This window comes from Streptomyces sp. GMY02, from assembly GCF_019056675.1.
GTDB classification, from domain to species: domain Bacteria; phylum Actinomycetota; class Actinomycetes; order Streptomycetales; family Streptomycetaceae; genus Streptomyces; species Streptomyces odonnellii.
Window position 1 is genome coordinate 1 of the sequence record NZ_CP077658.1, and the last position, 115,343, is coordinate 115,343.

General features: G+C 68.6%; 82 protein-coding genes and 10 pseudogenes (1 of these 92 running past the window's edge). 47 read left to right on the plus strand and 45 right to left on the minus strand.

Translation table 11 applies throughout. The features are described 5' to 3' along the window. Nucleotides 1-817: 817 nt before the first annotated feature. The 6 genes from KQY30_RS35975 to KQY30_RS00020 form a co-directional block, all read right to left on the minus strand. Nucleotides 818-1,009, minus strand: coding sequence for a hypothetical protein (locus tag KQY30_RS35975; protein WP_254406840.1), 192 nt, complete (start codon nucleotides 1,007-1,009; stop codon nucleotides 818-820). Beyond that, nucleotides 1,006-1,686: a hypothetical protein gene (locus KQY30_RS35980; protein ID WP_254406841.1), complete on the minus strand. Its 681-nt coding sequence runs from the start codon at nucleotides 1,684-1,686 to the stop codon at nucleotides 1,006-1,008. Before KQY30_RS35980 ends, KQY30_RS35975 begins: the two co-directional genes overlap by 4 nt. Then, nucleotides 1,683-2,426, minus strand: coding sequence for an ATP-binding protein (locus KQY30_RS00010; RefSeq protein ID WP_217304954.1), 744 nt, complete (start codon nucleotides 2,424-2,426; stop codon nucleotides 1,683-1,685). Before KQY30_RS00010 ends, KQY30_RS35980 begins: the two co-directional genes overlap by 4 nt. Then, a complete protein-coding gene (locus KQY30_RS35985) occupies nucleotides 2,426-3,382 on the minus strand; it encodes a Mu transposase C-terminal domain-containing protein (RefSeq protein ID WP_254407501.1) in 957 nt (318 codons plus the stop codon). The genes KQY30_RS00010 and KQY30_RS35985 overlap by 1 nt, the downstream gene beginning before the upstream one ends. 2 nt (nucleotides 3,383-3,384) lie before the next feature. Next, entirely contained in the window at nucleotides 3,385-4,245 is an 861-nt protein-coding gene (locus KQY30_RS35990) for a hypothetical protein (RefSeq protein WP_254406842.1), read from the minus strand. 79 nt (nucleotides 4,246-4,324) lie between these two features. Then, on the minus strand, nucleotides 4,325-4,954 hold the full coding sequence (locus KQY30_RS00020; protein ID WP_217304955.1) for an ATP-binding protein: 630 nt from the start codon (nucleotides 4,952-4,954) through the stop codon (nucleotides 4,325-4,327). A gap of 906 nt (nucleotides 4,955-5,860) precedes the next feature. Here KQY30_RS00020 and KQY30_RS00025 point away from each other — a divergent pair. Further along, nucleotides 5,861-8,008, plus strand: a complete 2,148-nt coding sequence (locus KQY30_RS00025) for a P-loop NTPase fold protein (RefSeq protein WP_217304956.1) — start codon at nucleotides 5,861-5,863, stop codon at nucleotides 8,006-8,008. 706 nt (nucleotides 8,009-8,714) lie between these two features. After that, the gene (locus KQY30_RS00030; protein ID WP_217304957.1) at nucleotides 8,715-9,320 is read left to right on the plus strand and encodes a lytic polysaccharide monooxygenase; all 606 of its coding nucleotides are present in this window, start codon (nucleotides 8,715-8,717) and stop codon (nucleotides 9,318-9,320) included. A gap of 324 nt (nucleotides 9,321-9,644) precedes the next feature. On the opposite strand, the pseudogene KQY30_RS00035 reads toward KQY30_RS00030, so the two are convergent. Then, nucleotides 9,645-10,160: pseudogene (locus KQY30_RS00035) on the minus strand (transposase); the annotation flags it as partial. A 106-nt stretch (nucleotides 10,161-10,266) separates the two neighbouring features. Between KQY30_RS00035 and KQY30_RS00040 the strand changes: the two are divergent. Together KQY30_RS00040 and KQY30_RS00045 are read left to right on the plus strand one after the other, a co-directional pair. Then, entirely contained in the window at nucleotides 10,267-10,992 is a 726-nt protein-coding gene (locus KQY30_RS00040) for a dienelactone hydrolase family protein (protein ID WP_217304958.1), read from the plus strand. Between the two features lie 169 nt (nucleotides 10,993-11,161). Beyond that, a pseudogene (locus KQY30_RS00045) lies at nucleotides 11,162-11,470 on the plus strand (transposase); the annotation flags it as partial. A gap of 399 nt (nucleotides 11,471-11,869) precedes the next feature. Here KQY30_RS00045 and KQY30_RS00055 read toward each other — a convergent pair. The 3 genes from KQY30_RS00055 to KQY30_RS00065 form a co-directional block, all read right to left on the minus strand. After that, complete coding sequence (locus KQY30_RS00055; protein ID WP_217310638.1) at nucleotides 11,870-12,241, minus strand: MerR family transcriptional regulator; 372 nt, start codon at nucleotides 12,239-12,241, stop codon at nucleotides 11,870-11,872. Between the two features lie 26 nt (nucleotides 12,242-12,267). Next, nucleotides 12,268-13,035: an SDR family NAD(P)-dependent oxidoreductase gene (locus KQY30_RS00060; protein ID WP_217304959.1), complete on the minus strand. Its 768-nt coding sequence runs from the start codon at nucleotides 13,033-13,035 to the stop codon at nucleotides 12,268-12,270. A gap of 341 nt (nucleotides 13,036-13,376) precedes the next feature. Further along, nucleotides 13,377-13,715, minus strand: a complete 339-nt coding sequence (locus KQY30_RS00065; protein WP_217304960.1) for a hypothetical protein — start codon at nucleotides 13,713-13,715, stop codon at nucleotides 13,377-13,379. Between the two features lie 400 nt (nucleotides 13,716-14,115). On the opposite strand from KQY30_RS00065, the gene KQY30_RS00070 reads away from it, so the two are divergent. Together KQY30_RS00070 and KQY30_RS00075 are read left to right on the plus strand one after the other, a co-directional pair. Next, the gene (locus tag KQY30_RS00070) at nucleotides 14,116-30,951 is read left to right on the plus strand and encodes a non-ribosomal peptide synthetase (RefSeq protein WP_254407502.1); all 16,836 of its coding nucleotides are present in this window, start codon (nucleotides 14,116-14,118) and stop codon (nucleotides 30,949-30,951) included. A gap of 46 nt (nucleotides 30,952-30,997) precedes the next feature. Next, nucleotides 30,998-31,210, plus strand: coding sequence for an MbtH family protein (locus KQY30_RS00075; RefSeq protein ID WP_302185356.1), 213 nt, complete (start codon nucleotides 30,998-31,000; stop codon nucleotides 31,208-31,210). Nucleotides 31,211-31,499: 289 nt separating this feature from the next. On the opposite strand, the pseudogene ilvN reads toward KQY30_RS00075, so the two are convergent. From ilvN to KQY30_RS00100, 5 genes and pseudogenes are all read right to left on the minus strand, one after another. Beyond that, a pseudogene (gene ilvN, locus KQY30_RS00080) lies at nucleotides 31,500-31,731 on the minus strand (acetolactate synthase small subunit); the annotation flags it as partial. Beyond that, nucleotides 31,728-33,581 carry an acetolactate synthase large subunit gene (locus tag KQY30_RS00085; RefSeq protein WP_302185287.1) on the minus strand — a complete coding sequence of 618 codons (1,854 nt, stop codon included), beginning with the start codon at nucleotides 33,579-33,581 and terminating at the stop codon, nucleotides 31,728-31,730. The gene KQY30_RS00085 and the pseudogene ilvN, both read right to left, overlap by 4 nt. Before the next feature lie 566 nt (nucleotides 33,582-34,147). Then, nucleotides 34,148-34,261 (minus strand): annotated as a pseudogene (locus KQY30_RS00090) (XRE family transcriptional regulator); the annotation flags it as partial. Nucleotides 34,262-34,413: 152 nt separating this feature from the next. Beyond that, nucleotides 34,414-34,722 (minus strand): hypothetical protein, encoded by a 309-nt coding sequence (locus KQY30_RS00095; protein ID WP_254407503.1) that lies wholly within the window; start codon nucleotides 34,720-34,722, stop codon nucleotides 34,414-34,416. Nucleotides 34,723-34,885: 163 nt separating this feature from the next. Further along, on the minus strand, nucleotides 34,886-35,293 hold the full coding sequence (locus tag KQY30_RS00100) for a hypothetical protein (protein WP_217304964.1): 408 nt from the start codon (nucleotides 35,291-35,293) through the stop codon (nucleotides 34,886-34,888). Between the two features lie 300 nt (nucleotides 35,294-35,593). Between KQY30_RS00100 and KQY30_RS00105 the strand changes: the two genes are divergently transcribed. After that, on the plus strand, nucleotides 35,594-36,577 hold the full coding sequence (locus KQY30_RS00105) for a helix-turn-helix domain-containing protein (protein ID WP_217304965.1): 984 nt from the start codon (nucleotides 35,594-35,596) through the stop codon (nucleotides 36,575-36,577). 164 nt (nucleotides 36,578-36,741) lie between these two features. Here KQY30_RS00105 and KQY30_RS00110 read toward each other — a convergent pair whose 3' ends face one another. From KQY30_RS00110 to KQY30_RS00120, 4 genes and pseudogenes are all read right to left on the minus strand, one after another. Then, the gene (locus KQY30_RS00110; RefSeq protein ID WP_217304966.1) at nucleotides 36,742-36,960 is read right to left on the minus strand and encodes a hypothetical protein; all 219 of its coding nucleotides are present in this window, start codon (nucleotides 36,958-36,960) and stop codon (nucleotides 36,742-36,744) included. Between the two features lie 96 nt (nucleotides 36,961-37,056). Further along, the gene (locus tag KQY30_RS00115; protein ID WP_217304967.1) at nucleotides 37,057-37,446 is read right to left on the minus strand and encodes a DUF4406 domain-containing protein; all 390 of its coding nucleotides are present in this window, start codon (nucleotides 37,444-37,446) and stop codon (nucleotides 37,057-37,059) included. 181 nt (nucleotides 37,447-37,627) lie between these two features. Then, nucleotides 37,628-37,750: pseudogene (locus KQY30_RS36000) on the minus strand (IS630 family transposase); the annotation flags it as partial. 653 nt (nucleotides 37,751-38,403) lie between these two features. Next, entirely contained in the window at nucleotides 38,404-39,288 is an 885-nt protein-coding gene (locus KQY30_RS00120) for an IS982 family transposase (protein WP_217304968.1), read from the minus strand. A 299-nt stretch (nucleotides 39,289-39,587) separates the two neighbouring features. On the opposite strand from KQY30_RS00120, the gene KQY30_RS00125 reads away from it, so the two are divergent. After that, complete coding sequence (locus KQY30_RS00125) at nucleotides 39,588-39,947, plus strand: hypothetical protein (protein ID WP_217304969.1); 360 nt, start codon at nucleotides 39,588-39,590, stop codon at nucleotides 39,945-39,947. A 278-nt stretch (nucleotides 39,948-40,225) separates the two neighbouring features. Here KQY30_RS00125 and KQY30_RS00130 read toward each other — a convergent pair. Further along, nucleotides 40,226-40,657, minus strand: a pseudogene (locus KQY30_RS00130) (arginase family protein); the annotation flags it as partial. A gap of 380 nt (nucleotides 40,658-41,037) precedes the next feature. Between KQY30_RS00130 and KQY30_RS00135 the strand changes: the two are divergent. Continuing rightward, nucleotides 41,038-42,408, plus strand: a complete 1,371-nt coding sequence (locus KQY30_RS00135) for a hypothetical protein (RefSeq protein ID WP_254406843.1) — start codon at nucleotides 41,038-41,040, stop codon at nucleotides 42,406-42,408. A gap of 253 nt (nucleotides 42,409-42,661) precedes the next feature. On the opposite strand, the gene KQY30_RS00140 is transcribed toward KQY30_RS00135, so the two are convergent. Beyond that, the gene (locus KQY30_RS00140) at nucleotides 42,662-44,035 is read right to left on the minus strand and encodes an FAD-binding oxidoreductase (RefSeq protein WP_217304971.1); all 1,374 of its coding nucleotides are present in this window, start codon (nucleotides 44,033-44,035) and stop codon (nucleotides 42,662-42,664) included. Nucleotides 44,036-44,225: 190 nt separating this feature from the next. On the opposite strand from KQY30_RS00140, the gene KQY30_RS00145 reads away from it, so the two are divergent. From KQY30_RS00145 to fabG, 9 genes are read left to right on the plus strand one after another with little or no spacing between them, the layout of a single operon-like run. Beyond that, nucleotides 44,226-45,245 (plus strand): beta-ketoacyl-ACP synthase III, encoded by a 1,020-nt coding sequence (locus KQY30_RS00145; protein ID WP_217304972.1) that lies wholly within the window; start codon nucleotides 44,226-44,228, stop codon nucleotides 45,243-45,245. A 38-nt stretch (nucleotides 45,246-45,283) separates the two neighbouring features. Then, nucleotides 45,284-45,523 (plus strand): acyl carrier protein, encoded by a 240-nt coding sequence (locus tag KQY30_RS00150; RefSeq protein ID WP_217304973.1) that lies wholly within the window; start codon nucleotides 45,284-45,286, stop codon nucleotides 45,521-45,523. Beyond that, nucleotides 45,523-46,743 (plus strand): beta-ketoacyl synthase, encoded by a 1,221-nt coding sequence (locus KQY30_RS00155; protein WP_217304974.1) that lies wholly within the window; start codon nucleotides 45,523-45,525, stop codon nucleotides 46,741-46,743. The genes KQY30_RS00150 and KQY30_RS00155 overlap by 1 nt, the downstream gene beginning before the upstream one ends. 37 nt (nucleotides 46,744-46,780) lie before the next feature. Beyond that, nucleotides 46,781-48,640 carry an acyl-CoA dehydrogenase gene (locus tag KQY30_RS00160; protein WP_217304975.1) on the plus strand — a complete coding sequence of 620 codons (1,860 nt, stop codon included), beginning with the start codon at nucleotides 46,781-46,783 and terminating at the stop codon, nucleotides 48,638-48,640. Between the two features lie 6 nt (nucleotides 48,641-48,646). Next, nucleotides 48,647-49,051, plus strand: coding sequence for a thioesterase family protein (locus tag KQY30_RS00165; protein ID WP_046497425.1), 405 nt, complete (start codon nucleotides 48,647-48,649; stop codon nucleotides 49,049-49,051). Next, on the plus strand, nucleotides 49,048-50,022 hold the full coding sequence (locus tag KQY30_RS00170) for a fumarylacetoacetate hydrolase family protein (protein ID WP_217304976.1): 975 nt from the start codon (nucleotides 49,048-49,050) through the stop codon (nucleotides 50,020-50,022). Before KQY30_RS00165 ends, KQY30_RS00170 begins: the two co-directional genes overlap by 4 nt. A 3-nt stretch (nucleotides 50,023-50,025) precedes the next feature. Beyond that, nucleotides 50,026-51,618, plus strand: coding sequence for an acyl-CoA carboxylase subunit beta (locus KQY30_RS00175; RefSeq protein ID WP_217304977.1), 1,593 nt, complete (start codon nucleotides 50,026-50,028; stop codon nucleotides 51,616-51,618). A 28-nt stretch (nucleotides 51,619-51,646) separates the two neighbouring features. Then, nucleotides 51,647-52,729 (plus strand): branched-chain amino acid aminotransferase, encoded by a 1,083-nt coding sequence (locus KQY30_RS00180; protein WP_217304978.1) that lies wholly within the window; start codon nucleotides 51,647-51,649, stop codon nucleotides 52,727-52,729. 56 nt (nucleotides 52,730-52,785) lie between these two features. Further along, nucleotides 52,786-53,505: a 3-oxoacyl-[acyl-carrier-protein] reductase gene (fabG, locus tag KQY30_RS00185; protein ID WP_217304979.1), complete on the plus strand. Its 720-nt coding sequence runs from the start codon at nucleotides 52,786-52,788 to the stop codon at nucleotides 53,503-53,505. Between the two features lie 131 nt (nucleotides 53,506-53,636). On the opposite strand, the gene KQY30_RS00190 is transcribed toward fabG, so the two are convergent. Next, on the minus strand, nucleotides 53,637-54,209 hold the full coding sequence (locus tag KQY30_RS00190) for a helix-turn-helix domain-containing protein (RefSeq protein ID WP_217304980.1): 573 nt from the start codon (nucleotides 54,207-54,209) through the stop codon (nucleotides 53,637-53,639). Between the two features lie 65 nt (nucleotides 54,210-54,274). Here KQY30_RS00190 and KQY30_RS00195 point away from each other — a divergent pair, with 65 nt between their 5' ends. Both KQY30_RS00195 and KQY30_RS00200 read left to right on the plus strand, forming a co-directional pair. Next, entirely contained in the window at nucleotides 54,275-54,955 is a 681-nt protein-coding gene (locus KQY30_RS00195; protein WP_217304981.1) for an AzlC family ABC transporter permease, read from the plus strand. Next, nucleotides 54,952-55,275 (plus strand): AzlD domain-containing protein, encoded by a 324-nt coding sequence (locus KQY30_RS00200; protein WP_217304982.1) that lies wholly within the window; start codon nucleotides 54,952-54,954, stop codon nucleotides 55,273-55,275. The genes KQY30_RS00195 and KQY30_RS00200 overlap by 4 nt, the downstream gene beginning before the upstream one ends. A gap of 114 nt (nucleotides 55,276-55,389) precedes the next feature. Here KQY30_RS00200 and KQY30_RS37275 read toward each other — a convergent pair. Beyond that, a pseudogene (locus KQY30_RS37275) lies at nucleotides 55,390-56,082 on the minus strand (response regulator transcription factor); the annotation flags it as partial. Between the two features lie 236 nt (nucleotides 56,083-56,318). Here KQY30_RS37275 and KQY30_RS00210 point away from each other — a divergent pair. The 3 genes from KQY30_RS00210 to KQY30_RS00220 all read left to right on the plus strand — a co-directional run bounded on the left by KQY30_RS00210 (nucleotide 56,319) and on the right by KQY30_RS00220 (nucleotide 60,356). Beyond that, nucleotides 56,319-56,810 (plus strand): hypothetical protein, encoded by a 492-nt coding sequence (locus KQY30_RS00210; protein WP_217311528.1) that lies wholly within the window; start codon nucleotides 56,319-56,321, stop codon nucleotides 56,808-56,810. A 175-nt stretch (nucleotides 56,811-56,985) separates the two neighbouring features. Beyond that, nucleotides 56,986-57,315, plus strand: coding sequence for a trypco2 family protein (locus KQY30_RS00215; protein ID WP_217304983.1), 330 nt, complete (start codon nucleotides 56,986-56,988; stop codon nucleotides 57,313-57,315). A 17-nt stretch (nucleotides 57,316-57,332) separates the two neighbouring features. Beyond that, a complete protein-coding gene (locus KQY30_RS00220) occupies nucleotides 57,333-60,356 on the plus strand; it encodes a tetratricopeptide repeat protein (protein WP_217304984.1) in 3,024 nt (1,007 codons plus the stop codon). 262 nt (nucleotides 60,357-60,618) lie between these two features. Here KQY30_RS00220 and KQY30_RS00225 read toward each other — a convergent pair whose 3' ends face one another. Next, nucleotides 60,619-61,383 carry a bifunctional 2-polyprenyl-6-hydroxyphenol methylase/3-demethylubiquinol 3-O-methyltransferase UbiG gene (locus KQY30_RS00225; RefSeq protein ID WP_217304985.1) on the minus strand — a complete coding sequence of 255 codons (765 nt, stop codon included), beginning with the start codon at nucleotides 61,381-61,383 and terminating at the stop codon, nucleotides 60,619-60,621. A gap of 262 nt (nucleotides 61,384-61,645) precedes the next feature. Then, the gene (locus KQY30_RS00230) at nucleotides 61,646-62,218 is read right to left on the minus strand and encodes a helix-turn-helix domain-containing protein (protein WP_217310641.1); all 573 of its coding nucleotides are present in this window, start codon (nucleotides 62,216-62,218) and stop codon (nucleotides 61,646-61,648) included. A 179-nt stretch (nucleotides 62,219-62,397) separates the two neighbouring features. Between KQY30_RS00230 and KQY30_RS00235 the strand changes: the two genes are divergently transcribed. Next, nucleotides 62,398-63,393 (plus strand): alpha/beta fold hydrolase, encoded by a 996-nt coding sequence (locus KQY30_RS00235; protein ID WP_217304986.1) that lies wholly within the window; start codon nucleotides 62,398-62,400, stop codon nucleotides 63,391-63,393. Nucleotides 63,394-63,525: 132 nt separating this feature from the next. Here the strand turns inward: KQY30_RS00235 and vanX are convergent, their stop codons facing one another. Genes vanX through vanH form a run of 3 tightly spaced genes read right to left on the minus strand, consistent with a single transcriptional unit; the run spans nucleotide 63,526 to nucleotide 66,141 of the window. Then, a complete protein-coding gene (vanX, locus tag KQY30_RS00240; RefSeq protein ID WP_217304987.1) occupies nucleotides 63,526-64,134 on the minus strand; it encodes a D-Ala-D-Ala dipeptidase VanX in 609 nt (202 codons plus the stop codon). After that, nucleotides 64,131-65,171, minus strand: coding sequence for a D-alanine--(R)-lactate ligase (gene vanA / locus KQY30_RS00245; protein WP_217304988.1), 1,041 nt, complete (start codon nucleotides 65,169-65,171; stop codon nucleotides 64,131-64,133). Before vanA ends, vanX begins: the two co-directional genes overlap by 4 nt. Beyond that, a complete protein-coding gene (gene vanH / locus KQY30_RS00250) occupies nucleotides 65,164-66,141 on the minus strand; it encodes a D-lactate dehydrogenase VanH (RefSeq protein ID WP_217304989.1) in 978 nt (325 codons plus the stop codon). The genes vanA and vanH overlap by 8 nt, the downstream gene beginning before the upstream one ends. Nucleotides 66,142-66,247: 106 nt before the next feature. On the opposite strand from vanH, the gene murF reads away from it, so the two are divergent. Next, nucleotides 66,248-67,591: a UDP-N-acetylmuramoyl-tripeptide--D-alanyl-D-alanine ligase gene (gene murF, locus KQY30_RS00255; protein WP_217304990.1), complete on the plus strand. Its 1,344-nt coding sequence runs from the start codon at nucleotides 66,248-66,250 to the stop codon at nucleotides 67,589-67,591. A 131-nt stretch (nucleotides 67,592-67,722) separates the two neighbouring features. Continuing rightward, entirely contained in the window at nucleotides 67,723-68,391 is a 669-nt protein-coding gene (locus KQY30_RS00260; RefSeq protein WP_217304991.1) for a class I SAM-dependent methyltransferase, read from the plus strand. Nucleotides 68,392-68,394: 3 nt separating this feature from the next. Here the strand turns inward: KQY30_RS00260 and KQY30_RS00265 are convergent, their stop codons facing one another. Both KQY30_RS00265 and KQY30_RS00270 read right to left on the minus strand, forming a co-directional pair. Continuing rightward, nucleotides 68,395-68,532: a hypothetical protein gene (locus KQY30_RS00265; protein ID WP_217304992.1), complete on the minus strand. Its 138-nt coding sequence runs from the start codon at nucleotides 68,530-68,532 to the stop codon at nucleotides 68,395-68,397. Between the two features lie 103 nt (nucleotides 68,533-68,635). Then, nucleotides 68,636-69,781, minus strand: coding sequence for a peptidoglycan bridge formation glycyltransferase FemA/FemB family protein (locus tag KQY30_RS00270; protein WP_302185288.1), 1,146 nt, complete (start codon nucleotides 69,779-69,781; stop codon nucleotides 68,636-68,638). Nucleotides 69,782-69,920: 139 nt separating this feature from the next. Here KQY30_RS00270 and KQY30_RS36005 point away from each other — a divergent pair. From KQY30_RS36005 to KQY30_RS00280, 3 genes and pseudogenes are all read left to right on the plus strand, one after another. Further along, a pseudogene (locus KQY30_RS36005) lies at nucleotides 69,921-70,055 on the plus strand (response regulator transcription factor); the annotation flags it as partial. 1 nt (nucleotide 70,056) lies between these two features. Then, nucleotides 70,057-71,139, plus strand: coding sequence for a HAMP domain-containing sensor histidine kinase (locus tag KQY30_RS00275; RefSeq protein ID WP_217304993.1), 1,083 nt, complete (start codon nucleotides 70,057-70,059; stop codon nucleotides 71,137-71,139). A 504-nt stretch (nucleotides 71,140-71,643) separates the two neighbouring features. Then, complete coding sequence (locus tag KQY30_RS00280) at nucleotides 71,644-72,360, plus strand: CDP-diacylglycerol diphosphatase (protein ID WP_217304994.1); 717 nt, start codon at nucleotides 71,644-71,646, stop codon at nucleotides 72,358-72,360. Between the two features lie 77 nt (nucleotides 72,361-72,437). Here the strand turns inward: KQY30_RS00280 and KQY30_RS00285 are convergent, their stop codons facing one another. The 4 genes from KQY30_RS00285 to KQY30_RS00300 form a co-directional block, all read right to left on the minus strand. Next, a complete protein-coding gene (locus KQY30_RS00285; RefSeq protein ID WP_217304995.1) occupies nucleotides 72,438-73,337 on the minus strand; it encodes an ATP-grasp domain-containing protein in 900 nt (299 codons plus the stop codon). A gap of 372 nt (nucleotides 73,338-73,709) precedes the next feature. Continuing rightward, nucleotides 73,710-75,503, minus strand: coding sequence for a trypsin-like serine protease (locus KQY30_RS00290; protein WP_254406844.1), 1,794 nt, complete (start codon nucleotides 75,501-75,503; stop codon nucleotides 73,710-73,712). Between the two features lie 868 nt (nucleotides 75,504-76,371). Continuing rightward, nucleotides 76,372-77,289 carry an aminoglycoside phosphotransferase family protein gene (locus KQY30_RS00295; RefSeq protein ID WP_217304996.1) on the minus strand — a complete coding sequence of 306 codons (918 nt, stop codon included), beginning with the start codon at nucleotides 77,287-77,289 and terminating at the stop codon, nucleotides 76,372-76,374. A gap of 177 nt (nucleotides 77,290-77,466) precedes the next feature. Further along, the gene (locus KQY30_RS00300) at nucleotides 77,467-78,147 is read right to left on the minus strand and encodes a M15 family metallopeptidase (RefSeq protein ID WP_217304997.1); all 681 of its coding nucleotides are present in this window, start codon (nucleotides 78,145-78,147) and stop codon (nucleotides 77,467-77,469) included. A gap of 153 nt (nucleotides 78,148-78,300) precedes the next feature. On the opposite strand from KQY30_RS00300, the gene KQY30_RS00305 reads away from it, so the two are divergent. After that, nucleotides 78,301-78,906: a bifunctional 2-polyprenyl-6-hydroxyphenol methylase/3-demethylubiquinol 3-O-methyltransferase UbiG gene (locus KQY30_RS00305; RefSeq protein ID WP_217304998.1), complete on the plus strand. Its 606-nt coding sequence runs from the start codon at nucleotides 78,301-78,303 to the stop codon at nucleotides 78,904-78,906. A 290-nt stretch (nucleotides 78,907-79,196) separates the two neighbouring features. Here KQY30_RS00305 and KQY30_RS00310 read toward each other — a convergent pair whose 3' ends face one another. Then, nucleotides 79,197-79,943 (minus strand): phosphotransferase family protein, encoded by a 747-nt coding sequence (locus KQY30_RS00310; protein WP_217304999.1) that lies wholly within the window; start codon nucleotides 79,941-79,943, stop codon nucleotides 79,197-79,199. 109 nt (nucleotides 79,944-80,052) lie between these two features. Then, a pseudogene (locus KQY30_RS00315) lies at nucleotides 80,053-80,358 on the minus strand (transposase); the annotation flags it as partial. 129 nt (nucleotides 80,359-80,487) lie between these two features. Here KQY30_RS00315 and KQY30_RS00320 point away from each other — a divergent pair. Further along, the gene (locus tag KQY30_RS00320) at nucleotides 80,488-81,027 is read left to right on the plus strand and encodes a DinB family protein (protein WP_217305000.1); all 540 of its coding nucleotides are present in this window, start codon (nucleotides 80,488-80,490) and stop codon (nucleotides 81,025-81,027) included. Between the two features lie 277 nt (nucleotides 81,028-81,304). Here KQY30_RS00320 and KQY30_RS00325 read toward each other — a convergent pair whose 3' ends face one another. After that, nucleotides 81,305-82,045 (minus strand): VOC family protein, encoded by a 741-nt coding sequence (locus tag KQY30_RS00325; RefSeq protein WP_217305001.1) that lies wholly within the window; start codon nucleotides 82,043-82,045, stop codon nucleotides 81,305-81,307. A gap of 278 nt (nucleotides 82,046-82,323) precedes the next feature. Here KQY30_RS00325 and map point away from each other — a divergent pair, with 278 nt between their 5' ends. From map to KQY30_RS00345, 4 genes are all read left to right on the plus strand, one after another. Beyond that, the gene (map, locus tag KQY30_RS00330; RefSeq protein ID WP_217305002.1) at nucleotides 82,324-83,106 is read left to right on the plus strand and encodes a type I methionyl aminopeptidase; all 783 of its coding nucleotides are present in this window, start codon (nucleotides 82,324-82,326) and stop codon (nucleotides 83,104-83,106) included. 349 nt (nucleotides 83,107-83,455) lie between these two features. After that, nucleotides 83,456-84,412 (plus strand): GlxA family transcriptional regulator, encoded by a 957-nt coding sequence (locus KQY30_RS00335; protein WP_217305003.1) that lies wholly within the window; start codon nucleotides 83,456-83,458, stop codon nucleotides 84,410-84,412. 108 nt (nucleotides 84,413-84,520) lie between these two features. Continuing rightward, entirely contained in the window at nucleotides 84,521-85,519 is a 999-nt protein-coding gene (gene gap, locus KQY30_RS00340) for a type I glyceraldehyde-3-phosphate dehydrogenase (protein WP_217305004.1), read from the plus strand. 89 nt (nucleotides 85,520-85,608) lie between these two features. Then, nucleotides 85,609-86,412, plus strand: a complete 804-nt coding sequence (locus KQY30_RS00345) for a DUF4253 domain-containing protein (protein ID WP_254406845.1) — start codon at nucleotides 85,609-85,611, stop codon at nucleotides 86,410-86,412. Between the two features lie 191 nt (nucleotides 86,413-86,603). On the opposite strand, the gene KQY30_RS00350 is transcribed toward KQY30_RS00345, so the two are convergent. Beyond that, complete coding sequence (locus KQY30_RS00350) at nucleotides 86,604-87,653, minus strand: LLM class flavin-dependent oxidoreductase (RefSeq protein ID WP_217305005.1); 1,050 nt, start codon at nucleotides 87,651-87,653, stop codon at nucleotides 86,604-86,606. 204 nt (nucleotides 87,654-87,857) lie between these two features. Beyond that, a complete protein-coding gene (locus KQY30_RS00355; RefSeq protein WP_217305006.1) occupies nucleotides 87,858-88,832 on the minus strand; it encodes a superoxide dismutase in 975 nt (324 codons plus the stop codon). Between the two features lie 210 nt (nucleotides 88,833-89,042). Between KQY30_RS00355 and KQY30_RS00360 the strand changes: the two genes are divergently transcribed. Both KQY30_RS00360 and KQY30_RS00365 read left to right on the plus strand, forming a co-directional pair. Continuing rightward, nucleotides 89,043-90,512, plus strand: a complete 1,470-nt coding sequence (locus tag KQY30_RS00360; RefSeq protein ID WP_217305007.1) for an MFS transporter — start codon at nucleotides 89,043-89,045, stop codon at nucleotides 90,510-90,512. Between the two features lie 107 nt (nucleotides 90,513-90,619). After that, nucleotides 90,620-91,804 (plus strand): 4-hydroxybenzoate 3-monooxygenase, encoded by a 1,185-nt coding sequence (locus KQY30_RS00365; RefSeq protein WP_217305008.1) that lies wholly within the window; start codon nucleotides 90,620-90,622, stop codon nucleotides 91,802-91,804. A 49-nt stretch (nucleotides 91,805-91,853) separates the two neighbouring features. Here the strand turns inward: KQY30_RS00365 and KQY30_RS00370 are convergent, their stop codons facing one another. After that, complete coding sequence (locus tag KQY30_RS00370; RefSeq protein WP_217305009.1) at nucleotides 91,854-92,519, minus strand: DUF2993 domain-containing protein; 666 nt, start codon at nucleotides 92,517-92,519, stop codon at nucleotides 91,854-91,856. Between the two features lie 86 nt (nucleotides 92,520-92,605). Beyond that, entirely contained in the window at nucleotides 92,606-94,864 is a 2,259-nt protein-coding gene (locus tag KQY30_RS00375) for an MMPL family transporter (RefSeq protein ID WP_217305010.1), read from the minus strand. Nucleotides 94,865-95,022: 158 nt separating this feature from the next. Between KQY30_RS00375 and KQY30_RS00380 the strand changes: the two genes are divergently transcribed. Beyond that, nucleotides 95,023-95,709, plus strand: a complete 687-nt coding sequence (locus KQY30_RS00380; protein WP_254406846.1) for a response regulator transcription factor — start codon at nucleotides 95,023-95,025, stop codon at nucleotides 95,707-95,709. A gap of 98 nt (nucleotides 95,710-95,807) precedes the next feature. Here KQY30_RS00380 and KQY30_RS00385 read toward each other — a convergent pair whose 3' ends face one another. Next, complete coding sequence (locus KQY30_RS00385; RefSeq protein ID WP_217305012.1) at nucleotides 95,808-97,184, minus strand: cell wall metabolism sensor histidine kinase WalK; 1,377 nt, start codon at nucleotides 97,182-97,184, stop codon at nucleotides 95,808-95,810. A 172-nt stretch (nucleotides 97,185-97,356) separates the two neighbouring features. Here KQY30_RS00385 and KQY30_RS00390 point away from each other — a divergent pair, with 172 nt between their 5' ends. From KQY30_RS00390 to KQY30_RS00430, 9 genes are all read left to right on the plus strand, one after another. Beyond that, nucleotides 97,357-98,361, plus strand: a complete 1,005-nt coding sequence (locus KQY30_RS00390; protein WP_217305013.1) for a LacI family DNA-binding transcriptional regulator — start codon at nucleotides 97,357-97,359, stop codon at nucleotides 98,359-98,361. A 296-nt stretch (nucleotides 98,362-98,657) separates the two neighbouring features. Beyond that, complete coding sequence (locus KQY30_RS00395; protein ID WP_217305014.1) at nucleotides 98,658-99,995, plus strand: ABC transporter substrate-binding protein; 1,338 nt, start codon at nucleotides 98,658-98,660, stop codon at nucleotides 99,993-99,995. A 7-nt stretch (nucleotides 99,996-100,002) separates the two neighbouring features. After that, entirely contained in the window at nucleotides 100,003-100,950 is a 948-nt protein-coding gene (locus KQY30_RS00400; RefSeq protein WP_217305015.1) for a carbohydrate ABC transporter permease, read from the plus strand. Continuing rightward, entirely contained in the window at nucleotides 100,947-101,804 is an 858-nt protein-coding gene (locus KQY30_RS00405; protein WP_217305016.1) for a carbohydrate ABC transporter permease, read from the plus strand. Before KQY30_RS00400 ends, KQY30_RS00405 begins: the two co-directional genes overlap by 4 nt. Before the next feature lie 56 nt (nucleotides 101,805-101,860). Further along, nucleotides 101,861-104,590 (plus strand): glycoside hydrolase family 38 C-terminal domain-containing protein, encoded by a 2,730-nt coding sequence (locus KQY30_RS00410; protein WP_217305017.1) that lies wholly within the window; start codon nucleotides 101,861-101,863, stop codon nucleotides 104,588-104,590. Nucleotides 104,591-104,668: 78 nt separating this feature from the next. Next, nucleotides 104,669-107,644 carry a glycoside hydrolase family 2 TIM barrel-domain containing protein gene (locus KQY30_RS00415; RefSeq protein ID WP_217305018.1) on the plus strand — a complete coding sequence of 992 codons (2,976 nt, stop codon included), beginning with the start codon at nucleotides 104,669-104,671 and terminating at the stop codon, nucleotides 107,642-107,644. 128 nt (nucleotides 107,645-107,772) lie between these two features. Beyond that, nucleotides 107,773-108,078: a trypco2 family protein gene (locus KQY30_RS00420; protein WP_217305019.1), complete on the plus strand. Its 306-nt coding sequence runs from the start codon at nucleotides 107,773-107,775 to the stop codon at nucleotides 108,076-108,078. Further along, nucleotides 108,075-111,320 (plus strand): serine protease, encoded by a 3,246-nt coding sequence (locus tag KQY30_RS00425; RefSeq protein ID WP_217305020.1) that lies wholly within the window; start codon nucleotides 108,075-108,077, stop codon nucleotides 111,318-111,320. The genes KQY30_RS00420 and KQY30_RS00425 overlap by 4 nt, the downstream gene beginning before the upstream one ends. A gap of 428 nt (nucleotides 111,321-111,748) precedes the next feature. Continuing rightward, nucleotides 111,749-113,101 carry a cytochrome P450 gene (locus tag KQY30_RS00430; RefSeq protein WP_217310645.1) on the plus strand — a complete coding sequence of 451 codons (1,353 nt, stop codon included), beginning with the start codon at nucleotides 111,749-111,751 and terminating at the stop codon, nucleotides 113,099-113,101. A gap of 3 nt (nucleotides 113,102-113,104) precedes the next feature. On the opposite strand, the pseudogene KQY30_RS00435 reads toward KQY30_RS00430, so the two are convergent. The 3 genes and pseudogenes from KQY30_RS00435 to KQY30_RS00445 form a co-directional block, all read right to left on the minus strand. After that, nucleotides 113,105-114,731, minus strand: a pseudogene (locus KQY30_RS00435) (SulP family inorganic anion transporter). A 68-nt stretch (nucleotides 114,732-114,799) separates the two neighbouring features. Next, the gene (locus tag KQY30_RS00440) at nucleotides 114,800-115,141 is read right to left on the minus strand and encodes a metalloregulator ArsR/SmtB family transcription factor (RefSeq protein ID WP_046509512.1); all 342 of its coding nucleotides are present in this window, start codon (nucleotides 115,139-115,141) and stop codon (nucleotides 114,800-114,802) included. A 10-nt stretch (nucleotides 115,142-115,151) separates the two neighbouring features. Further along, nucleotides 115,152-115,343 carry the 3' portion of a hypothetical protein gene (locus tag KQY30_RS00445; RefSeq protein ID WP_217305021.1) on the minus strand. The gene runs 81 nt beyond the window's last position, so 192 of the gene's 273 nt are visible here — the last part of the coding sequence; its start codon lies off the right edge, out of view — the gene reads right to left on this strand; it ends in the stop codon at nucleotides 115,152-115,154.

The following is a 115,343-nucleotide window of genomic DNA, read 5'->3' on the forward strand; positions in this document are numbered from 1 at the left end:
CTCGGGAGCGGGCATGGGTGAGATCGTCAAAGGAGCTCGAGCGGGCGCTGCTGACCCGTCCGTGCCTACAGTGACTCCGCCGTGCGTTTCCTGCTCAGGGCGGAGGGCTCCGCCAAGAACGTGGCGGTCCTCCTGGGGATCTCCCAGCGCCGGTACAAAGGTGGGCCACCACCCGGCCGGAGTCTGCGCCGCCGTCCCAGTGCTGTGCATGCGGGGCTGATCGATGAGGCCGTCAGGGCACGGTGGCAGCCCTGGTGCTTCCGTGCGAGGGCCCGGGCCGAGACCGACAGGTTCGTCTTCCACACCAGGGCGCGGTTCGAGTTCGCCGCTCGGCAGGCTCGTCGGACGATCCACGGGTACGGCTTATCACCCGGTACCTGTCGCAAGAAGTGGCCCCGGCTGTTCGCTGCCCAGGACGCCGGCGGGGGTGGGCAGCAGCAGATGGTGATCCTCACCGGGCTCTGGGGCATGCCTACTTCCGGGACAGGCCTGCGCGCGCCCGATCCTCAGGATCGCCTTCACCGACGTCGAGTTCGCCAATTTTTCCATCGACTGACCGTGCACGCGGGTTCGGACTCAGCGCGAGGGGCGGGGTCTGTGTGCCGTGTCAGCATCGCCTCGTAGCACCGTGCTTCCTTACGTTCGCGCCAGTCCCACTGGATACGGTCGGCAGGGCCGGTGCGCTGGCTGGCGGGCGGCTGCGGCGGGCACAGCCTCGCTGCCTCCGCCACACGCAACAGGTGGGTGCGGTCGTGGGGGCCGGCCAGCAGGTGCTGGTCCTGGGCGGTTGCGAGCCGGGCGAAGCAGACGGCGGCCTTCAGGAAGACGCGCGCCCACGGCGGACGCGGTGGGTGGCGCAGCCGTCGGTGTAGCGGGTGCGGTCGTGCAGGGCCAGGGTGGCCGCGGCGTCGTCGTAGTCGCCAGGGCGGGCGGTGGCGAGCTGCTGGAAGGAGACGCCGGTGAAGAGCGCGGCGGCGAGAGCGGCGGCCAGGCGGGGATGAGCGGTCACGGCGGCCAGGCGCCGGGCAGCTTCCCGGGCTGTCTGCCCGGTGAGGGGTGCGGGTGGCGGGCGGTGCCGGAAGACGATCGGCGGCGGCGTGCACGGGGCGGTACACGGGGCGGGGCTGTCGTGAGGAGACGAGGCGGTCCAGCACGGGCAGGGTGAGCCACCGGGTTGGCCGGCCGGGCGGGCTCGTCAACAAGCGGGGATACGGCGGCCGGTGTGCCGTAGTAGTGGCGGCGGGCGGCCTGGAAGTCGGCGGTGACGCAGTAGTCGGCCGTCTGCAGGGCCTGGTGCAGGGCGGCGGGCAGGTGGGGGCGGTGGCAGACCAGGGTCAGGTGTATGCCGGTGAGGGTGCGCAGTTGCAGGAGGCGCATCGTGCGGCGGGCGGTGAAGCGGTGTGCGCGCAGGACGGTCAGCCGGGTGACGGGCAGGGCCGTGATCCATGCGGTGGCGGCTTCCCAGGCGGGCTGACGGCCGGCGGGAAAGCCGCCCGGGAGCAGGGGCGGTTTGCCCAGGGCGGCGAGAAGGTCGTGGGCGAGGCCGGTCTCGCTGGTGGTGCCCAGGCCCGGGTGGAGGGTGATCCGGCCGGACGGCACGTGGTGGGCGGCCAGGGCGGTGTGCGTGTGGAGCACGTCGTCATGGCGGGCGGTGACCACGGTGACGGGCGGCGGCGTGGCGGTCATGCGAGGCGGCTGAAGGCCCAGCGCAGCAGTTCCCGGTCGGCTCGGGGCCGGCCGGTGCGGGCGAGCCCGGTACGGGTGTGGGCGGTCAGCTGGGCCCAGGCGCGAAAATTTCCATGGGCGGCGTGACTGTCGGCGAACGCGATGTCGTCGGGGTCGGCGTCGGCCCACACCGGATGGAACAGGGGGATGACCTGCTGGACTTCGTCGGGGGTAAGGCGGGTGAAGTGCTGCCAGATGAAGATGCGGGAGGAGAGCATCGGTTCGCGGCGCAGCACGGTGTGGCAGCCCTCGCCTCCGACGAAGATGATCGCGAGCTGGGTCGAGGGTTCGTCCCACAGGTAACGGAAGTACTCGAACGCCTCACCGTTGAGCCACTGGGCCTCGTCGACGAGGAAGGTGCGGGGGTGTTCGGCCAGGGCGGTCTTCAGCAGACGGTCGAACTCGCTGGGGTGGCGGGGCGGTTCACCGGGCAGGTCGAGGGCGGTGAACAGCTCGTAGCGCACGGCCCGGGCGGTGGGGCGGGCGCGGAAGGTGACCCGTCGGACGTCCTCGCCCGGTTCGAGTTCACGCAGGCAGGTGTTGACCGCGAGCGTCTTGCCGTGGCCGGCGCCTCCGTGGATACACATCATGGCGCGGGCGGCGACGGTGTCGGTGATGTTCTCCCGCGCGGTGAGCAGGGCCCGGGTGGTGACGACGGTCGCGTCGGGCAGGTCGACGTACTGGTAGGCGTCCTCGGTCATCAGGCGTCTCCTGCGGGTCGGGAGCCGGGCTCCGGCGCAACGTCCGCCGACGGGTCGGCTGGATCGGGGGCGGGCGGGAGCGGCGCTGTGCCGGCCGCCAGGGCGGGCGGGGTGCGCCAGTGGGCCGGAGGCGGGGCGGGCGGGATCAGGTCGGGCAGTGCCAGCCGTGCGACGTCGGTGTAGTCGGCGGCGGCGAGTTCACGGTCGGCCTGGGCGGCCGTGACGGCTCCCAGCCGCTGGGCGGGCTCCGCGCTGGTGGTGGGGGCGAATCTCTGGCGGCGCAGGCGTTCGGCGGCCTTCGCGTCGGCGCGCAGGCGCCGGGCGCGCTCCGCCCGTGCCTCGCGCAGGGCCTGCAGTTGCTCGGGGGCGGCCGCGTCCGCGAGGTGCGCCGGGCCGAGGTGGCGGCCACGGGCGTCGCAGACCTCGATCTCGTGGTCGTGGTGGGGCATGTAGCGCACGCGGACCTGGCGGCCGGCCTGGCCGGTCATCCACGCGGCGGTGTAGGTGCGGCCGCGCCAGCTCACGCCGTGGCTGGTCAGTTTCCGGGGCCGGCCGTCGTCCTCGAGGGTGAAGGCCCACAGGTCGGCGGCGGGGATGTCGGTGACAGGGGTCGGATCGGCCTGCCACGCCTCCAGCGGCGTACGGCCCGACAGGGCTTTCGGGCGGTGCGCGGTGTTCCACCAGGTCGTCCACTCCAGGACCTCCGTAGTGAAGTCCTGGAACGACAGGGCGGACACCGCCCCCGCGGTGCGTCCGCGCCGTTCCGAGCGGGGCCCGGTGGGCCCGGCGGTGTAGCCGGGCAGGGCGGCGAACAGCATCCGGTCCGCGGCCCGGTTGAGGCTTTCCACCGTGCCCTTCAGATGCGGGCTGTAGGCGGGCAGGTCCTTGACCGTCACGCCCATCGCGCCGAGCGCGGTGGTGACGGCGGCCGACAGGAAGTCCTTGCCCCGGTCCATCCTCACCAGCTCCGGCACTCCCCGGCCGGGCCGTAGGGATCGTCCCGCACAACTGCGGCGCGCAAGGCGGCCAGTACCGACGCGCGGGAGGGATGGCCCGGGGTGACAGCGGTACCGGTAATAACTTTGGTGGCGGTGTCGATGAACCAGGTGATCCACGGGCGCACCAGGTCGCCGTCGGCGTCGACCAGCAGCGGGGCCTGGACGTGGTCGGTCTCCCAGGCGTGGTTGCGCCAGGACGCCGGCCGCTTGCCGAACACGTCGTGGGCGCGTGCTGCCTCCGGTCCGAGGGCGAGACCGGCGCGCTCCCCCGCCGTCAGATCGCGGCGCAGCGCGCGCAGGAACGTCGACAGGGACGGGACCGGATCCAGCAGCGGCACCTGCGACAGGGCTGCCCCGCCCGGAACAGCCACCAGGCCGGGCGGGACGGGCACGGCAGTGCCGGACGTTTGCGCGTGTACGCTCCCGTCCTCGGCCGCGGCGCGCTCCATGAGCTGGCGGTGGACTGCGGAGGCGTTTCCGTGCCAGTACGCCAGCAGCACCCGGATCTCCGCGGTGATCTCGAACCGGCCGGTGTGGCGGGCTCCGGGGTGCGCAGCCGCCGCCGGGCTCCGGGACGCCTCGGCCAGCCACCGCGACACCGTGCGCTCCGACGCCCCCAGGCACTCCCCCGCCAGCCGCACGTGCTGCCGCGAAAGACCGCCCCGGGCCCGCAGCGCCAGCAAGCGGCGCACCGCAGGCGCCCGCAGCGCGACCAGCGACTGCTTCCCGAGCACACCCGCCGGATCCCCCGGCGGCGGCCACTGCCCTCCCGCGTCAACGCCGTGGCCGCCGTTGGTGTCCTGCGGTCCGTTGTCCGTCATCGCGCCGTCTCTCCTCGCCGAACGGGGTGAGGCTTTCTGCCGTCGAAACCGGTGTGCCCAGGGCACGTGGGAGGGGCCGTCATGAGTACGGGCCGAGCCGGGCGCAGGCCTGGTCGATCGCGTCCCGATCCACGCCCGCACCGGGGTCGCGGCCCCGGGCTGCACAGACATGCGAGGTGATCTTCGCCCAGGTACGGAAGTTGCCGCGGGCGGTCTGCTCATCCGCCCGCACCAGGCCGGCCGGATCAGCGTCCTCCCACACCGGGTGGAACAGACCCAGCGTCCGCGGCACGTCCTCCGGGTCGAGACGGCTGACCTGATGCCAGGTCAGAACCCGGGAACGCATCGCCGCTGCCCGGGCCAGCGCCCGCTCACTGCCCGCCCCGCACAAGACCAGGGCAGCCGCACAGCCCGGCGAGTCCCACAGCTGCCGCAGGTAGTCCAGCACCGGCGGCGACAGACGCTGCGCGTCGTCGAGGAACAGCACACCCGGCTCGGCCAGCGCCTCCACCAGCGCCTGGTCGGCCGGTCCGGCACGGTGCGTCAGCGACCCCGACGGCAGCCCCAGCGCCTCGCACAACGCAGCCCGCACCTGCGGCAGCCCGGGACCGACCCCCACCACCGCCCGCCACACCGGCACCCGGCCGGGCAGCAGATGCAGAGCCTGCTCGACCGCGACCGTCTTCCCCAGCCCCGTGTCCCCGTACACACAGCCGATCCCCGCGCGGCGACCGTGTGCCCCACCGCCTCCACCACCCCGGCCACCTGCCGCGTCGACACCAGCCGCGCCCCCGGCGCGTACAGGCGCACCCCACCCGACACCCGGGTACTCGAAGCGGTCTTCACCGCGCCGGGCCGCTGTTCACCGCCCGTGCCGGACGGCTCGGCATCCGGGCCGTCCACAACCGGCGGACCGTTCGCACCCTCTGCGAAGCCGAGTTCGGCCAGCGCCCGGTCGTACCGGCTCGGCTCCACCCGGCCCGACGCCGCGCGGGCGGCCTGAAGCACCCGGCCCGCCCTCAGCTCGTCCTTGATCGCACGGTGCAGCGTCGCCAACGACGGCACCACCTCGACACCCCACCGCTGAAGCCCGCCCTCGTCCTGCGCCCGGAGCATCCTGCGGCGCAGCTCGGCGACGTTCCCGCCCACCTGCGTGAGCACCTCCCACAAAGCGTCGCCCACCACGAACCCGCCCTGCCGCGGCCGCCCCTCCACCCGCCCCTCGCGCCCCTCGGCCAGCCACCGCCACACCGTCCGCTCCGTCACCCCCGCCAAACCGGCCGCGATCCGCACGTGCAACGACGACAGACCGCCCTCACCCCGGTCCACCGCCAGCAGCCGCCGCACCACCACAGCCCGCTCCACCCGCCCGGCCACCGCCAGAACAGCCGGACCCGGCACCGTCTCCCCCACCGGGGTTCCCGAACCTGTCACAAGGCCAACCCCACCGCCCCGGCCACCCCCTTCACACGAAGACCGGCAAACCCAACACAGCCGGACCGCGATCTGCTAGCCGCACCGTGACAGCCACCTGGTCACCCCATGACAGCAGCCGGTCTGCACGTTGTTGCCGATCCCAGACCGGAGACGCTGCGTTGTCGGGCAGGATGGGCCGATGCCCGGTGAGCGCTTCTTCAACGATGACCCCGTCGACGGGAGCGCCGACGCTCCTGACCTGCTGGGGCGTCGGCAGTACGCCCGGCATGCCGTCGGACTTCTCCACCAGGTGCGCGAGCAGAGCGAGTCCGGAGTCCTCGCGCTCATCGGCCCCTGGGGTTCCGGCAAGTCATCCGTCCTGCAGATGGCGATCCAGCACCTCAAAAACGCGGTCGCCAGCGCCGACACCAGTATGTGGTCGGTCGCCGAGCTGAACCCGTGGATGTACTCGGACCTCGAATCACTGACGCTGGCCCTGTTCAGCGAGATCCGCATGGCCCTCCCCGACGATGGCCAGTGGTCCGAACTGCGCAGGAAGGTCGGAGCGTTCGGCCAGGCGGTCAGTCCGCTGGGAAAGCTCACGGGACTGCTCGGCCTGGACTCCTCGGAGCTGATCAAGCTCGTCGCCGAACGCGTGGCCGGAGACACCAGCGCCTCGGCCGCCAAACGCACCGCCGAGACGGCCCTGCGGCAGGCGGGCCTGCCGGTTCTGGTCGTTATGGACGACCTGGACCGGCTCGCTCCCGAGGAACTACTGGTCGTCTTCAAACTCATCCGACTGGTCGGCCACCTGCCGAACGTGTACTACCTGATCAGCTTCGACGAGCAGACCCTGCTGGACGTCCTGCAACGGACCGACCTCGTCGGCTCGAACGACCAGCGAGCCCAGGAATTCCTGGAGAAGCTCATCCAGGTCCGGCTCGACCTACCGGCCTTCCGTGACCGCGACATCGCCGCCATGACCACGCGTCTCCTCAACGCACTGCTGGACTCCCACCAGGTGTCCATGACTGCGGACCAGGAACGGCGCTTCTCCGAGGCGTATTTCCGGCACCTCCAGGACCGGCTGCGGACCCCGCGAGCCATCAAACGCTACTTCGGACAGGCCGGCGCGACGCTCAGCTCGCTGGCCGGGGAGGTCGACATCGTCGACTTCCTGGTCGTCACCTTCCTGCGGACCAGCGAGCCAGGCGTCTACCGGATGCTGGGACGCCACCGCGCCGAACTGACCGGCACCAGCACCGACCCGGCGCTCCACCGCAACTCCCGACCCGGTGAGCACGCCGAGCGATGGAAGGACCGCCTGCGCCAGGCCGGCGTCGCCCAGGACAACCTCGACGGAATGCTCGAGCTGCTGGCCCTGCTGTTCCCCGCAGTCCAGCAGGCCATCGGCAACGGCAGCGACCCCCGCGCCGCCGCCCGCCGACGCGGGATCGGCAGCCAGGACTACTTCGACCGGTACGTCGTCTTCACCGTTCCCGCCGACGACCTCCCAGAAGCCGTCTTCCAGCAGGCCCTCGCCCAAATGGCATCAGGGACTGAAGGCGATGAGGCCGCACAACTGCTGCTCCGGCTCAGAGACGACACCCACCGCATCATCCGGCGCATCGACCAACTACGCGCCGACGGCGTCCCCGTACCCGCAGCCGCACTGCTCCAGGCCATGGCCGACAACTACGGCCAGCTGACCGCCGACCCGGAAGCCATGGGCCTGCTCGGCGCCGACCGAAGAGTGCGCTCAATGACCCCGAGCCTCCTGCTCGACCTGCCTCCCGACCAGCGCCCCGCCATCGTGGCGGCCATGGCAGCCACACCCGATGGAGCAGTCCTCGCCACCCGAACCCTCCACAGCGCCACCAACCCCGACGACACCGCCTCCGACCACGTGACGACCACCGAACCATGGGCCGCCCAGGCCCGCGACGCCCTCACCGGCCGCCTGGCCGAACACCTCACACCAGCCGCCGCACGGCCCACCCCAGACCTCACCGACCAGGACGACACCCTGATCTGGATGTGGCGCCACACCGACCCCGCCGGCATCCGCACCTGGCTACGCGACCGCCTCGACCACGGATGGGAACTCCTCCCGCTCCTGGCCGCACTCATCACGCCCCAGCAGTTCCCGTTCCCCCTCATCGACAACGACACCTGGGCCAGCCTCGACGCCATGTTCACCCACGACGACCTCTACACCCGCCTCACACCCCACCTCAACAACTCCCCCGACACCCCACCACCCACCGACCCGCACCAGACCAACATCCTCCAAGCACTCCGGGACCGCCGACCCGACCCACACCAAGCCACCCCCGACACCCCATAGGAACAGCCACCCCCACAACAGCCGAGCCACCCCACACAAGTAAGAAAACAGCAGCCGCTTGGTCACCCCATGACAGCGAACCCACCCCCACACAAACCCCCGGACCAGGCACTCAGCACCCCCACCCCGCTGACACCCACCCAATGCCACCAACACGCCCACTCACAGTGGGACACTTCCGCGAATGCATCCCGAAGGACGCCCTGATGCTCCAGGCTCACGACCACGGCCTTCGCGCTGATCCACTCTGTGACGGAGCACAGGATCAGACAAAGGCCGCTCTCACGTCCGCTGAACTGCGAAAACGCTGATCAAGTTCGAACCGCGTTCGACGCCGGACCTTAAACGGCAAGCCCAGAGGTCGTTTTCTCCCGATATTTCATCCCGGAATGAGTGTTTAACCCCCGAGTGTCGGGTCGCGCCAGAAGAGGGTGGCATCGTCGGCCAGGCACACCGGTCCAGGCCGCATCCTCGTTTTCCGGTCCCGCGAACAATTCCGACTCCGGCTCACGGCAGATTCCCTGCTCGCCACCCACCCCTGTAATCAACTCCGTCTGCTTCATTGACATCTCACTCGGAAGACCTATGTTTGGGAGCGCTCCCATAGCAGCCTTGCAACTGGAAGGAGTCCCCCACCATGCGCAAAAAGAGTCCGTTAACCGGGCGTTCGCGAGCGTCCCTCCACCGGCCTCTCCAGGCGCTCGTCATGCTGTTCGCCGTGGCCGTCGGCGCCCTCACCTGGTCGACCCCCGCCCAGGCTCACGGCACCGTCGTCGGCCCCGCCACCCGCGCGTACCAGTGCTGGAAGACGTGGGGCAACGACCACACGAACCCGGCCATGCAGACCCAAGACCCCATGTGCTGGCAGGCCTTCCAGGCCAACCCCGACACCATGTGGAACTGGATGAGCGCGCTCCGCGACGGCCTCGGGGGCCAGTTCCAGGCACGCACCCCCGACGGGACACTCTGCAGCAACAACCTCTCGAGGAACGCCAGCCTGGACAAGCCCGGACCGTGGAAGACCACCACCATCGGCAACAACTTCTCGGTCCACATGTACGACCAGGCGTCCCACGGTGCCGACTACTTCAAGGTCTACGTGAGCAAGCAGGGCTTCAACCCCAAAACCCAGACCCTGGGCTGGAGCAACCTCGACTTCATCACGCAGACCGGCCGCTTCGCCCCGGCACAGGACATCACGTTCCCCGTCCAGACCTCCGGCTACACCGGACACCACATCCTGTTCGTGATCTGGCAGGCCTCGCACCTCGACCAGGCCTACATGTGGTGCAGCGACGTGAACTTCGAGTGAGCCGCAAAGCACCGCACACGGCACCGGCCTCCGCCGGGCGCCGGTAACCCGCCGCCCGGCCGACCGAGCCCCGTCGGGACAGGGACCCCAATTGGTCACCCCGCCCCGACGGGGCTTCCCGCGTTCCTCACTCGACTCTGAAGCCCTATAAATCGTCAAGCGGCTGGAGATGCCGGGGAGCCTGGACGGTCGGGCTCAACTGCTGGCGATCCGCCAGGACTTCGACCGGCGGATCTCGTTCTGGTCCAGGAAGGTCTGGAAGGCGGTCGACGGTCTCGGCGAAGAGGGTTCCTCGCCGCTGAGAGATCGTTTTCTCTCGTTGCTTCATCCCGGTATATGTTTTTGATCCATTGATGCCGGGTCGCGCCAGGAGATGGTGGCCTCGCCGGTGAGGCGGCGGGCCATCAGGTCGCTCATGGCGAGGTGGATCATGGCTTCGGAGCGGTGCGGGTGGGCTTCGCAGTCGCGGACAAGGCGCCGGTGGAGCATCAGCCAGCCGTAGGTCCGCTCGACCGCCCACCGTTTCGGTATCGGGATGAAGCCTCTGGTCCCGGGGGTGCGAGTGGTGATCTCCATGTCGATGCCGAGGGCGGCGGCATGTTCGACGAAGTGCATGCGGTAGCCGCCATCGACTCAGACCTTGCGCAGGTCGGGGTGGGCAGCAGCGACCTGACCGAGCAGCCGGGTGCCGGCCAAGGAGTCCTGAAAGCCGGCCGCGGTGACCAGCACCGCCAGCAGGAGACCGAGCGTGTCGGTCGCGATGCTGCGCTTGCGGCCCACGATCTTCTCGGCGTTGTCCGTGCCTTGACTCGTGGCGGGCACGCTGGTGAAGGTCTTAACGCAGGATCTTGTGAGCTATCACCGCATTTCAGAGGCACACCCGCGCTCTTCTGCCAGCGGTGAACACCGGCCCAACCAGGCTCGACGATCACTACCGTCCAGTCTCATGACGACGGTTACAACACGCACGGTCGCGTATCCGGCCGACGGCCTGACGATGATCGGGCACCTCGCGCTCCCCGCCGGTGTCGACCGCCGGCCTGCGGTGCTGCTCGGACCAGAGGGCCCGGGGCTCAGCGACGTCGAGCGCCGCCGAGCCGATGCGCTCGCCGAGCTGGGATACGTAGTGCTGGCCTTCGACCTCCACGGCGGGCGCTATTTGCGTAACCCCGAGGAGATGCTGGCCCGTTGTATGCCGCTGCTCGCCGACCCCGACCGGATGCGGGGCATAGGCCACGCGGCGCTCGACGTGTTGTGCGCCGAGCCGCGGACCGACCCCGACCGGATCGCGGCCGTCGGCTACGGCACCGGAGGCGCCATCGGTCTGGAACTCGGGCGCGACGGCGTCAGCCTGCGCGCGATCGGGACAGTCAACGCACTGACCACGGGCCGACCGGACGAGACGGCACGCATCCGCTGCCCGGTGTGGGCCGGGGTCGGGTCGGAAGACCCGATCATGCCGCCCGCGCAACGGAACGCGTTCACCGCCGAGATGCAGGCCGCGGGCGTCGACTGGCGCCTCGCGGTCTACGGCGGCGCCTTGCACGCCTTCCACCACCCGACGGTCGACCACCCCGTGGTCCCCGGCGTCGGCTACCACCCACAGCACGCGCAGCGAGCCTGGCGCGACGTCGTCGGCCTGCTCGCCGAGTGCCTGCCTGTGACGGAGTGATCCGGCCGGGATTTCCTGTACGCATACCTCCGGCGGGGCCCGGTCGGACATGAGAAAGTTCGCGGGGAGATGGCCTTAGAGGTCCCAACAGAAGTGGTTGACCATGTGACTGCTGGCCTGACCGCTCGTTGGTCTGGTCGTGGGGAAGCGTCAGTCGCGGCCGTGGATCATGTCGGATGAACTGTGCGCGTTGAGCGAGCCGTTGCTGCCCAAGCCGGGGCCGAAGCTGGTCGAGGGGCGGCCGAGGGTGCCGGACCAGCAGGCGTTGTGCGGGATCCTGTTCGTGCTGCACACCGGCATCCAGTGGGAATACCTGCCCCAGGAGTTGGGCTCCGGTTCGGGCATGACCTGCTGGCGGCGACTGGCCGCCTGGAACGAAGCCGGGGTGTGGATCCAGCTGCACGTGCTGCTGTTGAAGAAGCTGCGGTCGGCGAAGAAGCTGGACTGGTCGCGGGCGGTGATCGACTCCTCCCATGTGATGCTACGACCACGACAAGTACCGGCGCCTGCTGTGGCAGCGCGGTATACGTCCCGTGCCCCGCTCACGTCGGCCGCGCTGGAGACCCGCCGGCTCGACCAGAGCGACCTCGGCAGCAGCTATCCGCGCAAACCGGAGCACCCCACCCAGCACGACGACGTCACCGTCATCGGCTGCCCCGCTCTGAACGAGCTGGGCGGCGACGCGGCGACCGGCGGCACACCCGCCTTCCGCACAAGGCGAAGGCGGACCCTACCTACGCGGCAGCACCTCACTGGCGACCACGCGTAACCGAGAGTCGCGTGTTCCTCGGCTGATTGAGGGCTCGTGGTCACCGTGAGTGGCCGTGGGGAGCGTGGTGGCTCCAGGTTTCTCCGGCTTCTGCGACGATGCGGGCGTTCAGGCCACTGGGCGGATCCGGCCCTCGGTTGTCTGTCGCAACGCGGCTTCCAGCCGGTCGCGGACCTCGGTCTGGGCAGCGATCCGTTCGTTGAGGACCGTCAGCCGTTCCAACGCGAGCCGCAGGCCCTTGTCCGAGGGCGGTGCGGCGGCCACATCGCCGTCCAGGCACGGCAGGAACACCCGCACGTCGTCCAGGGTGAGCCCGGTGGCCAGCAGGTAGCGGATGTTGCGGACCCGTATCACAGCCTGTTCGTCGTAGATGCGGTAGCCGTTGGGAGCCCGCTGCGAGGAGATCAGTCCGGCCTGCTCGTAGTACCGCAGCGCACGGGCGGTTGTCCCGGTCGCCCTGGCCAGCTCACCGATCCGCACCCGTCCCACCTCCCGGGCTACTCGTATCACGCCACGACGGCTCCGCCATCGACTGGGAGTACCACTCCGGTGACGAACGATGCGGCCGGTGCGGCGAGCTGGGTGACTGCCCAGGCCACCTCCTCGGGGCGGCCGATCCGGGCCAGTGGGGTATGTGCCAACTGCCACTCCCGCACCGCTGCCATCCGCTCCGGCGTCAGGCCCTGATGCTCGCCGATGGGGGTGTCGATCGCGCCGGGGGCGACTGCCACCACCCGGATCCCGCGGAGCGCCAGCTCGACCGCCCAGCTACGGGTCAGCAGCTCCAGAGCCGTCTTGGTAGCCGCATAGACCGAACTGCCGGGCCAGGCCCGCTGCCCCACCGACGTACTGACGTTGACGATCACCCCGCCCGACTTCTCCAAGGGCGGCAGCGCGACCTGGGCGAGCAGGATGGGGGCGACGAGGTTGGTGGCAAACTGAGCTGTGATCATCTCCGGCGTCAGCGAGCCGAGGGCGCCGCTGCGCACGATGCCTGCGTTGTTCACCAGTACGTCCACCCGGCCGTGTGTCTCCAGCACGGCCCGGATGATCCGATCCGGCTCGCCCTCGGCGGTGATGTCGGCGGCCAGCGGCGTGATCCGATCGTGCCTGGCTGCGGTCTCCTTGAGGGGCTCGGCCCGCCGTCCGATCGCGACCACATGGGCGCCCTCAGCGGCGAAGGCGCGGGCAGTGGCCCGGCCGATCCCGGTGCCGGCTCCGGTGACGACGACGATTCTGCTGCTCTGCGGCGCTGTGCTGTTCATGCCTGTCATCGTGCAACCCTGCCGCCAGCGTCAAGGTCAAACAGCGCCTGACGGGCGGTAGTCACCGCCGGTGGTCACCCGGGGCACCGTGACGCCAGGTTCCTCCGGCCGCTTCGGCGAGACGGGTGGTGTGGTCGTCGTTGTAGCCGAGCATCCGGGCGATCACCGGAGCGGGGCCTGGAGGACGAGTTGGCGGATCGCTGCTGTGCGTCCTGGCCGGGCCGGGAAGCCCAGTTGGCGGAGCCGAGGTGCCATGGCTTCCGGGGTCATGGGTTGTCCGGCCCGACGGCCGGGGAAGAGCCATCGGGCATCGGGATGGTCGCGGCCTTGGTGTTCGGTCGCTGCGCCGGTTAGTTGAGCAGCATTCCATCGAACGGGGCGGGAACGGGCGGCGGTGGGTCGCCGAGCCGGACGAGGACTTTGCCGTCCTCGTGCTGGACGTCGTCGCTGCTGAGCCTGGTGATCCGCGTAAGCGGCTGGGCGTAGAGGAGGACAAGGACGGCGGCCGCGTGGTCCTTGAGCGGGATGTCGTCGTGGCTCACGAGCTGTCGTAGCAGCGGGAGCCGTTGGTGCTGGGTGATCGGCGCGGGATTCGCCGTCGAGCAGTGCGGGATGGTGACGGTCGGCGTGTGCTTGGACTGCTCGCTTGAGCCGATCACCAGTACCGCACCAGCGGCAGGTGTCGGCATCCGGGGCGCGTGACCGGCGTGGCGACGACACCCCACCGGCCGCTCCTGGTCCGGGTCGGGTAGAAGGCGATCGATCCGCTTCTCGGTGCTGGATTCCGTCTAGTTTATCAATAGGCGAAAAATTCCCACCAGTGTGGAGTTGCCAGATATCTCAGTTATCTCGGTCCGTGAGCTCCGGCGGCAAATACGATAAAACGGTAAACAGCCGCCGCAAATAAACATCAAACACCCTCTAAATGCCTATTTCGTCAAGAAAGGTTGACAGTGTTCAGTTCGGCTTGAGAGGGTGAAGTGGATCGACATTGCTGTCAAATTGCTTAATTGGCTGCTCCTGGTATGGAGCGCGAGCGTTGACCGGGGTGTGGGGATGTCTGGATCGCGTGATGGCCGTCGTGAACTGATGGCCGGACAGCTTGGCGTATGGCATGCGCAGCAACTGGATCCGGATAATCCGATCTATAACATGGGTGAATACATAGAGATTCACGGAAAGGTGAACACAGAATTCTTTGAGGCAGCCGCGCGAAGAGTCGTCCAACAAGTCGACTGTTTTCGCCTGCGCTTTGAGGGAGCCGCAGACGAAGTCCCGCAGCAGTATTTTGACCTGCGAAGCGATTGGCCGTTTCACGTGATCGACGTGAGCGGTGAGGAGGATCCCCGTTCCAGCGCGGAGAGTTGGATGCGGAAGGACATGCGACGTCCAGCGGATCTCCAGGGCGGTGAACTTTTCACCCACGCTATATTCAAGGTCGACGAAGACCTCTTCTTCTGGTATCAGCGAATGCACCACATCATCGCAGACGGACTCGCAGGAGCCCTGATAGCCGGCAGAGTGGCTGCAGTTTACACGGCACTGTTGGCCGGCGAATCCCTCACGGACGATGCGCTTCCCTCAAGTTCCGTACTGATGGACGCCGATGCGGATTACCGGGCGTCCGCAGAATTCGAACTGGACCGGGAGTACTGGGCGGAGCGTCTTTCCGATCGCCCTGAAACGGTCAGCCTGAGCGGCCGGGAACCTTCCACCACAGCCCATGAACTGACACGTCATACGCTCCATATCCCTCCCGACGCCGCCGCGGGACTCAGAGGCTCCGCACGTCGGCTGGGAACGAGCCTCTCGGGTCTGGCCATAGCCGCGAGCGCTGCCTACCTGCATCGCGCAACGGGACAAGAGGACGTCATTCTCGGGGTCCCCGTAATGGGCAGAACAAGTGCACTGCGGGACATCCCCGGAATGACGGCGAATATCGTTCCTCTGCGCCTCACGCTGCAGCCGAAGGCCACAGTGAGGGAACTCGTGAAGCAGGTGTCTCGCGGAGTAAGAGATGCCTTACGGCATCAAAGATACCGCTACGAGGACATCCTCAGAGACCTGAAGCTGGTAGGGCGCAGCGGACTTTACCCCCTACTGGTCAACATCGTCTCCTTTGACTACGATCTCAGATTTGGTGACTCCCCCAGCAGTGCGCACGGGCTCGGTGGCATAAATTTCAATGACCTGTCGATTTCCGTGTACGACAGGTCATCCGACGGAAGCATATCCGTGGTCGTGGATGCCAACCCGGATCTTTACAGTCGGGGAGCAGTACATGAGCATGCTGCGAAATTCCTTGACGTGATGAACTGGATGGCGCGTTCCACCGCGGAGGCACGCGTACACCAGATCACGTTGATGAGCCGCTCCGAGCAGCGTCTGGTTCTCGAGGACTGGAACGAGACCGCCCGGGAGGTGCCCGCGGCGACGCTGCCGGAGCTGTTCCAGGCCCAGGCCACCCGCACCCCGGACGCGGTCGCGGTGATCTTCGAGGGTATCGAGATGACCTACGCCGAGCTCAACGAGCGTGCCAACCGCCTCGCCCGACTCCTGATCGATCGCGGAGTGGGACCCGAGTTGCTGGTCGCGGTCATGCTGGAGCGCTCCATCGACCTGATCGTCTCTCTCCTCGCGGTAGTCAAAGCCGGCGGCGCGTACGTACCCGTTGACCCGGACCACCCCATCGACCGCATCACCTACCTCCTCACCGACGCCCAGCCCCTCCTGGTGCTCACCAGCAAGAATCTGGCCTCCCGCCTGACCGACAGCCACCCGCCCTACGTGGCCGTCGACGACCCCCGCACCACCACCGCACTTGAGGACCTCCAGGACACCGACCCCACCAACACCGAGCGCCGTACCGCGCTGCTGCCCGCCCACCCCGCCTACGTCATCTACACCTCCGGCTCCACCGGACAACCGAAGGGTGTGGCCGTACCCCACGCGGGTGTCGTCAACTGGCTGACCTGGCTGCAGGGCGCCTACAACTTGACTGCGTCGGAACGGGTGTTGCAGAAAACCCCCTTCGGTTTCGATGTGTCAGTACGGGAGTTCTTCTGGCCGCTGCTCCAGGGTGCGACGTTGGTGGTCGCCAAGCCCTCAGGCCACCGCGACCCCGGGTACCTGGCCGAGTTGATCCAACGCGAACGTGTCACGATCGCGCACTTCGTCCCGTCCCTGCTGGAGGTCTTCCTCCGCGAGCCGGCCGCCGCCGCATGTACCGACCTGCGAGCTGTGTTCTGCAGCGGCGAAGCGCTCCCCAGCGACGTCGCGGGGCAGTTCCGGAACGTACTGGACGTTCCGCTTCACAATCTCTACGGTCCCACCGAGGCGTCGGTCGAGGTCACCGCATGGACGTGTGACAGCGACACCAGCAGGAGCAGTGTCCCCATCGGACGCCCGGTCTGGAACACCCAGGTCTATGTGCTGGACGCGGCGTTGCGGCCGGTGCCGCCCGGGGTGGCGGGTGAGCTGTACCTGGCCGGTGTGCAGCTTGCTCGTGGTTATTTCGGGCGGCCGGGGCTGACGGCGCAGCGGTTTGTGGCCAACCCGTTCACCCCGGGTGAGCGGATGTACCGCACCGGCGACCTCGCACGCTGGAACACCGACGGGCAACTGGAGTATCTCGGGCGGACCGACGACCAGGTGAAGATCCGCGGGTTCCGGATCGAACCGGGTGAGATCGAGGCCGCGCTGACCGCGCATCCGTCCGTGGCCCAGTCGGCAGTGGTGGTACGTGAGGACCGCCCCGGCGACAAGCGCCTCGTCGGCTACCTCGTCCCGGCGAGCGGTCCGGAGGGTGTGGACATCGCCGTAATGCGCAGGCATCTGCAGGGCGTGTTGCCGGAGTACATGGTGCCGTCCGCGCTGATGGTGCTGGAGGCTTTGCCGTTGACGGTGAACGGCAAGCTGGACCGCAGGGCTCTGCCCGCTCCGGACTTGCAGATGGCCGGCGGCGGGCGGGGGCCGGTCACGGTGCAGGAGGAGTTCTTGTGCACGGTGTTCGCCGAGGTCCTGGGCCTGCGTACGGTCGGGGTGGAGGACAACTTCTTCGAACTGGGCGGCCACTCACTGCTCGCGACACGGCTGGTGAGCCGTATCCGGTCGGTCTTTGGGGCCGAGGTGCCAATCCGGGCACTGTTCGAGGCCTCCACTCCGACTGCCCTGGCAGGTCGGCTGACCACCTCCGATACAAGACGGCAACCGCTGGTACGAATTGAGCGGCCGGAACAGGTGCCATTGTCATTCGCACAGCAACGGTTGTGGTTCCTGAGCGAGTTGGAAGGCCAGTCGGCCACTTACAACATCCCGCTCGTCCTGCGACTGAGCGGGTCGCTGAACGTCGACGCTCTGAAGGCCGCTCTGCGTGATGTGGTCGGCCGACACGAGGTCCTGCGTACCGTATTCGCGACGGTGGACGGGCAGCCTTACCAACAGATCCTGCCGGCCGAAAACGCCCCGGTCCCACTCGCGGTCGAACGGGCGGTTGATCTGGAGGCCGCGATCAGCGAGATCGCAGGTCACCACTTCGATCTTGCCAACGAGATCCCGCTGCGGGCCCGGCTGTTCGAAACCGGTCCTGACGAGCATGTCCTGGTGATCACAGTGCACCACATCGCGGGTGATGGATGGTCCCTGGTCCCGCTGACGCGGGATCTGTCGGCCGCGTATGCGGCCCGATCCACTGACCGGGCCCTGGAGCGGGTGCCGTTGGCGGTGCAGTATGCCGACTACAGCCTGTGGCAGCGCGAGCTGCTCGGTGACGAGACCGACCCCGACAGCCTCCTGACCGAGCAGTTGGCCTATTGGCGCCACGCACTGGCCGACCTGCCGGAAGAGCTGGCGTTGCCGTTCGACCGGGCGCGTCCCCCGGTCGTCTCCCATCGGGGTGGCAGTGTCGAACTGGCCATTGACGCGCAGGTGCACCGGGAGTTGGTCGAGCTGGCCCGGGTGCAGGGCGTGACGGTGTTCATGGTGGTGCAGGCGGCGTTGACCGTCCTGCTGCACCGGCTGGGGGCCGGAGACGACATTCCGGTCGGCACCCCCGTCGCCGGACGCACCGACGAGGCACTGGACGATCTGGTGGGGTTCTTCGTCAACACCCTCGTCCTGCGCACGGACCTGTCCGGCGATCCGACCTTCCTGCAACTGCTGGCCAGAACACGGGAAGCGGACCTCGGCGCCTACACGCACCAGGATGTGCCGTTCGAGCGGCTGGTGGAGGACCTGGCCCCGGCCCGGTCGATGGCCCGCCACCCGCTGTTCCAGGTCATGCTCACCCTGCAGAACACCGCCGAAGCGCGTCTCGACCTGCCCGGGCTGAACATCGAGGCACTGCCCGCGGGCGCCCTTCCCGCCAAGTTCGACCTGGACTTCCAGATCGCCGAGCAGATCACCGACGACGGCACCCCGGCGGGCCTGACCGGACTGATTACCTACGCCACCGACCTGTTCGATCCCCCGAGTGTCGAGGCGATCGCGCGGCGCTTCCTCATGGTCCTGGAGGCAGTGACCGCGGATCCGTCGGTGCCGGTCAGCCGCATCGATGTCCTGGACACCGCGGAGCGGGAGCGGATCCTGGTCGAGTGGAACGACACCACCCACGGGGTTCCGCCGACGACGCTGGCCGAACTGTTCGAAGCCCAGGTCACCCGCACCCCCGACGCGACCGCGGTGGTCTTCGACGGCACCGACGTGACCTATGCGGAGTTGAACGCGCGGGCCAACCGGCTGGCACGCGTCCTCGTGGGCAGGGGCGCCCGGCCGGAGGAACGTGTGGCGGTGATGATGGACCGCTCCGCCGACCTCGTCGTCGCGATCCTCGCGGTGGTCAAGACCGGAGCCGCGTACGTCCCGATCGACCCGGCTTACCCCGCCGACCGCATCACCTACACGCTCGACGACGCCCGGACCACACTGCTGGTTACACACCAAGCCATGACAGGCGCAGTGGATGACGGTGTGACGCGCATCGTGACGGATGCCCCGGACACTGAGGCGGCCCTGTCCACCATGGCCGGGGAGAACCTCACGGACCACGAGCGAGGAGCGGCACTCCTGCCCGCCCACCCCGCATACGTGATCTACACTTCCGGCTCCACAGGACGCCCCAAGGGCGTCGTGGTGAGCCACGCAGCAGTCTCCTACTACCTCACCTGGGCAAGCGGCGCGTACCCCGGGTTGAGTGGCCGGACCGTGCTGCACTCGTCTGCTGCGTTCGACCTGACCGTTACACCGTTGTACGGCACGCTGATCTCGGGCGGTGTCCTGCATATCGCGGATATCCGGGATGGGCTTGCCACTGAACTGGCGCCCACCTTCCTGAAGGTGACGCCGAGCCACCTGAGCCTTCTGTCCGAAGAGCCCGCCGGATCCTTCGCCCGGGGAGACCTCGTCGTCGGTGGCGAAAGCCTTGCGGGCGAGCAGCTCACACGGTGGCGGTCCGCGCACCACGACGTCCTGATCACGAATGAGTACGGTCCGACCGAGGCGGCCGTCGGATGTGTCACCTTCACCATCCGTCCCGGGGACCCGGATGTGCCGGGTGGCATCCCCATCGGACGCCCGGTCTGGAATACCCAGGTCTATGTGCTGGACGCGGCGTTGCGGCCGGTGCCGCCCGGGGTGGCGGGTGAGTTGTACCTGGCCGGTGTGCAGCTTGCTCGTGGTTATTTCGGGCGGCCGGGGCTGACGGCGCAGCGGTTTGTGGCCAACCCGTTCACCCCGGGTGAGCGGATGTACCGCACCGGCGACCTCGCACGCTGGAACACCGACGGGCAACTGGAGTATCTGGGCCGTACGGATGACCAGGTGAAGATCCGTGGGTTCCGCATAGAGCCGGGTGAGATCGAGGCCGCGCTGACTGCGCATCCGTCCGTGGCCCAGGCAGCGGTGGTGGTGCGTGAGGACCGCCCCGGCGACAAGCGACTGGTCGGCTACCTCGTCCCCACCGGCGGCAACGGCGGCGCTGACGACAACTCCGCGAGTGTGGATCTTGCCGCGCTGCGCGCTCGTCTTGGCGAGGTGTTGCCGGAGTACATGGTGCCGTCCGCGCTGGTGGTGCTGGAGGCCTTGCCGTTGACGGTGAACGGCAAGCTGGATCGTAGGGCTCTGCCTGTTCCGGACGTGCAGGCGGCCGGTGGTGGGCGGGGGCCGTCGACGGTGCAGGAGGAGATCCTCTGCACCGTGTTCGCCGAAGTCCTGGGCCTGCCCCAAGTCGGCTTGGACGACAACTTCTTCGAACTGGGCGGCCACTCACTGCTCGCGACACGGCTGGTGAGCCGTATCCGGTCGGTCTTTGGGGCCGAGGTGCCGATCCGGGCACTGTTCGAGGCGCCCACTCCGACTGCCCTGGCTGGCCGACTGACCTCCTCCGATACGAGGCGGCGCCCGCTGGTACGAGTGGAGCGGCCGGAGCGGGTGCCGTTGTCATTCGCGCAGCAACGGTTGTGGTTCCTGGGTGAGTTGGAGGGGCCGTCTGCGACGTACAACATTCCTGTGGCTCTGCGGCTGACCGGTGATCTGGACGTCGAGGCGTTGCGGATGGCGCTGGGCGATGTGGTGGCCCGCCACGATGTACTACGTACGGTCTTCCCGACCGATGAGGGCAGGCCATATCAGCAGATACTTCCCCCGCCTTCCTCCTTTGACCTGCCGGTGGTCGAGGCGGGACGGGAGGGTCTGACGGAGGCGGTTGCGAGGCTGGCAGGTCATGCGTTCGATCTGACGGCTGAGCTTCCTTTGCGGGCGTGGCTGGTGCAGTCCAGGCCGGGTGACAGCGTGCTGGTGATGGTGCTGCATCACATTGCCGGTGACGGGTGGTCGATGGGGCCGCTGGCGCGGGATCTGTTGGTCGCGTACGCGGCACGGTCAAAAGGCCAGGCACCCGACTGGGAGCCGTTGGCGGTGCAGTACGCGGACTACACGTTGTGGCAGCGCGAACTGCTCGGTCAGGAGACCGACCAGGACAGCCTGCTGAACCAGCAACTGGGCTACTGGCGAGAGGCTTTGGACGGAGCGCCGCAGGAGTTGGTGTTGCCGTTCGACCGACCGCGGCCGATGGTGGCCTCGCACCGCGGGGGCCGGGTGGAGATACGGGTGCCGGCTGACGTGCATGCCCGGGTGGCCGAGCTGGCCCGCGCCCAGGGTGTGACAGTCTTCATGGTGCTCCAGGCAGCCTTGGCGGTGCTGCTCTCCCGGATAGGCGCGGGCAGCGACATCCCCGTGGGTACCCCGGTTGCTGGACGTACCGATGAGGCGCTGGACGACCTGGTCGGGTTCTTCGTCAACACCCTGGTGATGCGCACTGACCTGTCGGGTGACCCGTCGTTCGTCGGCTTGCTGGAGCAGGTCCGTGAGAACGGCCTGGCGGCGTTCGCGCATCAGGACGTGCCCTTCGAACGGCTGGTCGAAGACCTCGCACCGGCCCGCTCGATGGCCCGCCACCCACTCTTCCAAGTCATGCTCGCCCTACAGAACAACGCCCAGGCCGCCCTTGACCTGCCCAGTATCGACGCGGAACCGTTGCTCGCCGGCGAGCCGGTGGCCAAGTTCGACCTGTCCTTCAACCTGGCCGAGACCTTCCACACCGACACCAGCACCGGTAATCGCCCGGCCGGTCTGCACGGCGCTATCGACTACGCCCTGGACCTGTTCGACCGCGAAACGGTGGAGACCCTGGCCGAACGCTTCGTCCGCGTCCTGGACACTGTCACCACCAACCCCCGACAACACATCAACGCCATCGAGGTACTGGACCCGGCGGAACGGGTGCGGATCCTGGTCGAGTGGAACGACACCGCCCGGAAGGTGCCCGCGGCGACTCTGCCGGAGCTGTTCCAGACCCAGGCCACCCGCACCCCGGACGCGGTCGCGGTGGTCTTCGCCGACATCGAGATGACCTACGCCGAGCTCAACGAGCGTGCCAACCGCCTCGCCCGACTCCTGATCGACCACGGAGTGGGACCCGAGTCGCTGGTCGCGGTCATGCTGGAGCGCTCCATCGACCTGATCGTCTCTCTCCTCGCGGTAGTCAAAGCCGGCGGCGCGTACGTACCCGTTGACCCGGACTACCCCACCGACCGCATCACCTACCTCCTCACCGACGCCCAGCCCCTCCTGGTACTCACCAGCACAGACCTGGCCTCCCGCCTGACCGACAACCACCCGCCCCACGTGGCCGTCAACGACCCCCGCACCACCAACGCACTTGAGAACTTCCAAAGCGCCGACCCCACCGACACTGAGCGCCGTACCACCCTGCTGCCGGCCCATCCCGCCTACGTCATCTACACCTCCGGCTCCACCGGGCAGCCGAAGGGTGTGGCTGTTACTCATCAGGGGCTGTCGAGCCTGGCCGCTGTGCAGGCGGAGGAGTTCGCGATCACGGCGGGTAGCAGGGTGCTGCAGTTCGCTTCGGCGAGCTTTGACGCGGCCATCTGGGAGATGGTGATGGCCTTGTGCAACGGGGCCTGTCTCGTCTCGGCCGCGCCGCACGACCTGCTGCCGGGCCAGGCGCTTGTTCGCCTGGTCGCGGAGCGGTCGGTCACACACGCACTCCTGCCCCCGGCCGTGTTGGCTCTCTTGGAACCGGACAGTCTGCCGTCGATCACGACCCTGATCACCGGCGGCGAAGCCCTCAGCCAGAACCTGGTTGCCCATTGGGCCGGTGGCCGTCGCCTTATCAACGCTTACGGACCGACGGAATCCACCGTCTGCGCCACCACCACCAACTCCCTGTCCGCCAGTGAACACGACACACCGCACATCGGCAGGCCCGTCCCCAACACTCGGGTCTACGTGCTGGATGCGGCGTTGCGGCCGGTGCCGCCTGGGGTGGCGGGTGAGTTGTATATCGCCGGCGCGGGCCTGGCCCGCGGCTACCTAGACCGGCCGGGACTGACCGCGCAGCGGTTCGTCGCGAACCCGTTCGGTGGTCGGGGTGAGCGGATGTACCGTACCGGTGACCTGGCGCGGTGGAACGCCTACGGTCGGCTGGAGTATCTCGGGCGGACCGACGACCAGGTGAAGATCCGCGGGTTCCGGATCGAGCCGGGTGAGATCGAGGCCGCGCTGACTGCGCATCCGTCCGTGGCCCAGTCGGCAGTGGTGGTACGCGAGGACCGCCCCGGGGACAAGCGTCTCGTCGGCTACCTCGTTCCCGCCACCAGTCACACAGGCGGTGTCGATACCGCTGCCCTGCGCGCCCATCTCAGCGCGATGCTGCCGGAGTACATGGTGCCGTCCGCGCTGGTGGTGCTGGATGAGCTGCCGTTGACGGTGAACGGCAAGCTGGACCGCAGGGCTCTGCCCGCTCCGGAGTCGCAGGTGGCCGGTGGTGGGCGGGGGCCGGTCACGGTGCAGGAGGAGATCCTGTGCACCGTGTTCGCCGAAGTCCTGGGCCTGCCCCAGGTAGGCGTGGACGACAACTTCTTCGAACTGGGAGGCCACTCACTGCTCGCGGTGCGGGTGGTGGAGCTGCTGCGTGCCCGGGGGATACCGGTTGATGTGCGGTCGTTGTTCACGGCACCGACGGCTGCCGGACTGGCCGCGTCGGACGGCCGGGCCGAGGTGGCGGTGCCGGAGAACCGGATTCCGGACAATGCCCTGACCATTGCTCCTGACATGCTTCCCCTGGTGGATCTGACCCGCGGGGAGATCGACCGGATCGTGGCCCGGGTTCCCGGCGGAGCGGGAAACGTGGCGGATGTGTACCCGCTGGCTCCGCTGCAGGAAGGGATCCTCTTCCACCACCTGATGGGTGACTCCGGTGACGGGACCGATGTGTATGTGCTGCCGGTGCTGTTGGGGTTCGACTCCCGGCAGCGGCTAGACGGGTTTGTGGACGCACTGCAGAAAGTCGTCGACCGTCATGACATCCTGCGGACCGCCGTCTTGTGGGAAGGACTCCGCGAACCGGTCCAGGTGGTAGTGCGCCGTGCTGCGATCCCGGTGGAAAGCGTCGACTTGCCCGAGGGGCCTGACGATGAGGTGACCGGCCGGATGCTGGCCGCGTGTCCTGGATCGATGGACATCGGCCGGGCGCCGCTGATCCGTGTGTACACGGCGGCCGACCCGGTGAACGGCCAGTGGCTCGCACTCGTTCAGGCCCATCACCTGATCTCGGACCACACCACCCTGGACGTGCTACTGGAGGAGGTGCGCTCGTTCATCGAGGGCCGCGAGGACACCCTGCCCGCGCCTTTGCCGTTCCGGAACTTCGTTGCCCAGGCCCGCCTGCGGGTAGCGCAGGAGGAACACCAGAGGTACTTCTCCACTTTGCTGGGGGACGTGACCGAGCCGACCGCGCCGTTCGGCCTGCTCGACGTCCGCGGCGACGGCACTGGCGTGGCGGAGTCCCGTCGCGTGATGGATGCGCAACTCGCTCAGCGACTGCGGGACCAGTCGCGCCGGCTGGGCGTGAGTCCGGCCACGGTCCTGCACGTGGTGTGGGCGCGGGTTCTGGCAGCCACCGCAGGGCGGGACGATGTCGTCTTCGGTACCGTCCTGTTCGGCCGCATGGCCGCGGGAAGCGGCGCGGACCGCGTTCTGGGCCTGTTCATCAACTCCCTGCCGGTACGGGTGCGGACTCGCGGCGCGCAGGTGATGGACACGGTCCGGTCGGTGCAAAACCAGCTGGCGGACTTGCTCGTCCACGAACACGCGCCTTTGAAACTGGCCCGGCAGGCCAGCGGTATCAAGGCGGACACCCCGCTGTTCACCTCCCTGTTCAATTACCGGCACTCCAGGAACGCTGAGCCAGGGACGGACAGCAGCCTTGACGGCATCGCGTTGCTGTACGCGCAGGAGCGGACGAACTACCCGATCGGGCTGAACGTCGACGACACCGGTGACGGATTCATCCTCACCGTGCAGGCCGCCGAACCCGTCTCGGGTGAATCGCTGTGCGCCATGGTCCATGCCGCCGCCGAAGGCGTCGTCACCGCCCTGGAAACAGCACCGCACCAGCAGATCAGCACGGTGGACGTCCTCGACCCCGCGGAGCGGCACCGTGTGCTGGTCGAGTGGAACGAAACTGCCCGGGAGGTGCCCGCGGCGACGCTGCCGGAGCTGTTCCAGGCCCAGGCCGCACGCACCCCGGACGCGACCGCCGTCGTCTTCGAGGACGTGGAACTGAGTTATGCGGAACTCAACGCCCGCGCCAATCGCCTCGCCCGCCTGCTGATCGACCGCGGAGTGGGACCCGAGTCGCTGGTCGCGGTCATGATGCACCGCTCGGCCGACCTCGTTGTCGCCCTCCTCGCGGTGACCAAGGCCGGCGGCGCCTACCTGCCCATCGACCCGGACTACCCCGCCGAGCGGATCTCGTACGTCCTCAGCGACGCCCGGCCCCTGCTAGTGCTCACCAGTACGGACCTGGCCTCCCGCCTCACCAGCGAAGAGCTGTCGCGCCTGGCCGTCGACGACCCCCGGACCACCATCGCACTTGACGACCTCCAGGACACCGACCCCACCGACACTGAGCGCCACAGCGCCCTGCTGCCGGCCCATCCCGCCTACGTCATCTACACCTCCGGCTCCACCGGGCAGCCCAAGGGTGTGGCCGTCACCCATCAGGGGCTGTCGAGCCTGGCCGCTGTGCAGGCGGAGGAGTTCGCGATCACGGCGGGCAGCCGGGTGCTGCAGTTCGCTTCGGCGAGCTTTGACGCGGCCATCTGGGAGATGGTGATGGCCTTGTGCAACGGGGCATGCCTCGTCTCGGCCGCGCCGCACGACCTGCTGCCGGGCCAGGCGCTTGTTCGCCTGGTCGCGGAACGGTCGGTCACACACGCCACCCTGCCCCCCGCCGCACTGGCTCTCTTGGAACCGGACGGTCTGCCGTCGGTCACGACCCTCATCACCGCCGGTGAAGCCCTCAGCCAGAACCTGGTTACGCAATGGGCTGACGGCCGTCGTCTCATCAATGCTTACGGACCGACAGAATCCACCGTCTGCGCCACCACCACCGACCCTCTGTCCGCCGACGAACACAACACCCCGCACATCGGCACGCCCATCGCCAACACTCGGGTCTATGTGCTGGATGCGGCGTTGCGGCCGGTGCCGGTGGGTGTTGCGGGCGAGTTGTACATCGCCGGCGCGGGCCTGGCTCGCGGCTACCTCGACCGGCCGGGACTGACCGCGCAGCGGTTCGTCGCGAACCCCTTCGGTGTTCGGGGCGAACGGATGTATCGCACCGGCGACCTGGCGAAATGGCGACCGGACGGTGTCCTGTACTTCCTGGGCCGTACGGATGACCAGGTGAAGGTCCGTGGGTTCCGTATCGAGCCGGGTGAGATCGAGGCCGCGCTGCTCGCCCATCCGTCCGTGGCCCAATCGGCAGTGGTGGTACGCGAGGACCGCCCCGGCGACAAGCGCTTGGTCGGCTACCTCGTCCCCGCCAGGGGCAACGGCGGCGGTGACGACAACTACGCGAGTGTGGATCTTGCCGTGCTGCGCGCTCGTCTTGGCGAGGTGTTGCCGGAGTACATGGTGCCGTCCGCGCTGGTGGTCCTGGAGGCTTTGCCGCTGACGGCGAACGGCAAGCTGGACCGCAAGGCTCTGCCCGCACCGGACTTGCAGGTGGCCGGTGGCGGGCGGGGGCCGTCGACCCTGCAAGAGGAGATCCTGTGCACTGTGTTCGCCAAGGTCCTGGGCCTGCCCCAGGTAGGCGTGGACGACAACTTCTTCGAACTGGGCGGCCACTCACTGCTCGCGGTGCAGCTGAGCAACAGGATCCGGACGGATCTGGGGGTGGAGGTCGCGATGCGGGCGCTGTTCGAGGCGCCGACCGTGGCCGGACTCGCACAGCGGCTGACGGATTCGGGTGCGGCACGTCCCGCGTTGGTGGCGATGACACGGCCCAAGGCGGTACCGGTCTCGTTCGCGCAGCAACGGTTGTGGTTCCTGGGTGAGTTGGAGGGGCCGTCTGCGACGTACAACATTCCTGTGGCTCTACGGCTGACCGGTGATCTGGACGTCGAGGCGTTGCGGATGGCGCTGGGCGATGTGGTGGCCCGCCACGAGGTACTACGTACAGTCTTCCCGACCGATGAGGGCACGCCGTATCAGCAGATCCTTCCCCCGCCTTCCTCCTTTGACCTGCCGGTGGTCGAGGCGGAGCAGGAGGGTCTGGCAGAGACGGTTGCCGAGCTGGCGGGTCACGCGTTTAATCTCGCGGCTGAGCTTCCTTTGCGGGCGTGGCTGCTGCGGGTGGGGCCGGGTGAGTGTGTGCTGGTGATGGTGCTGCATCACATTGCCGGTGACGGGTGGTCGATGGGGCCACTGGCGCGGGATCTGTCGGTCGCATACATGGCCCGTACTGCCGGGCGGGCACCCGACTGGGTGCCGCTGGCGGTGCAGTACGCGGACTACACGTTGTGGCAGCGCGAGCTGCTGGGTGAGGAGTTTGACCAGGACAGCCTGCTGAACGAGCAACTGGCTTACTGGCGCAAGGCTTTGGACGGGATGCCGCAGGAGCTGGTGCTGCCGTTCGACCGGCCACGGCCGATGGTGGCCTCGCACCGCGGCGGCCGGGTGGAGATCCGGGTGCCGGCCGACGTGCATGCCCGGATGGCCGAGCTGGCCAACGCCCAGGGCGTGACCGTGTTCATGGTGCTCCAGGCAGCGCTGGCGGTGCTGCTCTCCCGGATGGGCGCGAGCAGCGACATCCCCGTGGGCACCCCGGTCGCCGGACGCACCGACGAGGCACTCGACGACCTGGTCGGGTTCTTCGTCAACACCCTGGTCATACGTACGGACCTGTCAGATGACCCGACGTTCGTCGGCTTGCTGAACCAGGTCCGAGAGAACGGCCTGGCCGCGTTCGCGCATCAGGACGTGCCATTCGAACGACTGGTCGAAGACCTCGCACCAACCCGCTCGATGGCCCGCCACCCACTCTTCCAGGTCATGCTCGCCCTGCAGAACAACGCCCAGGCCGCCCTTGACCTGCCCGGCATTCGCACCGAACCCTTGCCCACCGGCGAACCGGCAGCCAAATTCGACCTGTTCTTCAGCCTGAGCGAAACCTTCCACACCGACACCAACACCGGTGCCGGTGCCGGTACTGGCACCGGTAGTCGTCCGGCCGGTCTGCACGGCGGTATCGACTACGCCCTGGAGCTGTTCGACCGCGAAACGGTGGAGACCCTGGCCGAACGGTTCGTCCGCGTCCTGGACATGGTCACCAGGGAACCGCACCAGCGGGTCAGCGTTGTGGAGGTGCTGTCGGAGGAGGAGCGGCACCGGGTTGTGGCGGAGTGGAACGACACCGTCCAGGAGGTGCCCGAGGCGGCGCTGCCGGAGCTATTCCAGGCCCGGGTCGCGAAGCATCCTGATGCGGTCGCGGTGGTCTTCGGTGACGCTGAGGTGACTTATGCGGAGCTCGACGAGCGTGCGAACCGGCTTGCCCGGTTGCTGATCCGTCGCGGTATCGGTCCTGAGCGTATCGTCGGGCTGGCCATGCCTCGCTCGGTGGACCTGATCGTCGGTCTGCTGGCGGTGCTGAAGTCGGGCGCCGGTTACCTGCCGATCGATCCGGAGTACCCGGCCGAGCGGATTGCCTTCATGCTGGCCGATGCCGTCCCCTCGCTGACGCTGACCACCACAGAGGTTGCCGGGCGCATGGCCACCGGGCCTGCGCTGCTGTTGGACGACCCCGCGGTTGTCGCCGAACTCGGCGCACTGTCGGCCGACGTTCCCGGCGATGAGGAGCGGACCGGTCCGCTGCTGCCGCAGCACCCCGCGTACCTGATCTACACCTCCGGCTCGACCGGGCGTCCCAAGGGTGTGGTGATGTCCTGTGGCTCGCTGGTCAATCTGATGTCCTGGCACGCTTCCGCCATCCCCGCCGAAACCGGTTCGCGGGTCGCTCAGTTCACCGCGATCAGCTTCGACGTGTCGGCCCAGGAGATCCTCTCGGCCCTCCTGGACGGCAAGACCCTTGTGGTACCGGACGAGGAGATCCGGCGTAACCCGGAAGAGTTCGTGGCGTGGCTGCGGGAGCAGAAGGCCACCGAGCTGTACGCCCCCAACATGATGGTGGACGCGCTTGGTGAGGCTGTAGCGGAGCAGGGCACGGACCTGCCGTGGCTGCGCCATGTTTCCCAGGCCGGCGAGGCCCTTGTGCTCAGTGACCGGGTCCGTGACCTGTGCGGGGCAGTCGGGACCGTACTGCACAACCACTACGGTCCGTCCGAGACCCATGTGGTCACCGCCCATACCCTGCCGGCGGACCGGGCGGCATGGCCCGGGGGTACCGCGCCGATCGGCCGTCCGGTGTGGAACACCCGGGTCTACGTCCTGGACCCGGCTCTGCGGCCGGTGCCGGTGGGTGTTGCCGGTGAGTTGTACGTCTCCGGCGCCCAACTGGCCCGCGGCTACCACGCCCGGCCGGGACTGACCGCGCAGCGGTTCGTCGCCGACCCCTTCATCCCGGGTGAGCGGATGTACCGCACCGGCGACCTCGCACGCTGGAACACCGACGGACAACTGGAGTATCTGGGCCGTACGGATGACCAGGTGAAGGTCCGTGGCTTCCGGATCGAGCCGGGTGAGATCGAGGCCGCGCTGAGGGCGCATCCGTCCGTGGCCCAGGCGGCGGTGATGGTGCGTGAGGACCGCCCCGGCGACAAGCGCCTGGTCGGCTACCTCGTCCCCAACGGTGGCAACACCAGCGGTGACGGCAACACCGCCGGGGTTGACCTGACTGCCCTGCGCGTCCATCTCCGCGCGATGCTGCCGGAGTACATGGTGCCGTCCGCGCTGGTGATCCTGGAGAGTCTGCCGCTGACGGCGAACGGGAAGCTGGACCGACGGGAACTTCCGGCGCCGGACTACATTTGGTCCGCGCCGGTCCGGGAACCCTCATCGGTCCAGGAGGAAATTCTGTGCAGAATTTTTGCCGAAGAACTGAACGTGCCTCACATCGGCGTCGATGACAACTTCTTCGAATGCGGCGGACATTCACTTCTGGCGGTCAAGCTGGTGAGTCGAATTCGTTCGATCATGAGTGTCGATGTCTCCGTCCAAATGCTGATGGAAGCACCCAGCGTCGCGGGACTCGCACATCGGCTCAGCCTTCCCGCGATGAAGGACTCGCTTCGTACGCTTCTCCCCATCAGAACGCACGGGAGCCGGCCACCCCTCTTCTGTGTCCATCCGCGATCCGGGCTGAGCTGGTGCTTCGCACCTCTGGCCGGATTCGTACCTCCTGGTATTCCCTTGTACGGCCTGCAGGCGCGGGATGTCGACGGCGCGGGTGAGTTGCCGGGATCCATCCGGCAAATGGCGGAAGAGTACGTCAAAGAGTTGCGCACCGTGCAACCGTCCGGTCCGTATCATCTGCTGGGGTGGTCGATGGGAGGCCGCGTAGCTCAGGAGATGGCAGTACAACTGCAGGAAGACGGCCAGCAAGTAGCACTCATCATCATGGGAGGCTATGCACCCGCCCCATTCGGCACACTCAACTTGGACGAGACCGGCCGGGAATCTGTAGATCTTACCCGCCAAGCGATTCAAGAACGTGACGGCAACGACCACAACGATCAGACGGATGCATCGGCAGTACTCGACGAGGCACCTTCTCTCCGCGATCTCGCCGGACTTCCGGACTACTTCCGCAGCGAGATCTCAGAAGAAGAGGCTGAAGTAAGGGCGAGAATCATTGCAAACAATACTCGTATCTATGTGAAGCATTATCCTCGCAGATTTCACGGCGATCTTCTGTTTATTTCGTCGGACGAACTCGAGGACGGTTCGGGGCGCGCCATGTGGCAGCCCTATACCTCCGGCCGAATAAGCGAGTCACGGTTGCCTTGTTCTCACGACGAAATGGCCGATCCCCCCATGCTCTCTCTGCTTTGGGATTCAATTGATGGTTGGCTGTCCACGGCAAAGGACAGAGACTCGTTCGGCTGAGCCCACTCCGATACTTCTACCTTTGAGTGACAGATAGGACTGAATGATGACGAACCCTTTCGACGACCCGGACGCCAACTACCTTGTTCTGAAGAACGAGGAGGGTCAGTTCTCGCTTTGGCCCACATTCGTCGACGTGCCGGACGGGTGGGAGTTGGTCTTCGGAGAGGCAGCGCGTCAGGCATGCCTTGACTTCATCGAGAAGACGTGGACCGACATGCGCCCCAAGAGCTTGATAGACGCCATGAACGCCGACTGAGCGGGGCCGGGGACCGGCAGCGGTGACTTATGCGCCGTCAGATGTCGCCGCCTCCTTCCGAACCAGCCTTTCACCTGGTCCGGAAGGGGGCGGCGGCGTATGCCGATCAGATGCCCCGGAAGAGACTGGTGAGCCCGGTGACCTGCCACGATCAGGGGGATTTGGTTGCCGACCTGCGCGAATGGTCATTCAGTTACCGGCCTCGGCGGCGTTGTTCCGGTGAGTGCCACGTCCCCGCCGCGGCTCAGTCCGCAACCGATTCGTATACGGACTCCGGCCGCGCACGGCCGACTTCCATGACGCTCAGCACGTTGACGAGCTTGGCGAGTTGCTTGGTTACCTGCTCAAGCGGTGAGTCGTCCGCGTCGACCACGAGGGTGACCCGGGAGAAGCCGCCCCCCTCAGCCGGGCCGACGGCCGAGGGAGTCGATGTTGAAGCCGCGCCGACTGAATAGGGCGGTAATTCGGCTGAGCGCGCTGGGCTTGTCCTCGACGAGGACCGACAACGTGTGTTTGCTCATGCGTCGTCGCTCTCCCACGTCGGAGCCATGTCTCGGGCGATCTTGATGTCATCATTGCTGGTCCCAGCGGCGACCATGGGCCAGACCATGGCGTCCTCGTGGACCACGAAGTCGACGACCACCGGCACGTCGTTGATCTCCATTGCCTTGGCGATCGTGCCGTCCACCTCCTCGGGCCGTGTGCACCGCAGACCGACGCAGCCGTAGGCTTCCGCCAGCTTCACGAAGTCGGGGACGCGCTGGGCCGTCTGCAGATCGGTGTTGGAGTACCGCTGGTCGTAGAAGAGCGTCTGCCACTGGCGAACCATGCCGAGATTACCGTTGTTGATGACCGCGATCTTGATCGGCACACCTTCGATCGTGCAGGTGGCCAGCTCCTGATTAGTCATCTGGAAGCAGCCGTCTCCGTCGATCGCCCAAACCACCGTGTCCGGCCGCCCCATCTTGGCACCCATCGCGGCGGGCACGGCGAAACCCATCGTGCCCAGGCCGCCGGAGGTGATGAAGGCGCCGGGCTTCTCGAAGCCGATGAACTGGGACGCCCACATCTGGTGCTGGCCGACGCCGGCCACGTAAAGGGCGTCCGGCCCGACGATGGAGCTGAGCCTTTCCAGGACGTATTGCGGAGCCAGCGAGCCGTCCGCGAAGTCCTCGTACCCCAGCGGGTAGGTCTCCTTCAGCCTGTCAAGCCGCGCGCGCCACTTGACGTAGTCACCGGGGCGATCGATCGCGTGGACGAGGGCGCCGATAACCTCCCTGCAGTCACCCACGATCGGTACGTCCGCCACCCGGTTCTTGGAGATCTCCGCCGGGTCGATGTCCGCGTGGATGACCTTGGCCAGCGGTGCGAACGACGACAGCTGCCCGGTGACCCGGTCGTCGAACCGCACGCCCAGGGCGATGAGCAGGTCTGCCTTCTGCAGTGCGCCCACCGCCGAGACGCTGCCGTGCATGCCGGGCATCCCCATGTTGAGCGGGTGGCTGTCGGGGAAGGTGCCCCTGGCCATCAGCGTGGTCACGACCGGAATACCGGTCAGCTCTGCCAAGCGGAGTAGTTCCGCCGAGGCGCCGGCCTTGTGCACGCCGCCGCCGACGTACAGCACCGGGCACTCGGCCTCGGAGATCAGCTTGGCTGCTTCCTGGATCTGCTTGGCGTGCGGCCGGGTGACCGGCCGGTATCCCGGCAGGTGCGTCGTCGGTTCCCAGTGGAATTCGGTGCGGGCCTGCAACGCGTCCTTGGAGATGTCGACCAGTACCGGACCGGGACGGCCGCTGGAGGCGATGTGGAAGGCTTCCGCGATGGTGCGCGGGATGTCGTCGGGGTCGGTCACCAAGAAGTTGTGCTTGGTGACCGGAAGGGTGATGCCGCAGATGTCGGCTTCCTGGAAGGCGTCCTTGCCGATCATGCTGCTCGACACCTGACCGGTGATGGCGACCATCGGGACAGAGTCCATGTGCGCGTCGGCGATCGGGGTGACCAGATTGGTGGCGCCCGGACCGGAGGTGGCCATGCAGACGCCGACCTTGCCGGTGGCCTGGGCGTACCCTTCCGCAGCGTGTCCGGCGCCCTGCTCGTGCCGCACCAGTACGTGGCGGACCTTGGTCGAGTCGTAGAGCGGATCGTAGGCGGGTAGGATCTGGCCGCCTGGAATTCCGAACACGGTGTCGACTCCGACGTGCTCCAAAGCCCTGACCAGAGCTTGAGCACCTGTCATCTGTTCGGTCATCTGCTCGTTCCTGTTGGCTTGGCTCGAATGCTGGGCGAGCCTGCTGAATCGGGTTGGATGAGAGAAAAGACGCCCGTTCGCAAGACCAATTCGAAGGGCAGCGCGCAGAACTCGGCAGTTCACGAACGGTAAGTCCGTGAAGTACTACGAGGTGGCACGCTAAGAGCGGTGTCGGGTGACGACAACGCGCTCGACGGCTCCGAGGGACCGGAACTCTCGTCGGAGCGGAGCGAGTCCGTTCGTGACGGCTCAAGCAAGTTCCCGCTGCAAACCACGAGAACGCACGGACCCAGTTTATCTTCCCGCTGTGTGGCGATGCCAGTCCCCCGGGCTCTGGCCAGTCGCACCGCCAAGTCCACAGTCTCGCCGCGCTGGCGGTCCCGAACCGGGAGGACCACCTCTCGCGGACCAGGGCCCGCCACGTCGGAGTTCTGGCCGGACGCCGCGTGGGGCTCACGGAAGTTGAGGCACTACAGAACATGACCTCCTTCTTCGCAGCCTCGATCGGGGCGTTCGGCGGCGGGCACGCCCGCGGGCCCCGGTCTGAGGGAGCCGGGCCGGGCCCGCAGTGCTCATCGATGTCCGGACCGGCGTTGAACACAGCACGCGTGCATGAACATCCGCCCCCTGCGGATACGCGGGCGAGCCCCGGACCACTGGTCCGGGGCTCGCTGTTCGGGGCGCGGCCACTACAGGTCGAACTCCAAGTGTTCGATGTCCGTGAACCGGACCTCTTCCAGGCTGTCGGCGCGGCGGCCGCCGTCCTGGAAGTACACCTCCTTGAGCGCTTCGGCGGCGATCTCCCCACTCCGGAGGCGAGGGCCGCGCTCCCGGATGCGATGCCCCAACGTGAGCAGGACGCCTTCACCGAGCCCGGAGCAGGAGCCCTCAAAAGCCAATTCATCAGCTCCGAGGGCCGGGCACTGATCCGTACGATCAATCACTATGAGCGGTGTCAGCAGGTGGAAGAGCTCGAAATGCGCACGGCGTCCAGCGTTCCCCCGGTGACGTTGAACGTGCTCTGCGGCGGGAGACAGGCAGTCGCGCCGGTGGTCCAGCGGATGTACGCCACATCGTCATGACGGGTGTTGACGACAGAGAGGGGCGCCTGCGGCTTGGAGGGCAGCGCCTGCCAGTAGGAGGTGACATCCTGGAACCGGCCGATGATCGTGCCGTTCTTGATGAAACACACGTAAGGGTACGAGCACGTCGCCGTGGTACCTGACTGTGCTGCGGTCGCCGTGGTCGTCGGCACAATGGCCAGTGCGCCGGCTGCGGCCAGCGTCAGCAGACCTGTCCCAACAGACTTGATTGCCTTCACAGATTTCCCCTCCTGCATTGATGCCCTGACGACAGAGCAGATTCTTCGGATGGTCCGGCTCCGGCGTAATCCGCACCGGAGCCCGCGTGGAACCGCGTGAGTCAGATCAGTAAGCGACGTATCCGTCACTGCTTACCGCGTTGTAGAACTGCAGGTAGAACTTGGTACCGTCGAGGACGTCGGTGGCGGCCAGTCCCCAGGTGCCGGGCTTGATTTCATGCCAGCCGTTGCAGTACGTGCCGCCGCTCGTGGGCAAGAAACAAGTGCTCACCCAGACCAAGCCGACGGGCTTGACGTTGATGTCGTTGCAACTGGACGTGGCGGTGACCGATCCGGACCTGGGCCACCTGAAGTGCGGCTCGGCGTAGGTGGTGGAGAACGGCTTGGCGGTGCCCAAACAGGACTGGACCGCATTGGGCGCCGCAGTGGCCAACGTGCCGGTCGTGGCAGTCAATCCACCGGCGAGCAGAGCAGCCGCCATCAGAACTCTGACGGCGCGTGAACGGATGCGCATGCTTTCCCCCGCATTCTGCGCGTCGGCAGGTCCGACGCTTTGCGGGTTCCCGGTGGTATCGGCAGAATCTCAACGGATACGTGGATCAAAGCACCGCAAGGCCTCACGACCCGAGCTCCGACCTGAACTCATGCCCCGCATTGCCGTTGTTTCCACAGTCGTTGACCGGGCCCCCATGAGCTACAGCGTGGCCGGGCAGGAGGGCACTGCGCCATGTTTTTCGGTTCTGGCCTAAAATCGCTGGCCAGCCTGGTTATGGGCTGCGCAGACTGGCGTACGGGGGCCGGGGGGGGTTCTTTCATGCTTCGAGTTCATTTCACCGCTGATGATCTGTCCCGGGTCCGGTTCGCGCCGGGACCCGACCCGTTATGGGAGACCGTGCTCAGCCTCACCTCTCTGGGCACTGCCGCCCGGGGCCGGGCCTTCTTCGCACCATGGCGCAACCAGGCGCGGGCCGAACTGGGCCGACTGCCCCGGTGGCAGCTACGGATGCTGCGCCACCTGGCCCCTCCGGTAGGAGACTTCCCCGACTTCCTGACGCCACCGCAGGCATCCCAGGGGGTGGACGCGGGCATCGAGGCGGTGCTGTCCACGCCACGCCGTCGGCTCCGCCGAGAACTGACACTCCTGCCCGGTGCACCCTCATGGGCCCGGCAACTGGCCGACGGCGAACCGGCCATGCTGGACAGGCTCGGACAGGCCCTGTACGCCTACCACCACGCCGCGATCACACCCCACTACCCGCGGATGCAAGCACTCATCGACGCCGAACGGGCCGCCCGCGCCCGCACCCTGCTCGACCACGGGGCACAAGGCCTCCTGGCAGGGCTCGGGCCGGCCATGCGCTGGAGTCCGCCCGTGCTGGAAGTGGACTACCCCAAACACCGAGACATCCACCTGGCCGGGCGCGGCCTGGTACTGGTGCCCTCAGCATTCTGCTGGCACACACCGGTCACCCTCATCGACCCCAGCCTGCCCCCGGTACTGGTCTACCCCCTCCCCCGGACACCGGCCTGGTGGACCAACCCCACCCGCATCCCCGGGGCCCGGACACTGGCAGGCCTCCTGGGGCCCACCCGGGCCGCCTGTCTGCGCGTGATCGAAGACGGCTGCACCACCGGAGAACTGGCCCGCCGCACCGGCACCGCGCCCGCCACTGCCAGCGAGCACGCCGGCACGCTTCGCGAGGCGGGCCTGGCCACCAGCACCCGCCACGGCAACACCGTCCTCCATACCCTCACCCCCCTCGGCGCGGCTCTCCTCAAAGCCAGCCCCGACCCGTAAGGGGCCACAGATCCGGTGGAGTCCAGCAGAGTGGTGTAACTGACGGCTCGGCTTCGGCGGCCCACTCCCCCACCGCTGGCCAGCGGCGCATGGCGCGCTCCGCCTGCCGCAGCAGCAGCAGCAAGTCAGCGAACTGGATGATCTCAGCCGCCTCGATCGGGTCATCAAAGTCGTTCGCGGGTCTGGACGGTGTGGTTGGGATGGCTGGAGTTGACGGGGGTGAACCGCCGCCGTGGTCCGGGGCGCGCCTCGATGGCTCTGGCCCAGGAGACGTTGGTCAGGATGAGGCGCAACTCGACCCGGTTCTTCTGAGCCCTGGAACGGATCTCGGTGCCCTTATGCGCGGAGTAGTTGTCCATGATCACGTAGATGATCAATTCCAAGGGATGCCTGTGGAGGGTGTGGGATGGGCGGCCGAAGCCACCGCGAGACAGTCAGGCGGCGGGCTGCCGACCCTGTGTCGAGGTGGCAGCGGGCGGTCAGGCGTCAGGGTCGACTTCGGGGTGCGTGAACCGCACGGGCTTGCCCAGCGACCGGGCGTAGGCGATTTCGGCTCGGGTGCTGTCTCCGATGTAGTCGCCGACCACGAGCACCTCATCAGCGAGCCGGATCTTCGCCCGGTGCAGATCGTCGAGTCGAACCTTCAGCGACTCGGCCTCGACAGGATCGGAGCAGAGTTCGTGCGGCGACTTCATGTCACAGCCCGGTTTGACGACAATCCTTCCGGCTTTGGTCTCCCGCAGATCGGCCTCGTTCATCTCGGTCATGAAGCGGGTGGAGCCGCAGATCACGACGATACGCGGGAGGCTCAACAGCTTCTTCGCGTCGGCGAGCTTCTCCTCGGGGGTGAGCAGTTGCGGGTATGACAATGGTTCCTCCTGGTGGTGTGGTCCAAGGGGTGCCTGCGGAGACGAGAATGAGGGTATCCAAGATCGTTTTGTGACGAACAACGTGGACGCCCTCGCGACACGACTCTATGCAACGACCGACGACATGCTGAAGGAGCATCCCGACCTGGCACCGTGGCACCCGCCGGTCGGCATTACGCCCATAGATCGGGGCGCCGTCCGGCCGTGCGGCGCGGATGGATTTCAACGCGGCCAGGGAGTTGGCGGCTCCCTTGCGGCGACAGTTGATGCCCCACAGGGTGTCGTCGCCAACGGAGTAACAGCCTTGCTTGGCAAATGCCCGGCAAGGGGAGGGCCGGTCCGGATGTCCCGGCAGACCACCGCGCGCACCGTCGGCTCTTCGAGGCCCTGGATGCCGCTGTGGGCGAGCGTGGCGAGGCGGCGGGTGATGAACCGCGGTCGCCCGTACAATCGAAAACGGCGATCAAGGCGCTCTGACAGAGGCCGCAGTCAAGCGCGGCCGCAGCCGGCACATCGGTGTTTAGCGTGCGAGAGACCTCGGTGCGGCACGCCGTCCTTCAGATGCCTGACAGCCAAGCCGACGTCGACGACGGCCGCGGCCTCGCTGGCGCGGTCGCCCCACCCGTTGCCCCACCCACCGGGTGCGGGCAGCGGCCCCAGGCGAGGAAACCTGGGGCCGCTGCTGTCCGTACGGGCCAGGGCGTCCCGTTTTGCCGGCCGTGGCGCCCGCCGACGGTTCGGAGTGGCTACCGGCGACGTGGTGCGGTGGCCCGGATCTCGCCCAGGACGAAGCCGGTCACGGGATCGCAGTGCACGGGACGTACAATCCTCAGTCGACCACCTAGCGGGCCGCTCATGAGTCGGACCGCCACAGCGGTACCTCTCCATCCATCGGAACTCTCCCGCTCTGCCCGTTGGGTGAAGACCGCTACGCCTAGATGAGTGAGTCCGATGTTCTCAGTGGTCGTAGGCGATGAGTGATCGTTTGGTCTTGGCGCCTGTGGTCCAGTTGTGCCAGATGGCTGTGGCGAGGGCGAGGAGTCGTTGGCCGGTGCGGGCGAAGACTCCGGCCGGGGTTCTGCCGCCGTGCTGTTCCAGGCTGAGCTGGCCTTTGAGGGTGTCGAAGACGGCCTCGATCCACTGGCGGGCCCGGGCGAGGCGGCCGTGCCGGGTGGGCTCGTCCTTCCGGTCGGGCCGTACCAGATGGACGCCGAGGCGTTCGGTGAGGAACGTCTCGAACTCCCGCCCGGCGAAGCCCTTGTCCGCGAGGATCACCTGACCGCTGCGGACGAGGTGGTGGTCGCGTTGCAGCAGCGCGGTCATCACCTGCCGTTCCCCGGGTTTCGGGTTGGCCAGGCACCAGGACACCGGCATGCCTTCGGCGGTGGTCAGCAGGTAGAGCCGGAATCCCCAGAAGAAGCGGGAATGGGAGCGGCAGTAGCCGTAGCCGGCCTGCCCGGCCAGCGCAGAGCGTCTGACGGTCTCGCGGGAAGCCGCGCAGGCAACGGGCGTGGAGTCGATCAGCCGCAGGTCGTCGTGCCAGGTCGGCACCTGCCGGGCCAGAGCCTCGATCACGTGGCTGATCAGCGGTCCGGCGGCGTTGAGGCGCTTGTTGTAGGCCGACTGCTGGGGCAGATAGCGGAACAAGTGCCCCAGCCGGGCGTGCGCGAAGCGGATCCAGTGCCGGGCCGAGGGGAAACCCAGCAGGACCTGGGCGACCGCCAGGCACAGCAGTTCGGCGTCCGTCAGTTTCGGTGGTCGCCCGATCCGGCGACGAGGGGCCACATGGTCGTCGATGAACACGTACAGTGCCGCCAGAAGGGCGTCCAGGCTGGTCTTCACACACAAGCCAACGGGCGCCCTTCGCCATAGTCGCGGCCAGCACAAACATCGGACTCATTCATCTAGTTGGAACCACCGAAGTGAAAGCAGAACCTGCGCTGCCGGGGGGAGGGTTCGCCGTCTTCTGTGCTGCGGATGGCTTGCCTATCCGGCGGAGTGGGGGCGTTTGAGCGCGGCGGTTCGTCGTGGGCGCGTCACCATGCGCTGGTCCCGTGACAGGGAAGATTGTTCCATTGCCACCAAGGTTTGACTGCAAGCGAGGGTTGATGAGCCGCCGTATACCTCAAGGTGCACTGGTCGTGGGCTTGATCGGCATCCTGATCAACATCGTGGACGCGATCGGGTCGGGGCGCCCGGAGCCGCACGATGCCTTCGCCGCGCTGGTCGCGCTCGGTGCGGGTGGTGAACTGCTCAAAGGGCGGCGGCCCAGGGCGGCAAAGGCGTTGTATGCCGTGGCGTCGGTGTTGCTGGTAGTTGCCGGATCCGTCGCGGGTGCCCGGGCGTGGGCCTCACTCTTCAAGGGCACGACCTATGACTGGCTCGACCTCGGACTCGGGGTTCTGGTCGTGCTTTACGTTGCCGTCTGTGCGGCTCAGCTTCTTGCACTGTGCCGCAGAGCATTGAGGTCCCGCATGAATGCCGGCACGCTCAGCGAGTAACGTCGGCATCGGTCGGACTTCGTTGTCTGGACGTGTCCCGTCTCAGCCGAACCGGTCCCGGTCTCCATCGATCGGGTCCGATTCGCTCACCGTCTCCGGTGAACTGGTCCGCCATCGATACTTCGGAAAATCTCGCCCGTCGTGAACCGGGCAAGGCTGCGAAGTTACGGCGCAGTGGGCACGCTTGTGAGCACAGCAATCTCACACCCTCGTACGGGCTGTCGGCCCCGGTATCTACGGAGCCCGGCCAGGGACCGGCTGAGCAGGCCCGCTCCCGGTCAGGGTCGGGTAAAGGCTGTCAGGAGAAGGCCAGCGAGGAGAGCCGCGCAGGAGCCGTCGGGGTCGAGATCGGGGTCGTAGACGGTGAGGTTCAAGCCCACGCAGCGCTCCGATAGCACCAAGGTCCGTAGCAGCGGGGCGAGTTCGTCGGGCATGAGCCCTCCGGAATCGGGGCTGTCAACGGCGGGCATGATGGACGGGTCCAGCACATCCGCGTCCAGATGCACCCAGAACCCCTCGGTCACGGGCACTTCAAGTGTCTGCACAACCGCGCCCGCCAGCTCCTCGGCACCCCACTCCCTGATCTCCCCGACCGTCGCGTTCATAATCCTCAACTCGGCGAGCTCGGCCCGTTGTGCGTCGTAGTCCCGGATACCGAAGACCCGTACGTCTTCGTCCCTGACATACGGCCGCAGCCCTTCGAGGTCCGTGCATCCGGCCATTCTGACCTCGCCGGGGCAGCACGTGCCACAGCGTTTCACCGCGTGCGGAAACGAGGTAGCCCACAGCGGGCCCACGTGTCCCATGGCAATTCCCCGAAGACGAGACGTCGTTACGGCAGCGGCACGCGGGCCGATAACGGCGCTGTCGTACACCCGAGCCGGGCGAGCGGGCCGGACCCGGCAGTCGGGTGCGCACAAGCACGCCCGGCACTGTCGTCGTTGAGCATGCGGATGAAGCGGGTCGGCGAGCAGGGCGTTCTCGGGCCGGAAACCGGGGCGCGGCGGGATCCCCTGCCATGTGATGATCCTTCCGGCGCGCCGGGGCTGCCGGCGCGCCAGTCGCGTTACCACACCCTTGGGGGGTAGCAATGAGCCTGTCAACTGCTGGACGCCGGGTACGTTTCAGATCCGGCGCCGCCGTGGCCGTGGCGGCCGGTCTGCTGACTGCCGGCCTCGCCGCGCCCGCGTTCGCCGACGACGACCCGCCGCAGAGTGACCAGTTGTGGATCAACGTGCCGTATGACCAGACGCTGCAGCGCGCCACCGACGGCGGTCAGCCGCAGTCCCGCACCCTCGGCGTCGGCCTCTACCACGACAACGATAACTTCACGGTGACCGACGGCAGGCTCGTCGTCGACGTCTCTGGCCTCGCCGGGGTCGCCGAGGTGACCTGGCCCGACAACTGCACGCCGAGCGGCACGAGCGCGGTGTGCGACATCCCCCTGGTGCCCGTGATCGGGGGCGACTACGAGGACCAGGTGTTCCTGACGGTGCGCGCGGCCGACGGCGCCGAAGTCGGCACGCAGGGCAGGATCACCTACGAGGCGACGGCCACCGGCGGGCCCGACGGCACGCTCACCGCGCCGCACGAGAGCTTCGAGACCACCCTGACCGTCGGCGCCGGGCCCGACCTCGCCCTCGACCCCGTCGCCGACATCGAGGACGGTCAGCCCGGCGACGAGCGGACGATCCCGTTCAAGGTCACCAACAACGGCAACGAGAGCGCGAACGGGTTCACCGTGAAGCTGTACGCCTCGTACGGCCTGACGGATCTGACCCGGTACGACGCCTGCGCCTACACCACGTCGGACGGCAACGACTACGCACCGTCGAGCACGGCAATCTGCACGTTCGACCAGGTGCTGGCGCCGGGCGACTCCTTCGAACTGCCCGAGCCGCTGACGGTGCGACTCGCCCCGCACGCGCTGAACGAGCGGCTCGACATCGACGTCGAGCCGGGCGACGGCGCCCAGGACATCGACTCCCGGAACGACTACGCGGCCCTCCAGATCGGCGCGGAGAACACCGCGGACTTCTCCGTGACCGGTGATGCCATCTCCGGCGCGGCGGGCGAGACGGCCACGGCCGAGCTCACGTTCAAGAACAACGGCCCGGCCTGGTCCGGCAACCTCGGCTCCGGCGACCCGGTCGCCGAGGTCCGGCTGGTCGTGCCCGAGGGCACCAGGGTCACCGGCGTACCGTCCGGCTGCTCCCCGCGCACCCTCGACGGCGGCTACTACCCGAAGCAGACGGGCGCCCCACGCTACGACTGCAACCTGCGGTACTGGGTGCTGGAGGACACCCAGCGCACATTCGCGTTCTCCGTGCGTGTCGACACCGTGGTGCCCGGCGCGACCGGTGCCGTGAGCATCCACCCCGCGTTCGGCGAGTTCGGCGCGTACCCCTTCGACTTCGACCCGGACCTCACGAACAACACGGCGATCCTGTCCGTCAACTGACCGGCCCGGGGGTTCGGAGCAAGCCGCGCGAGCCGGCTGCTCCGGACCCCCGCTCGGCAGGGCGGACGCTGCCGGCCGGTCTCAGAAGCCACCGGGTACAGAAGCGCATCCGCCGTGAGAACCTCGCACCGGATGAGAGGCCCGTTCGGGGCGGAGCCTTGAGACCGAAGGTGGACACGTAGGCAGAGCCACCGGCGATGAGGCTCGCAGGCCCGGATACGCGGTGCACGGACGCTTCGGTACGCCTATACGTCTAGACGAAGACCTTGCCCGGGTTGAAGATGCCGACCGGGTCCAACGCGCTCTTGACGGCACGGTGCATGGCGATCACCTCGGGGCTGAACTCCGCGGCCAGTCCGCGCATCTTGAGCAGCCCCACCCCGTGTTCGCCGGTCACCGTGCCGCCCAGGGCTATGGCCTCGGCCACGACACGTTCGAGTGCCTCGTCGCCGCGCGCCCCGGCCCGCTCGTCGCCCCGTGGGACGAGCACCATCGGGTGCAGATTGCCGTCCCCGGCGTGCGCCAGACTCGCGATACGGATGTCATGCTCGGCGGCGATGCGCTCGACGCGTCCGAGCATCTCGGGCACCAGTGTGCGCGGCACGCAGACGTCCTCGGTGAGGACGGACCCCAGGCGTTCCAGCGCTGGATACACCAGCCGGCGCGCGGCGAACAGGGCGTCCGCCTCGGCCTCGTCGCTGGAGCGGGCGCTCCAGGTGGCACCGGATTCCTCGAAGGCGGCCAGCACCGTCTCCGCCTCCTCGACGCCGGCCGCGCCCGGGGCGTCGCACCGGGCGAGCAGCAGGACGTCACCCGCGTCGGTGAGGCCCATCCGTTTCCAGTCGTCGACCGCGCGGAGACAGAACCGGTCCACCAGTTCCAGCGCGCTGGGTACGACACCGGAGGCCACAACCGCCGCGACCGCCCGGCCCGCGTCGGGCAGACCGTCGAAGTAGCCGACGACCGTGTGTTCCCTGGGCCGCGCGCCGCGCAGCCGTAGAGTGACCTCGGTGACCAGGCCCAAGGTGCCCTCCGAGCCCACCATCAGCCCGGTCAGGTCGTATCCGGCGACGCCCTTGGCGGTGCGGCGGCCGAGCCGTACCACCTCGCCGGTTCCGACAACCGCCTCCACACCGAGGACGTAGTCCCGCGTCACCCCGTACTTCACACAGCACACGCCGCCCGCGTTGGTGGCGACGTTCCCGCCGATGGTGGACCACGGGGCACTCGCCGGGTCCGGCGGATACCACAGATCCCGCTTCGCACATGCCTGCCGCAGATCCTCGTTGACGACGCCGGGCTGCACCACGGCCAGCCGCTCATCGGGATCGATGCGCACGATCTCGTTCATCGCTTCGAAGGACACCACGACACAGCCCTCGACGGCGTTGGCGCCGCCGGACAGCCCGGTGCCCGCTCCGCGCGCGACGACGGGGACATGGTGGGCGGCACAGTGGGCGACGACCGCCGCCACCTCGGCGGTGGCCCGCGGCCGTACGACCGCCGCGGGCAGGGCGAACGGCGCCCGCTCCGCCTCGTCGCGCGCGTACGAGGCCAGCAGGCCGGGGTCGGAAATCACCCGGCCGTCCGGGAGGACACCTGCGAGTTCCGCGAGAGTCAGACTCATTCCTGCACTGTATTCAGGGCGTGCCGAGCCGCTCAAGATTGTCCTTTGGTACACGTACCAAAGGACAATTGAGATGCCCGGAACAAGGGTGCGAGAGTGGCGGCTGCATGGTGAAGGAACGTCGTTCAGTCTTGCTCGCAGAAGTCATGACTCGCAGAAGTCATGAGGAAATGATCAAAGGGGATTACTGATGGCCGCAGTAATCGCGGGTATCGGGGGGTGGATCCCTCCGAATGCGGTGTCGAACGACGACCTGTGCACGGTTCTGGATTCGTCCGACGAGTGGATTAGGACGCGCACGGGAATCAGCGAACGGCGCATGGTCACCGGAGGTCTGTCGACCCGGGATCTGGCCGTGGAGGCGGGCGCGCGGGCGCTGAAGTCGGCGGGCGGGTCGGCGGTGGACGCCGTTGTGGTGGCCACCACCTCCCCCGACCGGCTCTGTCCCGCCGTGGCGCCCGAGGTGGCCGCCCTGCTCGGTCTGGGCACGGTGCCCGCCTTCGATCTGACCTCGGCGTGCAGCGGCTTCGTCTACGGTCTCGCCACAGCCGCCGGGCTGATCGCCTCCGATGTGGCCGGCAGCGTGCTGTTCATCGGCGCCGAGGCCTTCACCACCATGGTCAATCCGGTGGACCGCACCACCGCGCCGATCTTCGGCGACGGGTCGGGCGCCGTGGTGCTGCGCAGGGGCTCGGCGGACGAACCCGGCGCACTGGGACCGTTCGATCTCGGCAGCGACGGCGCCCTCGCCGATCTGCTGGCCATTCCGGCCGGCGGATCCCGGCAGCGCTCCGCCTCCGCAGGTCCGGGCCACGGCTCCGTGCCGGAGGAGGACTGGTTTCTCCGGATGGAGGGCAGGCCCCTTTACACCCAGGCCGTCGAACGGATGTCGGTCTCGGCCCGTGCCGCGCTCGACCGCGTCGGGTGGTCCGTCGGAGATGTCGACAGCTTCATCAGCCACCAGGCCAATGTCCGTATCGTGCAGGCGGTCGCGGAGGAACTGGAGCTTCCCGCGGAACGCGCGCCGGTCAATATCGACCGGGTCGGCAATACCTTGGCCGCGTCGATTCCCCTGCTGATGAACCACGCCGCCGTACGCGGTGACCTCAAGCCCGGCGACCGTGTCCTGCTGTCGGCCTTCGGCGCGGGTCTGTCCTGGGGATCGACCACACTCACCTGGCCGGAAATCGCGGTCGAGGAAGTGCAGTGAACGATTCACCCGCCTTTTCACCGTCAGGAGAACACGCAATGAATTCGCTCTTCGAATCCGTCGCCGATGTCATCGCGAGCCGTTTCGGTGTCGACCGTGAAGCCATCACCCCGGAATCCACGTTCGACGATCTGGGGCTCGACTCCCTTTCTCAGATCGAACTCGTGACCGCGCTGCGCAAGCGGCTCGGCGCCGACATCGACGACGAGCAGATGGCGGAGTTCTCGCAGGTCTCCGAGGTTGTCGCCAAGCTCGACGAAATCGGAGTGAAGGCCTGATGGGTGGATTCGCGGCGGCGATCACCGGCATCGGGCTGGTGACTCCCGCGGGCATCGGCGTACCGGCCAACTGGACCCGCTTCGTCGAGGGCACCTCCACCGCGGCGCACCACCCTGATCTCGACGCCCTGCCGGTGAACATGGCCTGCCGGGTGCCGGACTTCTCCGCCACGCGCCTCGGGCTGCGCGGTGCCTGGCAGTGGGACCGCTACACCCAGTTCGCCGTGGTCGCCACCCTGGAGGCACTGAGCGGTGCCGGACTCACGGCCGGTGATTGGCCGGACAGCTCCCGGGTCGCCGTGGTCATGGGCTCGGGCGCGGGTGGCACCGCGACTCTGGAGGCCCAGCATGCCGCGCTGCTCACGGACGGTCCCTCGGACGTCTCCCCGATGACCCTGCCGATGGGGCTGCTCAACATGGCCGCGGGGCAGGTGGCCATCGAGGTCGGGGCCAACGGCCCGTGTCTGGCGCCCTGCACGGCCTGCGCCTCCGGTGCCTCGGCGATCGGGATCGGCCGGGACATGATCCGTTCGGGCGCGGCGGACATCGTGATCGCCGGCGGAGCCGAGGCTCCCATCACCCCGCTGTACGTGTCCGCCTTCTCCAGGATGCGCGCCCTTTCGAGGCGGACGGACGACCCCGGCACGGCCTCCCGGCCCTTCGACTCCACCCGGGACGGGTTCGTACTCGGCGAGGGGGCGGGGGTCTTCGTCCTGGAGTCCGAGGAGCACGCCAGGGCCCGCGGGGCCCGGCCGGTCGCCCGTGTCATCGGTTACGGCGCCTCCGCCGACGCCCACCATGTCACCTCTCCTCACCCCGAGGGCCGCGGCGCCAAGCTGGCCGTACGCGCGGCACTGGCCGACGCGGGGCTGAGCGGCAGCGATGTGCGGTACGTCAACGCGCACGGCACCTCGACGCCGCTCAACGACTCCGTCGAGTCGGGAGTCATCCGTGAACTGATCGGCAGTGGAGTACCGGTGAGTTCGACCAAGGGCGTGACCGGACATCCGCTCGGGGCCGCGGGCGCCATCGAGGCGGCCGCCGCCGCGCTCACCGTCCACCACGGGGTGATTCCCCCCACGGCGAATCTCGTCGCCCCCGACCCGGCGATGGACATCGATCTCGTCCACAAGGCCGCGCGGCACGGCCCGGTGGAGGTGGCCCTCAGCAACTCCTTCGGATTCGGGGGCCAGAACACGGCCCTGCTGATAGCCGCCTGACACTCCGTACGCCCGAACCGATGGAGGGCTCGCCACGATGACCAGCAACGACGTCCGCCGCGCCGATCTGGCCGACTTGGTCTTCGACGGTACGTACGAGGAGGTGCACGAGGACATCCGGGCGGCGCTGCTCGACCCGGTCTTCGACGCCCGCGAGGGACTGACCCTGGCCGAGTCGGGTCGGCTCGCCTACGAGCGGTCCCGGTACCTGCACAGCCGGCTGGAGCGGCCGGTGGAGATCGTGCGCAACCCGCGCCGGCTGTTCGCCCTGGCGGAGTGGCCCTCGCTGCTCGACGTGTCGACGTTCTCTCTTCTGATGGTCCATTACAACCTCTGTTTCGGCACGGTCATCGATCACGGCGCGGACCGGCCGGACTTGAAGGACTACTTCGACGAGCTGGACAACCTGGAGTCGTTCGGCCCGTACATGGCGACCGAGCTGGGTTACGGCAACAATGTCGCGGCGATGCGCACCGAGGCGGTCTACGACCGCGCGAGCGAGACCTTCGTACTGAACACACCGGACCCGCTCGCCCAGAAGTTCATGTCGTACAGCGGCTTCCAGGACATCCCGAAGATCGCCGTGGTGATGGCACGGCTGAAGGCGGACGGCAAGGACCACGGGGTGTTCCCCTTCATCGTGCGGATCAGTGACCGCGACGGCCTGTGCGCCGGGGTGCACGCCGCCTCCTGCCCGGAGAAGCCGGTCCAGGGGCTGGACAACGGCGTCACCTGGTTCGACCACGTCCGCGTTCCGCGCCGCAACCTGCTGCTGGGGGACATGGGAGCGTTCGCCGAGGACGGCACCTTCCGGCCCTCCGGGGGCAATCAGCGCAAGCGGTTCCTGCGGGCGATGAGCCGGATCCAGCCCGGCCGGCTCTGTGTCTCCAGCTCCGCGGTCGGCGCCGGACGGGCGAGCGTCTACATCGCGCTCCGCTACGCCTCCCGGCGGCTGACCAACGCCCCCGGCCGCAACGACCTGCCGGTCATCGAGTACCGCAGCCACCAGCTCGCGCTGTTCACCGCGCTCGCGAAAGTCTACGCGATGACATTCCTGCTCAACCACGCCAAGCGCGCCTTCCTGGTGTCCCCGGAGAGCATCCCGGCCGAGCTGAACAATCTGATCTCGATCACCAAGGCGCTCTCCACCTGGGAGATGACCGACGTGATAGCCACCTGCCGGGAGCGCTGCGGGGCCCAGGGCATCTTCAGTGTGAACCGGATCGCGGACTACGGCTCGCTGCTCCAGGGACTCGTGACGGCCGAGGGCGACAATCAGGTCCTGCTCGCCACCACGGCCGGCCAGATGCTCGCCCAGCGCGACGACCGGCCGGCCCCCAAGCCGCCGGGCCAGGACGGGCGCGGACTGCGGCACTCGGCGCTGCACACCGACCTCCTGCGGTACCGGGAGGAGAGTCTGCTGCACACCGCGCGCGAGGCGATGACCGACGAGTCCGGCGAACGCACCTATCTCGAAGCGTGGAACGGCAGCATGAACAGCGCCCTGGCGATGGCCCGTACGCGCGGGGTCCGGGTGGCGGTGGAAAGCTTCCGGGCGGCGGCGGCGCGTGCCAGGACCTCCGAGGTGCGGGAGGCTCTGGAACTTCTCCTCGCTCTCTACGGCCTCACCGAGATCCAGCGGGACTCCGGCTGGTATCTGGCCCGCGGCGCCCTGACGGCCCCGCAGGTGGAGGCGATCCCCGCGGAGATCGACGCGCTGTGCGCCCAGGTGCTGCCCCACGCGGAGACCCTGATCGACGGATTCCGGCTCTCCCCTGACCTGCTGCGGGCGCCGATCGCGGCCGACGACTACGTGGCCTCCTTCCAGGCGGTCGCCGACGCGGTGCCCGCCGGCCGGCGCGGGCCCGCCGAACCCCTGACACCGGCGAGGAGCTGAGCCGTCATGGCACGCCATCTCTACCGCTGCCCGCTTCGCTGGGCGGACATGGATGTCTACGGGATCGTCAACAATGTGGTCTTCCTGCGCTATCTCGAAGAGGCACGGGTCGACTTCGTGTTCCGTATGGGTCCCACTGAGGGGGACGCGTTCTTCAAGGACGGTTCGGTCGTCGTCCGGCACGAGATCAGCTACCGCAGACAGCTTGTCCACCGGCACGAACCGGTGGACATCGAGATGTGGGTCAGCGGACTGGAGTCGGCCACCGTGACCATCGACTACGAGGTCAAGGACGGGGACAGGATCTACGCCGTGGCCTCCACGGTGATGGCTCCGTTCGACTACCGGCGGGGCCGGCCCCGGCGGCTCACCCCCGAGGAGACGGCCTTCTTCGGGAAGTACGCGGCATGAGGCTGCTTCGGATCGGGCCGACGGGTGAGGAACGCCCGTGCGCCATCGGCCCCGACGAGGTCGTACGCGACCTGTCGGCGTGGGTACCGGACTGGACCGGGGAACAGCTCGATCCGGAAGCGCTGTCCGAGACCGCGCGCCGGCTCGCCCGGGAGGCCTCGACCCTGCCCGCCGTGGATCCGACGGCGGAGCGCGTCGGTCCTCCCGTCCGTCCGGGCGGACATCTGATAACCATCGGGCTCAACTACCGCCGGCACGCGGCCGAGGCCGGTATGGAACTGCCGGCCGAGCCGATCGTGGCCACCAAGGCGCCCTCGGCGACGGCCGGTCCGTACGACGACCTGATCCTGCCGGCGGGCGGTGACCGGACGGACTGGGAGGTCGAACTGGCGGTGGTGATCGGCCGCCGGGCCCAGTACCTGTCCGGTCCGGCCGACTCCCTCTCGTACGTGGCGGGTTACTGCACGGCCAACGACATCTCCGAGCGCAGCGCACTGCTGGATCGGGGCGGTCAGTGGGTCAAGGGAAAGTCCTTCGAGTCCTTCGGCCCGCTCGGTCCTCTTCTGGTGACCCCCGACGAGGCCGGGGACACGCGGAACATGCGGCTGACGTGCCGGGTCAACGGCCGTCTCATGCAGGACGCCGGCGCCGCCGACATGATCTTCGACGTCCCGTATCTCGTCTGGTATCTCAGCCAGTTCTTCGTCCTGCTGCCCGGCGATGTCGTGCTCACCGGCTCTCCTGCCGGTATCGCCCTCGGCCGTCCCGGCACGCCGTATCTGCGCGAGGGTGATGTGGTCGAGGCCGAGGTGGCCGGCCTGGGCGCGCAGCGCCAGAGGTGTGTGGCCGCCCGCCGTGACCTCACGGCGCACCGCCCCGTCGGCACGGGACACGGCGGGCCTTCCGTACCTGGCGGGCCATCCGTACTCAGCAGCGCGATCACAGCGCCGACCAAGGACGGGGGACAGTAGGACATGGCCGTTCCGGAGCGGACAGCCGACGAGAACGCACTCGACACGGACAGCCGGGGCCGCGTGGCGGAGCTGCTCGCGATCAAGAGCCAGGCTAGTGACGGTCCGAGTGCGCGCGCCACCGAGGCCCAGCACGCCAAGGGCAAACTGACCGCGCGTGAGCGGATCGATCTGCTGCTGGACGAGGGATCCTTCAACGAGGTCGAACAACTCCGCAGACACCGCGCGAGCGGCTTCGGCCTGGAGCACCGGAGACCCCACACCGACGGTGTCGTCACCGGCTGGGGAACCGTCGAGGGGCGTACGGTCTTCGTCTACGCGCATGACTTCCGTATCTTCGGCGGCGCGCTGGGCGAGGCCCATGCCACCAAGATCCACAAGATCATGGACATGGCCCTGTCCGCGGGCGCGCCGGTGGTCTCGCTCAACGACGGGGCGGGCGCGCGCATCCAGGAAGGCGTCCTGGCGCTGGCCGGCTACGGCGGCATCTTCCAGCGCAACACCAAGGCGTCCGGGGTGATCCCGCAGATCAGCGTGATGCTGGGCCCGTGTGCGGGCGGCGCCGCGTACTCTCCGGCGCTGACGGACTTCGTGTTCATGGTCCGCGACACCTCCCAGATGTTCATCACGGGTCCGGACGTCGTCAGGGCCGTGACCGGCGAGAAGATCACCCAGGACGGACTGGGCGGGGCGGATGTGCACGCCGAGAAGTCGGGGGTGGCCCACTTCGCCTACGACGACGAGCGGGCCTGTCTGGCGGATGTGCGGTATCTGCTGTCACTGCTGCCCGCCAACCATCTCGAACACCCGCCGTCGCGGATGACCACGGATCCCGCGGACCGCCGCAGCGAAGCCCTGCTGGACCTCGTCCCCGCCAACGGCCGGCTGCCGTACGACATGCGCTCGGTCATCGAGGAACTCGTCGACGACGGCGAGTATCTGGAGGTCCACGAACTCTGGGCGACCAATGTGCTGTGCGCTCTGGCCCGGGTGGGCGGCGGCACGGTGGGTATCGTCGCCAACCAGCCGCTCGCGTACGCGGGGGTGCTCGACGCCCGCGCCAGCGAGAAGGCAGCCGCCTTTGTGCAGATGTGCGACTCGTTCAACATCCCGTTGCTCACCCTGGTGGACGTGCCGGGCTTCCTGCCGGGGGTCGACCAAGAGCACGGCGGGATCATCCGGCACGGTGCCAAGCTGCTGTACGCGTACTGCAACGCCACCGTGCCGCGTATCCAGTTGATCCTGCGCAAGGCCTACGGCGGCGCGTACATCGTGATGGACTCCCGTTCCATCGGCTCCGACCTGTCGTACGCCTGGCCCACCAACGAGATCGCCGTGATGGGCGCCGAGGGTGCCGCCAATGTCATCTTCCGCAAGCAGATCGCCGACGCCGAGGACCCCGAGGGTGTGCGGGCCCGAGTGGTGAAGGAGTACAAGGCGGAGCTGATGCATCCCTATTACGCTGCCGAACGTGGTCTGGTCGACGATGTCATCGATCCGGCGGGCACCCGCGGTGTGCTCGTCCGGGCGCTGGCGATGCTGCGGACCAAACACGCCGAGCCGCCGTCACGCAAGCACGGCAACCCACCCATGTGACCGGAACGAACCGCCCGGAGGCGCCCGCATGACCATCGAATTCACCACGCAGACCGCAGAACGCTTACCCGACGCCGAGCGGGAACGGCTGCTGTCCGCGCCCTCCTTCGGGGACACGTTCACCGATCACATGGTGACGATCAGTTGGACGGAGGAGCGCGGCTGGCACGACGCCCTGCTGCGCCCGTACGGGCCGCTCGTCCTCGATCCCTCGACCCATGTATTCCACTACGGACAGGAGATCTTCGAGGGGCTGAAGGCGTACCGGCGTACCGACGGGTCGATCGCGATCTTCCGGCCCGACGCCAACGCGGCGCGGCTGAACCGCTCGTCCGCCCGGATGGCGATGCCCCAACTCCCCGAGCAGGCCTTCCTCGACGCGCTGCGGCTGCTGGTCGACGCCGACCGCGACTGGGTGCCGTCGCGGCAGGGGCACAGCCTCTATCTGCGTCCGTTCATGATCGCGACACAGCCGTCACTGGGTTTCTACCGCCCTTCCAACGCCTATCTGTTCGTCGTGATCGCCTCGCCCTCCGGCGCGTACTTCAAGGACGGCGTCAAGCCCGTGTCCGTATGGCTCTCGACGGAGTACACACGTGCCGCGGACGGGGGTACGGGAGCCGCCAAGTGCGGCGGCAACTACGCGGGCACCCTGCTGGCCATGCGGCAAGCCGCGGAGCAGGGCTGTGACCAGGTCGTCTGGCTGGACGCGAAGGAGCGCCGCTGGATCGACGAGATGGGCACCAGCAATATGTTCTTCGTCTACGGGGACCGGCTGGTGACCCCCGAGCTGACCGGGACACTGCTGGACGGGATCACCCGGGACTCCCTGCTGACGCTGGCCCGTGACCTCGGCTATCCGGCGTCGGAGGAGCGGATCAGCGCGGACCAGTGGTGCGCGGACACGGCGTCGGGCGCGCTGACGGAGGTCTTCTCGTGCGGCACCTCCTCGATGATCACCCCGGTCGGACGGTTCAAGCGGGGTGAGGAGACCTGGGTCATCGGCGACGGCGAACCGGGGCCGGTGACCCGGCGGCTGCGCGAGGAACTGATGGGCATTCAGTACGGCGAGCGCCTCGATCAGCACGGCTGGGTACACAAGATCGCCTGACCGGTCTCCCCGGGCCCGGACCAGCCGGCCCGCAACCGTATCGAAGGGGGCTCGCAATGAACCGCTCGGTTCTTGTCACCGGAGGAAACCGCGGCATCGGCATCGCCGTGGCGCACGCGTTCGCCGACGCCGGCGACAGGGTCGCCTTCACCCACCGCGCCGGTGAACCGCCCGAGGATCTCATCGCCCGGGGCTGTCTCCCCGTCCGGTGCGACATCACCGACGGCGACCAGGTCGAGTGGGCGTTCAAGAAGGTGGAGGAGGAACACGGTCCGGTGGAGGTACTGGTGGCGAACGCCGGTATCACCAAGGACCGTTCGCTGATGCGGATGTCCGAGGAGGACTTCACCTCGGTGGTCGACACCAACCTCACCGGGGCCTTCCGGGTCGTCAGGCGCTCCTGCGGCGGCATGATGGCGGCCCGAAAGGGGAGGGTCGTGCTGATCTCCTCGGTGGTCGGCCTGTCCGGCACGGCCGGGCAGGCCAACTACGCCGCTTCCAAGGCGGGGATGGTCGGCCTCGCCCGGTCGCTGGCCCGGGAACTCGGTTCGCGCGACATCACGTTCAATGTCGTCGCCCCCGGTTTCGTGGACACCGACATGACCAGGGCGCTCGGCGAGACGCGGCGCTCGAAGATCGTGGGGCAGGTGCCGCTCGGCCGCTACGCGCGGCCGGACGAGGTCGCCGCCGTGGTGCGCTTCCTCGCCTCGGAGGAGGCCTCGTACATCACGGGCGCGGTCATTCCCGTGGACGGCGGGCTGGGCATGGGCCACTAGGACGTGTCTTGTCGATCAGGCAGGATCTGGCCGGGTCAGGGGCCGAGACCCACGGGCATGCGGCAGGGGGCGGCTCCGCCGACGGGGTGTCCGGGGCGGGGCCGTCCGCCGTACGGCCGGTCAGGAGGGCGTCAGATGTGCTCCGAGATGAGCACGGCCCTCGTCGACGGGGCCAGGGCCTCGAAGACATGGGCGAGATCCGCCGGGTAGGCGACGTAGTCGCCCGCGTGGATTTCCACCGGGGCGTCGGCCACTCCGACCAGGGCCCGGCCGCTCGCCAGCAGGACGTGCTCCACCACACCCGGCATATGCGGGTCCGAGGCGCGGACGGTGCCCGGTTCCGCGTCGATGCGGTAGACGTCGCGGCGCGCGCCGGGCGGACAGGCCGAGAGCAGGGTCGCCCGGTAGTCCGCCCCGGCGGCGGCCACCGCCGCCCCCTCGTCGGCTCTGATGACCTGGACCTGCGGCTGGGGCGGGTCGAGAAGACGGGAGAAGGGCACGTTCAGGGCCACGCACAGCGCCCACAGGGTCTCCAGGCTGGGATTGCCGCTGCCCGACTCCAGTTGGGACAGGGTGGACTTGGAGATCCCGGCCTGGCGGGCGACCTCGCTGAGTGACAGCGAGGCCCTGACGCGCTCCCGGCGGAGGCCGGAGGCGATGGACGCCAGTGGGGGCTTGGCCGGCAGAGGCACTTCCTGCACCATTCGTTCGCTCCAGCGGTCGCATGTTCGTCTTGACGAACCATCAGGGAATGTTCATTCTACTCTTTATGCATTCGATATGGAGAACGCTCGACCGAGGGCTGCTGCGGGACATCGCGCTGGTGTGCCTGGCCGTCGGCGTCATCGGCCTCTCGTACGGCGCCATCGCCGTCACATCCGGATTCCCGCTCTGGTTACCGGTGTTACTGGGCCTGCTGGTGGTCGCGGCGTCCTCGGAGTTCCTGTTCATCGGGATCATCGCGGCCGGTGGCAGCCCGATCGCCGCGGTGCTGGCGGGCCTGCTGGTCAACGCGCGCCATGTCCCGTTCGGGCTGGCCGTGCCCGACGTCCTCGGGCACGGCTGGCGACGTCTGCTCGGCACCCATCTGATGAATGACGAGACCGTCGTCTTCGCCTTGGCCCAGGAGGGCCTGTCCCGCAAGCGCGCCGCCTACTGGGCGTGCGGCCTCGGCATCCTGATCTGCTGGCCGCTCGGCGCGGTGACGGGGGGCCTGATCGGTACCGTGATCGAGGACACCGACGCCTTCGGGCTTGACGCGATGTTCCCGGCCATCCTGCTGGCTCTGATCCTTCCGGCCTTCCGTGAACGGGAGAAGCGCCGCGCGGCGCTGGCCGGCGCCGTGATCGCCCTGGCCACCACCCCCTTCCTGCCCGCGGGCCTGCCCGTTCTGCTGGCGCTGGTCGCACTGACCACGACCACCTCCGTGCGAAAGAAGGCGAGCCGATGAGCAGTCAGATCTCCCTGATCGTGGCGATGCTGGTGCTCGCCGCGGGGACCTTCGCCTTCCGGCTCGCCGGCCCGGCCCTGCGCAGCCGGATCAACTTCCCGCCACAGGCCGAGAAGCTGATGGAGACGTCCGCCATCGTCCTGCTCGCCTCACTCGTCGCCACGACGGCTCTGATGGAAGGGCATGGTCCGGCCGGAATCGCCCGCCCGGCAGGGGTCGTGGTTGCGGGTGTCCTCGCCTGGCGCAAAATGCCGTTCCTGGTCGTGGTGCTGACCGCTGCCGCCTTCACCGCCGTCCTGCGGCTGCTGGGCGTGCCGTAGCGGGTGGTCCTCGCCGCGTGAGCCGGGTGGCGGCGCGGAGCGTATCGGCAGCCGTGCGCCCGGACCTCCGTCGTCGAGGGAGAGCGCCCAGGCGAAGGCGACGATCCCTGCCTGGAGCCGGGACTCGACGCGCAGCTTCGCCAGTATCCGGGCCACATGGGCCTTGACCGTGCGTTCCGTGACGGCGAGCCGGGTCGCGATCATCCTGTTCGACTCGCCCTCACCCAGCGCCCGGAAGACCTCCAGCTCGCGCACGGACAGATCCGAGATCTTCGCGCGGATCTCCCTCAGCCCACTGGATACGGAACTCGTCCGGCCGAATGCGGCAATCACCGCGAGTCTTACTCCCTCGTCGACATCCATCGGCAGGTCCTGTCTCCACTCGCCGTTCCTTTCCATATCCGCGTCTCCCCATATCCCCTGGCGTGGCGTTTGTCGATCCCTGTAACAAGACGCAGTCAACCACGTGCATGATTCAGGGGAATCCCCACCGGAGACGATGGCTGAGTGTGCTTGTTGTCCGACTGACAAGTGCACCTTGACAGTGGAAAATGCCAAAATCCACGGGCGACTCGTAGGTCTGCCCTTGCTGGAGAAGCCCTTGGCCTGCGAGGATACGGCTATCCGGGTCATGCGCGACCGGGCGCTGCGGAATTGAAAACCGGATGAACGGTTTATTCGTCGGACCCGGACGACTCGGTTCCGATTTCCTGTCGTACTCGCCGAAAGAATTCGGTCTCCGACGGCCTTCGGCAGCCTTCGACGAAGGAAGGCTCCTGCCGTGAATCGCCACGGGGCCATTGCCATACCGTATACGGGATCCGGACCGACGGGGCGGAATAAGATCCTGTTCCCGTCCTGGAACCCGCCCTCCGGGATTCGGCGCCCCCTGCCAATGGGCGCTGAGGCCGAACTCCTCGGGTCGCTCGCACCAGCGACGGTTTCACTCCGTCGCGTACGGACGTCGTCAACGATTGGTCGGGCCTGGGTACAACCGTCCTCAGTGGCGTGCTGGAGTAGGTCGTGAAATTGGGGAGGGCTTCATGCCGGAAGGCCAGGGCGGTACCTACAACCATGTGGGCGAAGGAGCAAGGATCACCGGCCGGGTGATCCAGGCCCGCGACATCACCGGGCCTATCACCTTCGGCCCGGACGGTCTCACCATCGGCGGCGCGCCCGACGGCGAGGACCGGGACCCGGACGAGACGGACGTCCACAACCACATCGCCGCCGGCGCACAGATCGGCGGTCCACTGATCCAGACCCGCACCCTCACCGCAGCGCCCGGCGAGCCCGTCCGGCAACGCCCGAGGAAGGCTGCGACGAGATTCGGCCGGTCGGCCGTACTCGGTGTGTTCGCCGTCGTCATGGCGGTGTTCACGCCGTACGTGTTCCGCACCGAATCCACGTGGATGACCGTCGCCTGGTCAGTCGTGCTCATCGGCACGGTCACCTTCATCGCCGCGCTGATCCGCACTGAACTGTGGACCCGATCCCCGGACCGGCGAACCCGTAGCGACGACTCCAAGACCTGATCCCGCTGTTCCGCCCGACGGCCCCGCGCGACGCAGCGGCATCGAGCCGCTGCCGATTACGGGCGGCACCGGCGCCCAAGGGCGTCGGAAGATTCGGATTTGCCCTGCGCTCGTCGGGCGGCCGGTTCTACGGTGGGCGCATCGACCGGGCGCAACGGGTGGGCGAGGTGGCGTGATGGACATTCCGCTGGTGGACGCGGTGGCGGCGGTGCGGGACGAGTTGCTTGAGGCCGCTTCACGCGGGGCCGGTCAGGACGTGGTGTTCGCGGTGGGGCCGGTGGAGATGGAGTTCGAGGTCGAGTTGCGGGCCGACGCCAAGGCGAAAGCGGGCTTCAAGCTGTGGGCAGTGGGAGCGGAGACCGAGGCCGGAGTCTCGCGCGGCCGTACCCATCGGGTGGCGGTCACGCTGACGCCCCGTAACGCACAGGGCGGGGACCTGCTGATCAGCGGTTCCGCCGACCGGCCGGCGGGCCCGGGCGCCACCGGCGACCGTATCCCGGACTGAGGGCGGTCGACGGACCGGTGGAACGTTCACGACTGGTCGCGGTGACGGGGCCGGGTGGGCCCGGCTCCGGCTACGCCGTGGGGACGCGGCTGGTGTTGACATCGGCTCATGTGGTCGGGCGGGCCGGGCAGCGGGTGGAGGTGTTCCGCCCGGCCGGCGACATGCCGGTGCCAGGTGTGGTGGTGTGGTGCGGTACCCCGGGCGCGCGGGACGACGCGGCGCTCGTCCGTATCGACGACGACCGGTGGCGCCCGCCGTCCGGGACGGCCCGTGTGCGGTGGGGGCGGACGGCGACCGACCGGCCCGACATCGAGTGCGAGACGTGGGGCGTGCCCGAGGTCGTACAGCGGCGCGGAAAACCCGTCGAGGCCGCGCAGTTGACGGGCCGGATGAACCCGGGCTCGGGTTTCGTCGGCAACCAGTACGTCATGGATCTGGTGCGGCAGGCGCCGCAGTGGGCCTCGGACGGGGAATCTCCGTGGGGTGGGCTGTCGGGCGCGGCGGTGTTCTGCGACCGGCTGCTCATCGGCGTGGTCGCCTCGGACCGGGAGCACTCGGCCCACGCCGCGCTGAATGTGGTGCCCGCCTACGTACTGCACCACGACCCGGCCTTCCGGGCGGCGCTGGCCGAGCACGGGGGCGGCGGCACGGCCGGGTTGGCGGCGGCGGAGTTCCAGCACCTCGCCGACGACGACGCGGAGGGCCCGCCCGGCGGGCTGCGCACCCCGGCCGCGCTGCTCCGCGCCGAGCGGCGCACGGTTCCCTTCTACGGACGCGAGGAACTGGTCGGCCGACTGCTCAGGTGGTGCGCACGGGGCGGGTTCGGCGCCTGGCTGCTGCACGGGCCCGGCGGGCAGGGGAAAAGCCGGCTGGCGTACCAGTTGTCGGACCGGCTGGCCGCGAGCGGCTGGGTGGTGCTCTGGCTGCGGGCCGACGGCGTGGCGGGACGGATCCGGGAACTGCGGGACGCCGCCAAGCCGCTGCTGGTCGTGGTCGACTACGCGGAGAACCGTGTCGATCAGCTTGCCGAACTGGTCGACGCCGCAGCGGCTCACGACGGCGCGACGGCGTTCAAGGTGCTCCTGCTGGCGCGGACGGCCGGTGCCTGGTGGGCCCGGGCCCAGAGCACGACGCGGCGCACCGAGGACTGGCTCGACGGCACACCGACCGTCGAACTGCCGCCGCTCCAGCCCGATCCGGCAGACCGCGCGGACGCGTACCGACGAGCGGTCGGCGCCCTCGCCGACGCGCTGCCGCAGGTGAGAGGCCTGGCGGCCACCGACTGGCTGGCCCTGGGCGCGGCGCTCGGCGCCGGTGAACGCCCGGGACAACTGGGCGGGCCCGGACTGGAGAACGCGCTGACCTTGCAGATGACCGCGCTCGCGGATCTTCTCGACGCAGCCGGCGAAGCCTCCGGTGACAGTCCCGGCGGGCCCCCCGACCGGCCCCCGGACGGAGTGGAGGACCGACTGCTGGGCCACGAACGCCGCTACTGGGACCGCCGTGCCGCGGTACTCGGGCTGACTCCCGCGCTGAGCCCGGAAACCCTCGAAACAGCGCTCGTCGCAGCCCAGTTGACCGGCGCGGCCTCCCCCGGGCAGGCGGACGAGGTCTGGCAGCGGCTGCCGGTGCTGGCCGACCAGGGCCGCGACCGCCGCGACACGGTCACGGCCTGGATCGGCTCTCTCTACCCGTCGGTCGTCCCGGGCCGTCTCTGGTCCGGGCTCCAGCCCGACCGGCTCGGCGAACGCCTGGCCGGCCGCCTGCTCGATGCCGATCCCGGACTGGCCGAACACCTGGCCGCGGGCGCCGACGAGCAGCAGGGCGGTCGACTCCTCACCGTCTACAGCCGGGCCGCCGCCCACCCGGTTTTCCAAGGCCGGCTGGACGAGCCTCTGGTCGAGCTGTGCCTGCGGCACCACCACAGGCTGGCCGGGCCTCTTGTCGCCACCGCCACGCAGACCAGCCACCCCGACCCGTTGGTCACGGCACTCGGCAGGATCAGCGACGACCCGGACACCGCCCTCACCGACCTTCAGGCCCTCGCCGACCAACTGCCCGAGTTCAGCCGCCGTCTGGCCCTGTGGGCCGTCGGCCTCTCCCGCGTCCTGGCCGACCGGTACCGGGCCGCCGTGCGGGACGATCCCCGCGCTCGGCCCGGCCTCGCCAAGGCCCTGAGCAATCTCGCGGGCCGGCTCGGCGCCACGGGCCGTCGGGAAGAGGCACTGGCCGCCGCCACGGAGGCGGTGGACCTCTACCGTTCACTCGACGCCGACGAGCACGGCGTCCACGACCAGGCCCTCGCCTCCGCGCTGAACATCCTCGCCAACCGGCAAGGAGACCTGGGGCGGTGGGCGGAGTTCGTGGTCACGGCCGAGGACGCGGTACGCCGCTACCGCGCCCTCACGAAACAGCACGGCGGGCAGCGCCGCGATCTCGCCATGGCACTCAGCAACCTCTCCGCCGGTCTGGGCCGGGTGGGCCGGCCGCAGGAAGGGCTGGCCGCAGCCGAGGAGGCTGTCCGCATCCGACGGGACCTCGTACGCGGCGGCCCCGCCGGCCCCCAGTCCGACCTCGCGATATCCCTGAACAACCTCGCCAACCGGCTCAGCTCCCTGGGGCGGTGGGACGAGAGCCTGGCCGTCTCGCAGGAGGCCGTCGACCTTTACCGCGCTCTCGCCCGCGACAAGCCCGACGCCTATCTGCCCTTCCTGGCCAGGTCGCTCAGCAATTACTCCGTCGACCTGGGCGAAGTAGGACGGGCGGACGAGGGGTTGTCCGCCGTCGAGGAGGCCGTCCGCATCCGCAGGGACCTCGTCCGGGAAAACCCCGCCGCTCATCTGCCGGGGCTCGCCGCCTCCCTGCTCAACCTCGCCGAGGACCTGGGAGCGGCGGGGCGGGGGACGGAGGCCCTGGCCGCCGCCGAGGAAGCGGCACGCCACTACGGCGACCTCGCACGGGAGAACCCCGGAGCTTTCGACGACCTGCTCGGGGAGGCACGGGAGACGCTGCGCAGGCTCCGCCCGATGCCTGGCCGGTGATGGCCCGGCAGGTGTCGGGCAGGCGGTCGCGGTGACAGTCCGGCGGGTCGGTCGCAGTAACGCGTCTACCAGCTCGAACAGCGTATCCCCACGCGCGGTCAGGCAGTCGAAGAAGTCGTCCCGGGAGCGTGACGCGACCGCGAATGCTTCCCGCCGGACATCATGATGCAGCAGCCCCATTCCCCGACGGCCTCCGCACTGGTCAAGTGCCTCTTTGGTCGGAGCACAGGATCAGACGAAGGCCGTGTTCATGTCCCGCTCCCTAGCGCATCCCGCGGGGAACGGGCTCCGCGGTACCGCGCCGCGCCACGAACACGAACTCCCTGCCCGGCCGGTCGGGTGCGTCGCGTACGTCCTCGACGACGAAGCCGTGCTCGTGCAAGTCCCGCTCGATCTCGGTACGTTCACGGAAGCGGAGTGTCGATTCCGAGGTCAGTACGTCCCCGTCCGCAGCGAATACGTGCGTGCCCCGGAAGCTCACCAGCGGCAGGCTGACGTCCGTCAACTCGGCCCAGGTCTCGACGTGGCCGACGCCCGGGATGTCCGTCACGCGGTACGTGGTCTCGCGCGTCCACTCCGCCCACTCGTCCCACACTCGCTGCGCCGGATCGCGCGTTTCGAAGACAAGCCGCCCGCCGGGCCGCAGCGCCTCGTACGCGCCGCGCAGCGTCGTACGCCACGCCTGCGGATCCGTGATCGCCTGGGCGACGTTCCCGGTCATCGTCACCAGGTCGATCTGCATGGGCGGCAGGTCCCCCGCGTCGCCGTCGAGCCAGCGCACCCGCTCCGCGCCCGGCTTGCCACGCGCGACATCGACGGACGCCCGCGCGGGATCGATCCCGGTGACCGTGGTACCGCGCTCGGCGAGCAGCAGCGCGAACACGCCCGTACCGCACCCGATGTCCAGCACGGACCGCGCACCGAACTCCTCCGCCATCGCGAGATAAGCGTCGAGATCGCTGCGGTCCGGATCGAGCGGGTCGTAGATGGCGGCGAGGCGCGGATGCCCGAATGCTGCGTCAACCATGGAGGCGAACGTATGTGGCCCCGAGCCCGCGCGGCCACTGCTTTTTCGGGTTACGGCGCCAGCGGGCGCGGCGAAGTGCGCCGCTGACCCCGGCGCCACCGCGCGGCCTCCACGGTCCGAGTTCGCTGCGCGGTTCACGCGGCGCGGAGGTACGCGCGAGTCCTCCGGCAAGGTGCTCGGCCGACCGCAGCTCATCGCTCGTACCAGACATGGTGTGCGGGATCGCCGCGACCGCGCCGGGCTGTCACGGCATCACCCCCGTTCAGCCGCGACCAACACTGGACCGGGTGGTGCGCGATCGTAGGCGCTCTCCCTGTGGCCCGAACATGATCAGGTATTCCACCGGTCCGCCAGGTCCGGCGTTTGTGACTCCGTGGGCGGTGCGGGTGTCGAACTCGGCGGTGTCTCCGGCGGTCAGGATGAGGTCCTGGTCGCCGAGCGCGAGCCACAGCCGCCCGTACAGGACGCACAGCCATTCGTATCCGTCGTGGGAGACCACCTGCGGCCGCGTGGGCGGTGTGTCGTTGGCGGGCAGGACGTGCTTGTGGGCGTGCAGGCCCCCGACGTACCGGGTCAGTGGCAGCACTGCCTTGTCGTCGCCGGAACGTTGCGGCACGGAGGCGCGGGAGCGGGCTGCCGTGGTGGGTGTGGTGCCGGCCAGTTCGTCGAGGGAGACGTCGTACTCCTTCGCGAGTTGCAGCAGCACCTCCAGGGTGGGCTTGCGCCGGCCGGTTTCGATCCGCGACAGCGTGCTCGACGAGATGCCGGTGGCACGGCTGACGCCGGTGAGTGTGGCGCCGCGCTGCTCGCGCGCGGCCCGCAGCCGGGGGCCCATGGCCGCCAATGTGTCGGCTGTGCCGTCGTCCGTCACCGTCGCCCCGCTCCCTCCAGCCGTACTGCTTCCACCACCCTGTCCTGCAAGTTTGCCAGAGTGGCAAGGGTTGTCGCGTCGTGCGGCCGCCGCGCCGCATGATCGGTGGGTAACCGAGGCCGCCCGTGAACCGAGGAGAAGCCATGCACCAGCCCGCGCCGTCCGCCGAACTGCGCCACCGCACCATCGAGGCCCCCGCCGGGCGCCTGCACCTGGTCGAGCAGGGCAGCGGGCCCCTGGTCCTGCTCGTTCACGGCTTCCCCGAGTCCTGGTACTCCTGGCGCCGCCAGCTCCCAGCCCTCGCGGCGGCGGGATACCGGGCCGTGGCGCTCGACGTACGCGGCTACGGCCGCTCCTCCAAGCCAGCCGCGACGGACGCCTACCGGATGCTCGACCTGGTCCAGGACAACGTCGCCCTCGTACGCGCACTCGGCGAGGAGACGGCGGTGGTCGTCGGCCACGACTGGGGCTCCAACATCGCCGCCACCTCCGCCCTGCTCCACCCCGAGGTCTTCCGCGCCGTGGCTCTGCTGAGCGTCCCCTACGCGCCGCCCGGCGGCCCCCGCCCCACCGACATCTTCAGCCAGATCGGGGGCCCTGAGCAGGAGTTCTACGTGTCGTACTTCCAGGAGCCCGGCCGTGCCGAGGCGGAGATGGAGCCCGATGTACGGGGGTGGCTCGGGGGCTTCTACGCGGCTCTGTCCGCCGACACGATGCCCGCCCAGGGCGAGCCCGACCCGCACTTCGTGACCCGGGCCGGCGGCCTGCTGCGTGACCGCTTCCCCGGCGGCGGCAGACTGCCTGCCTGGCTGGGTGAGGACGACCTCGACGTGTACGCCGGGGAGTTCGAGCGCACCGGCCTGACCGGGGCCCTCAATCGGTATCGCAAGATGGACCGCGACTGGGAAGACCTCGCCCCCTATCGTGGCGCTCCGATCAAGCAGCCGTCCCTGTTCATCGGCGGCGCCCTGGACGCCTCCACGACCTGGATGGCCGACGCCATCGACGCCTTCCCCGCCACGCTCCCCGGCTTGGCCGCCTCCCACATCCTGGACGGTTGCGGGCACTGGATCCAGCAGGAACGCCCCGAGGAAGTCAACCGCCTGCTGACCGGTTGGCTCGCCTCCCTGAAGGGCTGAACGCGGGGCTGGCCGGGGCCGCCGCCGGAGACCCCCGACGGAAATTCGCGCCACGCAACTGCGGATAGCGTGCACACCGGAGAGCTGCTGTCAGCGCTTCCAAAGCCTAACCAGCTTATTCGGCCGACTCCACTATGTGATGGGGAAATCAAAATAGGTGTCCGGATACGGTTCGTCTTTGAGTGTGTAATGCCACCACTCGCAATCGTACGCACTAAAACCGCACGTCTCCATGATGGACCGAAGGCACTGGCGGTTCCTCGCTTCGGCATGCATAATCCCCTCTGCTCCATGATGCGAGATGGAATCCATCAAATCGTGGTCACCGCCCATGGGAGCGAGCTCGCCGGTGGCCAATACGTAGAGCGTCAGATCAACGGTGCCGCCCCGGCTGTGGCCCGACTTGGCGGCCACATATCCCTTTTCGAAGATCTCGGCTCTGGCGATATTCGGGTAGTGCCGTGTCTTCGTCCGGCCGTCCTCCGGCTGTTCCGACCAGCGCAGAAAGCAGTCGACGGCGCGCTGCGGGCGATAACCGTCCCAGAGCAGCAAGCCGAAACCGATCGATTCAGCCTTCTCTCGCGCTCGCTCCAGTGCCGTACACAAAGCCATTGTGCCGACGATCCGATTGGCCAGATACCCGTCCACCGGCTTGCCGGTGAAGTTGTCCCACGTGGCGTACTTGGCATCCCAGCGTATTCCGGGTGCCAACTCGTCCACAAAGACGAAGTCCTCCTTCATCGGCTTTTCCCCGTCATTACCAGCGAGACCATCCGGTCGATCACTTCACCGAGCGACACCCCTGCGGCGGCCATCATCCTCGGGTAACGGCTGTACGACGTCATACCGGGAAACGTATTGACCTCGTTGAGGACTACCGTTCCGTCGTCCTTGAGGAACAGGTCCACCCGTGCCAGTCCCCTGCATCCCAAGGCACGGTATACGGCCATGGCCGTCTCCTGAACGAGCAGTCGGGACTCCGCTGAAATGTCGGCGGGAACGATTGCCGTCGAATTGTCAGAACCGGTTTCGGGCGCATCCTCCTGATGGATCCGGAAGAAGCCGTGGGAGAGAGCGATTCGATCCACCTCGCCCACCATCAGATCCAGCTCGTTCCCCAGAATGGCACATCCGACCTCGCTGCCCACGACAGCCTCTTCGATCAGTACCTTCGAGTCATACTGCCTTGCGGTTTCCACCGCGCTCAGCAGTTCCTCTTCTGTTGATACCTTGGTGACGCCGAATGACGACCCCGAACGTGCCGGCTTCACGAAGAGCGGATAGGTGAGCTGTTCGGAATCGATGTTCTCGTCCGCCGCAATGGTCCAGAAGTTCGGCGTAGCGATACCCGCGCTTCGGGCGACGACGTAGGCAAGGGACTTGTCCATGCACAGAGCGGAACTCTGCACGTCGCAGCCCACATAGGGGATGCCGGAGAGCTCCAGCAACCCCTGCATCGCGCCATCCTCGCCGAGCTTGCCGTGCAGTACGGGCAGCACGACGTCCAGAGGAGTCGTTTCGTACCGCCCCTGCTCCTGGACGAGCAGTCCGCGCACGCTGCTGTCGGGCGACAGCGCAGCCGGACGGCAATCTCCGTTCTCCCAATCCGCGTCGGGGCTGCCGCAGAGCTTCCAGGCGCCGTCCCTCGTGATGCCGATATAGAACGGTTCGCACTTCTCGACATCGAGGTGCCTGGCGACCTCCTGCGCAGACTTGACGGATATGGGGTGCTCTTCGGAACGGCCCCCGAATATGATCCCGACCCTCAGCCTATCCATGCTGGTTCCCGCTTTCGAATTTCAGGCAGTTGATGATGGAGTTTTCGACCGTGTCACTCAGGGCACGGTCCGTGTAGTAGGCGGTGTGCGGACTGATGAGCACATTGGGCAGGTCTTGCAGCCGTAGCAGCGCCTTGCTTTCAATGGGCTTATTCTGGCAGTCGGCGTAGAAGATTCCTTCCTCGCCTTCGAGGACATCCAGCGCCGCACCGCTCAACCTGCCGCTCCCCAATCCGGAAAGAAGCGCCTCGGTATCGATGAGCGCACCGCGTCCCGTATTGACGATGAACGCACCGTGCTTCATCTGCTCCATGCGCTGTCGATTCAGCAGATGGCGGGTATCTGCCTCAAGCGGTACATGGAGCGTGACAATATCGCTCTGCTGAAGCAGTTCATCGAGCGGAACGTAGTCGACGGCGGCCTTGGCGCGGCGGTCATGGGCGAGTATTCGACAGCCGAAACCCCGTAGCCTGTCGATGACCGCAGCGCCGATGCGGCCTGTTCCGATCACCCCGACGGTCAGATCGCGCAGCTCTCTCCCACGCGCTTCACTCAGTCTGTAATCACGTATTTCTGCACGACGGATGATGGATTTTGCATCCCGAACCACCATCAAAATTAGCATCAACGTGTAGTCGGCCACGCCATCCGGTGAGTAGGTGACGTTTTCCACTGAAATACCGACGCCATCGGCATATTCCACATCGATATGGTCGTACCCGATGCTTCGCGTAGAAATATAGGACACGCCGACTTGACCAAGCGCGAGAAGAGCGGCGTTTGTGATGGGAGTCTTGTGGCCGATGCTGATACATCGGCTTCCGGATGCCAGTTCAATATTGGCTTCGGATACCGGTGCGTCCGTGATGGTCGGCGTTACGCCGAAGCGAGGCGCCAGCTCTCGGAACAGGACGGCCTCATCCGGGCCGCACCCATAGATGGTGATGCGGAGCGTTTCGCTTTCGGTCATGCCTCCAGTCAAGGCGGCGTGGTGTTGCCGAAACGTATGTGGTTTTCGATACGCCAGCGATATATTGCAGCGCCTTGAATGTGGGCATGAACAAAGAGGAAACAGCATGATCCCCCTCCGCCTCGGAGAGATCGCCGAGATCGTAGGCGGAAAGGTCGAGGGCGACAGCTCCGTGACCGTGACCGCGCCGGCCGTGCTCGACGGCCGACAGGCCGAGCCGGGCGGCCTCTTCGTCGCCTTCACCGGCGAGCACGACGACGGCCACGACTACGCCGACCAGGCCGGCCGGGCCGGCGCGGTGGCTGTGCTCGGCTCCCGGCCCACGCCGCTTCCCACCGTCGTCGTAGAGGACGCCCGGGCCGCACTGCAGGCGCTCGCCGCCCACGTCGTGGCCCAACTCCGCGACAGGCTGACCGTGGTCGGGCTGACCGGCTCCCAGGGCAAGACCGGCACCAAGGACCTGCTGGCGGCTGTGCTGTCGGACGCCGCGCCGACCATCGCCACAATCGGCTCGCTCAACAACGAGCTCGGCGTGCCGCTCACCATGCTGCGCGCCGACGCGGCCACTCGGTTCCTCGTACTGGAGATGGGAGCACGCCGTATCGGCGACATCGCCACGCTCACCGGTCTGGTCGCGCCCGACATCGCCGTCGTCCTCAATGTCGGCCAGGCCCACCTCGGCGAGTTCGGGTCGCGCGCGGCCATCGCCCGGACCAAGAGCGAACTGGTACGGGGGATGGCGCCCGGCGGCACTGCCGTCCTGAACGGCGACGATCCCCGGGTGGTCGCGATGCGCTCGCTCACCGACGATCCGGTGCTGACCTTCGGCCGGGCGGAACACGCTGACGTGCGGGCGCTCGGCCTCTCCCTCGACCGGCTCGGCCGACCGTCCTTCACGCTGCGGACCGCCGACGCCTCGGCTCCCTGCGCGCTGCCGCTCGTGGGCGCCCACCAGGCGCTCAACGCGTCGGCTGCCGTAGCTGCGGGGCTGGCGGCCGGTGTACCCCTCGACGTGGCCACGGCGTCGCTGGCCACCGCCTCGCTGTCGAAGTGGCGCATGGAGCTGCGCGATCTCGCCTGTGGCGCGACGCTGCTCAACGACTCCTACAACGCCAACCCCGACTCGACCCGCGCCGCCCTGGACGCACTCGCGGCGATCGAGGGCGGGCGCCGCATCGCCGTCCTCGGCGAGATGCTCGAACTCGGCGACGCCAGTGAGGCCGAACACCGCGCCGTCGGGGAGTACGCCGCCGTCCGGGCCGACGTGGTGGCCGCGGTCGGCGAGGCCGCCCGGCCGATCGCCGACGGCGCGGGCAAGCGGTCGGTGGTGCTGGCCGACAACGACGCGGCAGTCGACTGGCTGCGCGGCCACCTCGCGACGGGCGATGTGGTGCTCGTCAAGGCCTCCCGCGGGGTACGCCTCGACGAGGTCGCCGCCGCGCTTGAGTAGCTGGCGACGCGCGGGCGAGCGTGTGCTCCAGAACGTCGACGTATGCCTCGGCGCCCGCGACCTTCTGGTGGAAAGGCTTGCCGATGGCCCACCATCCAACGCCAACCCCTCGCTCGTCCTATCGTTGGCCGATGCGCGCACACCCTGTTGACCGCCCGGCCGATCTCGACGTGGTTCGTGAGTCCTATGACCGCGTGGCCGACAACTACGCCCATATGGTGGTGACAACGGGAGTCGGCGACATCCGTCGCCATCCATGGCTCAAGGCATCGATCGACGCGTTCGCCGACACCGTGAGGGAGCTCGGGCCCGTCCTCGACGTCGGCTGCGGCCCCGGAACCGTAACCGCCTACCTCGCCGAACGCGGACTCGACGTGTCCGGAGTCGATCTCTCACCCCGCATGATCGAAAACGCGCGCCGTCTTCATCCGCAATGCCGCTTCAGCGTCGCCTCCGCCACCGACCTCGACCTTGATGAAGCGTCCCTCGGCGGCGTGCTCGGATGGTGGTCACTGTTCAACCTCCCCCGCGACGTCCTTCCTCAGGTTCTCGCCCTGTTCTCGCGCGCGTTGAAGCCGGGCGGGCACTTCATCACCGCGACACACGTCGGCGACGAAGACGCGGTACGCACCGAGGCTTACGGGGGTGTGCCCGTTCGCTGGACCACCCACAAATGGCGGCCGGAACAATTTGTGGACCTGATCGAGCAGGCCGGCCTGCACCCGGTCGCCGAACTCCGGCTCCCCCCGCAGGAGTACAGCGGGCCGGGTCTGGTCGTCATGGCCAGGCGCCCCGGCTGACGATCATGCGCGGGAAGCGGCGCAGGGTACCCCTGCCAAAAGCCCTGCGGACAAGGGGATGTCAACGGCGAAGCCGTAGTTATCGTACTGGTGGTGGATCTCCCGGACGGCGAGGATCTGCCGGCCGATGAACAGGACCATGGGGAAGCCAGGCAGGGTACTTCTGGTACGTGAGTCCCTCGCGGCGGCCCCGCCGCCTCCCGGACGCGAGCCGTGCCGGCCAGGCCGAAGTCCGCCTTGAGACTCAGCGCCCGCGCCGCCTCATATAGAGGTCGAAGGCCCAGTAGACCATCGGCCGCAACGGCAGGTCCCACTCGCCGACGTACCGTACCGCCTGACCGCCGGTGCCGACCTTGAACTGGATCAGTCCGACGTGCGAGTCGTCGGCGTCGAGGGTTGGGGTGATACCGCGCAGGTCGTAGACGTCGCAGCCGGCCGCAAGGGAGTCGCGGATCATCGCCCACTGGCAGGCGTTGGAGCCGCGCACCTCGCGCTTCTCGGTGGCGGACGCACCGTAGGCGTACACCGCGTGGGCGCCGACGCGGACCAGGATGGTGGCGGCGACCAAGTCGCCCTGATGGTGGGCCAGATAGAGCTTGATCCGCTCGGGGTCCTCGGCATGCAGCGCCGCGCGCATGGTCTCGAAGTAGCGCAGCGGCCGGGGCGTGAAGCGGTCGCGCTCGGCAGTGTGGACGTAAAGGTCGTGGAACGCCTTCAGGTCCTCTCCGACCGTGACCTCGACCCCCTCCTTGGCCGCCTTCTTGATGTTGCGGCGCCAGAGCTGGTTCATACCCCTGAGCAGGTCGTCCTCGGTCCTGCCGGCCAGCGGAATCTCATACTTGAACTGCGGATGCCCGACCCCGAAGCCGTCCTCCGGGTTCTGCGGCAGCCAGCCGGCGTCACTGAGCTGACCGGTCACACGGGCGCCGACCGAGTCGTCCCACTGGCTGGGCATGTCGGTTAGCCGCTTGATGCCCGGATCGGCGATGCCCTCCTTGACCTGGGCGGCGCTCCAGACATTCGTGTACACCGGCGGGCCGAGCCGGATCGCGAACGCGCCGTGCGCCTTGAGATACGCCGCCAGCGGATCGAGCCACATGTCGATCGCGCCGGTCCAGTCGATGACCGGGCCCTCGGGCAGATAGGCCAGCGTGAAGCGGTCGAGCCGCGGCACCGGCCGGTGCAGGACGAGCCCGGCACCGACCAGCCGCCGACCGTCGAACCAGCCGAGGGACTCGTTGCGCCACTCGGTCTTGACACGGGCCCATGCCGGTGTCTGGAGGAAGCTGGCCGACCGCTGTGTCCGCACGAACGCCAAGTGCTCGGCGGCGCTGATCGGTTCGACGGTCAGGCGCACACCCGCTGTCCGTGCTGGTTCGCTGTAGTACATGCCTTGAGTCAAGGCGGCGTGGCGTTGTCGGCACGTATCCGGTTTTCGATACGCCGGCGATATGTGCCGGCTCGTAGCCTTGAGAACATGCGTGTCTTGATCGTCGAGGACGAGCCCAATCTTGGACGCGAACACCACCCCGTTCACCAACGCCGTGCGCGTCACCGTCCCGGCATTGCGCGAACGGCTCGGCGAAGCCCGGATGATCGCCACCGTGCGGAGTGTCGGCCACCGCGTCGACACGGCACCCGGCACCGGACCTGAGGGAGGCGAGCGTGAACAGGGAGCCCGGGCTGAGCGTCCGCCTCAAACTCACCCTCAGCTACACCGGATTCCTCATGCTGGCCGGCGCCCTGATGCTCATCGCCGGGTGGTTGTTCCTGACGCGTGTGAAGCATGTCGGGCTCGTCTTCATACCCGGCTACAGCCTCTCCGTCGCGCGCGACTTCGCTCCGATGGCGGCCGTCACCATGGTGTTCCTGCTGGTGTTCGGTCTCGGGGGAGGGTGGTTCCTCGCCGGCCGCATGCTCGCGCCGCTGAACCGCGTCACGTACGCCACCCGCATGGCCGCGAACGGATCACTCTCGCACCGCATCCAGATGCCGGGCCGCGAGGACGAGTTCCGCGAACTCGCCGACGCCTTCGACACGATGCTCGCCCGGCTCGAAGCACACGTCGCCGAACAGCAGAGATTCGCAGCCAACGCCTCGCACGAGCTGCGCACGCCGCTGGCGATCTCGAAGGCGCTGCTCGACGTGGCCGGTACCGACCCGAACCATGACACCGGCGAAATCATCGATCGCCTCCATGTCGTCAACACCCGAGCCATCGACCTCATCGAGGCACTGCTCCTGCTCAGCCGCGCCAACCAGCGGTCCTTCACCCGAGAACCTGTCGACCTGTCCCTCATCGCAGAAGAAGCCACCGAAACACTCTTTCCCCTCGCGGAAAAACACGGCGTCACCCTCGAAACCAGCGGCGACTTCACCCCCACGACCGGGTCACAAGCGCTCCTGCTGCAGCTCACCACGAACCTCGTGCAGAACGCGATCGTCCACAACCTGCCGGAACACGGCAACGTATGGATCCACACCAGCGCCCGCACTCACACCGCGGTACTCACTGTCGAAAACACCGGCGAGCAGCTCGCCCCCCAACAGGTCTCGACACTCACCGAACCATTCCAGCGCGGCACCGAGCGCGTACACAGTGACCACGCGGGCGTCGGCCTCGGCCTGGCCATCGTCAAAACCATCACCCAGGCACACGACGGCACACTCACCCTCGCCCCGCGCTCCGCCGGCGGCCTCCGCATCACTGTGGAACTACCCGCGATGTCCCCGTACGCCGACAGATGAAAAATCGGGGAATCGACGCGCGGCCGGGGACAGTTTTCGCAACGTCGGGGCGCCGGTGAGGCTGTTCAGCGACCGACACGTTACGGGCGACGGGAAGCGGCACCCGTAACGCAAACGGAATACCTCTCAATGGCGGATGCGCCACACCAGCCCGTGCAGTCGATGGGAAATCCGATCTCACGTCCCTATTCTGTGAACGGATCGACGAGAGCGAAACCCCGGGGCGAAAACACCCTCTCGCTCACGTCCGCCAAATCCGGACAGCGGTCATCATCATCGGAGATCACACGCATGAACGACCAGAAAAACGCGAACGAATTTCCCCGGCGTCAATTCGTTACTCTCTCGGGCACCCTTGGTGCCGCGGCGCTGCTGACCGGAGCGGGAGTCATGGCAGGTAAGACCGCCATGGCGAACCCGGTGCACGGAGGACCGTCGCCCGCCCGCTCGTGCCCCTCGCCCCCTCCTCCCGGTGGGGGCGCGAGCCCCTGTCCGCCCTCTCAGATGCAGTCCCTCTGCGGCAGTCCCACCGACAACGACCCGCTCTGGCACGACGTCCAGTACTGCACGCGGGGCACCGTCCCGCCGCCACCGCAGCCCAGGCCCGACTGCTTGAGAACGACCCCGAATTACGTCGTGCTGCACGGAAAACCGGAGAACACGCACAACTATCTACTCCTCCCCTCGTGCCGGATCACGGGCATCGAATGCCCGTTCATCCACACGAACTCGGCAGCGAACTACTGGCAGGACGCATGGGAGAACGCGAGAAGCGGAGGAAGCGTCCCCGTGCAGTACCCGAATATCGGACTGGGGATCAACTCGCAAGGCGCCCGCCAGTTCAACCAACTGCACATTCACATGGCCGGAATCAGGGGGAGCACACAGAGGCGACTCCAGGAACTCGAATCCCAGGGCCGCATGGCCACGCAGCCCTCCCAATGGGCCGCCCCGGGCAACCAGGCGCCCATCTCTGGGCCGGCGGGTTCGGGCGACCGCGTCTACCGCATCCTCAGGCTCCGCGACCTCCAACAGAACCTCTTCACACTGCTGTACCGGAACGTGGTCGTCCCGAACTCACTGAACATGGCGAACCAGACCCTGATCGTGGTTCCGAAGATGACGACCACCGGATTCGCCGGTTCCTTCTACGTCCTCAACAGCGACACGTCCCTCCACGACGGCACGAGCACGTGCGACTACCTGCTGGTGTACGCCTGACGACTGCTCGACGGCAGCCGGAGCGCCGGGCCGGGACACGAAGGTCGCCCGCATCACCGCCCGCATCATCGGCCCGATCACCGGCCCGGAGGGCGGCTTCCCCCGCTGAGCTGGCCGGCGTCCGCCAGCGCCGTGAACAGCGCCGTGGCATCCGCTCCGGCCGGCACTCCGCTCACCTGGCCGTCTCCTACTTCCACGACCCGCCATTCGCCGTCGCTCCGCAGCGCCAGGTCCGTGGTGACGAACCGGCAGCCGAGCGCCCGTACCGTCTCCCCCACCGCGCCCAGCTCCGGATCCGGCAGCGTACCCGGGGTGTCCGGATGCGCCGTGACCAGCACGGGGGAACCGTCCACCCACCACACACGCGCCTCGCCGCCCTCCGCGAACCGCTCGTACGCGCGCAGCACCACGCCGCCCGCCAGCGCGCCCTCCTGAAGCGCGAAGAACCGCTCCACCACCGCCGCGAGCCGCCCGTGATCGGTCAGCTCCGGTACGAAGCACGCCTCGTCCCATTCGTGTTTACGGGACTTGACATAGTCCTTCACCACACCAGGGCCAGGCCCCAGAGGAGCGGCGAGCGCCGCCAGTTCGTCGGCCGCCGGGGCGGCACCCGGTGGCCTGGCCTGCCAGACGCTGCGTGGTGTGAGGGCCGCGAACTCCTCGTACCAGCCCGGGAGCTGATGCGCACGCCGGTAGCCGCGGGCATCGGTGAGCAGCACACAGCCCCGCTCATACAGCGCCCGCTCCAGAGCGCCGTACACCGCCGGGTCCATCATCCAGCCCCGGTACCAGTACGGTCCCGAGCCCCGCGGCACCCGCGCCAGCGCTTCGGCGGTGTCCCCGCCGAGCAGCGCGTCATGATCGAGAAGGGCCGTCCGCGCGCCCAACGCCCGTACGAGTGCCGCCTCCTCGGCGAACACGGGATCCGGCCTCACCGGCCGCAGCGGATCCGAACAGAACAGAAACCCGGCTTCCATGACAACCCCCTGGCCACCACCGTAGCGGGCACGACGCAAGCCACCGAGCCCGGTCCAGGTGCCCGCCCGCAGCACACCACAGAACCCCGTCGCCGCCGACACCGCACCCTCACCTCATGTCGTCCGCCGGACACCCGGGCGACTGGCCGGCCGCAGAAATGACGTCGCGGTACAGGTGGCGGCAGTCGTCCCGTGCGGGCTGGCGGGCGAGCGGGCATTGGCGCCTCTGCGCTTTCCATCCGTACGCGACAAGAAGCCGTGGACTCGGCGAAACGCCCCGGCGGGGCAGGCGATGAGTGCCTGCCCCGCCGGGGCGCCGAGCCTGGAGACCGCGGGCGGGCCGGCCGGAACGACCGGACCGCCCGCCGCCGCTCAGAACAGCAGGTTGTACTTGTTGTAGCCGGTGGCCAGCTGCTTGCGCGGACCGAAGATGTCCGCACTCGCCTTGCCGGTGCCCGGGTACAGCCACAGGTTGCCGCTCGTGTCCCGTGCCATGACGTCCGCGAGGCCGTCGCCGGTGACATCGCCGGAGGCGATCAGCGACGTGAAGTTCCAGCCGGTGCGGACGGTGATACGGGCCAGGAACGGCGCGGTGGGACTGCCCGTCCCCCGGTAGAGGAACACCCGGTTGAGGGTGTCGCGCACCAGGAGGTCGGGCTTGCCGTCACCGCTGTAGTCGCCACGGCCGAAGATCTTGTAGCCCTTCAGCGAACCCGTGGCGAACTTGACCCGCGCGTTGTACTCGCCGTTGCCCTTGCCCGGGAACACCCAGCCGTTGCCGGCCGTGTCGGTGGTCACGAGGTCGGGGCGTCCGTCCCCGGTGACATCACCGGGGATGGCGTACGAGGCGTAGGCACCCGACACCGTCTTCACAACGATGTCCTTGACCGCCCCGGTGACCGGGTCTCCCTTCATCAGGTGCAGTCGGCCGTCGGTCTTGACGCGGAGCAGGATGTCCCAGCCGCCGTCCCGGTCGATGTCCGTCTGCAGAGCCCAGGACGCCGACTGCCAGCCCGGCCCGATGTAGGCGGCAGGGTTGAGAGACGTGCCCTTGCTGGTCTGGACGAACAGGTTCCCGGACGGCGCCCGCGCCACCAGGTCCGCACGGCCGTCGTAGTTGTAATCGGTGTCGTCGATCCGCGGCCCGGCCACCCCGTTGTACGGCAACACCTTGGTGAACACCGAGTAGGCGCCCTTGGCCGTGCAGCCCTCGACACCCCACGAGACGATGCCGATGACCTTGCCGCCGACGATCAGCGGACCACCCGAGTCACCACTGCAGGTGGCCTTGGTGCCCGCGTCGGCGCCGGTGGCAGGGGTGCCGGCACAGATCATGCTGCCCTCGACGAAGTAGTCCTTGCCAAGGATCTTCTTCATCGAGGTGTTGCAGGCGGTGTCGCTGACCAGCGGCAGGCTGACCTTGCGCAGCTTCGTCGCCAGCGTGTCCGACGAGCCGGAGGTGAGCCCCCAGCCGTAGACGGTGGCGGCGGTGCCCGCCTTGTACAGCGCGCCGTCGTGCGTCTGGGCAAGCCGCAGCCACTGCTGCTTCAGCGGCCTGTCCAGGGTGAGCACGGCGATGTCGTTGCGTACCGTCGGGTCGTCGTACGAGCGGTGCTGCCACTGCCGCGCGACGCCGGCGAGAACGCCGTTCGACTCGGTGCTCGTCACTCCGGCGTTGACGACGCCGTAGTTGCGCCAGTCGAGGCCGTTCACGCAGTGCGCGGCGGTGAGCACCTTGTTGGGGGCGACCAGGGTGCCCCCGCAGAAGTAGTACTCGTCAGTGGCCTCATTCGCGTACCAGAGCTGAACCATCCACGGCGCGGTGGCGATGGTGGTCTCCGTGCCGCCGATGATGAACGGCGACGGCGTGCTCGTGCCCCCCGCCGTGCTCGGCTTCGTGGGCGCGGCTGCCACCGGCTCCCCGGCCTGCTGGGCGGCGACCGCGCGGCTGGCGGAGACCACACGCCCACGGAGGGTGGCCTCATCGGTGACGGGCTTGCCGACGGCGGAGTGGCCGACGGTGGCACGGGTCGTGCCGGCGCCCGTGAGGGCGGGGCCGTCCACCGCCTGGGCAGCGCCCGCCGCGGGCAGCGCAAGAGCCAGCGCCGCACCCGACAGGCAGAAAAGGGCCGCGCGGCGCATGAAGCCGCGCTTTACAGGTATCACTCGGTATCTCCGGATCCCCAGGAAAAAAGCATCGGACTGCCCGAGGGATGGACAGGCTGACGACGCTCAAGAAACCGTCGGCTCAGACAACATGACCGACCCACACCGCGGAGCCCCCCTCCGGCAAAGCGATGCTAAGCCCCGGCGGCGGGGTCGGCGACCGCCTGCCGGGACTAGGCGAAGTGTTTTACCGAAACGTTTCCTCATGTCGTGAGAAAACCACCCCGCAGCCGATCGCAGATCAACGCCGGACGGCCGCTGCATGAAGAACTCGCAGGGATCGTCTGCGCCTTCGACACGGTCACCAACGCCGACGGGATACGGACGGACCAACGGGGAGAACCGCCACCGCCGGACCTGTTGGTGAGGCGGCGGCAGGGAGTACTGCACTGGGCCTACGGGTACGACATGACGGCAGCCAGAACCCGTACGGACAAGCACGACGCACTCGCCGTCAGTCGAAGGCACGGAGCAGGAGCCTTGCCGCGCCCGCGAGCCCACGCCCCAACCATCCGAACAGCCCCGACTCCACGGCCAGTTCACCCGCGTCGACGACGGCGTCCGCCCGATCCGACCCGTCCCGGCACACAGAACACGTCCGCCGCCACCGCCGGGTTGTTCTGCCGCACTTCCTGCACGTCGCCATGGCAGCCAGTATCCCGGCAACCCGCACCACCGACACGGCCGCCTGCCTGTTCAGCCGGACGCGGCCTCCGGCCCCACCGAACGACACCCTGGGGACGAGCACGGCCACCACCGGCACCGCGCCGACCGCGAGAACCGTCCCCGCCCGGTCCGCTCCAGAATGACACCCAGAAGCCGTGTCAGAACTGCTGGTACGTAATGTTCCGTAACGGTGTGGGTTTACTCAGCGGCGGGCCGTCGCGATGAGGCGTCGCAGGGCGGTATGGGCGGGTGGGCCCCAGGTGGGCTTGCCGCCCGGTCGGCTGCGGACGCCCGCCTCTCCGATGAGGATGCCGCTGAGGGCACGCATCACCGCCCAGCCGCGGGCTCGACGCAGAGTCGCGGCGTCCGGGGCCGGCTGGTAGGCGTCATGGAAACGGTCGGCAGCACCGTCCGGCAGCAGCACCCAGGAGGCGGCGAGGTCGCACGCCGGATCGCCCGCGCAGAGGTCGCCGAAGTCGATCACACCGCAGAAGGTGCCGTCCGCGGTGAGGATGTTGGCCGGGTGCAGATCGCCGTGGAGCCACAGGGCCGGGCCCGCCCAGCCAGGCGCGGCGGCGGCGTCCTCCCACACGGCACGGACGGCGTCCGGGTCGGGAATCAGCCCCAGCCCGGTGGCCGAGGCGAGTTGCCCGGCGAACTGCTCGGCACGGTCGGCCAGCGGTCCCCCACGGTCACGGCCGACGGGCGCACCGTCGGGAGCGGGTCGGTGAAGAGCCGTCAGGAAGGCGGCCAAGCTGTCGGCCGCGTCCGCAGCGCGCGTGGCGGGGGCGGGGTCGGCAGGCTCGCCCGGCACCCAGGTGGTGACGATCCAGGGCCGCGGGAACCGCTCGGAGGGCTCCCCGAGGCGCTGCGGGACGGGAACCTGGAGAGGGAGGTGCGGAGCGAGAGTGGGCAGCCAGGCGTGCTCCTTGCGCAGCAGTGCATCGGCGGACTGCGTCGCCCAGGGCAGCCGGACGGCGAGGTCGTCGCCAAGGCGCCACAGTTGGTTGTCCCAGCCACGCGCAGCGAGCCTCAAAGGGCGATCGGCCAGGTCGGGGTGCTGATCGTGCAGCAGTTCCCGGACCAACTCCGCGGTGACCTCGATCTCGGTGTGGGTCATGCGGTGCAACCATAGTTCGGGCGGCAGCCCGCCGCTGATGCACTCCCGTGGAGGATCCCGTATGTGGACACCCGTATGAGGACACCGTGTTGCGTGGCTGGCTCCTTTCGGGCGGCGCGCGACGCCCCGAAGCCGACACTGGTGACGCACAACGGGTTCGACGGCGCCGCCGAAGAGTTATGCCGACAATGGCCGGGCCGCCGTATGCAGTTCCATGGGCCCGTAGTGGGCGGCATTCGCTCGTGTCGTCAAGGCCCAGTAGCGGTCTCCATACGACCAGTGCCACCACTCTGTCGGGTAGTTGACCAGCCCGGCAGCGGTAAGCGCCGTGCCCAGCATGTCCCGATGGGAACGGGCCTCGTCGCTGATGTTGTCGGCGTGCGTGTAACACGCGCCCGCGCTCTCCTCAGGAGTCGCATTCATGCGGGTGCCCATGTCGAGTTCACGGCCGTCGGCATCCGCGAGCGTCAGGTCAACGGCCGCGCCGGCACTGTGGGGTGCGATTTCAGGCGGAGACACGTAGCGACTCGCCGCCGAGCGGATCTGCTCAGCGGACCAGTCCGGGTGATCGGCCCGCAGTTGATCTCCGTATTTGTCAAAGTAGTGACGTTGCAGGGAAGGCGGGCGATACCCCTCGACGAACAGCAACCGTATCCCTTCAGGCAACTGTGCCTGGGCCTTGAGGAGTCGATCGAGCACTCCTTCCCGCAGGTGGGCGAAGGCGCCCGCGGGGTCCTGCCACTTCCGCTCATCAACCAGCAGAGGGCTGTCCCGTCGCACATCCACGAGTGGTCCGCCGCACTCCTGAACGGGCACGGCTGCAACCCTCGGGTCGGACATCAAGACGATCTCAGTCATGACGCGATCATCTCGTGATGCCTTGCGCCCCGTAGCGCTCTTCCTGTCACTCGCTGAGGAAGCACCCGAGGCGGCAGGCCGGCTGGGTCGAGGAGCCGGAGCTGCGGGTCGCGGGCCTCGGGCCGCCGGGACGGGGCGCCGTAGACTTGTCGTATGAGTCGTTGGGCGAAGTTGACCGATGGGAGATCCGGGGACGACTATGCCGCGCGGTTCAAGGCGCTGGCCGACAGCGGTATGGACATGCACGGTGAGGCCCGGTTCTGCGCTGCGCTCGTACCTGTCGGAGCGCGGGTGCTGGACGCGGGGTGCGGTACCGGGCGGGTCACGATCCGGCTCGCGCAGCTCGGGTACGACTGCGTCGGCGTGGATCTTGATGAGTCCATGCTGGCGGTGGCGCGGAGGGAGGCGCCGGGACTGCCCTGGATCCGGGCCGACCTGGCGGAGTTCGACCCGACCGCGGCCGGTGTGCCCGCGGACTTCGATCTCGTGGTCGCCGCCGGCAACATCTTCCCGCTTCTCGCCACCGGCACCGAGGCCGCGGTGGTCCGCCGCCTGGCCACGGCGCTGCGCCCGGGTGGTCTGCTCGTCGCCGGCTTCGGCCTGGATGAGGCCCATCTGCCGGTACCACCGAGCATCACCCTGCCGGAGTACGACGCCCACTGCGCCGCGGCCGGCCTCACCCTGGTCGACCGCTTCGCCACATGGGACGCCGACCCTTACGACGAGGGCGGCTACGCCGTCAGCGTCCACCGCTGCTGACGACGCCTAACAAAAGGGGGCTTCTGGACCTCCGGGGATGACGGTGTGTCAGTTCTCGTTGATGGTGGTCGAAGGGGGTGCGAGCCAGTCGAGACGAGGAAGATCGTTGTCCGACCGTAGGAGATCAACGACAGGTTATGGGCGCGCGTCGAGCCGCTGTTGCCGGTCGTTGTTCGTGCTGTACACCGGGGATCTGCTGGGAGTTTCTGCCCCCCCCCGGAGCTGGGCTTCCCGGCAGCAAGCACCACGTGGTCGTCGAAGGCACTTGCAGCGGTCGGGCTCGCGCAGCCTCACATCCGGGATCTCAGCACGTCGACCTCACAGCCCGGCGCGAAGGGGTCGAAGCCGTGCTCGACCAGCCAGCGAACCCCCAGCAGGCTTCGCAACGACCACCACGCGCGGATCACGTCGAGGTCGACGTCGGTGCCATAACCGGCGATGACGTCGTCGAGGTGCTCCTCGTGTCCGAGCGTCAAGGTGGCGAGATCGAACAGGGCATCACCCCGCCCCGCCTCGGACCAGTCGATGATGCCGGTGACCTCGTCGCCGTCGACGAAGACGTGCTCGATCTGCAGGTCGCCGTGCGTGAACACCGGAGTCCACGGCCGGATCGCGGCCTGGGCGACCTGACGGTTGTGGGTGACCAGGTCGGCAGGCAGGACACCGTTCGTCACGAGCAACACGCACTCGCTGTCGAGTTCCGCCACCAACTCGTCGGGACCCCGGCGGCGCCGGCCGGCCCAAGGCGGCAACGGCGCCTCGTGCAACTGCCGGATGGCGGCACCCGCCGCGGCCCACGCCGCCGGCGACGCGGTCGACGGCCCGCCGAGACGGCCGAGCACCGTCCCCGGGACGGCGGCGATCGCGAGCACGGGCGGCTTGCGCCACAGAACCTCCGGGGTCGGGACCGGCGCCAAGGCCATCGCCTCGACCTCGACGTCGATGCGCGCCTGATCGGCGTCCACCTTCAAAAACACGTCACCAACGCGCAGGGTCGCGCGCTCGGAATGAGCGACGACGACTTTGACCTCATCCATGGGCGACCAGTATCCCGGGGATGATCGCCGACGTCGCCGGGATTATCGCGTGCGATTACGCGGCTGACCGCGTCCCGAGACCCGGCGGCCTCGTGCACGACACCAAACTCTGGCGTTGGGACGGCAAGGTGTGGGTGCCCTTCTTCACGTCGCCGGTCTCGTCGACGGCCAGCACCGCTGCCCGGCCGTGGAGGTGCTGGACGACGTATTCGCGCAGGTCATCGCGTACGACGTCGGCGTACCACTTGGCTCGGTTCAGCAGGTGCTGCATCCCGCCGTCCGGGGTTGCCTCCCCGGCCCACTCCGCAATGGTCCAGCAGCCCCTCCGGGGCAGGTCCGAGAGCGGCCCGAGCACCAGCCGTCGTATCCGTCGGCGGGGTTCAACACGCGCGAACCGGCCCGCAATCCGGCCCATCAGGCTCTCGAACGCCCCTGCCAACGGGCAGGGTCTACGCTGTGACCCGCGACGACTGCGTGATCTTCTGTCTTCACACACCGGTGATCAGCGGTCGCCTCTACACCGTCGGCGAACCTGGAGCTGCCAATGGCCTCGCCCGGCCCCGTCACCCGAGATCTGCTCGAAACCTTTGATGACGTGCATTCCAGAACCTTTGCTTGCCTTGACGGCCTTACCGACACCGAATACCTCTGGGAGCCCGTTGCCTCGTGCATGACGCTCCGAGCTGATACGAACGGCGTGTTCCGTGCCGACCCACGGCCCGCAGGCGATGTCCGCCCCGCGCCGTTCACGACGATAGCCTGGCGCATCTGGCACATCGGAGCGGACTGCCTGCGCGGCTACGGTCGCTTCTTCGAGGACGAATCCCAGAGCGGTGACCGGCACCTGTGGCCGGGCACGGCGACCGAAGGGATCCAGATGCTGGCCGACGACTGGTCCCGATTCCGAAACCGAGTCGAAGCCCTCGGCGACGACCGTCTCCTCCAGCCCATAGGCCCCCGCGCCGGCGCGTACGGCCACGAGAGCTACCTACTGCTGGCCCTCCATGCCCTGGACGAAGCCGCTCACCACGGTGCCGAACTCGGTGTGCTTCGCGACCTTTACCACCACGGCTTCGCCGCGTAGCAGCAGCAAGATCACGATCTACTGCTGGAGTCCTCAGGCCGCCCGCGGCTGCTCGTCGTACGAAGCGCCGCAGCGGGACGGGAGCGGCTGGCGCGCGGCAGCAGCGGCAGTTCCGTAACGCCTCATGCTCGAACCATGCCCAGCGGGCGACGGCGATGGCCGAGAGGAGCATCGCGGCGGCGAGACTGGTCCAGGTTCACGGATCCGCGCTGCGGGCGCCCGCGTCGGTCCGTCACCCGCGCCTCCTTCGCAGGGGGCGTGCCGTCAAGGCTCCGGCTCAGGACGGGGCGAGTACGCAGAACTCGTGGCCCTCCGGGTCGGCCAGGCACGTCCACGGGACGTCGCCCTGGCCGAGGTCGAGGTCGGTGGCGCCGAGGGCCCGCAGCCGGGCCACCTCCGCCGCTTTGTCGTCACCGGGGTACGGCAGCAGGTCGAGATGGATGCGGTCCGGCACGGTCTTCACGTCGGGCGTGCGGAGGAACTCAAGGTACGGGCCGACACCTCTGGCGGAGCGCAGCACCGCCTGATCGTCGGTCACCTCGTGCAGGGTCCAGTCCATCGCCTCGCCCCAGAACCGGGCCATGGCCCGCGGATCCGCACAGTCGACCACGATCGCGGCGATCGGCCCGGTGTCCCGGTAGACCTCCCGGGGCTCCAGTACGCAGAACTCGTTGCCCTCCGGGTCGGCGAGGACCGTCCACGGCACTTCCCCCTGGCCTACATGAGCGGCCGTCGCACCGAGAGCCTTGAGCCGCGAGACCAATTCCGCCTGATGGGCCGCGGAGGTGGTGGCGAGGTCGAGGTGCACACGGTTCTTGGTTGTTGTCTTGGGTTCCGGGACGGGAACGACGTCGACACCGACGACGACCGGGTCCGGCCAGACGAGGCCGCCGGCGGGTCCGACGTAGGTGGTCACGCCGGGGCTGTAAGCACTCCAGCCGAGCGCCTCCGCCCAGAACCGGCCGACCGCCAAGCCATCAAGAGCCTTTATGTTCACCTGAACAGGTCGCAGTGCCATGCCGACGATCCTATGCACCGGCCCCGCAACGGCATCCGGACCGTCGCCAATCCGAGATCAACGCTCTGGCCAGCGCAGCGATCAGCTCGCCGACTGGTGCCGCATCGAGAGCTATGAGGTCAACTTCCCAGGTGCGTTGTGACCCGCCGCAGGAGCGCGCCGAGGCGCCGTCCGCGTTCGACCTCTGCGGGAGTGAGCGGCAGCCTGGCCACGGCCCCAATTCTAGTACCGGTATAGTTTGACCGGTATAGTTATTGGTTGCATGAGAAGGGCACCCCGTGATCGAGATCCTGAACCCCACCCTACTGGCCCGAGCAAAAGACACGGGCGCCCTGGTCGCTGACATCCTGCACACACTGAAAAGCCGTAGCACGATCGGCACGAACCTTGTGGACATCGACCGGTGGGCCAAGACGATGATCGTCGAGGCCGGAGCGCAGTCCTGCTATGTCGACTACGAGCCGTCCTTCGGACGCGGCCCGTTCGGCCACTACATCTGCACGGCCGTCAACGACGCCGTGCTCCATGGACGGCCTTACGATTACACGCTTGCCGACGGCGACCTGCTGACACTCGACCTTGCCGTCTCCAAAGGCGGAGTCGCCGCAGACGCCGCCATCAGCTTCATCGTGGGCGAGACAAAGCCGCCGGAGAGCGTCGCGCTGATCAGTACGACCGAACGCGCGCTGGCCGCGGGGATCGCCGCTGCCGGGCCCGGGGCTCGCATCGGCGACATCTCCCATGCCATCGGAACGGTCCTCCGCGAGGCGGGGTACCCGATCAACACCGAGTTCGGAGGCCATGGCATCGGATCAACGATGCACCAGGACCCGCACGTTTCGAACACCGGACGGCCTGGCCGTGGATACAAACTGCGCCCCGGGCTGCTGCTGGCACTGGAACCGTGGGTCATGGCGGACACCGCTCAACTCGTCACAGATGCCGACGGGTGGACGCTCCGAAGTGCGACGGGCTGCCGGACCGCACACAGCGAGCACACGATCGCCATCACCGACAACGGAGCAGAAATCCTCACCTTGCCGACGCAAGCGCAGCCCTGAGGCCGGAGTCCCCGTGTCGGGCGGCTGTGACGCCGGGTCCGCGATCGCCGTGGCGGGGCTCCTCTTCGTGGGTGCGGACGGCAGGACAGGTAGGCGCCGACGTTCGCACCCGTCGCCTTCGCGTTGGCCGCCCGCCCGGCGCCTTCGCGCCGGAGGACGACCGGGTCCGGGTCCAGGTACGGGTTGCCCGCGAGGGAGCAACGCCGGGCCGGGCCGCCGTGGTGGGCAAGGTATTCGGCGAGGCCGCGCTCCAGACGGCACGTGCCCACGGCGCGGTCCGTAAGTTGCGACCTGCGCGGCTTCGGGAAGCGGGCCGGTGCGCCTTCGCGCCCCACGTACCCTCTTCACCGTGGCAGCCTCACCCCTGCGTCGTGTCGCCGTCCTCGTGCTCGAAGGCGCGAAGCCTCTCGATGTCGGTATTCCCGCACAGGTCTTCACGACCCGCGCGAGCATGCCGTACGAGGTGCGGGTATGCGGTGCGGCGCCGGGGCTCGTGGCCGGCGGTGACGGCCTGTCGTACTACGTCGCCCATGGCATCGACGCACTCGCGTGGGCCGACATCGTCTTCATTCCCGGCTACCGGCACCCGGACCGTGACGATCCGCCGCGGGCCGTCGTTGACGCGCTGATCGCCGCCCACGATCGGGGCGCGCGGCTCGCCGCCATCTCGACGGGCGCCTTCGCGCTCGCCGCCACGGGCCTGCTCGACGGCAGGCGCGCCACGACGCACTGGCACTACACACGGGCGCTCGCGGCGAAGCGTCCGCTCGTGCGGGTCGACGCGAACGTTCTGTTCGTCGACGAGGGCAGCGTGCTGACATCGGCCGGCGCCGCCTCGGGCCTCGACCTGTGCCTGCACATTCTGCGCGGCGATCTGGGGGTGGCCGCGTCGAACCACGCGGCGCGCCGTCTGGTGGCGGCCCCCTACCGCAGCGGCGGCCAGGCACAGTACGTGCCGCGCAGTGTGCCCGAGTCGCTCGGCGAGCGGTTCGCCGCCACCCGGGAGTGGGCGCTGCACCGGCTCGGCGAGCCCCTCACCCTGGAAACGCTCGCCCGGCATGCGGCGGTGTCGCCGCGCACGTTCTCGCGGCGCTTCGCGGAGGACACGGGGTACACGCCGATGCAGTGGGTCATGCGCGCCCGCGTCGACGTGGCCCGTGAGCTGCTCGAACGTTCGCAGCGGAGCATCGAGCAGATCGCCGCCGACGCCGGTCTCGGCACCGGCGCGAATCTGCGGCTGCACTTCCAGCGCATCCTCGGCACGACGCCGAGCGAGTACCGGCGTACCTTCGCCCGGGGCGAGTAGCCCGTCACCACCACGTGGCGTGATCCTTTTGGACCGTGGCGACCACGCCGCTGTCACCGGCGGATGCAGCGCGAGAACCTGATGGCGAACCCGGAAAGGACAGCACTCATGACTCGCATCGCCATCAACGGATTCGGCCGCATCGGACGCAATGTGCTGCGCGCGCTGCTCGAACGCGACAGCGGCTTGGAGGTCGTCGCCGTCAATGACCTCACGGAGCCCGCCACCCTCGCGCGGCTGCTCGCCTACGACACGACGGCGGGTCGGCTCGGCCGCCCGGTGACCGCCGACAAGGACGCCCTCGTCGTCGACGGCCGCCGCATCACCGTGCTCGCCGAGCGCGAACCGGCGCGGCTGCCGTGGGCCGGGCTCGGCGTCGACATCGTGCTTGAGGCGACCGGCCGCTTCACGTCGGCCACGGCAGCCCGCGCCCATATCGACGCGGGTGCGAAAAGGGTACTTGTCAGCGCGCCGGCGGACGGCGCCGATGTCACACTCGCGTTCGGGATCAACACCGACGCGTACGACCCGGCGGCGCACACGGTCGTCTCGAACGCCTCGTGCACGACCAACGCGCTCGCGCCGCTGGCCGCGGTGCTGGACGGTCTCGCCGGCATCGAGCACGGCTTCATGACGACGGTGCACGCCTACACGCAGGAGCAGAACCTGCAGGACGGTCCGCACCGCGACGCCCGCCGCGCTCGCGCCGCCGCTGTCAACATCGTGCCGACGACGACGGGCGCCGCCAAGGCGATCGGACTCGTGCTGCCGAACCTCGACGGCAAGCTGTCGGGCGACTCGATCCGCGTGCCGGTGCCGGTCGGTTCGATCGTCGAACTCAACACGACCGTGGCTCGCGACGTGACGCGCGACGAGGTGCTGGCGGCGTACCGCACTGCGGCGGAGGGCCCGCTCGCCGGTGTCCTCGAGTACTCGGACGACCCGCTCGTGTCGTCCGACATCACGGGCAACCCGGCCTCGTCGATCTTCGACTCGGCCCTCACCCGCGTCGACGGCCGCCATGTCAAGGTGGTCGCCTGGTACGACAACGAGTGGGGCTTCTCGAACCGCGTGGTCGACACACTCGAACTCCTCGCCGCCAGTTGACCGGGAGACCGGGGGCAGCGAACACGAGCGCGCCGGCCGTGCCGTGGCCCGAAGACACGGGTGTCGTACCCCGGCGTTAGCATCCGCCCGTGAATCCTGAATTTCTGCGGTCTCTCGGCATTTCGCTGCCGTCCGGTCTCATGATCACGTCCGACGAGGGTGACGGGGGTGTCCAGCCCTTGTGGCTGAGCGACGAGCCGGCCTCCGCCGGTGTCTGGGCACAGATACGGGAAGCTCACGGCGACTCCGGTCTGTGGCCTCTTCTGCTCGTCCCTCTGGAGCACGACGAGGAGTTCCGGCCGTGGGCGTCGGGTGAATTGTTCCCGGAGCGCATGTCCTCGCCGGAGAGTCACGACCCGTCCACGGTCCTCGCGCAATGGTGGAAGGAACACACCGACTTCGACGACGACGACAACTTGTCACGAGCCGATCGTCTGGCTGTCACCGCTCCCTTCGAGCAGGCCTGGCCGGGCCTCGCCCCAGCCCGCGAAACCGTACTGGACCCGGACGAGATGGCTGCCGAGTACGCGGGGGTTTTTGTCTCTGAACGCCCCGGTGCCCGGCTCGGTCTGGTGGAAGCACCTCGGGGGGCCGACGCACTTGCCGCCGTCGGCTGGGACGGCCCGGTCAATTACGACGACACCGGCAAGTACGCGGCAGTCGTGCGGAGCTGGGAAGAGCGCTTCGGAGCACGCGTCGTGGCTGTCGGCTTCGGAACCCTTCATCTGAGCGTCGCCGCGCCGCCGGCCGACCGCGACGAGGCGCTGGCCGTCGCGGCCGAGCACTTCGCGTTCTGTCCGGACAATGTCTGGCAGGGGCAGCACCGGCAGGCTCTGGCCGCCTACGCGGATCAGCTCATCGGCGTGAATTGCTGGGAATTCTGGTGGGATTGACCCCGAAGCGGTAGCGCCGAGCACATGGCGCGGGCATCTCGTGCTGAGCGCAAGCGTCTCACGTCGAGAGCGGGGAGGACGGCGTCACACGGTGCGGCGCCGCCTGCCGTACGCGACGGGCGTGAGCGTGCCTCGGGACGCTGGGTGCGGTCCGTCGTCAGGATGCCCCTGCCATGTGCGCGCGGCGCGGGTCAGGCGAAGGCAGGCATGATCTTGTCGTGGATCAGGCGGAGCTGGGTGTTCACATCGGTCGCGCCCGCCAGGTCACGGCCGGTGAAGGCCTTGACGAGACTGCGGTCGGTGATGGCGCAGATCATGTGGTTGACGCCGCTGGGCGCGATCTCCCGCCGGATCTTCTCCAGACACTCCTCGGGGGTGCCCGCTATGGAGAGGCGTTCGGCGATCGCGGGCGTGGTCAGCTCGATGCCGCGGGCCAGGTCACCGGCGGCAATGGCGTCGATGACCGGTTTCACCTCGCCCGGGTCGACCCCGTTGCGCAGTAGCTGTTCCTCGGGCATCGAGGAGGCGTAGATGCCCACCATGCTGCGGGCCGCGTCCTTGGCGGCCGCGGAGTCGGGCCCGGTGGCGAAGACGACCCAGGCGCCTATGTCCAGTGACCGCCAGTCCTTCCCCGCCCGCTCGGCCCCGGCCCGGATGTGCCGTACCGCGTATTCGTACGCCTCACGCGTATAGCTGAGCGCGTGATGGCAGCCGTCGGACAACTCCCCCGCCGCTTCGAACGACTTGGGCCCGCGCATCGCCCCGAGCTTGAGCGGTACACGCTCCTGGACGGGGCGGGCGAAGGTGAACAGCCCGTCGTAGGTGAAGAACTCGCCGTTGTACGAGATGGCGCCCTCGTCCAGCACGGTACGCACCACATGCAGCGCTTCCTTGACCCGGGACAGCGGCCGGGACCGGGCCCACTCGATGCCGTACTGGGCCAGCAGCCCGAAGTTTCCGCTGGACAGCACGCCTTCCGCGCGCCCGCCGGACAGTTCGTCAAGTGTCGCCAGGGCCTGGGCGATCAGGGTGGGCTCCCGGAGCGTGACGGGGGACACGCTCGGGCCCAGACGGATGCGGCTGGTCTGGCCCGCGGCGGCGGCGAAGAGCAGCCACAGGTCCTTGTGCCAGGTCTCGTCAGCGGCATAACACGCGTGGAAGCCCAGCTCATCAGCGAGCCTGATCGAGGCCAGTGACTCCTGGAGCGGATAGTCGGGGAGCATCGCATAGCTGAATTTCACGGACGCCGCCTTCCGGATCGGGAACAGGCGGTATGAACCGCCGGGCCGGTTACCTCTCCCGAGAGTGTGGACGCGATCCGCCAACTGTCCAGTGCTGCAACACAGTTGATCAGTGGGGGATCACCTCGGGATCAGCACGGCGCGGCACCGGCACACAGGGCCGGGCGGGCCCGGAACAGCCCGCCCGGCCACGCGGAAAGCCGGTCAGGCGCGGACGCGCTCCACGGAGACCACGTCGTAGTCCGTCTCGGGTGTCGGCGCCTCGACGTCGAAGCGGGCGTTGGGGAGATAGATACGGTCACCGTGGACGGCGGCCGTCGTGGGGACGCGGAAGTGCTCCGGGTCGGTGATACGGGTGACCGCGGTGCCTCTCGTACCGGCGTCGTCGAGCCGCAGCACGTCAATGGCGTTCTGGCGCTGCTGCACGACATAGAGGAGACGGCCGAGAAGGAGCAGGCCGTCGCCGTTGGGCAGGAGAACCGGGCCGATGTCGACCTTGCGCGCCACCCCCGTGCGGGGATTCACCCGCATCAGGCTGCCCCCGTCGGCGAAGTCGTTCACCACCAGCAGTGCCCGGCCGTCCGGCGTCGCGGTAATGCCGTTCCCGGTGATGACCGCCCCTTGGACCCAGTCGCCCGACAGCGGCACAGTGACGACCCGGTCCGCGGGCTCGCCCCGCCGGCCGAGCGGCAGCTTGTAGAGCTGCGGTTCGAACGAGTCCGTGAACCAGGCGGCGTCGGGCGTCAGGAACACATCATTGACCAGCGTCAGGTCGGTGCCCACGGTGAAGCTCTTCGTGATCCTGCCCGTACGGAGGTCGGCCACGCGGATCTCACCGCTCGCCCCGCCGCACAGGAACAGCCTGCCCCAGGCATCGATCTTGAGCCCGGCGACGGGGTGTTCGGGGCCGAGCCCCTGAACGACGACCCGGCCCCTGCCGGTCGCAAGGTTCGCACGGTACACGTCGCCGGACGCCATCGATCCGAGATAGGCGTACGGCTCCGAACCGATGGTGATGCCCTCGGGCCGGAAACCGTCCGGCAGGGGAAAGCGGGCCGGCCACCGCCTCCGCGCAGATCCCGCGGCGACCGCCGTACCACCCAGCGGACCCACAAACGCCGCACCACCCACAGCCGCGGCGGCTCCGAACAAACTCCGCCGCGCGAAAGAACGTTGCATGACGAGCGTCCTCCCAAGAATCCGGTACACGTCCCCCACACCCCACCACACCCCCGGGCCGCATACGCGGATTGACCGGAACACACCTGTCCTGACACGGGAGCGCCGGGACCGTTGACGGCCCCTCGGGGCGGTGGCACCATCCCCCCGCCCAACGCTGCGAAGAAAAGTTCACCTGCCGAACGAGCGTCAAGGGAAGGGGTTCTCGCGATGCAGCCGCAGACAACCGACACGGGATCGAGCGGACCGGTCACCGGCGGAGAACGCCGGGGCTGGCAGCCGTACCACACACTCTGGGCCGTGCTTCTCGGCGGCTGGCTCTTCAGCTATGCCGACCGCGCCATCACCGGTCCGGTGGTGACCTGGCTGATCAACAACGACATCGGCCTGATCGGCGGGTCCAGTCATCCGCACGCGCTCGGCGGGCTCATCGGCAGTCTCTTCTTCGCGGGCTACATGCTCACCCAGTACCCCGGCGGCTACCTCGGCGACCGGTACGGCCACCGTGCGATGCTCGCGATATCCCTGGTCTGGGCGGGCGTGACGACCGTGCTGACCGGCCTGATCACCGGTCTGATCGTGTTCGTCGCGCTGCGCGTGCTGACCGGGCTCGGCGAGGGCGTCTTCTACTCCAACGACCGCACCCTGATCGCCAAGCACTCGCCGCCGGGGAAGGTCAGTCTCGGCATGGGCGTCGTCATCACCGGTCTCTCGCTCGGCCTGACCATCGCCACGATCGGCGCCCCGTACCTCCTCGACTGGGGCGTCGACTCCTTCGGCAAGGAGGACGGCTGGCGGATGCCGTTCCTGGTCCTCGGCGGTGCGACCCTGCTCTTCGGCTTCGTCATGGTGCCGTACCTGCGCCGTCTCGGCGGGCCGCTGAAGGCCGGCGGTCCCACCCTGCGGCTGCTGGGCATTTCGGCGCTCTTCTGCGCCGCCGTCATGGCGGTCTATCTCGTGGCCGACAGCGCGGGCCTGCCGACCTGGGGCGTGGCCGTCGCCGAGACCGTGCTCGCACTGCTGCTCGTCGGTGTCATCTTCGCCCGGCGCGGCGGACAGGCCGGCGCGATCGTCCGCAACCGGGACGCGATGCTGCTGAGCATCGCCGCCGTCGCCATTCTGTGGAATCTGTGGTTCTTCAGCTTCTGGTCGGTCTCGATCGTCGCCGACGCCGCCCACAGCTCGTTCGCGCAGGCCGCGCTGGTCGCCACCTTCAACGCCGGAGCGGGCGTCCTCGGCTTTCCCGCCGGCGGGCTGCTCTCCGACTGGGCGAAGACCCGAGGCTGGGGCCGCAGGCCCATGCTGGTCTGGTTCACCCTGATCCAGGGGGTGCTCGTGCTGGCGTTCGGGGCCTACCTGCAGATGGCGGGGAAGCCTTCGCTGGTGGTCATGTCGGTGATGCTCTTCACCGCCAGCCTGTTCTTCAACGCCCTGCAGCCCATGGCTCACGCCCTCGTCGCCGAGGTCGTCGAGGAGCACCAGCGGGGTGCCGCGTTCGGCATGTGGAATCTGATCGGCGAGATCGGCGCGGTCATCAGCCCGGCGCTCGGCGGGGCGCTCTTCGACGCGTACGGTACGTGGGTCGGCGCCATCTACATCGACGGTGGCCTGATGATCGCCAGCGCGGTGATCTATCTGTACGTACGGGAACAGCGAACGGCACCGCTCGCCCCGGCCTGACCCGGCTCCCCGAGCAGCTCGGCCCTGCGCGGACGCGGGTGAACAGAAGAAGCGGAACCAGCACGGCAACGGATGGCGGAGCAGCAACAGATGGAAGAGGAACGCTGATGCGCACCACCGTCGGCATCATCGGCGCCGGACCCGCGGGACTGCTCCTGGCGAGGCTGCTCCACAACGCGGGCATCGCCAGTGTCGTCCTGGAGCGCCGCAACCGTACGTACGTCGAGCACAGGCAGCGTGCCGGAATCCTCGAACAGGCCACCGTGGACGCCCTCCGCGCCGCCGGGGCGGGGGAACGGATGGACCGCGAGGGCATGCCGCACCACGGCATCGAGCTGCGCTTCGGCCGCCGTACGCACCGCGTCGACTTCCCGTCCCTCACCGGCGCGCGCGGGGTGATGGTGTATGCCCAGACCGAGGTGGTGAAGGACCTCATAGCTCTCCAACTCGCCGAGGGCGGCCCGCTGCTGTTCGGCACCGAGGTGACCGCCGTCGAGGGCGCCGACAGCGACAGCCCGACGATCCGGTATCTGCACGAAGGCCGCGAGCAGACACTGGCCTGCGACTTCGTCGTCGGCTGCGACGGCTTCCACGGTGTGAGCCGCCATGCGGTCCCCACGTCCGCGCGGACCACCTACGAGCGGTCGTACCCCTACTCCTGGCTCGGCATTCTGGCCGAAGCGGCGCCCGTGTACGAGGAGTTGATCTACGCCCACTCGGCGCGCGGCTTCGCACTCGCCAGTATGCGGTCGGCGTCGGTGAGCCGGCTCTACCTCCAGGTGCCCAACGGCACGGATCCGGAGGAGTGGCACGACGAGCGGATCTGGGACGAACTCGACGCGCGGTTCGCGACGGACACCGACCCCGGGTGGAAACTGGAGCGGGGGCCGGTGACGTCGAAGGCGGTGCTGCCGATGCGCAGCCGGGTGACCGAACCCATGCGCCACGGCCGGGTCTTCCTGGCGGGCGACGCGGCCCATATCGTCCCGCCGACCGGAGCGAAGGGGCTGAACCTGGCCGCCGCCGATGTGATCGTGCTGGCGCGTGCGCTGATCGCCTGGCGGCGTACGGGCTCGGCCGAGCTGCTGGACACGTACTCCGACACCTGTCTGCGGCGGGTGTGGCGGGCAGAACACTTCTCGTACTTCATGACGACGACACTGCATGCCGATCCGGCCCAGTCGGCGTTCGAGACGCGGTTGCAGTTGTCGCAGTTGGAGCGGGTGGTGACGTCACGGCACGCGGCGGCCGAACTGGCCGAGAACTACACGGGGTTGCCTTTGCCCCACTGAGAGAGGCGGGTTCGGGTACGGTCCCACCACGGTGGCCGGCGTGTGGGCATCAGGAGCGTTTCAGTTCGGTCGGGTGGCTGCCCCGCAGTGTGACCCGTATGCCGCTGTCGGTCACCTGAACCGAATTCAGGGACATACCGAGCGGATACTCCTTCTGCCGGGGGCCGTTGGACAGCCGGTCCTCGATGGCCTGTCTGTACTGGTCGGGCGCCGGCCGGCCGAAGATGTCCACCCCGTCGAGCGCGAAGGTCAGACGACCCGTGTCGATCTCGGGTCTGAGGCCGACCTCCGCGACCCCGCCCGGTCCCATCTGGAGTGTGACTGTGCCTGAGCCGGGGTCGGTCCGGACCCCGGCGACCTGGACCTTGCCCTGACCGACCTGTTGCGCGATGGCACGCGCCGGCACGTCTATCTCGGCTCGTACGCCCCCGATCGTGGTCGTGCCACCACCGAACCGGACATCGTTGAGCCGGATGTGCATGGTCACGTTCTCAAGGCTGCCGATCCTGGCGTTGTCGCTGTTCACATCCACGGTGTCGAGGTGTTTCCGCGCTACCGCGATCAGCGAGAGCGAACCGCCGGGCCGCACGTCGACGTCGTACCCCAGACTCTTCGACAAGGCGGAGGAGATCCTGTTCTCGATGACCGTACGGGCCACAAGGTCGGCCACCACAAGCAGGATCACGGCAGTGGCGCATGCGAGCAGCGCCGCCATGAGGAGTCTGTTCCTGCGGAGCCTGCGGATCTTCCGGAGTCCGCGGAAACGGCCGGGAGGCTGTTGCCGAAAGGGTTTCCGGCGCATCAGGCCCCCTTGCCCCGGCCGGCGGAACCCGGCGCGGTGGCATGCGTCATGTCCGGGGGACCTTCGGGGTCGAAATGCGGCAGGATCCGGTCGAGCCAGCCGGGGATCCACCAGTTGGCGTCCTTGAACAGATACATCGAGGCCGGGACCAGCACAAGGCGTACGACGGTGGCGTCGATGATGACACTGACGGCCAGGCCGAGTGAGATCATCTTGATCACGACGCTGTCGGACAACAGGAAGGCCAGGAACACACTGGTCATGATGAGCGCCGCCGAGGTGATGACACGTGCGGTGGAGCTCAGCCCGGCGGCGATACTGGCGTCGTTGTCCCGTGTGTGGATCCAGGTCTCCCTGACGCGTGAGAGCAGGAACACCTCGTAGTCCATGGACAGGCCGAAGACAATGGCGAACATCATCATCGGAACGTAGGACTCGATGGGAACGGTCTCGTGGACGCCGATCCATTCCCCGCCCCAGCCCCACTGGAACACGGCGACCACAACACCGTAGGCGGCGGCGATCGACAGCATGTTGAGGATCGCGGCGCTGATCGCGATCACGACACTGCGGAAGACCAGGAGCAGCAGGAGGAACGCGGCGGAGACGACAACGGCGATGATGAGCGGCAGGCGTTCGACGACGATGTCGGTGAAGGCGATCTGCCCGGCCGTCGTACCGGTGACATACGCCCGCGCGCCGGCGTTTTCCAATGCCCTGGGCAGCACAGTGTCCTGGAGCGTGTGGGCCAGCTCGGCGGTGGCATCGTCCTGAGGGCCTGTCCCCGGTGTGACACTGACGGTGAAGAGCGCGTTGTCGGGACTGGTGACGGCGGGGCCCACGGAGGCGACATCACGGGTGTCCGCGATGACGTCCCGAACGGAGTCGGCGAGCGCATAGCGGTCGCCGGACGTGGGCGTCTGCTTCGCGTCGAGTTCGACCACAACGGTAAGGGGCCCGTTGGCGCCGGGGCCGAACCCCTCCGTCATCAGGTCGTAGGCACGGCGGCTGGTGGTCTGCGCGGGATCGTTGCCCGGGTCCAGGTGTCCGAGATCGATCGACGCGGCGGGGACAGCGAGGATTCCCAGCAGCAGAACGCCGGCCGCCAGGCATGCTCGGGGACGCCGCTTGACGTTCACGGCCCAGCGGACCCAGATGTCGTCCTGCGCGTCGGGTTCGTCGACGGGGGTGCGGATGTGCCACTTGTCGATCTTCGTGCCGACGACACCGAGGAGAGCGGGCGCCAGTGTGAGAGACGCACCGGCCGCGACGACGACGGTGACGGCCGCGGCCGCACCGAGGGTGCCGATGAACACAATGCCGGACGCGTAGAGACCGGCCAGAGCGATGGCCACGGTGACGGCGGCCACGATGACGGCCCGGCCGCTCGTCGACACGGTTCTGCCGAGCGCGGTGGCCGCGTCCGGGCTGTCGTGCAGGAGCTTGCGGTAGCGGGTGGTCAGGAACAGCGCGTAGTCGAGCCCCACTCCCAGGCCCATCATGGTGGCGAGCGTCGGGGAGGCGGCGCCGAAGGTGAACACCGCGGCGAGCAGACCGAGCAGTGAAATGCCGCACAGCAGCGCGATGACGGCGCTGACCAGGGGGAAGAGCGCGGCCACCACACTTCCGAAGCCGATCAGAAGAACAAGGAGTGCCACTCCGAGGCCGATGATCTCCGAAATACGGTCTCCGCCCTTGGGCTTGGCCAGTTGCCCGAGCTGACCGCCGTATTCCACCTCGACATGGCCGGCGCGCAAGGGAGCCACGGCCGAGTCGACGCCGTCCAGATAGACCGGGTCGAATGTGGCGGGGTTCGAGCCGAACCGGACGGTGAGGTACGCGGTCCGCTGGTCCTTCGCGAGGGCGCCCGGTGTGGTGAAGGGGTTGGAGACCGACAGGACATCGTTGAGATCTTCGAGGCCCGCCGTGACCTGTGTGATCTCGCTCCTGTGGTCGGCCAGGGTGCCGCTGCCGGTGTGCAGCACGATCGGCACGGAGGTGCCGCCGGCCCGGGATTTGTGTGCGGTGAGAAGCTCGGAACCGGTATGGACGGACGTACCGGGAAGCGAGAAGTCGTCCTCGTACGAACCGCCCGATGCCCGGTTGGCGGCGACGGACGCGACGAGGACGAGCAGCCAGACGGCGATGACCCGCCAGGGCCTGCGGGCACACCACCGCCCCAGTCGGTAGAGCTTCGACGGCGCAGGCTGTTCCGGAGGGACGCCCGGTGGTGTGAGTGTGGATGGGACTGTTGCCATGGCACCGGATTGTGTGGTGTCCGGATGCGGGCAGTGTCAGAAGAGTATTCGGGGACGGTAAGGATCCTCCCCGAAAGCCGCCGTGCCGGCTCCGGTCGGGGAGACTGAGGTGCGTCCCGTCAGTGGAAGTGCGTCACCGCAGGTGGAAGGAACGGGTTGTGGAAGGCGACGGCAAGGGCTTGGTGCTGGTCGTGGAGGACGAACAGCACATCGCGGATCTGCAGTCCCTCTATTTCCGGCGTGAGGGCTTCTCCGTACGGATCGAGAGCGACGGCAGGAACGGTCTCCACGCGGTCCGACGGCTGAAGCCCGTGGTGGTCGTCCTGGACATCGGTCTGCCCGGTATGAACGGGGTGGATGTCTGCAAGGCCCTGCGAGACGCCGGGGACTGGACGCCGCTCCTGCTGGTGACGGCCCGCGACGACGAGACCGATCGTGTGCTGGGCCTGGAGCTCGGCGCCGACGACTACATCACCAAGCCCTTCTCGCCCCACGAACTGGTCGCGCGGGTGAAGGCGCTGCTGCGCAGGTCGCGGCTGACCGGCGCCGGCGCGGGCATCCGGAACGTCGGCCGCACGCGGATCGACGTACCGGCGCGGACGGTGACCGCGGACGGCATACCGGTGGAACTGACCGCCACCGAGTTCAATCTGCTGGCCACCCTGACCGACAGCCCGGGAACGGTGCGCACCAGGGCGCAGCTCCTGGCGCATGTCTGGGGTCACGGCGACTACAACGAGCGGGTGGTCGATGTCTACGTGGCCCAGCTCCGGGCCAAGCTGGGGGCGGCGAGCCCCATACGTACCCACCGCGGTGTGGGATACAGCGCGGTCGCCGAGCGCTGAACCCGAAAGGCTCGGCTCCTGGCACCACCAGTGAGCACAGCGCCGCCTCCGGTGCCCCGCGGCCGCGATGCGGGATGCGGGGATGCGGGAAGGAGCGGTCAGGCACTTCCGTCCGGGGCCGGTGGGAGAGTGATGGTGAAGGACGCTCCTCCCTCGGGCGAGGTGCCGGCGACACCGATGTCTCCGGCCAGACGGCGGACAAGGCGGTGCACGATGGCCAGACCGAGGCCGCTGCCGACGGGCCGGCTGTCGCGGTAACGGGCATGCAGCGCCCCGCGGTCGAAAACAACGGGAATATCGTCGGCGGCCAGGCCGGGCCCACCGTCACGGACCTGGAACCTGGCCCCGCCTGCGGCGTCGCGCAGAGCGAAGACGAGCTGTTCACCGGGTGGAGTGACGCGCAAGGCGTTCTCGGCGAGTCCGTCGATCACCTGACGCACCCGGAAACCGTCCGTCGAGAGTTCCAGCGGCCGGCCGGGACCGTCGTAACGGAACCGCACATCCTGGCCCGCACAGCGTACGGACCACGTCCTGGCCGCCTCCGCGAACAGCGCGTCGAGATCGATCCGCCGAACGTCCAGACGGAAGTCGTCCGCGTCCAGCCGGGCGAGATCGAGAAGATCCTTGATGAAGTGTTCGAGACGGCGCGCCTCGGCCAGCACGATCGTGCCGACGGGCGCCGTCTCGTCCTCGTCGATCACTCCTTCCGCGAAGGCCTCCGCATAGCCGAGGATGGCCGTCAGTGGTGTGCGCAGCTCATGGGAGACCGACATCAGGAAGTCGTGCTGACGTTTCTCGCTCCGGCGCAGGCCCTTGTCCAGAGCTGTGAGTGCCTCCGCCAGGTCGATGATCTCGCGGTGCCGCCCCGGTTCCACCGTGACTCCCCGCTCCCCGCCGGCGAGCCGCCGGGCCGAGGACGCGGCGCGTTTGACGGGCCGGGTGATGTGCCGGGCCAGCAGGCCGCCCGCCAGTGTGGCGCCGACCAGGCCGATCGCGGCGGGGAGCAACAGCACACGACGGGTACGGGCCGTCGCCTCGTCCACGGTGGTGAGGGGCTGGGTCAGCACGACGCCACCGCCCGCGGAGCTCGGCGCTCCCTCCAGCAGTACCTCCGCCCCGTCCAGCTCGGCGGTGAGAGACACACTCCGCCCCGCGCGCAGTGCCGCGGCCGTCCCACCGTCCACCGCGGTGGCGGAGCTGCCCGTCACCGGCCCCGACGGTGGCACCAGGGCGAGACGCAGCCCGTCGAAGCCGGCGATGCGCTGCTGCCGGCGCAGCAGCGGCCGGGAGAGCAGTGGTGTGTCGGCCCACACCTTCGCCTGCCGCGACAGGGTGTCGCGCTGCTCGGACTCGGTGCTGGAACGCACCAGTTGCCAGGCGAATACGCAGGTGAGAAGCGCGGCCAGGGCCGCGACCAGTGTGGTCGAGGTGATGATGGAACGACTGAGCGTCCGGTGCTTCCGGCCGAACTCCATGACCGACGATCCTCCGCGGAAGTGACTTCGCACACGCCACGCGTTCATGCGCCGAAGGCCGTTGTGAAGGACAACGGCTGCCGACCGTAGTCGACGGACCGTCCGAGCCGCCACCGCTGGCATACTCGGCCCTGCGGACACATGGGTGCCCGCGAGCAGCGGGAGGTACGCGATGGTGTCGTCGTCGGGGACGGAACCCCGTAGGGTCACGATCCATGACGTCGCCCGGTCCGCCGGGGTGTCCCGGCAGACCGTGTCGCGGGCGCTCAACGACAAGGACGAGATCGACGGGTCCACCAAACAGCGTGTGCTCGACGCCGCCCGCGAGCTCGGCTACCGGCCGAGCCGGTTCGCCCGCGGCCTGGTCCGGCAGGACACCACCACCATCGGCCTGGTGATCCCGGACCTGCTCAACCCGTTCTTCACCGAGGTCGCCGCGGCCGCGCTGGAGGCGGCCCGGACCCGCGGCTGGCACGTCGTCGTATACGACACCGCGGACAGCGCCGAGGAGGAACTCGGCACACTGCAGGTGATCACCTCGCAAGTGGACGCGGTCGTCGGCTATTTCCGCTGCTCCGAGGACGATCTCGAACGGTTCACCCGTGGCGCCCCGGTGGTGCTCATCGGCCGCGAGCACCACACGGCGCGGTTCAGCTCGATACGGATCGACGGCGAGGAGGGCGTCCGTGCCGCGGTCGCGCATCTGGTGGAGCGGGGGCACCGCCGGATCGGCATGCTGGACCACGACGGCCGTGCCGAGCCGAGCATCCGGCGCGAGTGGTTCACGACGGCCGCGGCGGCGTACGGGATCGACGCCGGCCTGGTGGTCGGCGCGGACCAGTCGGCCGACGGCGGCGGCGCGGCTCTCAGGACTCTGCTCACCGCCCACTCCGATGTCACCGCGGTCTTCACCTTCAACGACATCATCGCGATCGGCGCCCTGCGCGAGGCGCGTCGGCTCGGCAGGAGCGTCCCGCAGGATCTCGCCGTGATCGGCTTCGACGGCCTGCAGCTCGGCACGCTCGTCGAGCCCCCGCTCTCCAGTGTCGCCCTCGACACACGGAAGCTCGGCGCGCTCGCCATCGACCAGGTCGCACGGCTGCTGACCGGGGTGGATCCGCTCGGGGCCGACGGTCTTGTCGTCCGGGCCGAGCTGCGGCTGGGCGGCTCCGCTTAACCTGCCGGACTCGTGCGCGACCGAAAGCCTTGACACTCGGCCGCACCGGAGCGCAGACTTCCGACCAATTCACAAAGGCCCCGTGAGCGCTCCCGTGAGCGTTCACGTGAACGCTCACGGGCATCACGTACACGCGTCAAGTACACATGGAATACATGGTCTCCTGCCCGCCACGGCGCTCGGCGCTGAACCGACACCGTTGCGTCCTTGTCCATTCCAACCAGAAGGCATCCCGCCTGAGGTGTCAACGTCGACCCGTCTAGCGCCGTCGCTAGTCGTCCTCTGGAACGGAAGATATGAGCAGCACAGTCACGCGTATCCGCCTAGCCGCCGTCGCCGCGGCAGCCAGTATCGCCGTACTCGCCGGGTGCTCGTCGCCCGCTCCGTCGGGTAACGACGCGTCCGAGGCCCCCTGTGCGCCCGCGAAGGGCAAGGTCACTCTCCAGTACTGGAACACCGTTCCGGGCATGGACCAGGTCGTCGCCCTGTGGAACAAGAAGAACCCGGACATCCAGGTCGAGACGAAGAACATCTCCAACGACCAGTACGGCACGATCGGCAACGCCCTCAAGGCGGGCAAGGCTCCGGAGCTCGCTCAGGTCGGTTACGACGAACTCCCCAATCTGCGCACCCAGAACGCCTTCGTGGACGCCTCGGCGTGCGAGGCGGCCACCGCGGCCGAGTCGAAGTTCGTGCCGTGGACCTGGTCGCAGGCCAGCTTCGGCGGTACCGGTGTGTTCGCCTTCCCGCAGGACACCGGCCCGATGGCCCTCTATGTGCGCGGCGACATCTTCAAGCAGCACGGCCTCACGATCCCGAAGACCTGGGACGAGTACGCGGCGGACGCGCAGAAGCTGCACAGCGCGGACCCCAGCCTCACCATCACGTCCTTCGACCCGAACAACGCCGAGTGGTTCAACGGACTCCTCTGGCAGAACAGCGCCGAGATGTACGCGTACTCCGGTGACAAGTGGCATGTCAGCGTCGCGTCCGACCAGAGCAAGCAGGTCGCCGAGTACTGGCAGAAGCTGATCGACGCCAAGCTCGTCCGTACCGACCTCGCCCATGGTTCGACCCAGATGTACGCCGCGTACCAGAAGAACCAGCTCGCCACCTATGTCGGCGCCGCCTGGGGCTACAGCATGTTCCGCGACAACCTGCCCGACCAGGCCGGCAAGTGGACCATCGTCCCGATGCCGACCTGGGGTTCGAGCGCCGCGTCCGGCGACTGGGGCGGCTCCACCGTCGCGTTCATGAAGGGCAACAAGCATCTGTACGAGTCGGTCAAGTTCAACTCCTGGCTGAACACCGACCCGGAGGCCCTCGCGCTGGAGAACAAGCTGGGCGGCCTCTACCCGGCGGCCACCGCCGGTGCGAAGCTTCCCGCACTCTCACAGGGCGTCCCGTATTACAACAACCAGAAGATCTTCGACGTGTTCGCCGACTCGTCCAAGAACATCGACACCAGCTTCACCTGGGGTCCGACCCAGAAGACGGTGAATCTGGCGCTTCAGGACGCGATGGCCAAGGCCACGGCAGGCAGCGGCACCCTCACCGACGCGCTCTCGGCCGCCCAGGAGGCCGCGCTGAAGTCGATGAAGGATCAGGCGATCCCGGCCGTGGCGGGCAAGTGACCGCAGCATGACCGACATCGCGACCCACGCGACCCATGTGGTGGCGACACCCGGAGGCCGCCGTCGTCACAACGGCGGCGGCCCCCGGGCCGGCACCATCGCCGCGTTCCTGATCCCGTTCTTCCTGCCGTTCGTGCTGTTCTACCTGGTGCCGATCGCCTACGCGCTCTGGGAGAGCTTCCGGGTCGTGCGCCGCACCGGCGGGCAGTACGGCACCTCGTACACGACCTTCGGCGGTTTCGAGCAGTACGTACAGGTCTTCCACAACACCGAGTTCTGGGCCAGCATCGGACGGATCGGACTGTTCGGCATCGTGCAGGTGCCGGTCATGCTGTTCATCGCACTGATCATGGCGCTGCTGCTCGACACTCCCCTGCTGAAGATCAAGCCGTTCTTCCGTATCGCGGCGTTCATGCCGTACGCCGTGCCCGGTGTCATCGCCGCGATCATGTGGTCGTACCTCTACTCCCCGCAGCTCAGCCCCGTTGTCGACCTGCTGAAGGGCATCGGCCTCCAGCCCGACTTCCTCGGTCCGGGCGCCGTGCTGTGGTCGGCGGCGAATGTCTCCACCTGGCTCTGGACCGGCTACAACATGCTGATCATGTTCTCGGCGCTCCAGTCGATCCCGGAGGAGCTCTACGAAGCCGCCAAGCTCGACGGTGCGAGCAACTGGGCGATCGCGTGGCAGATCAAAGTCCCGATCATCACTCCGTCGATCATCCTCACCACGGTGTTCTCGATCATCGGCACACTGCAGCTCTATGCCGAGCCGGCCGTGCTGCGCCAGATCTCCTCCAACATCTCGAGCACATTCACACCGAACATGCTCGCGTACGCGGTGGCCTCCGGAAACAACTACCAGCAGGCAGCGGCGATCTCCGTGGTCATCGCGGTCATCACCTTCGTCTTGAGCTTCGGGTTCATGCGACTGACCTCGAAGAAGGCCGGACTGTGAGCAATCAGCCCCTGATCCGTGAAAGCCGCGTCAGCCGCACGGCTGCCATGTCCTTGATGTTCCTGCTGGCGATCTACTTCCTGCTGCCCGTCTACTTTCTGATCGTCGCGGCGACCAAACCGCAGGGCGATCTCGCCTCCACCAACGGGCTGGCGTTCTCGCACTTCGACCTGTTCGACAATCTGGGCACCCTGTTCAGCCGCAACGACGGAATCTTCGGGCGATGGGCCCTGAACAGTGTGATCTACGCGGTGCTGGGCGCGGCCGTCGGAACCCTGATATCCGCGCTGTGCGGCTACGCGCTCGCCAAGTTCACGTTCCGGGGCCGCGAGTTCCTGTTCTCCGTCATCCTCGGTGGTGTCCTCGTTCCGACCACCGCGCTCGCGCTCCCGTTGTTCCTTCTGTTCTCGGCGACCGGGATCGTCAACACGTATCTCGCGGTGTTCCTGCCCAGCATCGTCAGCCCGTTCGGGGTCTATCTCGCCCGGATCTTCGCCGCCGCCGCTGTTCCCCAGGAGATCATCGAGTCGGCGCGCCTGGACGGCGCCGGTGAGTTCCGTACATTCTTCTCCGTGGCGTTCAGGCTGATGACACCCTCACTGGTGACCATCTTCCTGTTCCAGTTCGTCGCCATCTGGAACAACTTCTTTCTGCCGATGGTGATGCTGCAGAAGGAGTCGCTCTTCCCGATCACACTCGGCCTCTACCAGTGGAACGGCCAGACCGCCCGCGCTCCGCTCCTTCAGGAGTCCGTGATCACCGGCTCGCTGGTCTCGATCGCGCCCGTGATCATCCTGTTCATCCTCCTCCAGCGGTTCTGGCGCACCGGGCTCGCCGCCGGCTCCCTCAAGTGACTCCGAACCCACAGTCGCCTGTCTCTCCCCCGCCGACACAGAAGGTCCCACTCCCCATGCAGAACTCCGCCGTCTTCGTGCCCCATTTCCACTGGGACAGGGAGTGGTACGAGCCTTTCCAGGTCTTCCGGCACCGGCTTGTCGCCGCGCTCGACACCGTGCTGGAGACGGCCGAGGCGAACCCGGACTTCCGGTTCACCGTCGACGGGCAGATGGCCGCGATCGAGGACTATCTGGAGATGCGGCCGGAGAACCGCGACCGGGTCGTGGCACTGGTCGCCGACGGCCGGCTCGCCATCGGGCCGTGGCTCATCCTGCTCGACGAGTTCCTCTGCTCCGGCGAGACCATCGTGCGCAATCTGCAGATGGGATGGGCGGCCGCGGCGGCTCTCGGCGGCTCGATGCCCATCGGCTATCTGCCCGACATGTTCGGCCATGTCGCGCAGATGCCGCAGATCCTGGCGCGCGCCGGAATCGGGCATGCGGCGCTGTGGCGCGGTGTTCCCGGTTCCGTCGACGGTCACGCCTTCCGCTGGCGCGCTCCCGACGGCTCCGAAGTGCGCACCGAGTTCCTCTTCGACGGCTACGACAACGGCCTCGACGTCCTGCTGGTGCCGGATCAGATCGGGCGCGCGCTGGGCGAGTACGCGGAGATGACTGCCGAACGGTGGGGTGGCGACCCGGTGCTCGCGATGGCCGGAACCGATCACAACGCGCCCGATCCGCAACTCGCGGCCTGGCTGCGGCGCGCGTCCAGCGACGAGCGCCCGATCATCATCGCGACGCTCGACGAGTACATCCGTCAGCACGTACGCGACGAGGTCTCCGCCGTCGTCACCGGTGAGCTGCGCAGCCATGTACGCGGCAACATCCTTCCCGGCGTGCTCTCCGTACGGCTCGCGCTCAAGCAGCGGATGGCCGTCGCCGAGCGCACCGTCGACCACGCCGAGCGGATGAACGCGCTGTGGTCCCGGCGCGACGACTCGCCGTTCCTCTCGCTCGCGTGGCACAAGATCATCGAGTCGAGCGCACACGATTCGGTCGTGGGCTCCGGCACCGACGAGACCGCCGAACAGGTCGAGGCACGTCTCGCCGAGGCCACGCACACCGCGCGGGCGGTCCGGGACGCGGCACTCGCCGAGCCCGCCGCACTGGTACCGAGCGACGGCCATCTGGTCGCCAGCACACTGCCGTTCCCGCGTACGGCACTGGTCGAGGTGGATGTCGTGGCCCCGCCCGGGGGCACCGTTCTGGTCGCGACCGCGGCAGACGGCTCGACGCGTCCGGTACAGCCGGTCTCGGAGGCTCCGACCGTACTGAGCGACGAGCGCATGGACGCCTCGCAGCTCGAACGTGTGCTGCGCCGCATCCACCGCCGCGAACTCTTCGGCCGTCTGATCGACCACTACGAACTCACCCCGGGCTCGCTCGTCTTCCACCTCGCCAAGGTGCCGAGCAGCGGACCGTTCGACCTGCTGATCCTGCGCCGGGAGGTCGCTGCCGCGGCCGCCGCGCATCCTGGCGAGTGGTCGGTGCTGACGCTGGAGGAGGCTCGCGCGACCGCGCTGGTGCCCGTGGATGTCCCCGCCTCCGGGCTCGCGAGTTTCCGGGTCGGACCGGGTGACCGTACCGACACGCCGTCCACGGCGTTCGCACCCGCGACGGCGTCGGCCCGTGCGCTGTCGAACGGACTGGTCGAGGTCGAGATCGCCGCCGACGGCACCCTGGACGTGACCGGAGCCGACGGCACCGTACTGCGCGGGGTCGGCCGCCTTGTCGACGGCGGTGACCGCGGCGACAGTTACAACTACGCCCCACCGGCGCGGGACGTACTCGTGTCGGAGCCGACGGAGGCCACCGTCGAACTCCTCGAGAACGGCCCGCTGCGTTCGAGGATCCGTGTCACCCGCGTCTACGAATGGCCCGCCGCGCTCTCCTCCGACCGCGACCTGCGCGGCGGTACGACCGTGCCGACCCCGGTGGAGACACTCGTCGAGGTACGCGCGGGCGAGCCGTTCGTACGCGTCTCCACTTCGTTCCTGAACCGGTCCGCCGACCACCGGCTGCGTTTCCACGTACCGCTCCCGGAACCCGTGGCCGTGTCGGCGTCCGGCGGGCAGTTCGCCGTCACCGAACGCGGGCTCACCGCCGAGGGGGGCTGGGGCGAATACCCGATCCCGACCTTCCCCGCGGGTACGTTCGTGTCGGCCGGCCCCGCCCATGTACTGCTCGACCACACCACCGAGTACGAACTCGTCGGCGACGGCACCGAACTCGCCATCACACTGCTGCGCGCGATCGGCTCGATCAGCGTCAACATCCATCCGCTCCGTGACGAGCCCGCGGCCGGCGAGATCCCCGCACCTGGCGCGCAGGATCTCGGCGTACGCGTCGAGAACCGATTCGCCGTCGTGCCCTCGGCGACCGGCTGGCAGGGCGCGAACGCGGTGGCTCTCGCCGAGGACTTCCGCAACGACGTACTGGTCGTCCGCGGGACCGCGCCCGCCGGAGCCCAACTGCCCCCCGACACGGCCGGCGTACGGGTCGAAGGCGCGGACATCTTCGTGTCGAGCATCCGCCGCGTCACCGACGACGAGCGCGGTGCCGGTACCGAGGTGCGGCTCGCCGCGATGAGCGACACGGGATCGACCGCCCGGGTGACCGGCGCGTTCACCGAAGCCACCACGGTCGACCTGCTCGGCCGCCCACTCTCCACGACTCCGGTCGCGGACGGACTCGAACTCGCCCTCGGCCCATGGGAGATTCGAACGGTCGTGGTCCGCTAGACATCCACAACCGCGCACAAACCGGCGGACGCCGCCGACGTTCGGATCCCTCTGTCATCAAGAAAGAGTTGTGACCTCGTGCCCTCCGAGCTTTCCGCGTACGTTTCGGACATCACACCAGGGCGTGGCGCGCTGCGCACGGCGCGCTCATGGCTGCACTCCGACGCCCCCTCACGTTCGCTGAACGGGCAGTGGCGTTTCCGGCTGTCGCCGACGGCGGCGGTGGCCGAGGATTTCGCGGCCGAAGGCTTCGACGACAGCGGCTGGGACGGCATCGCGGTGCCCTCCCACTGGGTGCTCCAGGGTGACGGAGCCTACGGCCGGCCGATCTACACGAATGTGCAGTTCCCGTTCCCGATCGACCCGCCCCATGTTCCGGACGAGAACCCCACCGGCGACTATCGCCGCCACTTCGACATGCCCGCCGACTGGTCGGACGCCGAGCGTGTCGTACTGCGGTTCGACGGTGTCGAGTCGCTCTTCAAGCTGTGGGTGAACGGCGACGAGATCGGCAGCGCCGGCGGCAGCCGGCTCGCCCACGAATTCGATGTGACGTCGTCCGTACGCCCCGGCGACAACGTCGTCGCCGTCCGGGTGCACCAGTGGTCGGCGGCCAGCTATGTCGAGGACCAGGACCAGTGGTGGCTGCCGGGCATCTTCCGCGATGTCACCGTGATCGCGCGGCCCAAGGGAGGCATCGAGGACGTCTGGCTGCGCACCGGCTTCGAGAACGGGCGCGGACGGGTCGACACGGAGGTCACCGCCGACCCGGGGGCGTTCCCGGTCACACTGCGCCTCCCCGAACTCGGCATCGAGCAGGTCTGGGCGACGGCGGCCGATGTGGCCCCGCTGGACATCGACGGCGTGGAGCCCTGGTCGGCGGAGCGGCCCCGGCTGTACGACGTCACCGTGTCGACGGCCGCGGAGAGCATCGCCCTGCGCACGGGCTTCCGCACGGTCGAGATCCGCGGCGACCGTTTCCTGGTCAACGGCCGCCGCGTGGTGTTCCACGGCATGAACCGCCACGAGACCCATCCCGAGCGCGGCCGGGTCTTCGACGAGGAGCACGCCCGCGAGGACCTGGCCCGGATGAAACGCTTCAATGTGAACGCGATCCGCACCAGCCACTACCCGCCGCATCCACGGCTGCTCGACCTCGCCGACGAACTCGGATTCTGGGTCGTCCTCGAATGCGATCTGGAGACGCACGGCTTCACCACACTGGACTGGGCCGGCAATCCGAGCGACGATCCGGCGTGGCGTACGGCGTACCTCGACCGCGTCCAGCGCACCGTCGAACGGGACAAGAACCATCCCAGTGTCGTGATCTGGTCGCTCGGCAACGAAGCGGGGACCGGCAGCAACCTCGCCGCGATGTCCGCGTGGGTCCACGCCCGCGACGCCGGGCGGCCCGTGCACTACGAAGGTGACCACACGGGCGAATACACCGACGTCTACTCGCGCATGTACGCGTCGGTGCCCGAAACCGAGCAGATAGGAACCGACGGTTCACGCGCCCCCCTGCTGAACTGCACTCCCGCGCAGGGCGCCCGGCAGCGCACCAAGCCGTTCCTGCTCTGCGAGTACGCCCACGCGATGGGCAACGGGCCGGGCGCGCTCGACGAGTACGAGGCGCTGGTGCACGAACATCCGCGGCTGCACGGCGGCTTCGTCTGGGAATGGCGCGATCACGGCATTCTGACGACGGCCCCGGACGGCACGCCGTACTACGCGTACGGTGGCGACTTCGGGGAGGTCGTGCACGACGGCAACTTCGTGATGGACGGCATGTTGTTGAGCGACGACGTCCCGACTCCAAGCCTGCACGAGTTCAAGGCAGTCGTGCAGCCGGTCCGGTTCACCTTCGACGGTGACCATGTCGCGATCACGAACCTGCGGCACTCGGCCGACACGTCCGACCTGCGCTTCCGCCTGCGCGTCGAGCACGACGGCACGCCCGTGGATTCCGGGGACTTGGCGGTACCCGTCGTCGCGGCGGGCGAGTCGGCGCGTGTGCCGCTGCCGTGGATCCCGGTGTCGCGGGACTCGGAGACATGGATCACCGTTGAGGCGGTACTGGCGGCCGGCACCGCTTGGGCGGACGAGGGGCATGTGATCGCGACGGCCCAACTGGACCGTTCGACGCGCCGTGCCGTGCCCGGCGTCCGGCCCCGGACCGATTGGCGGCGGACCGGCGGAACTCTGGACCTCGGACTGGCCGAGTTCGTCGGCGGGTCCCTCGTACGCCTCGCCGGCCGCGAGGTGGCGGGCCCACGGCTGGAACTGTTCCGTGCCCCGACCGACAACGACGAAGGCACGTCCGGAGAGGTCGAGGACAGCGACGCCGCCGTCGCCGGGGTCTCTCACGCCGAACTGTGGCGTCGCGACGGTCTCGACCGGCTGACCACGCGGCGGGTCTCCGTGGAGCGCACCGCGGACGCCCTGCGTACGGTCGCCAGAGTCGCGGCGGCGAATTCCGCCCTGTCGGTGATGGTGGAGTCCGTCTGGTCGCTCGAAGGCGACGAACTCGAACTGCGGGTGGAGATGGAGCCTTCGAGCGGGTGGCGGACGGTATGGCCCCGGATCGGGATCCGTTTCGATCTACCCGACGGCGCGGCTCCCATCGACGGCGCCGAGTGGTTCGGCCTCGGCCCGCACGAGTCCTACCCCGACAGTCTCCGCGCGGCGCGTACGGGCCGTTTCTCCGCCACCGTCCGCGATCTCTCCGTCGACTACGCGCGGCCCCAGGAGACCGGGCACCGCTCCCAACTGCGCCAACTGGCGCTGACGAGTGGCAGCACAACCGCGCTGCGTGTCATCGCGATCCCGGACACGCGCGGACGCCGCCCCGGCTTCACACTGAGCCGCCACACCCCACAGCAGATCGCCCGGGCCGGACACCCGTTCGAGCTTCCGCGTTCAACAACGAGCCATCTGTTCGTCGACGCCGCCCAGCACGGGCTCGGCTCGCGGGCCTGTGGACCTGATGTGCGGCCCGAGTTCGCACTCCGCCCGGAGTCCCGCACGATCAGGCTGCGCTTCACGGCCGGCTGATTCGGTTCGCGGCCGGCTGACCGGGCGGTCCGCTCCGTCCCCTGTCTCGACGGACGGGGTCTCCGTTGCGTGCGGGACACATGCACTGTGATGATGTGTCACGTCCGGGGCGCCGAAGGGGGATGGCCATGGCAGTGGAACTCGCCAAGATGGTACGGCAGTTGCGTGCGGAGCTCACCGAGGCGATGCGCGAGGGGGAGAACGCGGACCTGCGGTTCGAACTCGGCCCGGTGGAGATGGAATTGACCATCGCGGTGGAAAAGGAAGCCGGGCCGGGGGCGAAGGTCAGGTTCTGGGTGGTGGAACTGGGAGCGGACGCCAGAGTCGCGCACCACACGACACAGCGGATCACCTTGACATTGGATCCCCGGCGGGCCGGAGAGCCTGACCGCCGGCCGTTGATCTCCGGTACCGAGGTGGACGGCGAACGGTGACCCCGCACGCGCTCGACCGGGCCAGGGTGGCTGAACTCATCGTGGACCGCGGCGCCGGTCGAGGGCGCCGCGGCTCGGGTTATCTGGTCGCCCCGGGAAGGATACTGACCGCGGCTCATGTGGTTGAGGGCGCGGAGTCGGTGAACGTCCGCTTCGAGCCCGATCTCCCCGGGGAGTGGAGTGCGACCGCGACCACGTGGTGGGCGGACTCCGGCTCGGACCTGGCGGTCGTCTCCATAGCGCAACGGCCGGACAGACAAGTGCCCGACGCCCAGTTCGGGCAGATCGCGAACCACCCCCACGTACTGGAAGTACAGGCGGTCGGCTTCCCGCGGTGGAAGCTGCGGGACGACGACCGCACGGCGTCGGATCCGGTACGGGAGCGTACGCGGTACCGGGACGCCCATCACGCCGTGGGCTCCGCGGCGGTGCTGTCGAACTGGCGGGAGGGTTCACTGGAGGTGACGATCCCCGTGGCGCCCGCGGCCGAGGAGCCGCACGGCGGTCCGTCGCCCTGGGAGGGCATGTCGGGCGCGGCACTGTGGGTCGGCGACAGAATCGTGGGGGTCATCAGCAAGCACCATCCCAGGGAGGGACTGGGCCGTCTGGCGGCCGTACGGCTCGATCACGCTCTCGACGGAGGCCTTGAGCCCGACCAGAAGTCCCGGCTGCGGGCACTGCTCGCGCTGCCCCGGGACGCCGATGAGCTTCCCCTGACGTCGGGCGACGGGGCGTCCGATCCCGCTGAGGCGTTCACGGCCAGATACCGCCGGTTCATGGTCGGCACGCTCGACCGCTTCGACTTCTTCGCGGTGGATCCCCGCGGCATCCCGCGCAGACAGCCGTTCACCATGGGCTACGTACCTCTGACGCTCAAGCGCCGCGACCGGTCGGACGACGCGACGGTCAGCGTCGGAGCGCGGGCCGACCGGGAGCTGCGTTCGCACCGGCGTGCGTTGATCCGCGGTGTGGCCGGGGCCGGCAAGAGCACGCTCATGCGCTGGCTCGGCGCCGTCGCGGCGGGCGGTGTCCGTACCGACGGGGCGTACGGGCCCGACGACCCGGCACGGAGCGCCGGAGCTGACGAGTTCTCGGCCGTGCCGTTCCTTCTGGAACTCGTACGGTTCGCCGGTGGCCGCCCGCCTAGCCTGTCCGAGCTTGTCGCGGAGACGCTCCGCCCGGAGATGCCCGACGGCTGGGTCCGGAAGACGCTGGCGGAGGGCAAGGTACTGCTGCTGCTCGACGGGCTCGACGAGGTACGCCCACGTGAACGCGTACACCTTGAGGAGTGGGTGGACGAGCAGCTCTTCTCGTATCCCGACACCCGGTGCATCGTCACCACCCGCCCGTCCACCGTGGCCGAACAGTGGTGGGCGGACCGCGGTTTCGAGAGGTTCGACCTGCTCCCGATGAGCCGGCACAGTGTGGACCGGTATGTGCGCGGGTGGCACAAGAAGGCACGGGACGACCAGCCCGACACGCCGGGAGGCATGGAGGTCCGGAAGGAGCTGGAGCGGTGTGAGCAGGGTCTGCTGTCCACACTGTCCAACCGGCCGGCGCTCCGGGGGATGAGTGCGAATCCGCTGCTGTGCGGCCTGTTGTGCGCGCTGAACCTGGAACGCGGCGAGCACCTGCCGGAGAGTCGCAAGCAGATCTACGACGCGGCCGTGGACCTGCTCCTGGTGCGCTGGCCCCATCTGCGCCGCCGGCATCGCGCCGAGGTGCAACCCGGTGGGACCGCCGGCACGGCCAGCATGGGACCGGACAGCGGCGATCCGCCGCTGCGCGACGAGGAACTGCTGAAGCTGCTCCAGCGGCTGGCGTTCTGGCTGGTCACCAATCGCCGCCTGATCCTGGACCACGACGTCGCCGAACGCCGTGTGGCGGCGAGTCTCTTCGGCCTGCGCAGTGGCAGTGAGAGCCCGCGGCGGACGCTGGAGTACCTCGCCCATGAGAGCGGCCTGCTGCGTGAACTGCCCGACCGCTCCATTGAGTTCGTCCATCGCACCTTCCGTGACCATCTCGCGGCCAAGGAGGTGGTCGAGGAGGAAAATCTCAACCTGATGCTCGACAACGCCGACAAGCCGCACTGGCACGACGTGGTGGTGATGGTCGGCGCACACGCACGCCCCACCGAGCGGACGAGGGTTCTGCTGAACCTGCTCGAACGCGGCAGATCGGAACCCGAGCACCGTGACACCCTGTACCTCCTCGCCGCCGCTGTTCTGGAGCAGAGCGCCGTACTGCCGCGCCAGGACCCGAACTCACCCGATGTGCGTGCCCTCGTGGCCAGGGCGATGGCCGAACTGATCCCGCCACGGACCACGGCCGCCGCGGACCAGTTGGCCGCGGCCGGCCCGTTCGTCCTCGACCTGCTGCCCGCCCCCGGGGACCTCCCCGCGGAACAGGGCGCGCTGGTGGTACGGGCCGTGGCACGGATCGCCGCGCAGTGGAACCCACCGGGAGCCATAGACAAGATCCTTCAGTTCACCGCGAAGCCGGACAACCGGTCGATCAGCGAGCTGCTGGAGACCTGGGGCCGGCTCGGTGACTACGAGGTGTACGCGCGGGACGTGCTCAGCGAGATCGACTTCAGCCGTTTCAGCGTCCACTTGCAGAACCCCCGCCGGATCGAACGTATCGGGCACCTCAAGACCATCACGGACCTGCAGATACGCAACGACGTATTCGATCTGACCCCGCTCGCCGAGCTGCCTCTCCTGCGCCGCCTCACCCTGCGGGACAACGGGGTGACCCCGTTGGAACAACTGGAGAACGTCCGGTCGCTCAAGGTGCTGGTGCTGGACCGGTGCTCAAGGCGGGCGGGGACCCGGCCCCTGGACCTGTCCCCCCTGGGCAGCCTCCGGCTGCGCCGGCTCGTCATCTCCGGGCTCACCACACCCGTCGACCTGACATCCCTCGCCGGAGTCAGGCTGGACAGCCTGCGGCTGAGCGCGCGGCCGAGCGGCACACGGGCTCTGCCGGCCGGTCTGCACGTGCGCCACCTCAGTCTGGTGGCCGGCGCGCGCCGGACGAGGTTCGCCGCGGTGGGCGGCGTCCGCTCCATCCTCCTCGACCGGGTGCCGGACGAAGCCGAACTCGCCGCTCTCGCCGGGATGGAAGAGCTGCGGCGGCTCATCCTCTGGCGGGTACCGCCGACAACCCCTGTTCCGGCGCTGCCCGGTGTCACGGTGACGGTCTGTCCGGCTCCCGACGCGGAACGGCGCCGACAAGCCGGATAGAAGCGGGTTCCGCCGAAAAAAGTCCGGGCCGGTGCGGGATTGACTTGTTGTGTCCGGTGTCCGGTGTTCCCGGCGCCGAACGGACGGGTTGTGTTGTCGTCGGCCCCGTGACCGGTGGCCGGAACAGACGGTCCGGAGGGTCGCGCCGAGGCGGATCCGGCCCGGCGGAGCGCCGTGGCCTGCGAATTGTTGCCTAAGCTTTTGACATCACCGGGCTTGGCAAGGGCCGTTTGCCGGAGCAGCGTGTACGACGGACCGGGCGGTCGGCGGCGATCACACCAACCAGGCAGGTGTACGCACTCGTTGAGGACCGCACGGTCCGCCGCGCCTTCAGGTGGCCCATGGCGCGGCGAGCCGCTCCATAGGAAGAGATCGACGTGGAACAAGTCAGTGGAAACTACTACCCGGGTATCACCCTGGAGTCGCTGATGCCGGAGCCGCTGCTCGGGCGTGAGTACCAGGACCGCCCGGACCTCGTGCACGAGCGCTTACGCCAACGGCATGGCGCCGTTGCTCCCGTGGACCTGTTGGGTGTGCCCGTCTGGCTGGTGCTGGGATATCCGGAAGCCTTGTACATACTCCAGAACGACGCGTTGTGGCCCAAGGGCATACACCACTGGCGTGCCCGCAACGAGGGCCGTGTGCCGCACGACTGGCCGGTTGCCCCCGCGCTGACGGCCGAGAACATGATGGCGCGTGGCGGCTCCGGCCATGCCACGTACAGGGCCGCCTGGGACTCGGCCCTCAAACCGTTCCAGGAACCGGGCCATCCGCAGACCCGCAGGCTCAAGGAGAACATCCGCAGGACCGCCAACGAACTGATCGGGTTCATCGCGCAGGGCGGCAGAACGGGTACGGCGGACCTGGCCGCGCAGTTCTCCCGGCCGCTGCCCCTGATGGTCGCGGGCGAGCTTCTGGGCGCGTCGGGATCCCAGAACGACCAGGCCCTGATGGACATCTGGCGGATCCTCGACGCGGGACCCGACTCGGCCGAGGCCTCAGCGCGGGTGCTCGCCGCCATGGCCGAGCTGGGTGAGCAGAAGCGGAGGCGGCCCGGCGAGGACTTCCCCTCGTACATGCTGGCGGCGCAGCCCAATCTGACGACCTCGGAGCTGGCCCATGAACTGACCATGCTCATGGGGATGGTCGCGGACCACGGAGGCATCCTCATAGCCAACTCGGTCGTGGAGATCATCACCGGCGACGGCCGCGCGCGGGCGAGCCTGTCGGCCGGCATGATCCGTGAGGCCGTCAACCATGTCGTCCTGCGCAAGCCGCCGTTGTCCAACTTCGTACCGCGGTTTCCGCTCAGGGACCAGCGGCTGGGCGAGTACATCATCCGGGCGGGCGAGCCCGTATGGATCGCCACAGCCGCCACCCACGCGGATCCGCGCTTCGCGGACGGCACTTCGGCGAACAGGGCGACCAGCACGCGGGCCCATCTCTCGTGGGGTGCCGGCCCGCGCCAGTGCCCGTCGCGCGAACTCGCCACCACCATCACGACCCTGGCCCTTGAGAGCCTGTTCGAGCAGTTCGAGCACCTTGAACTGGCCGTGCCGGTGGACCAGCTCCCCTGGCGCTCCTCCCCGTTCGTACGCGGGCTGCGGGCCCTGCCGATCAGGTACCGGCTCCGTGACGGCTACGAGATCCCGGCACCCGCGCCCGCCCTGCGGACGGGCAGACACCGGGCAGCGGAGGCGGAGGTGGCGGATTCGTCGTCCACACTGCGGCAGTTCCTCACCGGTCTGGTCACGGGGAAGATCGATCCGGACGCCTTCTAGTACTCAGGGCTGGTGCGAGGGCAGGAGGCCGGCGGCGCGCAGATGGGCCCGGGCTCCGGCGATGGCCTCCGGGGTCGTGGCGTACTCCCGGCCCTCCTGCCGCAGCAGGTCCAGCGCGCCGACCGAGTCCAGGGCCCGGCGCTGGCCGGGGCGGATCCCGGAGGTCATCACCGCGATACCGCGCCGGTTCAGCTTGTGGACGGCGTCCTTGAGGACGAGCGCGCCGGTGGCGTCCATCGTGGTCACCCGGGACATCCGCAGGATCACCACCCGGACGTCGGCGACCTCGGAGAGTTCCAGCAGGAAGCGGTGGGCACCGGCGAAGAACAGCGGTCCGTCGATGCGGTAGGCGACGATGTGCTCGGCCAGCAGGGCGTGTTCCTCGTCGCTGTGCTCGCCGGGCAGATCGGAGCGGAAGTCGACCTGGTCCATCCGGGCGTGCTTGGCGACCGCCCGCAGCGCCAGTGCTCCGGCGACGGCCAGGCCGGTGATCACCGCGTACACCAGGTCCAGGGCGAGTGTCGCGGCGGCGGTGAGCACCAGGACGACGGCGTCGGAGCGGGTGGCCCTGGCCATCGCCCGCAGGGAGCCGACCTCGACCATCCGGATCGCGGTGGCGATCAGCACGCCGGCCAGCGCGGCGAGCGGAATCCTGGAGACCAGCGGGGCGGCGGCGAAGACGATCACCGCCAGCACCACGGCGTGGGTGAGCGCGGCGAGCCGGGAGGAGGCGCCCGTACGGACATTGACCGCCGTACGGGCGATCGCGCCGGTCGCCGGTACGCCGCCGAACAGCGGTGCCGCGATGTTCGCCAGGCCTTGCCCGAACAGTTCCCGGTCGGGGTCGTGCTTCTCCCCGACCGTCATGCCGTCCGCGACCTGGGCTGACAGCAGCGATTCCAGGGCGGCGAGCGCGGCCACCGCGACCGCGGGCGCCAGCAGGGAGGGGAGCGCGGACGGGTCGAGGAAGGTGAGGGAGGGAGCGGGGAGCCCGGCGGGCAGGGCCCCGATCGTGGGTACGGAGTCCGGGCTCAGGGCCTGGGCCGCGATCGTCGCGGCGATCACCGCCACGATGGAGAACGGAACGGTGGGGCGCCAGCGGGCCCCGGCCAGCATGGTCACCGCCACCGCGGCGGCCAGCAGGACGGCGGTCCAGTTCGGGGACCGTACGAATTCCTCGACGGCCCGGCCGGCCACCACCAGGACCTTGTCGCCCTCCGGCGGGGGCGACACCGAGGGCGTTCGGGATCTGCTGGAGACCGATCACGCAGGCGATGCCGAGGGTGAAGCCCTCCACCACCGAGGCGGGGATGTAGGCCGTACAGCGCCCGGCCCGTATCAGGGCGAGGACGAGCAGCAGCAGACCGGCGATCAGTCCGACGGTCAGCACACCGCCGGTGCCGTGTGCGGCGACGATGGGCACGAGGACGACGGTCATCGCGCCCGTCGGTCCGGAGACCTGAAGATTCGATCCGCCGAACACCGCAGCCAGGGCGCCGGCGACCACGGCCGTGACCAGGCCCGCCTCAGCGCCCAGGCCTGAGGCGACGCCGAAGCCGAGCGCCAGTGGCAGCGCGACGATCGCCACGGTCAGACCGGCCATCAGATCCCGGCGGGGGCCCCGGCGCATGGCGGCGAGATCATCGCGTACGGGCAGGAGGGAACGCAGCCGGGCGAGACCCCGGGCGGCGGGCGTGCTCACTTGGCCGGGACCTCGGCTTCCCGCAGCTCGGCCAGCAGTTCGTTCTGCCCGGCGAGCATCTCGGTGAGGATCCGGCGGGCCGCGCGCATCAGCTCGGCCACGTCTCCGCCGGCCAGTTCGTAGACCACGGTGGAGCCTTCGCGGGTGGAGGTGACGATCCCGGAGCGGCGCAGGACGGCGAGCTGCTGCGACAGTGCGGCGGGCTCGATCTCGATCTCCGCCAGCAGACCGCGGACCGGCATGGGCCCGTCCTGGAGCAACTCCAGCACCCGGATACGGACCGGGTGGCCCAGCATCCGGAAGAACTCCGCCTTCGCCTGATACAGCGGGACCGGCATGGTGACTCTCCTACCTGTTGTGATCCGCATCGCCGGCCCCTTCCGCGCACGGGCCGGTCCCGACGCACGGACCGGTCTCGACGTCGTGCTCGTCGGCCACCGCCAGGGCATCGTCCAACTCGTCCTGCGCCAGGGCGACTTCATACGCGTCCCCGCCTCCCACGGCGGTCTCCAGCGCCACCCGAGCCTGCCGCACGCGCTC

Coding starts and splice junctions, on each gene's coding strand:
- KQY30_RS00150 (WP_217304973.1), top strand. CDS start 45,284: ATGAATTCGCTCTTCGAATCCGTCGCCGATGTCATCGCGAGCCGTTTC.
- KQY30_RS00295 (WP_217304996.1), bottom strand. CDS start 77,289: ATGACCCACACCGAGATCGAGGTCACCGCGGAGTTGGTCCGGGAACTG.
- KQY30_RS00260 (WP_217304991.1), top strand. CDS start 67,723: ATGCGCGCACACCCTGTTGACCGCCCGGCCGATCTCGACGTGGTTCGT.
- KQY30_RS00385 (WP_217305012.1), bottom strand. CDS start 97,184: ATGGAGTTCGGCCGGAAGCACCGGACGCTCAGTCGTTCCATCATCACC.
- KQY30_RS00215 (WP_217304983.1), top strand. CDS start 56,986: ATGGACATTCCGCTGGTGGACGCGGTGGCGGCGGTGCGGGACGAGTTG.
- KQY30_RS00105 (WP_217304965.1), top strand. CDS start 35,594: ATGCTTCGAGTTCATTTCACCGCTGATGATCTGTCCCGGGTCCGGTTC.
- vanH (WP_217304989.1), bottom strand. CDS start 66,141: ATGACCGAAAGCGAAACGCTCCGCATCACCATCTATGGGTGCGGCCCG.
- KQY30_RS00155 (WP_217304974.1), top strand. CDS start 45,523: ATGGGTGGATTCGCGGCGGCGATCACCGGCATCGGGCTGGTGACTCCC.
- KQY30_RS00175 (WP_217304977.1), top strand. CDS start 50,026: ATGGCCGTTCCGGAGCGGACAGCCGACGAGAACGCACTCGACACGGAC.
- KQY30_RS00305 (WP_217304998.1), top strand. CDS start 78,301: ATGAGTCGTTGGGCGAAGTTGACCGATGGGAGATCCGGGGACGACTAT.
- KQY30_RS00060 (WP_217304959.1), bottom strand. CDS start 13,035: ATGACAGGCATGAACAGCACAGCGCCGCAGAGCAGCAGAATCGTCGTC.
- KQY30_RS00280 (WP_217304994.1), top strand. CDS start 71,644: ATGCAGTCCCTCTGCGGCAGTCCCACCGACAACGACCCGCTCTGGCAC.
- KQY30_RS00140 (WP_217304971.1), bottom strand. CDS start 44,035: ATGAGTCTGACTCTCGCGGAACTCGCAGGTGTCCTCCCGGACGGCCGG.
- KQY30_RS00145 (WP_217304972.1), top strand. CDS start 44,226: ATGGCCGCAGTAATCGCGGGTATCGGGGGGTGGATCCCTCCGAATGCG.
- KQY30_RS00365 (WP_217305008.1), top strand. CDS start 90,620: ATGCGCACCACCGTCGGCATCATCGGCGCCGGACCCGCGGGACTGCTC.
- vanX (WP_217304987.1), bottom strand. CDS start 64,134: ATGAAGGAGGACTTCGTCTTTGTGGACGAGTTGGCACCCGGAATACGC.
- KQY30_RS00065 (WP_217304960.1), bottom strand. CDS start 13,715: ATGCCGACACCTGCCGCTGGTGCGGTACTGGTGATCGGCTCAAGCGAG.
- KQY30_RS00190 (WP_217304980.1), bottom strand. CDS start 54,209: ATGGTGCAGGAAGTGCCTCTGCCGGCCAAGCCCCCACTGGCGTCCATC.
- KQY30_RS35985 (WP_254407501.1), bottom strand. CDS start 3,382: ATGGACCGGGGCAAGGACTTCCTGTCGGCCGCCGTCACCACCGCGCTC.
- gap (WP_217305004.1), top strand. CDS start 84,521: ATGACTCGCATCGCCATCAACGGATTCGGCCGCATCGGACGCAATGTG.
- KQY30_RS00030 (WP_217304957.1), top strand. CDS start 8,715: ATGCTGTTCGCCGTGGCCGTCGGCGCCCTCACCTGGTCGACCCCCGCC.
- KQY30_RS00230 (WP_217310641.1), bottom strand. CDS start 62,218: ATGGGCCCCCGGCTGCGGGCCGCGCGCGAGCAGCGCGGCGCCACACTC.
- KQY30_RS00400 (WP_217305015.1), top strand. CDS start 100,003: ATGACCGACATCGCGACCCACGCGACCCATGTGGTGGCGACACCCGGA.
- KQY30_RS00270 (WP_302185288.1), bottom strand. CDS start 69,781: ATGTACTACAGCGAACCAGCACGGACAGCGGGTGTGCGCCTGACCGTC.
- KQY30_RS35990 (WP_254406842.1), bottom strand. CDS start 4,245: ATGACGGACAACGGACCGCAGGACACCAACGGCGGCCACGGCGTTGAC.
- KQY30_RS00070 (WP_254407502.1), top strand. CDS start 14,116: ATGGCCGGACAGCTTGGCGTATGGCATGCGCAGCAACTGGATCCGGAT.
- KQY30_RS00100 (WP_217304964.1), bottom strand. CDS start 35,293: ATGCGCATCCGTTCACGCGCCGTCAGAGTTCTGATGGCGGCTGCTCTG.
- KQY30_RS00410 (WP_217305017.1), top strand. CDS start 101,861: ATGCAGAACTCCGCCGTCTTCGTGCCCCATTTCCACTGGGACAGGGAG.
- KQY30_RS00200 (WP_217304982.1), top strand. CDS start 54,952: ATGAGCAGTCAGATCTCCCTGATCGTGGCGATGCTGGTGCTCGCCGCG.
- KQY30_RS00135 (WP_254406843.1), top strand. CDS start 41,038: ATGAGCCTGTCAACTGCTGGACGCCGGGTACGTTTCAGATCCGGCGCC.
- KQY30_RS00265 (WP_217304992.1), bottom strand. CDS start 68,532: ATGGTCCTGTTCATCGGCCGGCAGATCCTCGCCGTCCGGGAGATCCAC.
- KQY30_RS00075 (WP_302185356.1), top strand. CDS start 30,998: ATGACGAACCCTTTCGACGACCCGGACGCCAACTACCTTGTTCTGAAG.
- KQY30_RS00170 (WP_217304976.1), top strand. CDS start 49,048: ATGAGGCTGCTTCGGATCGGGCCGACGGGTGAGGAACGCCCGTGCGCC.
- KQY30_RS00040 (WP_217304958.1), top strand. CDS start 10,267: ATGACGACGGTTACAACACGCACGGTCGCGTATCCGGCCGACGGCCTG.
- KQY30_RS00390 (WP_217305013.1), top strand. CDS start 97,357: ATGGTGTCGTCGTCGGGGACGGAACCCCGTAGGGTCACGATCCATGAC.
- murF (WP_217304990.1), top strand. CDS start 66,248: ATGATCCCCCTCCGCCTCGGAGAGATCGCCGAGATCGTAGGCGGAAAG.
- KQY30_RS00225 (WP_217304985.1), bottom strand. CDS start 61,383: ATGGTTGACGCAGCATTCGGGCATCCGCGCCTCGCCGCCATCTACGAC.
- KQY30_RS00440 (WP_046509512.1), bottom strand. CDS start 115,141: ATGCCGGTCCCGCTGTATCAGGCGAAGGCGGAGTTCTTCCGGATGCTG.
- KQY30_RS00355 (WP_217305006.1), bottom strand. CDS start 88,832: ATGCAACGTTCTTTCGCGCGGCGGAGTTTGTTCGGAGCCGCCGCGGCT.
- KQY30_RS00375 (WP_217305010.1), bottom strand. CDS start 94,864: ATGGCAACAGTCCCATCCACACTCACACCACCGGGCGTCCCTCCGGAA.
- KQY30_RS00420 (WP_217305019.1), top strand. CDS start 107,773: ATGGCAGTGGAACTCGCCAAGATGGTACGGCAGTTGCGTGCGGAGCTC.
- KQY30_RS00210 (WP_217311528.1), top strand. CDS start 56,319: ATGCCGGAAGGCCAGGGCGGTACCTACAACCATGTGGGCGAAGGAGCA.
- KQY30_RS00165 (WP_046497425.1), top strand. CDS start 48,647: ATGGCACGCCATCTCTACCGCTGCCCGCTTCGCTGGGCGGACATGGAT.
- fabG (WP_217304979.1), top strand. CDS start 52,786: ATGAACCGCTCGGTTCTTGTCACCGGAGGAAACCGCGGCATCGGCATC.
- KQY30_RS00325 (WP_217305001.1), bottom strand. CDS start 82,045: ATGGCACTGCGACCTGTTCAGGTGAACATAAAGGCTCTTGATGGCTTG.
- KQY30_RS00395 (WP_217305014.1), top strand. CDS start 98,658: ATGAGCAGCACAGTCACGCGTATCCGCCTAGCCGCCGTCGCCGCGGCA.
- KQY30_RS00360 (WP_217305007.1), top strand. CDS start 89,043: ATGCAGCCGCAGACAACCGACACGGGATCGAGCGGACCGGTCACCGGC.
- KQY30_RS00285 (WP_217304995.1), bottom strand. CDS start 73,337: ATGGAAGCCGGGTTTCTGTTCTGTTCGGATCCGCTGCGGCCGGTGAGG.
- KQY30_RS00160 (WP_217304975.1), top strand. CDS start 46,781: ATGACCAGCAACGACGTCCGCCGCGCCGATCTGGCCGACTTGGTCTTC.
- KQY30_RS00180 (WP_217304978.1), top strand. CDS start 51,647: ATGACCATCGAATTCACCACGCAGACCGCAGAACGCTTACCCGACGCC.
- KQY30_RS00300 (WP_217304997.1), bottom strand. CDS start 78,147: ATGACTGAGATCGTCTTGATGTCCGACCCGAGGGTTGCAGCCGTGCCC.
- KQY30_RS00010 (WP_217304954.1), bottom strand. CDS start 2,426: ATGACCGAGGACGCCTACCAGTACGTCGACCTGCCCGACGCGACCGTC.
- KQY30_RS00235 (WP_217304986.1), top strand. CDS start 62,398: ATGCACCAGCCCGCGCCGTCCGCCGAACTGCGCCACCGCACCATCGAG.
- KQY30_RS35980 (WP_254406841.1), bottom strand. CDS start 1,686: ATGACCGCCACGCCGCCGCCCGTCACCGTGGTCACCGCCCGCCATGAC.
- KQY30_RS00430 (WP_217310645.1), top strand. CDS start 111,749: ATGCCGGAGCCGCTGCTCGGGCGTGAGTACCAGGACCGCCCGGACCTC.
- KQY30_RS00310 (WP_217304999.1), bottom strand. CDS start 79,943: ATGGATGAGGTCAAAGTCGTCGTCGCTCATTCCGAGCGCGCGACCCTG.
- KQY30_RS00025 (WP_217304956.1), top strand. CDS start 5,861: ATGCCCGGTGAGCGCTTCTTCAACGATGACCCCGTCGACGGGAGCGCC.
- KQY30_RS00370 (WP_217305009.1), bottom strand. CDS start 92,519: ATGGCGGCGCTGCTCGCATGCGCCACTGCCGTGATCCTGCTTGTGGTG.
- KQY30_RS00320 (WP_217305000.1), top strand. CDS start 80,488: ATGGCCTCGCCCGGCCCCGTCACCCGAGATCTGCTCGAAACCTTTGAT.
- KQY30_RS00195 (WP_217304981.1), top strand. CDS start 54,275: ATGCATTCGATATGGAGAACGCTCGACCGAGGGCTGCTGCGGGACATC.
- vanA (WP_217304988.1), bottom strand. CDS start 65,171: ATGGATAGGCTGAGGGTCGGGATCATATTCGGGGGCCGTTCCGAAGAG.